A 115,343-nucleotide genomic window follows, 5' to 3' on the forward strand; every position below is an offset into this window, starting at 1 on the left:
CGTTGTTGTGAAAACCGCCGGCATGCCGTGGCAGGACCTGGCGGTGGCGCGGGCGTTGGTGCGGTAGGAGAGTTGTTGCCAGATTCGTTTCCGGCAAAACTAAGAAAAACAGTCCGCATTGCGGACTCCCTGGGCTTTTGGTGGTGGGGGTTAGTTGACGCGAATGGGGCGATCGTCGATACGCAAATATGCGCCGAGGTAGGGCTGGGCGAATTCGAGCTTGCCGTGACCGGCGGAAACGATGAGGTCACGGTTGATTAGTTTGGCGCGTGAATCGGAAATCTCGTTGAGTTTTCTGCCCAGTGAGGAGGCGATGTCGCTGATGGCAATTTCGTTGTTGGGTGATGTTGTTTCGAGGTCGGCCATGGCGTCGAGGAATTCGCGCTGGCGGGCGGGCACACTTCGGACCGAGGGCTGGTGAACGTTCGTGCCCAAGACTTGAATGGCTTCAGGTCGGACTTCCTTCACTGTGTCGAGTGTGATCGTTGTGCCTGATTTTTCCCACGACAGGAAACCGATGAGCTGAACCAGGTAGGGGTAGCCCTGGGTGAAACTGGCGGCATAGTCAGCAGCTTCCGCGCTGAATTCTTTGCCGGAGTCAGAGGCGGTTTCAGCCAGGTTGGAGCGTGCGTCGGCGATAGTGAGTGGGCCGAGCTCATAGTGCCGTGCGCGGCGGAGAAAGGTGGTGCCTGGCAGATCAAATCAGTGGGCTCACACCGAAGGTGGGGCGAAACGGATTGATACTTTGATAGTTTACCGCTTTTGATACTTTGATAGTTCTCGGTGCCGGGGATCTCGCGACCGTTGATATCGTCGTAATTCAAATTCGCACTGTTCCCAAATTGTGGGCAGAACAGTATGTTTCCAGTAAAACTAAGAAAAACAGTCCGCATTGCGGACTCCCTGGGCTTTTGGTGGTGGGGTTGCGGACTTACAGGTGAATGATCTCCACACCGGACCATTTTTCGGCTAGGTACTGCGCGGCGATGAGCCGGTGGCAGGTTGATGGGTCAGCTTCGGAGCACAGCAAAGCGGCGCGATCGAAGGTCGCTTTTGTGGGCATCTCGCGTTCGTCGAATTGTGCGCGGAGCTGTGCCGCGAATTCATCGAACGGGAGGCCTTCTTTCCGGTAGGCATGCATGAGGTCCTCACTCGGCGCGAGTTCCAGCACATGCTGGTAGTCGATGTCAGCGATGACGCTGAGGAACCAGGCGAGGTCGTCTTTCTTTGTAAAACCCGCGAGTTGGTTTGTGTTGTGGCGCCGGATGTCTACAACACGCTTTACGTTGTTGGCGCGCAGCAGGTCAAAGAATTCCTCCGCGCTCTTCTTCGAATAGCCGATGGTGAAAAGCTTCATGCCTGACATGTGGCCCAGTGTAAGTCCGCGTCTACGCTTGAAGGCATGACTGTTCAGGACGTGGCGCGGATTCAGGCGGCGGTGGCGGAGTACTGGTCGGAGGTCCGGCACGTGGAGGTGTCGGAGTCGACGAATACGGAGCTGCTCGCAACGGGTGCGCCAGGGACGGTGCTCATTGCGGACCAGCAGACCAGCGGCAAGGGGCGGCTGGGCCGCGTGTGGGAGGCGCCCGCGGGGGCGAGCCTGCTCATGAGCGTGGCCATTGATCTGCCGCACACGGATGACTTGGGCCTGGTGTCCTTGGCCGCGGGGTTGGCGGTCGTGGACGTGGTGCCGCAGGCGCGTCTGAAGTGGCCGAATGATGTGCTGCTGAACGGCAAGAAATTCGTGGGAATCTTGGGGGAGATCGATATGCGCGATCGCGCCCCCATGTTGGTCGTCGGGCTCGGCGTCAACATCGAATGGGAGGAGCATCGCTTACCGACGGATTGGTCCACCGCCCTCAACCTTCAAGGCATCACCGTCGACTGGGACGAATTCACCATCGAGCTGCTCCGCGCGCTCGGCCAAAGGTTGCGACAGTGGCGTGACAAGGATGCATTGCTTATCCGCGCCTACCGCTCCGTCTCCCTCACTATCGGCCAACGCGTCCGCCTGGAAACGCACAGTGGAGACGTCATCGGCGTGGTTGATGACGTGGATGAGCACGGTGAGATCGTCGTGAATGGGACGAGTTACTCGACTGGCGACGTGACTCATTTACGCCCCACCGATTAACCTGTGCCCGTGGCAAAGATCAGACTCGGTAGAGGAGAAGTCGTATTGGCGGACATGGCGCCGCCACTGCGCTCTTTGGCGTTCCCGTTTTTAGAGCTGATCATCCTCACCGCGTTGTCCTGGATGCTCATCGGTTGGATGGACAGCACTGGTGTAGGAGCTGATCTGCGCAACCTCGTCGTCCTGATCTGGGCTGTGCTTGCCCTGTGGCGTTTCCTTCAGCCCGTCATTCGCCTGCGCCGTCGCCGTTTCGTGGTCACCAACAAACGCGTCGTGGTCATGCAAGGCCGTTCCGTCGAATCGATCCCATTCGTCCAGATTCGCAGCGCCCACCGCCACCGCGGCGGCCTCAACATCGGTGTCTTCGGTTATGCCCAGCCGGTGTACTTCCCGGACGTGGGCCGCACCAAGCGCGTCGAGGACCTCATCCGCCGCCAACTCCCCTAGAGATTTGTATATTTTGAGCCATTTTTCCGTTCAAGGTGGTTCAAAACTTACCTACTTGATATGTTTTGCGCCCCACTTAAGTGCAAGTGATGAAGCGTTTGCTTGCTGCTGTGCTCCTAATTAGCTGGCGGACGGTTCATCATGTACAGCACCATTTTTGCTTTGGTGAGTGCCTTAACTGCGTGCGGTAGTCGTGTGGTGAAGTGGACCATGCCACCTGGGTGCAGCGTCACAGTTTTGCCGTCCCCGGTGATCTCTAGTTCACCTTCGAGAGCCTGCACAATAACGGGCATCGCCGCGGTGTGTTCGGATAGTTCTTCTCCCTCGTCGAAGGAGAACAGAACCACATTGACTCCCTCCGCGCGCATGACCATCTTGGAGACGGTCGATTGCGGGGAATACTCAATATTCTCCGCAAGATTCTCGACATATCCGAGCATGGCGGTTGGCAATGCTTTGGATTCGCTCATGTCTAGAACCCCTTTCTTCTTGGGCTTTCTATGGTTCGAGTGTTGGTTTGCGTGCGACGATAGCGATGCCGGTCAGATTCTCACTGTATTCCTTGAACAACGCACGCATCTCCAAGACACGGTGACGCAGATCCTTGTCGCGTGCAACATTGCGGAGAATCCGGATGACGCCGCTGAGGCCTTCGTCGGCGATGTTGCGGCGCATAGAAAGCAGTGCCATGGGTTCAAATCCGACCCACTCGATACTGAATCCAGCTTGTTCCAACAGTTCGCACCATTCGGTGCGTGTCAGCGGACGGGCATTAACCCGGATCGTTCGTGCGAGGCGCTGGCGCAGCTGGTCAGCGAGTTCCGTATCGATGGGGTCAGGTGTTAGTCCGAGTTCGTGGATCGCATAACGGCCTCCTGGTTCAAGCAAACGGAATGCTTCGGAGATGATTGCTCGCTTGCCTTTGTCGCCTTGCATGGTCAACATCGCTTCACCAACCACGACCTCCGCAGATTCAGACTCAAGGCCAGTGGATTGGGCTTGAGCGGTTACTACAGTGCCACGTGAACCGACCACGGCTTGTACGCGCGCAACAGCATCCGGATCTTCATCCACGCCTGTGTAGGAGGCGAGTCCTTTGTCAAGCATGATGGCGGCGGTGCGACCTAATCCAGGAGCGAATTCCAACACCTTCTTGCCAGACAGATCGGCTGCTTCCAGCATGCGATTCGTTAGCTTCAAACCACCGGGGCGCAGCACACGTTTACCTGCTCGAGCAAGCACCCAATGGCCTGCTGCCACACTTGTTGCTCTATCACTTTGGGGAAGGCGAGATTCGCCATTACTTGTTTTCATGAATCAATAGTATGATACTAACTTAGTATTGCCTACCCTTTCTTTCATGGTGTGTGTTTTCTTGTGTTCAGCGCGGTTAGCCCTTCACCTCAGTCGTATGGATCTGCTCATCAATGTCATCGGGGGAGAGGTTGCCCGCCGCGAAATCCGCGGTGAGTGGCAGGTGTAGTTCCATGTCGGTCCCGGGGCAGAGTTCAATTACAGCGTCCTCCACCGTGTAATCAAGGACGTGCCCGCCGGACGTGCGCTCCTCATTGATGAAGTGAACGTGGCACCCAGGAACACCAATGCCTTTCGCGTACTTCGGCGTGCGGAATCCACCGATGATCCCGCGCGCATTCTCAAACGTGATCTCTTTGTCATCGCCCACCGCCTCACGCATCGGCGGGTACGGCTTGGATTGCTTCGTCACCGTCCGGGTGGTCACATTCGTAAAGGTGCCCTTAATCCGCACGGCGTGGAAATAGTTGCCCGAAGGCTCCAGATCATCAATGAATCTAGACAGCTCACTGCGCTTCATGCCCTTCGGAGCCTTTGCGACGATCTTCGACACAAAATTCGTCACCTGCGCAAACGGACTCTTCTGCTCCAAATCCGCAATCGTCGCCGAACCATCACTCCGCAGCTGGTAGCACGTGCCATCCAGGATGATCATCTCCCCGTCCAGCCCATCAAAAGTGCCGAGCCCAAAATTGCCCTTGGACAGAATCTCCCCGATAGTCATCTCCCCGTCATAAATCCCATCCAGCAATGCGGACATGAGCGAGTTCTGAAAGATCGTGTGGCGGCCCAAAGAAGTCATGGTTTCGATGGTAGCCCCGCGCACAATATGTCCCCAGACGATGCGGACATATCTGTCCGCTCCTCGCACCTCACCGCCCATGAGCTGCCCCAATGCCCGCCCCACAAGAGGACACACTGTGCGTCCGCTTTTCGACGCCCCAAACCCCCAGCTCACAACACCCCACATCCCACGATCGGACACATTTGTCCGCATCCTCCCCAGCCACATACCCTGCAACCCCATTCCGCTAGACCCATTCGGGGAGGTCATCCGGCCACGTGCGGTGATTGCTCAGTAGAGTAGGCACTCGTGAGCAACGCGAAGTCGAATCCGAAGTCAGATGCCACCCGCGACGCGCAGGGCATGCCCATTCTCGCCGTGATCGGCGATGGTCAGCTTGCGCGCATGATGCACACCGAAGCCATCGAGCTGGGTCTTGCACCCCGCGTGCTGGCTGGCGCGCCGGACTCTTCCGCCGCCCAGGTCTTCGGCGACGTGGAGATCGGGGATTACAAGAACCTCGATGACGTCAAGCGCGTCTGCGCTGGCGCTGCCGCCGCCACCTTTGACCACGAGCACGTGCCCAACGAGTTCCTGGACCAGCTCATCGCCGAGGGCGTGAGCGTGCAGCCGCAGCCCCACGCCCTGATCTTCGCTCAGGACAAGCTGGAGCAGCGCCGCAAGATGAAGGAGATCGGCGCACCGGTGCCGGACTTCGCTCCCATCGACAGCGCTGATGATGCCGCTGAGTTCTTCGCTTCCGTCGATGGCGCGATGTGCCTGAAGGCAACCCGCGGTGGCTATGACGGCCATGGCGTGTGGTTCCCCAAGACCGAAGAGGACGCACGCTCCCTTGTCGCCGAACTGCTGGACAAGGGCACTCCGCTCTACGCCGAGCGCAAGATCAACTTCGACCGCGAACTGTCCGCCATGGTGGCGCGCACGCCGTCCGGTGAGATCAAGGCGTGGCCGGTCGTGGAATCCCGCCAGCGCGACGGCATCTGCGTTGAAGCGATCGCCCCGGCCCCGAACATGACGGCTGAGCAGGCCACTTACTGCCAGGAGCTGGCCACCAAGATTGCCTCTGAGCTGGATGTCACTGGTGTCCTCGCCGTTGAGCTCTTCGCCCACACCGATGCCTCCGGCGAGCCGGCTGTCACGGTCAATGAGCTGGCCATGCGCCCGCACAACACAGGCCACTGGACGCAGGACGGTTGTGTCACCAGCCAGTTCGAGCAGCACCTGCGTGCTGTCCTGGATTGGCCACTGGGCTCCGTGGACACCACGGCGAGCTACACCGTCATGGTGAACACCCTGGGCGCGGACGAGGAGCCAGCGCAGCCGATGGAGGAACGAGTCATGGAGGTCATGCGCCAGTTCCCGGAGGCGAAGGTCCACCTGTACGGCAAGGGCTACCGCCCGGGCCGCAAGATGGGTCACGTGAACGTGGCTGGTGTGGATCTGGAGACGGTCCTGTCGCGGGCGAAGGCTGCGGCTGAGATCATTGTGAACGGCACTGCAAACTGAGCGAGCTGGAGGGAAAGCTATGCAACCGCAGGTTGGAATCATTATGGGGTCGGATTCGGACTGGGACACTGTCGCACCCGCGGCGGAGGTCCTGGCTGAGTTCGGTGTCCGCTTTGAGGTAGGCGTTGTCTCCGCGCACCGCACGCCGGAGAAGATGCTGGCGTACGCCAAGAGCGCACATGAGCGTGGCCTTGAGGTGATCATTGCGTGTGCTGGCGGTGCAGCTCACCTGCCAGGCATGGTCGCGGCGGCGACGCCGCTGCCGGTGATTGGCATTCCGCGTGCGCTGGCTGATCTGGACGGCCTGGATTCCCTGCTGTCCATCGTGCAGATGCCGGGCGGTGTCCCGGTGGCCACGGTGTCCATTGGTGGTGCGAAGAACGCTGGTCTGCTCGCGGCTCGCATTCTGGGTACGGCTGATGAGGCGCTGCGTCAGAAGATGGTGGACTACCAGACGAACATGGCCGCTGAGGTGGAGCGCAAGGATGAAGCGCTGCGCCAGCGTCTGCTGGGTGAGTAAGTGCCACACCCGCTAGTGATTTTGGGGGCGCGGGTGAGGGACGGGGAGCCGTCGTTAATGCTTGAGGCGCGCCTGCAAGCGGGATTGGATCTGTACCGCGCTACGCGGCCACGCACTGTCGTGGTGACGGGCAAGGGGGAGTCCGCGGTGATGGCGCGGTGGCTCGTGGAGCGGGGCGTGGACCCGGCGGACATTGTTGAGGAGCCGTGGGCGACGTCCACGAATGAGAACCTGGAACGCTCCCGCGCGCTGCTGCCCGATGCGGAGCGCCTGACGGTGGTGACCAACGGTTTTCATGTGGGTCGCACCCGCATTTGGGCTTCGCACCTGGGTATCCCCATCGATGTGGTGGCGGCGCCGACGCCGCGGCGTTCACGGGTGAAGAATTATGCGCGCGAAGTTATCGCGCTGCCTCATTCGGCCACGCGGGTGGCGTGGCGGCGGTTGCTGCACTGGCTGGACCGGTAGAGCCTAGACCAGCTGGCGGGTGATCTTCTCAGCCTCCGTGATGTGGGCGAGGCGTTCGGCAGAGGCCATGCCGGTGACAACGACAACGGAGCCGTCGGCAGCCAGTGGGGCGAGGACGTAGCGGTCAAACTCCTCGCGGTTGCGCCAACCGGGGACAAGCAGGCGCTCAGCTGTGTTGGTGACCTCTGGGTTCACCCACTGCGCCAGGTCCGGGGAGTCGCCGTAGTACTGGTCGCCATAGAAGCGCACGGTGGGGCCGAAGTCGACGGCACCGATGGGCAGCGTGCCACCGGATTCCACCACGCCACGGCCGAAGGGATCATTGGAGACAACGGCAACATCGGCAACCCCCGCATCGACCCATTGCTGCGCACGGTCGGTGGTGGTGAACACCAGGCGGGGCTCCGCAGTGGGGGTCATGTTCTGCGCTGTATCCACCACGGCGGTGAGCCCAGCGGTGGTGATGCCCAGGGGGAGGACGGCGGCCTGCCAGGAGACGGGAAGGTCGAGGGTGATGGGGGAGTCGGGGGCATCGAATTCGTCGATAAGCATGTTGGCAATCTTGTTGGCCCAATTGTCCAACGTGATTGCGGAGAACTCCATGCGCGTCCCGGCGGCCTCGTCATACACGGTGAGGCGCGGGGAGGCGGGGTCGCTGGTAACGAGTGGGGTGAGCACGCTCATGCGCACCCATCGTAGAGGTTTTAGTTCACGCAGCGCGGGCCCGAGCCGCCAGCATTGAATTCGGGGCCAACCTGAGGTGAGCCGAAATCCTCACCCGGCGTGCCCACGGTGTTGGAGGAGGACGAGGGCTCTGGCAGCTCAGCCACGTCGGAGGACGGGCCGGCGTAATCATCGGCGGTGACAACGATGAGGGAGTTGCTGTCTAGGGACTCATTCACCGTGATGGGCAGGCCGCCGAGCATGTTGGCCAGCGCGATGGCTGCCGGGTCATCGGCGCGGGCGGCGACGATCTGGGATTCGTAGTACACGCCGGCCACCGCGTTGCTGACATTATCGACGGTCGCGCCCTGCTCCTTCAGATGCGCAGCAACACCCGCGGCCAAGCCTGCTGTGCCGCCGGCATTGAGGACATCAATGGTGGTGCCATCCAGCTCAGCGGGGGTCTCGGCGGGCTGGGCGTCCTCGCCGTCCTTACCGTCTTGGTCGGACTGCTCTTGCTCCCGCGCGAGATTATCCATGAACGCGTGGACCTGCGGGACGTCAACGGTGACGATGGACTCGCCATAATCACCCACGCCGTTGATGGAGGTCACCGGGATGGTTTGGAAGGTCACGTTGCCCGCCGCCAGATCAGACATCTGGGTAGCCATGGACATGATGTTCCAGCCCTTATCGACGGTCAGCGAACGCTCCACCGCCACCGACAGCTCACGCAACTTGTTCGGGTTGGACAGCGTACCGGCGGAGATAATCTCATTGACCAGGGATGCCATGAACACCTGCTGGCGCACGATGCGGTCCAGGTCGCCGCGCGGCAGATCATGGCGCTGGCGGACAAACGCCAAGGCCTGCGCGCCGTCGAGGGTGGAATTGCCAGCCGGGAAATTGGCGCCCGACAGCGGCTCATTCACGGCGTTGTTCAGGCAGACCTCCACGCCGCCGACGGCGTCCGTGAGTAGGACGAAGCCGAGCAAGCCGACTTCCGCATAGTGGTCGACTTGGACGCCGGTGAGGTCCGCGACCGCGTCGATAAGCCCCTGCTGGCCTGCTTGAGCGACCTTCTCCTCGAGCTCACGGCCTTCGATGCCCTCGCTCACGAGCTGCTCACGCTTCTGCGTGGCGTATTCCCCGTACACGCCGTTGATCTTGGTGTTGCCGAAGCGGCTGTCGCGCACGTACGTGTCACGCGGGATGGACACGGCGGTGGCGCGGGAGCCGTCATTGGGAACGCGGACGACAATGATCGTGTCCGTATTCAACTCACCATCGGCCTCACCAGCATTGAGGCGGGCGAGCTCGGCCTGGCTGAGCGGATTGCCCTGCGCGTCCGTACGCGAATCCGACCCGACGAGCAGGATGTCCACGGCACCGTCCGCGCCCTTGAGATCGTCTTTGTCCGTGCCACCCAGATTCAGGTCCGAGTTAGCCAGGTTGGAGCCCAGCGTGCCCACCGAGTAGTAGCCCATGCCCGTGACCGCGAGGATAAGTACAGCCAGAGCAGCCAACGCGCTCTTCAGCATCGGGTGACCAATCTGGGACAAGTCTTTGACGCGTGACGGTGCCGGCTGGATGTCGCGCACAGGCCTGTACTTATCGCTCACAGAACGCCGCCCTCAATCTCGTGGTGCTGGTGGGGAATAAATCAGGTTAGGAGTATACGGCAAGCACACCCCATTTCCGTGCACCGATGTTCTACACTTCCGCACTGTGAATACTCCGAATGGGACGAAGCAGCCGGCACCGTTGGCCGTAGTCACGGTGACCTACAACCCGGGGCGGCACTTGCCGGCGCTGGTGGAGTCCTTGGGCACGGCAACGCAGCGGCCCACCCTGCTCGTGTGCGCGGACAATGGCTCCACCGATGGCGTGGCCCAGCAGCTCGCGGAGCAGCACGAGGACGTGGTCTACCTGCCCACCGGCGGCAACATCGGCTACGGCCCAGCGATCAATGAAGCGGCGCGAGCATTGGCTGCGCGTCGTGCAGCAGGCGAGATTGATGCTGACTACTTCCTCGTGGTCAACCCCGACGTGGAATTCACTGCCGGCTCCATCGACCACCTCATCACGTGCGCAGAGGCCAGCTCCCGTGCCGGGGCAGTGGGCCCGCGCATCGAAGAAGCCGACGGCTCCGCGTACCCCTCCGCCCGCGAAGTGCCCAACCTAGTCACCGGCATCGGCCACGCCGTGCTGTACCCCTTCTGGCCGGGAAACCCGTTCTCCACGGCGTATAAGGCAGGGGAGGACCTGAGCCGACGCCGTGAAGCAGGCTGGCTCTCTGGCTCCTGCCTGCTCGTGCGCTGGGAGGCTTTTGACGCCATCGGCGGCTTCGACGAGCGCTACTTCATGTACTTCGAAGACATTGACTTCGGCGACCGGCTCACCCGCGCCGGGTGGGAAAACATCTTCACCCCGGACGCCGTCATCGCGCACGACCAGGGACATTCGGCCAAGAAGTACTCCGCCGTCACTGTGCCCGCGCACCACAATTCCGCCTACCGCTTCCAGGCGGACCGCCATCCGTACTGGTGGCAAGCACCCGTCCGCGCCGTGCTGTGGGCAGGACTCAAAGGGCGGGCGTTGTTGATGCGCCTGCTTGGCCGCGGATAGTCCGACAGGCCCCGTCAATGGCCGGATTGTGCTCCGCGGCGGGATAGGTTTAACCGAGAAACCGTAAACACCAAAGACACTCTGTGTTGAAGGAGACCCCGCCGCATGGCACACAGCATTGATCCGTCAAAGGTTGACGCCGTTGTTCTAGTTGGCGGCCAAGGCACCCGCCTGCGCCCCCTGACGGTGAACACCCCAAAGCCGATGCTGCCCACGGCGGGCTACCCGTTCCTGGCGCACCTGCTGGCCCGCATCAAGGCAGCGGGAATCCAGCACGTGGTCATGGGTACCTCCTACAAGGCAGAGGTGTTTGAGGAGTACTTCGGCGACGGCTCCGAGTTCGGCCTGGAAATCGACTACGTCGTGGAGGAAGAGGCCCTGGGCACCGGTGGCGGTATCCGCAACGTGGAGCCGTTCCTGCGCCATGACACGGCCATGATCTTCAACGGTGACGTGCTGTCCGGCGCGGACCTCAACGCCGTGTTGGCAACGCACGCTGAGCACGAAGCCGATGTCACCCTCCACCTCGTCCGCGTGCCGGATCCGAGCCAGTTCGGCTCCGTGCCCACCGATGCGCAGGGTCGCGTGCAGGCCTTCCTGGAAAAGACGGAAGCGCCGCCGACGGATCAGATCAACGCCGGCTGCTACGTCTTCCAGCGCGACATCATCCGCCAAATCCCAGCCGGCCGCCCGGTCTCCGTGGAGCGCGAAACCTTCCCGGGCCTGCTCAAGTCCGGCGCCCGCGTGTGGGGTCACGTGGACATGTCTTACTGGCGCGACATGGGGCGCCCGAGTGACTTCGTGCAGGGCTCCTCGGACCTCGTCCGCGGCATCGCGCCCTCGCCGTTGCTGGAAGGTCGCGCAGGGGAGTCGCTTGTCGACGAATCCGCCGGCATCGCCAGCGGCGCCATCCTCGTCGGCGGCACCTCCGTCGGCCGTGGCACCACCATCGGTGCGGGCAGCCGCCTGGATGACTGTGTTGTTTTCGATGGCGTGACTATTGAGCCGGGTGCCGTGATCAGGGATTCCATCATCGCCTCAGGCGCGACGATTGGTGCGAATGCTCGCATTCAGGACTGCGTTATCGGTGATGGTGTGAGCATCGGCGCACGTTGTGAGCTACAGGGTGGCATGCGTATCTGGCCGGGCGTGAACATCCCGGATCTAGGGATACGTTTCTCCCCGGATGCGTAGCGACACGCCGAGGACCTGCCGATTAGTTGCCACGGTGAGGGGCGCCTACTACATGTAGTACCCCCGCTGCCTACCCCCTTCACAAAAGGCATGTGACTGGTGTGACTCATGTGGTGCTCGACGAGGAGATCAACCTTTATTCCCGTGGGAAAAACTTCTTTTTGCAACAACTGTGTTGACGCTATTTAGGGCCAGAGGGTCTAATGACATTGGTGTAAGTAACCACTCCACCAACCACCGGCAGTGCCAATAAGGCGCCAAGGGTAAGGAAAACCGACACTAGAAAGGGGATGGCGTGGAAGACATGGTTGACAACGCCATTCTCCGCGGCGCAGCCGCGGGCGGAATGACCCTCGACGAACTTTTTGGCACCGTCGAGCAGGAATGGCAGGACCAAGCGCTGTGCGCGCAGACGGACCCGGAAGCTTTCTTCCCTGAGAAGGGTGGCTCCACCCGCGAGGCAAAGCGCATCTGCCAAGCATGCGCTGTCCGCGATGAGTGCCTTGAGTACGCGCTTGAGCACGACGAACGCTTTGGCATCTGGGGTGGCCTCTCCGATCGTGAGCGCCGCCGCCTACGCCGCCAGATTGGCTAGAGCGAAACCTGAATTCAGACCCGGCTTCGGCCGGGTTTTTTCTTTGGGCTCCCACGGCGCATTCGAGAAATCTCACCACCCACGCACTTTCCGTCCCCCATTTGCCCAGGTCGCGCTTTCGGTGACGTCAGATTTTTCGGACGGGGGATTTACCAGTGGAAATTCGGGTCAATATCCCGCGGATCCAAATTCAGGTATTGCGCTACGAGTGCGGTGAGGATGATGGTCAGCAGCTCATGGCGCTCCGATGGCGTCTTGGTGCGCTGCTCCACGGGCATGCGGAAGATGACAATGCGGGCGCGGGTGGGTCGGCCGGCACGGTCCACACCGGCTTGGAGCACGCGGCCGAGGGGGACGGGGCCGTCGGCGAAGATCTCATCGGGAAGCACCGTCATGTCGGCGCGCAGGCGCATGCGGGGGATGGTGTCCACGGCCAGGTCAACGCCAGCGAGCTGCTCAAAGTAGGTGTTCTGCAGTGGCGCGTAGGCCTCCAGCACCGCCTGGTCAAAGGACATGGAGCGGGTGCGGTAGCGCGGCACTGCCACGGGCAGTAGCGGGCCCCGGACGCCACGGCCGTGGCGGTCACGCCGCGGCGGCAGGTGCGTTGGTCCGGTGCCGGGTGCGGGGGCTGGCTGGGTCATATGGCCTAATCTAGGCCCGCCTGCGCGGGGTGGAGTCCACGGCGCGCCGCGTGGCGCGGGAAGAAATTTGGCAAAGCGGGCCTAGACTGGTGGACCGTGAGTACCTTCCGTCGTTGTTGTCGTCCGGGGTGTGGCCGGCCCGCTACCGCCACGCTGGTTTACGCGTACTCCGATAAGACAGCGATTATTGGGCCGCTGTCCCCGACGACGGACCCGCACGCGTGGGATCTGTGCAACCGCCACTCGGATCACATCACGGCCCCGGTGGGGTGGGAGATGGTGCGCATTGACACGATTGAGCTCTCCGATGAGGAGGAGATCACGGCGCTGGCGCAGGCAGTGCGTGAGGCAGGTCGTGTGACCACTGGCTTGGTGGACACCACTCAGGATCCGATTGAGTTTGATGCGGAGAGGGATACGACGAATCCGCAGACCTCCAACCACCCCGTCTACCGCACGAAGCGGGTGGGGCAGCATCTGGCCGAGCACAAGGCGGCGCGTCGTGCGCACTTGAGCGTTGTGCCGGATCCGGAAAATCAGCAAGCCGATCCCTCGCAGGAGAACTAGTTTCGGCCTGTAGGATCAGTGGGCATGAATCAGCCAACTGAGAATCCTTCGCCCCGTACCCGTGACCGTGCTGTCGTGGAGTCGGCGGTGAAAGCCTATGACGTCCGCGGCATCGTGGAGCCCTACCCGAATGCCGTGCTGGATGAGGCCTTTGTCTTCGATGCCGGCGCAGCATTCGCCTCCATCCTGCGCGAGGAAGGGGAGACCACCATCGCGGTCGGCTACGACATGCGCCCGTCCTCCCCGGCTCTGTCCGCAGCGTTCGGCGAGGGTGTGATGAGCCAGGGCCTCAACGTTTTGGACCTGGGGCTGACGTCCACCGATGAGCTCTACTTCGCCGCCGGCACGATCGGGTGCGCGGGTGCGATGTTCACTGCGTCGCACAACCCGGCTCAGTACAACGGCATCAAGCTGTGTCGCACGGGGGCTACTCCGGTCTCGCAGGATTCAGGTCTCGCAGAAATTACGCGGATGCTTATCGACGGCGTGCCTGCCCACACCGGCCCCCACGGCCACACCGAGAAGCGCGACGTGTTGGCGGACTACGCCACCTTCCTGCGCAACCTGGTGCCGGTGAACACGGACCGCAACCTGGTCATCGCCGTGGATGCCGCCAACGGCATGGCCGGCCACACTGTCCCGGCGGTGCTGGATGACATGGATGTGCGCCCGCTCTACTTCGAGCTGGACGGCAGCTTCCCCAATCACGAGGCGAATCCGCTGGATCCGAGGAATTTGGTGGACTTGCAGGAGTTCGCGGTGAAGCAAAAGGCCGATATTGGCCTGGCTTTTGATGGGGACGCGGACCGGTGCTTTGTTGTCGATGAGAAGGGTGACCCGGTCTCCCCGTCGGCGATTACCGCGCTGGTGGCGGAGCGCACCCTGGATCAGGCGCCGGGTGCCACGATCATTTACAACGCGATTACCTCGCGCGCTGTGCCGGAACTCGTGGAAGCCAAGGGTGGTGTGCCGGTGCGTACGCGCGTGGGACACTCCTACATCAAGGCACAGATGGCCGACAAGGGCGCGCTGTTTGGTGGCGAGCACTCTGCGCACTACTACTTCGCCGAGTTCTTCAACGCCGACTCCGGCATGGTCGCCGCGCTGCATGTGCTGGCCGCGCTGGCGGAGCAGGGCAAGCCGCTGAGCGAACTCATGGCGCAGTACAACCGCTATGCCGCTTCCGGTGAGATCAACTCCGAGGTCGCTGACCAGCAGGCAGCGATGGATGCCGTGGTGGAAGCCTTCGCCGACCGTACGGAGGACGTGGATCGCTTGGACGGCGTCACCGTGTCACTGGCCAACACCAAGGCCTGGTTCAACGTGCGCGCGTCCAACACGGAGCCGCTGCTGCGCCTCAATGTGGAGGCGGAAACTCAAGGCGAAGTGGACGCGATTGTCAGCGAAGTTCTAGGAATTATCCGAGGCTAGGCTCGGGGCCTGGGACTCCCGGGTGGATGCGGAGAACGGGTCCTCGGGGCGAGGCTTCGTCTCCTCAGCCGCCGGCTTGCCTGCGTCTGCGTCTTTATGGTCATCCTTGTCCGACGGGGAATCAGCACCAGGCAGCGGGATTTCCATCGAGTCCTCGCCGGACTGCTCCTCGGCCGGAATCGGCTTATCAGTCGGCTCGGTCGGTTTAGTGGGGTCAGTGGGCTTGGTGGTATCCGGCGTCGGCTCAGACGGCGTCGTTGCTATGACAGAGGGGGACGAGCTGCGGCGGGAAGTCTCTGAAGAGGAGTCCTCCTCAAACCGCGGTTGCGCCTGTACCTGCGGTGCAACGTTGGAGGGGCGGTACATATCCGCTTCCTGCTCACGCGTTGCTTGGCCAGCAGTGCCACTCAGTTTCGCGTTGCGGGGTGCCAGTGGATCGCGGCGCGAACCAGTATTCCACTGCGGGGATGCATCCTTTGTGGTGGCGACGTTCTGAGTGGTCACGCTGGTGGTCTTCTCAGTTGATTCCGGTGTCGTCTTGTCCTTCGACGCATCCGCCGGGGCGACAGGCTGGCCCGCGTAATCCGACTTATCGGAAGCCATGCTCACGCCGGTATCCGGCAACTTCCACACGACGAGACCAAGGACAACCGCCAAGCCCAGGCCGATGGCCATGAAGGCGGCGAATCTGCGGCCGGTGAGTTCCATACCGGGGTCTCCTCAGGTCTCGTCATAACAGTGCTGGTAACAACAGCGGTAACAACTTGGTAACAAGTTACCAAGGAAAAGAGCGGTTGCGCTACCCCGGGGAAGGGAAACGCAGAAAAGCAAAAAGCTCATTTTGTGGACAGAACGCCCATGACGCACTAGAAAATGAGACATGAGCACCTGGGACACTTACATCTTCAGCGAAGACGTCAACGTCGATTTTCTTGATGAGCTCGCTGGGCTGGAGCCCGACGAGACTGCGGAGGCCGTGCGCGACGCGTGCCTGCTGGCAGTGGATGACTCTGCCTCGGAGGAGGAGATCCTCAACGGCCAGGCCGCGGCCACGATCGCGGCGATCTGGGCGGGCGCACCATTTTCCGCAGGCGAGGTCGCAAGCTCGTACAGCTTCTTGCGCGGCACGTCCGTCGAGCTGGATGAGAAGCTTATTGACGCGGCCGTGGGCATCCTCGAATCCGTCGATGCGGAACAGGATGTGGACCAGTTCCTCGAGGCACTGTCCTAAACCAACGCGCGGGCACGTATCCTCGTGGGGTAGCTCAGAGATAAACCCCAACGAGGCCCAACGAGGAGAGTGCCCACATGACCCAGCTTTGCCCCAACGACTTCAAGGTTGCGGACCTTAGCCTGTACGAGGCCGGCCGTAAGCAGATCGATTTGGCCGAGCACGAGATGCCTGGCCTGATGCAGCTGCGCCGCGAATACGCTGATGAGCAGCCGCTGGCGGGCGCACGCATTGCTGGTGCGATCCACATGACCACGCAGACGGCAGTGCTCATTGAAACGCTGACTGCGCTTGGCGCTGAAGTCCGCTGGGCATCCTGCAACATCTTCTCCACCGAGGACCCGGCTGCCGCCGCCATCGTGGTGGGCAAGGACGGCACCCCGGAAAACCCGCAGGGTGTGCCGGTCTTCGCGTGGAAGGGCGAGACGCTTGACGAGTACTGGTGGTGCATGAACAAGATCTTCAGCTGGGGCGACGGCGTGTACCCGAACATGATTCTCGATGATGGCGGCGATGCCACCATGGCCGTGATCAAGGGCGCTGAGTTTGAAAACGCTGGTGCTGTGCCGAGCAACGATGAGACGGACTCGGACGAGCAGGTGGCCTTCTACAACATGCTGCGCGAAACGCTCGCTGCTGAGCCTCAGAAATGGACCTTGACCGCTGAGGCCGTCAAGGGTGTCACCGAAGAAACCACCACCGGTGTCCACCGCCTTTACCACTTTGCCAACGAGGGCACCCTGCCGTTCCCGGCTATGAACGTCAACGACGCGGTGACCAAGTCCAAGTTTGATAACCGCTACGGCACCCGCCACTCCGTCATTGACGGCCTGAACCGTGGCACCGACATGCTCATCGGCGGAAAGAAGGCCCTCGTCTGCGGCTACGGCGATGTGGGCAAGGGTGTTGCTGAGGCTCTCGACGGCCAGGGCGCCATCGTGTCCGTCACCGAGGTTGACCCGATCAATGCTCTCCAGGCACTCATGGATGGCTACAAGGTGGTGACTGTCGACGAGGCGATTGCGGACGCCGACATCGTCATCACCGCCACCGGCAACCTGGGCGTGATCACCTTCGAGGACATGCTCAAGATGAAGGACCACGCCGTGCTGGGCAACATCGGCCACTTCGACAACGAGATCGACATGGCCTCCCTCCTGCACCGCGAGGACGTCACCCGCGACAACATTAAGCCGCAGGTTGACCTGTTCACCCTGCCTTCTGGCAACTCCATCCTCGTGCTCTCCGAGGGCCGCCTGCTCAACCTGGGCAACGCCACCGGCCACCCGTCGTTCGTGATGTCCAACTCGTTTGCCGACCAGACCATCGCGCAGATCGAGCTGTTCACCAACGGCGACAATTACGACAACCAGGTGTACCGCCTGCCCAAGATCCTCGACGAGAAGGTCGCCCGCATCCACGTGGAAGCCCTCGGCGGCAACCTCACTGAGCTGTCCAAGGAACAGGCCGAGTACATCGGCGTCGACGTTGCCGGCCCGTACAAGCCGGAGCACTACCGGTACTAAGCACCATGATTATCGCACTCGAAGGCATCGACGGCGCCGGGAAGAACACGCTCGTCCAAGCACTCATCCGCGAGATTGTCAAGGTAGACGGCATCATTGGCGTGGCCACCATGTCCTTCCCGCGTTACGAGGAATCCATCCACGCCCAGATCGCCTCACAGGCCCTCCACGGCAAGATGGGGGACCTGGTGGACTCCGCCCACGGCATGGCAGTGATGTTCGCGCTGGACCGCGCTGAGGTGGGGAAGGAGCTGGGGCAGTGGGCGGCGTCGAGAAGCGATGTGCTCCTGCTTGACCGCTACGTGGCCTCGAATGCGGCGTACACGTCCGCGCGCACGGGCAACGTGGAGGACCGCGCGTGGGTGGCGGACCTGGAATTTGAAAAACTGGGTCTGCCCCGGCCAGACCTGCAAGTCCTCGTGGACACCGCGCCCGAGACCGCGCGGGAACGTGCCGCCAAGCGCGAAAGCCTTGACGCTTCCCGCACACGCGATAAATATGAGCGCGACACCGCCCTCCAAGACGCAACGTTCGCGGCATACCTGGACATGGCGGCCACAGGCTGGGAGGGTCGGTGGATTCGTGCCAGCGAAACAGCGCCTATCATGCAAGCTGTTAAAGAACTGCGATAACGCTTTAATCCCCAGCCCACGGTTCACTGTTGTAAGGAGCGAAGGTGACGCCCAAGATTCTTGTGGTCGACGACGACCCCGCTATTTCAGAGATGCTGACCATCGTGCTGGAAGCCGAAGGCTTTGAAGCAGTGCCCGTGATGGACGGCCTTGAAGCAGTGCCGGCGTTCCGCAACCAGAACCCGGACCTCATCCTGCTGGACCTCATGCTGCCCGGGATGAGCGGCGTGGACATCTGCAAGGAAATCCGCAAGGAATCCAACGTGCCGGTGGTCATGCTCACCGCCAAGACGGACACCGTCGATGTGGTGCTGGGCCTGGAATCGGGTGCGGACGACTACATCACCAAACCCTTCAAACCCCGCGAGCTCATCGCGCGCATCCGTGCGCGCCTGCGCCAGACCACGGAAGAGCCCAGCGAGATCCTGGAAATCGGAGACTTGCTTATCGACGTCCCCCAGCACACCGTCACCCGCGGCTCCGAAGAAATTAACCTCACTCCGCTCGAGTTTGACCTGCTGGTGGAACTGGCGCGCAAACCGCACCAGGTGCACACGCGCGAAGAGCTGCTCGAGTCCGTGTGGGGCTACCGCAACGCCTCCGACACCCGCTTGGTGAACGTGCACGTACAGCGCCTGCGCTCCAAGATTGAGCGCGATCCGGAGAACCCGGAGATTGTCCTCACCGTCCGTGGCGTGGGGTACAAGACTGGTCGCGCGGGGGTGTAAATCCTGGCTAATTTCTTCAGCACAGCGCGGGAGAGGTTCGCCCATAATTGGCGGACCTCACTCCAAGTGCGCTTCGTGGCCACCATCTTGCTGGTGTCCACGATTGTCATGGGTGTGCTCGGCCTCGCACTGGCGTCGGTGGTGACGCAGCGCCTCGTCGACCTGAAGATCTCCAACGCGCAGACGGACATCGTCCGCGTGCGCGCCCAAGTGGAAGAACAGCTGAGTAACTCCACCACCACGACGTCGACCCAAGGTCGCCTGAACACCGCGCGTGCGGCTCTGGCCCAGCGCTCCCAGCAGGACAAGGCGGCGACGGGCTCCTATGAGATCGTGCTTTTGGCCCCCACCGCGGCGGGCACGGTGACATCACCGGAAAACTTTGCCATCCCGGAGCGCCTGGTGGATTTTGTCTCCCAAGACCAGGTGGCCTACCAGTTCTGGCCCACGCAGCATGAAGGGCGGGCGTACAACGCCCTGATCATCGGTACACCGACCAATTCCGATATCCCGGACCTGCAGCTGTACCTGGTCATGGACATGGAGCCGGAGCGCCAAACCCTGGCGCTCATGCGAGGCTTGCTTACCTCCGCCGGGATTGTGGTTGTGGTGCTGCTGGTGGGTATCGCGTGGATCTCCTCCCAGCAGCTGGTTGCGCCGGTGCGTTCGGCCTCCCGCATTGCGGAGCGTCTCGCTGCTGGCCACCTACGTGAGCGCATGGCCGTCGAAGGCGAAGATGAGATGGCGCGCCTGGCTCTGTCTTTCAACGACATGGCGGATAAACTCTCCAGCCAAATTAACCAGCTGGAGGAATACGGTGACCTGCAGCGGCAGTTCACATCCGACGTCTCCCATGAGCTGCGCACCCCGCTGACCACGGTGCGCATGGCCGCCGACATGATCGCGGATGATGAGGAAAGCCTGGAACCCCACACGCGCCGCGCGTCCCAGCTGATGATCCGCGAGTTGGATCGCTTCGAGGCACTGCTCGCAGACTTGCTGGAGATTTCGCGTCACGACGCTGGCGTGGCCGAACTCTCCGCCACCTCCATGGACGCCCGCGGTCCCATCGAGTCCGCCTGGGCGCAGACCAGCCACTTGGCCGAAGAGCTCGACGTGGCCGTGGAATTCGATGTGCCCGACCACCCTGTCCCCATGGTGGGCGACCCGCGCCGCATTGAGCGCATCGTGCGCAACTTGCTGGCTAACGCGATCGACCACTCCGAGGGCAACCCCGTCACCCTGGCCCTGGTGGAGGGCGAAGATGCCGTGGCCATCACCGTCACTGACGGGGGAGTGGGACTCAAGCCCGGCCAGGAGGAGCTGGTGTTCAACCGCTTCTGGCGTGCGGATTCCTCCCGCAAACGCCACTCCGGCGGCACCGGCCTGGGCCTGGCTATTTCGCGCGAGGATGCCCAGCTGCACCGCGGCATCTTGGATGCCACCGGCACCCCGGGCGTCGGTTCGCAGTTCCGCCTCATCCTGCCGCGCGATCCGGAGGTGGGCTTCACCCAAGAGCCCGTGGCGCTGGAGGTAAGAGAGCCGCTCGCGGAGCTAGAGACAAACCTGAATTCAGAGTCTGGTTCGAGAACGGCAGACAAGGGGGAGGCATAAATGTGTGCAGGTAACCAACGCATCACGTGTGCCGCCGTGGCCGGTGTGCCAGAGCCGAATTCAGGTTTGGCCATAGGATCGCCGACAGAGGTGTCCACCGGGACACCGACAGTCTTCGGCGCAAGCCTGACTTCAGAGTTTGGCGCAGAGAACGCAGAGAATGCAGAAATTGCAGAGAACGCAGAGAAGGGGAGAGAAGGGGGAGGCAAAAATGCGAGGACGTAAGTTACGCACCACGCTCGTCGCTGCCGCCACGGTGCCGGTGCTGTTTATTGCCACTGGCTGTGCGACGTTGCCTACCAACACGGAGCCACACGCGTTGGGCACCTTCGAGCAGCGTCCGGACACGGTGCTGGATCAGGCCCCGGCAGATGGCATGGAGCCGGACTTGTTGCTGCGTGAGTTCTTCGCGGCGTCCGCCAATCCCACCGGAAATTTTGAGGTGGCGCGGAAGTACCTCACCAAGGAAATGGGGGAGGCGTGGAAACCGAGCGAATCCACGCTGGTGCTGGACACGTTTGAGATCTCCTCGCGGGCGACCACGGAGACGAACAAGCGCCTGTATTCAGTGACGGGCCGGATCATCGGCACCCTTGAACCCGGTGGCGCCTTCACTCCGGCGCATCGCGGGTATGAAGCCACGATGGAGCTCGTCCAAGAAAACGGCCAGTGGCGCCTGTCTAACCTGCCGAATGATGTGGTGGTGGATCGCACGGACATGCGCAACCACTACGAGCCACGCAACCTGTACTTCTACGACAGCACGGGCCAAAGGCTTATCGCGGATCGTCGCTGGGTGTTCTCTCGCGTGAGCTCGATTGGGTCGGCGTTGCTCGCCATGCTGGTGGACGGCCCCTCAGACCGCATCGCCCCCGCCATCACCCCCACGCTGCCGAAGGATTCCACCACGGTGGCCTACACCGGCATGAAAGATGGGGTGTACGAATTCACGGGCTTGGCAGGCGCCGATGAACAAACCCGCGCCCGCTTTGCCGCGCAGATCGCGTGGACTTTGCAGGGCGCCGGTGAGGTCGGTCCCTACCAGGTCTCCGCCGACGGGACAGGGCTGCTCGGTGACAGCCTCGACGTGACGACGGATGAGTTTGAAAGCCTCAATCCCGTCCCCGTGGCTGAGGACGGGCCGGACTTGTACACCTTGTCCAACGGGACTGTCTCGGCCGTCACCGACTTGGACAGCGTGGCACCCACCAAGGTGGAGCGGGTCGCTGGGCTGAGTAGTCTTGGCAATATTTCCCAGATTGATATCGGTGATGATGGCCTCTACGCCGCCGCCGTGAACGTCGATGATGAGCATCAGTCCCTCGTCGTGGGCACCCTCGGCGGTAATTCTCGAGAGGTGCTCGTGGCCGGCAGCCTCACCCGCCCGAGCCTGGAACCGGACCACAGTGGTGCCTGGGTCGTGGAGGACGGCAAGCGTGTGATGCGCGCAATGCGTTCTCCGGCAACCGGGGAAGTGGTGGTCAATGAAGTGGAGCTCACTCTGCCTGACACGATCAGCACCACCCCGGTCCAAGGCCGCAACTCGGAGGGTGCGGAGGAGGGTGCCACCGGCGAAATCACCGTCCTGCGTCTGTCCCGCACCGGGGCCCGCGTGGCCATGGTGATTGACGGGCATCTTGTCGTCGGCGTGGTGGAGCGACGGGAGGATGGTAAGCGTGCCATCGTCAATACCGTTAAATACGCCGCTGACCTGGACGGCTCCGCTGTGTCTGCCGATTGGCAGCCGGACGGCTCGCTCCTCGTGGGCACCTCCAACCGCCAGGCACCCATCGTGCGCGTGGACCAAGACGGCTTTGCCACCACCACGCTGCCATCGGGCAACATCGGTGGCCCTGTCGTCGCGGTGGGCGCGAATAGCGAGATGATGTACATCACCGACTCCAAGGTGATCATGCGCATGCCCACCACCACCCGCGATTCCCTCAACTGGCGCGAAGTCCCCGGACTGCAAGGTGTGCGCGCCGCACCGGTCCTGCCCAAGCCGTAGTGTCCTAAGGAATCAGGCTCATGACAGGTCTTGCACACCACCTCGGCGAGCTCCTCTTTCCGCGCGCCTGCGCGGGATGCGCCGCGCCGGGTTACCTGTTGTGTCCCACCTGCAAGAAGCGCCTGGCCACGCCGCCTTTTCAGCACACTCCGAACCTCACTGTGCACGTGCCTGTCTTTACGCTCGGCACCTATGACGCACCGCACCGCGGTGTCATCTTGGCCATGAAGGAGAAAAAGAACCTCGCCGTCCGCAGGCACATCGGCGCTGTTCTCACCGCTGCGCTTGACTATTTGGAGGCACGCGGCGACATCATTCCGGGCGCTCACCTCATCCCCGCGCCCACACGCCCCAGCGCGGCCCGCGCACGCGGAGGTGATCCGGTCTCCGCCGTGTGCCATGCCAGCGGGAGGCCAACGCATGATGTCTTTTCGCTTCTCGACGCCACCCCCGACCAAGCCTCCCTCGACGAATCCGCCCGCCGCCGGAACCTCAGCGGCAATGTCCAACTCAGCGCGGTGCCCCAGGGCCCGCTCATCGTGGTGGACGATGTGGTGACGACGGGGGCGACGTTGCAGGCGGTCGTCGAAAAGCTTCTTGCGCATGGCGGAAACCCCGTGGCGTGCGTAGTTCTTGCCGCGGCATAGGAGGGGTGAACTCGTGGCAGGGCCTGAAACGACAACGGTATAATTCTATGTGGAACCGTTCCCCAGTCCGCCGCGAGACGGCGGACACTGAATGCAAGGAGGAAGCAGATGACCTCTGCAGACGACCGCAACCAAGAAGCCCTGAGCCCCGCAGCACAGGTGACCATCACTGGCCGCAACGTTGAGGTTCCGGAACACTTCCAGGAACGGGTCAATGGCAAGCTCGCCAAGATTGAGAAGCTCGACCCGACGTTGACCTTCTTCCACGTCGAACTGCAGCACGAGCCGAACCCGCGCCGTGAAGCACAGGCCAACCGCATCCAGATCACCGCAACCGGCAAGGGCCACCTCGCCCGCGCTGAGGCTAAGGAAGACAGCTTCTATGCCGCACTGGAGTCCGCCGTTGGCAAGATGGAGCGCTCTCTGCGCAAGGTGAAGGTCCGCCGCGAAATCTCCATGGGTGGCCACCGTAAGCCGAAGTCCACTGGTGAGATCGCAGCAGAGCTCGCTGCTGAGGCAGCACAGGCTCGCGCCCAGGCTGAGGAAGCACCGGCAGATCCGTACGCAAACACCGTGGAGGATCACATCCCGGGCCAGGTTGTGCGCACCAAGGAGCACGCAGCAACCCCGATGTCTGTTGATGAGGCGCTCTCTGAGATGGAGCTGGTAGGCCACGATTTCTACCTGTTCATCGATGAGGAGACGAAGCGTCCGTCGGTGGTGTACCGTCGTCACGCATATGACTACGGCCTGATCACCCTCGTGCCGGAGGATGCTGAGTAAACCTCGCATTGAGGGATGCTTTCCCGCCCACTGGTTTGTTGCCGGTGGGCGGGATTTTTCATGTCTGTGGTGACTCTCACTTACCTCCAAGGTGCCCGGAAGTGGGCCCCAAGCTGGATGTGCGTACAATAGCGGTTTGAATAGCGGGCCACATGCCCGTGGAAAGTAACTCACGCACCGCTACAGAAGGAAGCACCACGTGTTCGGACTGTCCAAGCTGCTGCGCGCCGGTGAAGGCCGCACCGTTAAGCGCTACGCCAAGATCGCAGACGACGTCATTGCACTCGAGGACGAGTACGCCGCGCTGACCGATGAAGAACTCAAGGCCAAGACCGATGAGTTCAAGGAAGCGCTGGAAAACGGCAAGTCCATGGATGACATCTTGCTAGACGCTTTTGCCACCGCCCGCGAGGCATCCTGGCGCGTGCTGGGGCAGAAGCACTACAAGGTGCAGATTATGGGTGGTGCTGCACTCCACTTCGGTTCTGTCGCCGAGATGAAGACGGGTGAGGGTAAGACCCTGACCTCTGTTCTGGCGGCGTACCTGAATGGTTTGGGTGGCAAGGGCGTGCACATCGTGACCGTCAATGACTACTTGGCGAAGCGTGACGCTGAGATGATGGGTCGTGTGCACCGCTTCCTGGGCCTCACCGTGGGCGTGATCCTCTCTGACATGCGCCCGCCGGAGCGCAAGAAGGCCTACGACGCGGACATTACGTACGGCACCAACAATGAGCTGGGCTTTGACTACCTGCGCGACAACATGACTAAGTCTGTCAGCGAGATGGTGCAGCGCGGCCACAACTACGCCATCGTGGATGAGGTGGACTCGATTCTTATCGACGAAGCTCGTACCCCACTCATCATCTCCGGCCCCACCGACTCTTCCGGTGAGTTCTACACCGTCTTCGCGCAGCTCGCACCGCGCATGCGCGCCGGCATCCACTACGAGGTGGACCAGCGCAAGCGCACCATCGGTGTCTCCGAGGAAGGCGTTGCCTTCGTGGAGGACCAGCTCGGCATTGACAACCTCTACGCTCCTGAGAACTCCCAGCTGGTGAGCTACCTGAACAACGCGATTAAGGCGAAGGAGCTCTTTGAGCGCGACAAGGACTACATCATCCGTCAGGGTGAAGTCCTCATCGTCGACTCCTTCACCGGCCGTATCCTGCCGGGTCGCCGCTACAACGAGGGTATGCACCAGGCCATCGAGGCTAAAGAGGGCGTGGAGATCAAGAACGAGAACCAGACCCTGGCTACCGTCACCCTGCAGAACTACTTCCGCCTCTACGACAAGCTCGCCGGCATGACCGGTACCGCTGAGACCGAGGCGGCGGAGCTCCACCAGATTTACAAGCTCGGTGTTGTGGCGATTCCGCCGAACAAGCCGAACATCCGTAAGGACCACGACGACCTGATTTACAAGACTCAGGAAGCCAAGTTCGCTGCCGTGGCCGAGGACATCGCGGAGCACGTGGAGAAGGGCCAGCCGGTCCTGGTGGGTACCACCTCCGTCGAGCGTTCTGAGTACCTCTCTCAGCTGCTCACCCGCAAGGGCATCAAGCACAACGTGCTGAACGCGAAGCACCACGAGGAAGAGGGCCGCATCATCGCCGAGGCCGGCCTGCCCGGCACCGTGACTGTGTCCACCAACATGGCTGGTCGCGGTACGGATATCGTGCTTGGTGGTAACCCGGAAGTTCTCGTTGAGCACAAGCTCAAGGAGCGCGGCCTGGACCCCTTCGAGGATGAGGAGGCATACCAGGAAGCATGGGACGAGGAGCTGCCCAAGGCGAAGGAGCGCTCCAAGAAGCTTGGTGACGAAGTGCGTGAAGCCGGTGGCCTCTACGTCCTGGGTACCGAGCGCCACGAGTCCCGCCGTATCGATAACCAGCTGCGTGGTCGTTCCGGCCGTCAGGGTGACCCGGGCGAGACCCGCTTCTACCTCTCCATGCGCGATGACCTGATGGTTCGCTTCGTCGGCCAGTCCATGGAGAACATGATGAACCGCCTCAACGTTCCGGACGATGTCCCGATCGAGGCCGGCATGGTCTCCCGCTCCATCAAGGGCGCACAGTCCCAGGTGGAGAACCAGAACTTTGAGGCCCGCAAGAACGTGCTCAAGTACGACGAGGTCCTCAACGAACAGCGCAAGGTTGTCTACCGTGAGCGCCTGGAGATCCTGGAGTCTAAGGACATCAAGGATCAGATCCGCGGCATGATCGACGACACCGTGGGAGCCTACGTCGACGGCGCAACCCGCGAGGGCTACGTCGAGGACTGGGACCTGGACCAGCTGTGGGACGCACTCGAGTCCCTCTACGGCCCGACCTTCACGCCTGATGAGCTTATCGACGGCTCCGAGTACGGCACCCCCGGCGAGCTCACCGGTGCCCAGCTGCGCCAGGCCATCATCGACGACGCTAACCGCCAGTACGACCAGCTCGAAGAGCACGTCGCCGCCATCGGTGGGGAAGAGCAGATGCGCAACGTTGAGCGCATGGTCATCCTGCCGATCATCGACACCAAGTGGCGCGAGCACCTCTACGAGATGGACTACCTCAAGGAAGGCATTGGCCTCCGTGCCATGGCGCAGCGCGACCCGCTGGTCGAGTACCAGAAGGAGGGTGGCGACATGTTCCACGCCATGAACGACGGCATCAAGGAAGAGACCGTCCGCCAGCTCTTCATGCTGCGCAAGCAGTTCGAGCAGCAGGCGCAAGCGCAGCAGGAAGCAGCTGGCGCTGAGGGCGCTGAGGGAGCAGAGAGCTAACCCCTAGCACCCCTAGCGTTCGCTTGCGGGGGCTAGAGCACCCGGAAGGACTGCAGACGGCCTTCCGCCATGCGCGCCACCCATGCGTAATTGCGGCCGCCGGACGACGCCGTACCGTGGAATTCACCTTCCCCGCGTGCGTGCGCGCTGAGGACGCGCACCGTCCCGGTAGGTTTTCTTCCGCTGCGCCGCTGTGCCCGCACATGCGCGCGGACACCGTAGCTAAAGCTGCGCTGTTGCAACGTACGAATGTCGCGGATACCAAACGCCGCATCCAACGCCACCCGCACCAGCGGGGACACGGCAGCAAGCTCGGCAGCATCAATCGTGGGTTTGGTGATCCGGTGGGACGGGCGACTCGGCGGTCGCGGTTTCACCGGCTGAGAAACTTCCGGCACCAGCACCTTCACGTGCGAATGGCCGGGAACGGGATAGTACACAAGTGCCTCCTTGGAACACAGAACGGTTTCCTCAAGGCAGGTACGACAATGGCTAGGTATCATTGTGCCAGGATTTGGTCGGAGTGGCCGGGTAAACGTCGAAAAGCAAAAAATGCTGGAGGAAAATAATGCAAGGCTTGATTTTGGACTACGCGGGCGTACTCGACGGCGATGCTGAAGATGTGCGCCGCTGGCAGGAACTTCTCGCCGCTGTGCGCGAGGCAGGTATCGCCACCGCGATCCTCTCCAACGACCCGGGCGGCAAGGAAGCTGATCCGATCCGCGAGTGGGAATTCCGCGGCCACGTTGATGCCGTGGTGCTTTCCGGCGAGGTCGGCGTGGAAAAGCCTGAGACCGCAGCATTCCAGGCCGCCGCTGACGCGATCGGGGTGCCTCTTCACGAATGCACGCTTATCGACGATGACATCCTCAACGTCCGTGGCGCCGTCGAATCCCGCATGATCGGCATCCTGCACACCGCCTTCGACCGCACTTCCGTGGAAATCCAGTCCCTCTTCGACATTGAGGGCGAGTTCTAATGCGCGTGTATGTTCCGGCGACATTCGCCATGCTCAAGGAACTGAACGCCGAAGGACTCATCCACGCCCGCAGCGGCTGGGGCTTCGCCGCCACACCCGCGCTCGTGGAATTCTTCACCTCGGGCGACCAGGAAGAAATTGAGCTCGTCGCTTTTGATGACGCAGCCCTGGCCTCCCTCCGCCTCCTCGCCATCGGCGACGAGCCCGACTACCCGCACCGCCGCGTAGTCATCTCAGTGGACGTCGACGCGTCTGAGCAGCCCGACATGGGCGAATCCGTGGTGAAACTCTCCGGGCCGATCGCGCTTGAGGACGTTGCCGCCATCCACATCGACATCGAAGCGGCCGAGCCCGCCACCCGCCGCGCCGTTGAACTCATCGACGCTGCTGACCTCGGTGACGAAGACGCCGAACTCGCCGTCGGGGACGCCCAGGACAATTACCTCGCGTTCTACGACCCGACCGAGCTGCCCTTCCTGGTGGAGCTGATGTAGCTTCCCGGCTTTGGGGTGGGGGCTCCCTTGTGGGGCCCCTTTTTTGGTGCCTGGTTTTGGGTTGGTTTGGGGCTGGTTTGGGGCTGGTTTTGGGCCTCCCATGGTTGGTCGTGTGTAAAAAATTACATCGCCAAAATGTGGCCAATCTAAAACCACTGGTAGTGGATTTCTATTATGAGATAGTTACTGCTGCAATGTAAAATTTTACACACGGGTCGACGCGAGGGGCTGGGAACGAGGGTGAGACTGGCCCGGGGGACGGGCCTAGTCGTAGGTGGTCTCGTTGATGCGGAGCGCCTCAAGCAGGTGACGGACGGCCTGGACACGGCGGCCGATCACGGAATCCTCGCCGTTGCGGGCGGCGAGGTCGTCCCAGGCACACTCGGGATCCGCGGGCGGGCCGGCGTGGGTGCAGCCGCGGGGGCAGTTCTCGGCGGCTTCGGCCAGCTCCGGGAAGGGGTCGAGCACGTCATCGGGGGAGACGTGGGCGAGGCCGAAGGAGCGAATGCCAGGGGTGTCGATGATCCAGCCTGGGTGCTCAGCTCCAGAGCCGGTGCCAGAGCCTGGCAGCTCCAGCGCCACTGATTGGGTGGAGGTGTGGCGGCCCTTGCCAACGCCGGAGACTTCACCGGTCTCACGGTTGGCGTCAGGGACAAGACGGTTGACCAGGGTTGATTTGCCAACGCCGGAGTGGCCGATGACGGCGGAGAGTTGGCCGGTGATGCGCTCTAAAAGCGGGTCGAGGTCGTCGGCGATGCCGGTGTGAAGGACATCCACGTCAAGGTCCACGAGCTCTTGTTCGAAGGCGCCGGGGTCGCCGAGGTCGGACTTGGTCAGGCACACGATCGGGGTGACTCCACCGACGAAGGCGGCGATGAGGGCGCGTTCGACGAATCCGGTGCGGGGTGGTGGGTCCGCAACCGCGCAGACGATGAGGAGGAGGTCGGCGTTGGCAACGACGATGCGTTCGTAGGGGTCGGTGTCATCGGCGGTGCGGCGTAGTTCGGAGCTGCGGTCTTCACGGCCGACGATGCGGGCGAGGGTGTCTTTGCGCCCGCTGGTGTCCCCAACGACACGGACGCGGTCGCCGACTTCGATGGAGGTGCGGCCCAGTTCGCGGGCGCGCATGCAGGTAACGCGGGTGCCGTCTTCCAGCACGACGCCCCACCGGCCGCGGTCTTTGGTGATCACCAGTCCCACCACCGCGTCGGCGTGCTTCGGTCGGTCCTTGGTACGCGGACGGGAGCCTTTGCCGGGGCGGACTCGAACGTCAGATTCGTCGTAGCTGGAGAAGTCCCTGCCTGCGCGTTTAGCCATTAAGCATGCCTGTCCACATGTCAGCAAAACCGGGGAGGGTTTTCGCGGTGGTCTCAATATCCTCGACAACCACGCCGTTTGTGGTCAGACCGATGATCGCACCGGCGGTGGCCATCCGGTGGTCGGCATAGGAGTGCCACACGCCGGCGTGGAGGGGAGCGGGGGTGATGCGGAGGCCGTCGGGAAGCTCTTCGCACTTGCCGCCCAGTTTGTTGATTTCCTGGCTCAGCGCGGCGAGGCGGTCGGTCTCATGGCCGCGCAGGTGCGCGATGCCGGTGAGCATGCTTGTCTGCGTCGCCTGCGTTGCCAACGCCGCCACCGTCGGCGTCAGCTCCCCGATGTCACTCATGTCCAGGGTGATGCCCTGCAGCTGGCCACGCGGCGGGCCCGTGACGGTGAGAGTGTAGGAGGGGCCATCGGCGATGAGGTCGACCTCGCAGCCCATGCGCTCGAGGATCAAGCGGATGACGTCACCGGCCTGGGTGGTTTTCTGTGGCCAGTAGGGGATGCTCACCGTGCCGCCGGTGACGGCTGCCGCGGCGAGGAAGGGGGTGGCGTTGGACAGGTCTGGCTCGATGACCCAGATCTTGCCGCCGATGGGGCCGGGGTGGACGGTCCATTCGTTTTGTTTGACGTCCACCTTCACGCCGGCCTCGCGGATCATGTCCACGGTCATCTCAATGTGCGGCATGGACGGCAGGCGGCCACCAGTGTGGACGACGGTCAACCCACGGTCAAAGCGCGCACCTGCCAGGAGCAGGGCGGAGACGAACTGGGAGCTGGAGCTCGCATCAATCTCCACACGCCCGCCCTGGGCACTGCCGGTGCCGTGGACGGTGAACGGCAGGGAATCCCCGTCGATGGACACACCGAGGTGGCGTAGGGCATCCAGCACGGTGGTGAGGGGGCGGGAGCGGGCTTGCTCGTCGCCGTCGATAAGCACAGGGCCGTGAGCGAACGCAGCGGCGGCGGGCACGAACCGCATGACGGTGCCCGCGAGCCCGCAATCGACCGTGGCGCCGACGAGTTCACCGGGAGTGACGGTGATGCGCTCGGCCTCTTCCGTGAAGACAACACCCATGTCTGACAGTGCGGCACGCATGAGGTCCGTGTCGCGGGAGTGGAGAGCCCCGATGATCGTGGACTGCCGGTGAGCCAACGCCGCGAGCACGTACGCGCGGTTGGTCATCGACTTGGACCCGGGCACAACCTGGGTGTGCACGATCGGGTCAGGATGGAACGGGGCAGGCCACAAATGGGAGGTCATGCGGCCAAGCATACCGCCGGGCCATAATGGGGGACATGTGTGGACGCTTCGTTCTCTTCACCACCGGCGACGAACTGTTGGAAGCCGTGGGCTCACTCCCCGGCATCACCGCAGTGCACGCGCCCGACGGCACCCCGCCGCCGCGCTACAACATCGCGCCCACCCAGCAAGTGCCGCTCGTGCGCATAGACAAGACCGAAGCGCTTATCGACGCCGCCCGGTGGGGCCTCCTTCCCACCTGGAAGAAAGACGACACCGGCCCGCCCCTGTTCAACGCCCGTGGGGAAACGGTGGCGGAAAAACCCTCTTTCCGCTCGGCTTTCAAGGCGCGCCGGGGACTCATGGTCTTGGACGGCTACTACGAGTGGAAGCAGGAAGGGAAAGGCAAGCAGCCCTATTACGTCACTCCGGAAGAGGGGCTGCTGTACGCGGCGGCGTTGTGGGACACGGGATTGGACAGGCTGTCCACCACCATGGTGACCACGGACGCCACCGAGAACATGGAGTGGCTGCACCACCGCCTGCCGCTGTTTTTGAAAGCAGACGAGGTGGAGCAGTGGGTGAAGGGAACACCGGAGGAAGCCCTGGAGCTCATCCACCCCTCGCGGGTGGCTACGGATTTAGAGTGGCGCCCCGCTGCCAGCGAGGTGGGCAACGTGCGCAATGACTACGCGGAGCTGATCGGGGCGAAGGACGCGCCCAGTACCTGAGCTAAGTCCTGAGGGTTCAACGCCACCGATAGGCCGCGCTTGCCGGCGGAGAGGTAGGTGGTGGGGGAGGGGGCGAGGGAGGCGCAAATAAGCGTGGGCAGCGCTTGCTTCGTGCCAAGCGGGGAGATGCCGCCGACGATGTACCCCGTGATGCGCTGCGCGTCCTTGGGTGCGGCCATCTCCGCGTTCTTCCAGCCGAGCGCCTTCGCCGCCTTCTTGAGGGAGAGCTGACCCGCGACCGGCACGCAACACACCGCGAAATCACGCTCATGGTGAATGACCAGGGTCTTGAGCGTGAGCGCGGGATCAATCCCCAAATCCGCCACCGCGTGATCCCCAAAATGATCCGTGTGAGCGGCGTACTCCAGCAACTCATAGGGCACGCCCGCGGCGTCAAGAACAGCAAGTGCTTGAGTCTTCGCAGCCATGAACACAAGCCTAGCTAGAATGACCCCATGGCCGACAACGACCTTGAACGGCGCTTCACCGAAGAAGCGCTACCGCTCCTCGACCAGCTCTACGGCGGTGCGCTACGCATGACGCGCAACCCGCAAGACGCCGAAGACCTCGTGCAAGAAACCTATCTGAAGGCTTTCAACGCATTCGGTTCGTTCAAGGAGGGCACCAACCTCAAGGCGTGGATGTACCGGATTATGACGAACGCGTACATCAACACCTACCGCAAAAAGCAGCGCCGCCCGCTGGAAACCTCTGCCGAAGATGTCACCGACCGGCAGCTGTACACCACCAGCTCGCACGACTCGACCGGCCTGCAATCCGCGGAAGTTGAGGCGCTGCGCAACATGCCCGACACCGCGATTGCAGACGCCATGAACTCGCTCAACGACGACTACCGCATGGTCGTCTACCTCTCCGACGTCGAAGGCCTGGCATATAAGGAAATCGCCGAAGCGCTGGACATTCCCATCGGCACCGTCATGTCCCGCCTTCACCGGGGAAGAAAACAGCTCCGCGAACTGTTGAAGGATGTAGCGAACGAACAAGGCATCGGTCTGGAGAGCGCCGAGCAGCAGAGTACTGGCCTGAAGGAGCAGAAATAATGGGTGACTGCAACATCGAACCAACCCGCGCGCAAGCGCTGCTCTGCGAGTTCTTCGATCCCGAGACTCCGCAGGCCCGCGTGGAGGAAATCCGCGCCATCATCCAGACCTGCCCTGAGAACTTTGCCCGGCTGAAAACTGAAATGGAGATCCGCCAGATCGTCCGCCGATGCAACTGCCAGGACCAGGCGCCGGAGCAGCTGCGGCAGCGGATCGTGCGGTCCATCTCGGTGACCTATTACAAGTAGGGGCCTGCTCGTGGCGGGCGTGCTCTCGGCGGGATCCGAGAAATCTCGCAACACAATTTTCGCGACCTGGGGGTTTGTTGGGGCGAGGGGCCGAACCAGTTAGAAATCTCGACGCCGGGCTGAGCAGTGGGCTGAGCAGTGGGCTGAGTGCAGGCTGAATAACGGTTGGCCGGACACCCTTGCACCTGCATTCCAGGCAAACCGTGATGAATGAACTGCAATGAATGAACTCAAATGAACCAGGTGGGCGCGTCAGCTTCGGTAAAAACTTGGTGGCCCATCCTGGTTCATTTGAAAACGTTTATTGGGGTTTGCGTTTTGGCGGGGTCTCACCGGGGTCTCACCGGGGTTAAGCGGTTAAGCGGGGCTGAGCTTCGAAAGAAAGCACCCCTCCGCCCGGCTCGAAAACCAGGTGAAGGGGTGCTTCGCTGTTTAACTCTGCTTAAGAGTTAGGACGCTTGCCGCGGTTAGCGCTCTTCTTGCGACGGTCCTTGCGCTTACGACCACGCTTGCTCATAACGACCTCCTTGGGCCAGATGGATCGGACAGTATTTAGTCTGTCTGAACACTGTATCGGGATGGGCGGGTGTGACGGAAATCGGCAGCCTAGGCGGGCCGATGCCCGCCTAGGCAGAAGTAAAAGGAATTAGGCGGTGACGCGCTGGCGGTTGCGCTGCTTGTTGCGGCGCTTGAGGGCGCGGCGCTCCTCCTCGGAGAGGCCACCCCACACGCCGGCATCCTGGCCGGTCTCGAGTGCCCACTTCAGGCACTGGGAAGTAACAGGGCAGCGGTGGCAGACCAGCTTGGCCTGTGCGATCTGGGACAAAGCCGGGCCGGAATTACCAACCGGGAAGAACAGTTCGGGGTCTTCGTCGCGGCATACTGCTTCGTGGCGCCAATCCATGATGAGGTCTCCTTCGTGAAAGTCGTGTGCGTGGCAGCGCAAAACGCCACCGTGAAAAAGTGGATGAACTGGTGAAACTTCAGGGGCAAGCCACGTTCCGGGCGCACCACGGCGTGCTTTTTGCAAGGCTCTTCAAACATCGGGGCGGCGCGCGTGAAACACGCGGGGCTTCCCCGGCGGTGAAAGGGTCGTGCGAAAAGTAAGCGTTTCCGGTCTTTCATGGGCGGTAGTTCCCGATGGTTGCGGGACCCGTCTTCCGTTTACCGGACGTTAACTCCGTGGTGATGTGGAGTTAGTGGCTGGGTTACCAGCTCTTTATTTTTGCTACTCGTGAATAATGGCATGTTTACATACACTCCGCTAGGGGTAGAAGCCAAATTGTGATGCAATTCATATTTATTCGGGCATTTTTAGGTCGAATTGGCGGGGGTAGTGAGGTCGATCACTCGGAAAGTGTTTGTTCTAAAAACTTCTTGAGCTGGCCTTTTGGCGGTGCGGTGAATGTGAGTAGGGGTGGAAAGTTCGTCAAATCGCCATCAACATTTAGGATGAAATCCGTGACTTCAAACGCTTCCAACCCTGAGTCCAAGCCGACGTCCACGGATCTCCCTACCGCGGGGACGGTTCCTGGCCCGATGAAACTTGCTGCGATTGTGGCGATCATCGAGAGTGTTGTTGCCATCGGCGCCGGCATCTACTTCGCCATTGCGCAGGCGCAGATGGGCACGGATGAGGCGTTAGTGGAATCTGATACCCCGGCATTCGCCTTCGTGGGTGTGGGAACCGCGATTTTCATCCTTCTGGTTTTCGGCCCGATGCTCGCCGGCGCCGTGGGAATCTTGCGCGGTCACACGTGGGGGCGCAGCCTCATCGTGTTCCTGAATGTGCTGCTCATCGGCATTTCCGTCTACATGTTCAGCGGCGGCGCCATCACGTTCGGCGTGGTCACACTGTTCGCCGGATTGGTCACGCTGGGATGCGCATTGCACCCGGCTTCCACGGGTTGGGCCACGGCGCGTTTCGACGAACGCCGCGCGCGTCAGCTTTAAGAAGCCGTCAGGACAACGTCGGTTTCGCCACGCTTTTCGACGATCGTGGGGCCCGCCGACCCCACCGCTACCGGTCCGCTGTACCCACCGCGGTCAACGGGGATGGTGCGCTCTGTTTCTGGGCTGTTCCAATCCGCAATGGTGATGCCATCAGCGGTGGGGTAGAGCAGGCGGTCCGCAATGCCCACACCGGTGCCGAGTGCGCCTTGGTAGATCGTGCGGACCTCGAGGTTAGAGGGGTCGAGGAGCATGAGGTTGGCGCCGTCGAAGTACGTCATGTGGTGGGGCAGATCCGCGGTTTGTGGAACGACCACGCCGGTGGGGGAATCCGCCAGCAGGTTGGAGGCCGGAACCTCAGCGCGGCTGAGCTGTGCCCCATCTTGTGAGTAGGAGGTCACGGTCGAAGACGCCGGGTCATGCACTGCAGCGGCATCCTGGCTGATGGCCACGAGGTAGGAGCCTTCCGGGATGGACACGGATTCGTGCATCTCCGGTTTGCGGGAGTCCTCCGGCGTGGTGTCTTGGAAGCGGAGCCAGGTGCCGTCCTCGCAGGTCTCAGTGATGGCCAGGAGCTCAGTGCGCGTCAGCGCGGAGGTCAATGTGCAGCCGGGATTCGGTTGCATCTCGGGCTCTTGTGGGGCCTCCACATCGCCGTATTCGACGGTACGCACGAGGTCAGAGCGCCAGATTTCCGCGCGGGAGAGATGGCCGTCCGAGCCGATGGTGCCGACGCGGTCGTTGGAGGAGAAGACGGAGACGCGGTTAGGGCTGATGGCGGAGCGGGTGTTCGCGTACTGGCCTGTCAGCGCGTTGATGCCCACCACATCACCGCAACCGATGTTGGTGCGGTACACGGCAACGACCTTGCCCCAGGCGCTGGCCATGCCGCATAGTTCGGCGCTGCGCTTGTAGGTCCACTGGGTGGTGCCATCCGGGGTTGTGCCGGTGATGGTGCCGTCGTTGTAGGTGACAATCACGCCCTTGACAATGAGTGGGCGTGCCTGCGGGGAGGTGTCGGGCAGAGTGAAGGATTCGGTGAGGGCCTCTGGTACGACGGCGAGGGTGCCAGCGTCGGTAAGTTCTTCTGCTGCTGGGCTGAGGTGGTCCTGGCGGATCGGTGCGGAGAAGAAGGCGCTGAGCAGGGCCACGACGCACACGGCGGCGATAACGCCGGTGGCGATAAGGTCACCGCGGGTGCGGCGGAGCGGCTGGTGGGCGCTCATCGGCGGCGCCTTCGGGGGCGTGAACCGCTGCGGGAGTTGCCACGGGAAGATGGCTTATCGGTGCTTGGCTTCCTGCGGCGCAGGCCGTGGACGGGGCGCGGAGCGCCGACGGTGGGGCCAGCGTTGGTTGGGATGTCCAACGCGTCGAAAAGTTCAGGCGAGGTGGAGAACCAGGATGGGGGTTCGGGGTTATCCAGGTTGAGGTCGTCGTTGATGAGCTTCCACTTGTGGGTCTCGTCGAAGCCGACGAGCGTGACTGCGGTACCGGTGCGTCCAGCGCGGCCGGTGCGGCCGATGCGGTGGACGTAGGTCATCGGGTCATCTGGGGTTTGGTAGTTGATCACGTGGGTGACGTCGTCCACGTCAATACCGCGGGCGGCAACGTCGGTGGCCACGAGGATCTCAATCTCCCCGGAGCGGAAGGCATCGAGGGAGCGCTCGCGAGCCTCTTGTCCCATGTCACCGTGGACGGAGCCGACGGCGAAACCGCGGCGTGCAAGGTCTTCAGCCACATCGGCAGCAGTGCGCTTCGTGCGGGTGAAGATGATGGTCTTACCGCGGCTATCGGCCTGCAGGATGCGTGCGGTGACCTCCGGCTTGTCCATCTTGTGGGAGCAGAACACCACTTGCTTCGTGGTGTCATGCAGCTGGGAATCTTCGGTGGACTCCGCGCGGATGTGAATCGGCTTGTTCATCATCGAGCGGGCCAAGGTGAGGATCGGACCCGGCATGGTGGCGGAGAACAGCATGGTTTGAATCGGCTGGTTCAGCGCGCCCCAGATCTTCTGGATATCAGGCAAGAAGCCCAGATCGAGCATCTCATCGGCCTCATCGAGGACGAGGATGGCCACCTGGCTTAAGTCCAAATCCCCGCGCTGGTGAAGGTCCAGTAGGCGGCCCGGGGTGCCCACGACAACATCGACGCCGGCTTTCAAAGCGTTGATTTGTTCGTCGTAGGGGCGGCCGCCATAAATCGTCGATAAGCGAACAGGCGTATTTTTTGCGGCGAGCGCAAGATCCTCGCCCACCTGGACGGCGAGCTCACGCGTGGGGGCGATGACGAGGGCGCGCGGGGTGCCGTCGAGCTCGGCGATCGCGGCATCGTCGAAAACGCGGTCAAGGAGGGGGACGCCGAACGCGAGGGTCTTGCCCATGCCAGTACGGGCTTGGCCGATGAGATCGCGACCTTCAAGCGCGATGGGCAAAGTGAGCTCCTGAATGGAGAACACATGGGTCATGCCTTCTGCCGCGAGGGCCTCCACAATCTCCGCAGCGACGCCAAGGGCGGCGAAGGAGGGCGGTGACTGTTCAATGCGATCGGGCACGGTGAACATCTTAACTGCCCACCGTTACAATGTGCCTATTGCACGGAAAGAAACTCAACAAAAGGACAGTGAGATAGCCGCAATGGACATCAAGATTGGTCTTGCAGATAGCCACCGTGAACTCTCCATCACCTCGCCGAAGGGACAGGAAGAGATTTCGGAGCACATCACTCGGGCTATTGAATCCGGTGCCCCCACCATCACGCTTGAAGATGAGCGCGGCATGAAGTTTGTGGTGCGCACTGAGCGCATCCTGTACGTGGAATTGGGTAACTCCACCCCGCGCGCTGTCGGCTTTTCTGGCTAGAAGCGCGATAGGTTTGGCCTTATGAATTACAGTCCCGACGAACCTGAGGTGCGCATGAGCGGTGACCAGTCCGGTTCCGCATTGAAAGAGTTTGTGCGTACCTACGGTTGGCGTGCTTATGCCATCCCGGTGCTCATTGTGGTGACCGGGCTGTTGGTGTGGTCGATTGTGAATACGCCGTCGGGGCAGACCGTGGGCCAAGGCCGCTCACCGGAAGGCGCACACAGCTCCTCGGTGCGCAAGACTGTGGAGGGCATGCCGGTGGGTGAGGTGGGGATCACCGAGCTGCCGCCAGGTGGGCCCTTCACCGAGCAGGGTGAGGGGACCTTCCGGCCGGTAGGCACCCCGGGAGTGAAGGTTGGCGAAGGCCGCGAGCAGGTCGTGCGTTTTGCCACCGAGGTGGAAAAGGGCATTGATACCACCGGCTACGGCGGGGACGATTCTTTTGCCGCGATGGTTGATGCCACCTTGTCTGACCCGCGCGGCTGGACGAATGACCCAAATGTGCGCTTTGAACACGTGGGATCGGATGAGAACCCGGATCTGCGCATCCAGCTGATCTCCGTGGGTACGGCGCGTTCTACCTGCGGCGATGATCTGGGGTTGGAAACCTCTTGCCGCATTTTCAACGAGCGTGACGGGGACCGGGTGCTCATCAATGAGTCCCGCTGGGTGCGCGGGGCCGCACCGTTCCAGGGGGATCTGGGCAGCTACCGCCAGTACGTGATCAACCATGAGGTCGGCCACGCGCTGGGCTACGCGGAGCACGAGCCATGCCCGGCCAACGGGGACCTCGCGCCGATCATGATGCAGCAGACGCTGAGCCTGAATAACCAGGAGCTCTACGACCTCAACCCGGAAGAGGTCTACCCGCAAAACAGCGATACGTGCCGCGCCAACCCGTGGCCGTACCCGCGGCCGGCTGTGTTGTAAGGGTTGTAGGAGGACAGTTACGTGAAGGCTATTCCCGGTCATGTTCTGACGTCGTTCCAGACAGAAGACCCGCACCCCACCCCGCTCGGCCCGGAATGGGGCAACGGTGCGCGGGTTGGCCGGATGGTCATTGCGGAAGCGCCAGCGCACGCCACGTGGTCCTCGAAGTTGCGCGAGAAGATCACGGTCCCGGGTGTCCGGGTTGTTCGCCCGGTGCGTGCCACGGATGGCCGGTTCACGGTTGCCGGGTACCGCGCATCAGATTTTGTTGAGGGGGAGCCCGGTCACCGCGTGGATGAGGCAATTGCTGCGGCGCTGCGTTTCGACGAAGCCGTGGCGTATTTCCCTGCCCCCACCTTGGACCGCGATGACGCGTGGGCGCGCGCCGATCGCGCTGTGTGGGCCGGGCATGCCTCGCACGTGAAAAGCGGTCAGCTGAGTCACGCGGACTTCTTCGGCTGCTGCATTTTCGACGGCTCGTTGCCGCCCGCATTGACAGACATCGTGCCCGCGGAAGGTCCCCGCCCGTACGGATACAGCGCCGCTCTCACGCTTATCGACGGGCTTGTGGCCGGCGCCGTCGATGACGCCGTTTTAAGCCGCTGGTCCCATATCCCGGACCTGCTGTTTTTGTGTGATCGGGCGCTGGAGTACCGCACTAGTTTGGCCACCACTTTTGGGGCTGATGCGAACGTTAGTTCGAATATTGATCGGGTGGGTTCACTCCTCATGTCGCACCGAGGTGCCACACTGTAGGGCATGAGTTCCCTGCAGACGCCCGCGCTCCCGCCTCACCCACGGGCCTACCTTGTTCGCCGTGAACGCACGGTGCATGACCGGACGTGGCCTGTTGCCCTGCCTGATGCAGGGGTGTGGAAGGTCACCGGTGAAGCTGGTTCTGGTGTGACCAGCTTCCTCATTGACACCGCTGCTGCCCGCATTGCTGCTGGTGCGGACCCGAATGGGGTGGTGGTGATCACCGCATCGAAGGAATCCGGTGCGCGGGTACGCCAGGAGCTGTCGGACAAGTTGGCCACTTTGGGTTTTGTAGCTGATGAACCGATCGTGCGGTCTGTTCACTCCCTCGCCTTCGCGCTTCTGCGCGCTGCTGAACCTGAGCATGGCGGTGAAGGTGAGCAGATCCGTTTGATCTCCGGTGCGGAGCAGGACTTTGCCATCCGTGAACTCCTCCACGGCCACGTGGAAGACGGCGGTGGTTCCTGGCCGGAAGAACTCCGTCCAGCGCTGCCCATGGTGGGCTTTGCCCGCCAGCTGCGTGACTTCCTTTTGCGTGCGGTGGAGCGCACTCTCACGCCTAACCAGCTCAAGGAGATGGGGGAGCAGCACAACATTCCCACCTGGAGTGCTGCTGGTGACTTCCTCGCTGAATACCAGGCCGTCATGGCGCTCTACGGTGCGCGCAGCTACTCCGCCTCAGAGCTGGTAGATCAGGTTTTGCGCGTACCGCTGCCGCGTACCTGGCACACCGTCATCGTGGATGATGCGCAGCACCTCGACCCGGCTTCAGGGCAGTTGGTGTCCCGCTTGATCGCGGAAGCTGAACTAGCCGTGGTCGGCGGGGATCTAGAGCAGTCCGTGTTCCGCTTCCGCGGTGCATCACCGCTGTTCTTTGCCAATATTGAACGCACCATCCCCGCGCAATACGGCATGGATGTGAACGTGGTGGACCTGGGGGAAACGCGCCGTAAACCTGACGCCGCTGTGGCGATTGCTCCGTCTGAAGCACTCAATCACGCGATGGTGGTGGACACCCTGCGGCGCGCGCACTTGGGTGAGGGCGTGCCGTGGAGTGACATGGCGGTGATTGTCCGCTCCGCCGGGATGATCGAACCGCTGCGCCGTGCCCTGCTGCAAGCCGGCGTTCCTGTGGCGGTCAACCCCACGGACGTGGTGCTCAGCGAGCAAAAGATCGTCATGGCCATGCTGTTGGGGCTGCGCGCGTTGCGCAGCAGTGATAAAGAGCAGCTGAGCATGGCGGACTGGCGCCAGCTCTTGCTTGGCCCGGTGGGTGGCGTGGACCCGGTGACGCTGCGTCGCCTCCTGCGCGGTCTGCGCCGCTGGAAGCCGGAATCCCGCGCGGAGGACACATTGCGGGAGCTGCTGCATCAGCGCGGGGAGCTGCCGGACTTTGGGTCGATGCTGACAGAGCGGGAGCTGAAACTGCTCGAACGGATCCGTGGTGTGCTCGAAGCTGGCCGCGCGGAGATTGAGGCCGGTGGCAGCGTCGAGGAAATCCTGTGGGCCGTGTGGTCCGCGACGAAGCTGGCGGACAGCCTCATGGCCATTGCGCTGCGTGGTGGTGCCGGTGGCTCGCAGGCTGACCGGGACTTGGACGCGATGATGGCGCTGTTCGATGCGGCGGGTGACTTCACGGAACGTCGCCCGACCGCCACGATTGATTCCTTCATCGCCCACATTGAGGAACAAGAGTTGCCCACGGGCGTGCGTGATCGCCGCACCGCGGTACCCGATGCGGTGCCGCTGCTCACCGCGCATGGTGCGGCGGGCCGGGAATTCCGCCGCGTGATCGTCAGCGGTGTGCAGGAGCTGACGTGGCCCACCTTGAGTGAAACGGGCACGCTCATGCGCCAAGAAGACCTCATTGACTTGGTGGATGAAGGGATTGACCCGGCAACGCCGGTGTCCCACACCGCGGACCGCCTGCGGGAAGAAGAGCACCTGTTCCACATGGCCGTCAGCCGGGCAACAGAACACGTTCTGGTCACTGCCGTGGATTGCCCGGATGGGGATGAAGTGGTGGAGCCTTCCCGTTTTGTGGAGGCCTTTGCCAAGAACACCGGTGCCACCCGCACGCTGGTGGTGCCCGATGAGGTGGACATCCCCACCGCGCCGCAGGCTGAGCACGCCACCGATGAGGAGGATCCGTACAGCTACGTGCGCGTCCGTGTTCTCGCCGCGGAGGATGTCATCGCGGAACTGCGCCGCGTTGTCACTGACCCGGAGGCAGACGAGGAGCACGCTAACCAGGCGGCGCGCCAGCTTGTCCGCATGGCGGATGCCGGGATTCCGGGGGCGGATCCGGGGGACTGGTGGGGGGTGAGGGATCCGTCGACAAGCGAAGCGATGGAACCGCCCACGAGGCTCTCGCCCTCGCGGATTGAGGGGCTGCTGCAATGCCCCATGCGCAACGTGCTGGAACGCGATATTGCCGCGACCTCGACAGATGCGATGGCGCGCGGCACGCTCGTGCACTACTTCTTTGAAGCGCTCGGCCGTGGCGCGGACCCAGAGCTCATCCGCGCGGACACGATCAAGGCATACAACGAACTTTTCGACGTGCCGGTGTGGAAACGCGAGAAAGACCTCGCGGCCTTTGAGGAGATGCTGAATAAGGCGACGAGGTGGGTGGACGATACCCGCGGGACTTTTGATGTCCTGGGCGTTGAGGTGCCCGTGCACGTGGAAGTTGCACCAGGTGTGGTGATTGGCGGGCGCATTGACCGTTTGGAGCGTGAGGGTGACGCTGCCGATGACACAGCGCCGGTGCACGTGGTGGACCTGAAGACCTCCAAGTACGCGGTGACCGGCAAGGAGATCGAGGAGCACGCGCAGCTGCTCAGCTACCAGCTCGCGCTCTCACACGGCGTGCTCCGTGATGGGGCAGTGGTGACGGCGAAGGAAGGGGAGACACCACTTTCTGTTGGCGGCGGCACGTTGGTGTACCCGGCAGCAGAAACCGTTGGTGTGACCACGCGGACACAAGCGCCGAAGGATGAGGAACAACGCGCTGAATTCACAGAACTCATCCGACCGCTGCCGGCTGAGATGGCCGGGCCGCAGCTGCGCGCCGTGACCGGTCCCCATTGTGATTTCTGCCAGATCAAGAGCATTTGCCCCGCCCAGCCCGAAGGAGAGGTGACCACCCGTGGCTAACACAGGACAAGACGCACACGGTGCGACAAACCCGATGCCCCCGCGCGTGCTCTCCCAGTACTTGGGCGACGCGTTCCCGCCCACGGACCAGCAAGCGGCGATCATCGGTGCGCAGCCGGGCCCGCTGCTGGTGGTGGCGGGTGCTGGTGCCGGTAAGACCGAAACGATGGCATCACGCGTGGTGTGGCTGGTGGCCAATGGCTACGTGCGCCCGGAGGAAGTCCTTGGACTGACGTTTACCCGCAAGGCTGCACAAGAGCTGGGCAAACGCATCCGTAAACGTTTGGAGCGCCTCGCTGGCAATGAACAGCTGGTACGCCGATTGGACCCGAGCGGCCAGCTGGCGGAGAACCTCACCGCGATTGCCCCGACGGTGTCCACCTATGACTCCTACGCGGGCTCCCTCATCCGCGAATACGGCCTGCTTGTTCCCGTTGAGCCGGATGCGCGGTTGATTACGGATGCGGAGCTGCACTCCATCGCATGGGACGTGGTGTCCAACCACGCCGGTGCGCTGCTGGAAGGAGTGAGCAAGAACCCGTCGGTGGACACGGTGGTGGACACGCTCCTCGCATTGATCACTTCCATGGGCAATGAGGTGTATCCGCCGGAACGCATCAAGGAAGAAGCAGCCGCCTTCATTGACAACCTGGCCTCCCTGCCACGTGGCAAGGCACGGGAGAATTACAACCAAACCCTGCAGAAATGGGTGGATGCCCAGCAGATCCGCACGGCCTATGCAGAACTGGCCGGGGAACTTGCCGCTGAGCTGCGCGCTCGCGGTGTGGTGACGTTTAATGAGCAAATGTCCGTGGCGGCAAAGCTTGCGAGTGAACATGCTGCCGTCGGTACCTCCCAGCGCGACCGCTTCCGCGTGGTCATGCTGGATGAGTACCAGGACACCTCCCACGCACAGCGTGTGCTGCTGCGCAGCTTGTTTGGGGATAACGCCGATGACCCGGAACGCCATGCGCACCCGCTTACCGTCACTGCGGTGGGTGACCCGATGCAGGCGATCTACGGGTGGCGTGGTGCCACCGCGGCGAACCTTGCTGCCTTCGTGGAGGATTTCCCGTTGGCCGACGGATCACCAGCACCCAAGGCGCAGTTGACCACCTCCTGGCGTAACCCGCCGGAGGTGTTGGCGCTGGCGAACTCTGTGTCCGACGCGGTGCTGGGTTCCCCGGACGGCACGCCACGCGCAGTGGAGCCGTTGGAGCCGAAGCCGGAAGCAAGCCCCGGCCAGGTGGAGATCGGCTACTTTGCCACGGAAGACGAAGAAGTCGATGCCATCGCCGATGCGATCGCGGCTGATTACAACACGAAGATCAGTGCTGGTGAAGCCGTGGAATCGGCGATTTTGGTGCGTAAGAACCGGCACTCGCCGCTTTTCGCTGAAGCCTTGGAACAGCGCGGCGTGCCCTACGAAATCGTTGGCGTGGCTGGCCTGCTCACGGTGCCGGAAATCGCTGACACCGTTGCCGTGGCGCGCATGCTCGTTCACCCGCAGGATTCCACCGCGGCCCTGCGCATCCTTGCTGGCCCGGCCTGTGGGCTGGGTTTGAAGGACATCAGTGCGTTGTCCCAGCGTGCCGTGAACTTGGCCGGCGGGCGCCAGCGTGCCAGCGCCGCTGATGAACTGGGCCCGGATGCGGATGCGCGTGAGCGCCTGCAGGTCCAGCTGGCGGAGCTCATCGCCGACGCGGAAAACACCAAGGGGGAAAACGAACGCCACGTGGGCTTGGCCGATGCTGTTGCGGACCTGGGTGAAACAGACCGCTACAGCGAAGAAGGGCTCGTGCGCCTGCAGGCACTCTCCGCGAAACTGCGCCACCTGCGCAAGTACAGCCTGGGCAAACGATTGCCGGATCTCTTCGCGGACATCATCTCCGTGTTTGGCATTCGTACCGAGGTGCTTTCCCGCAATTCCGCAACGGGTGCGGTGCACCTGGATGCCTTTGCCAAGGTTGTGTCTTCCTATCCCGGCTCGGACCTGGAAGGCTTCCTGAGCTACCTCGACCTGGCCGCGGAACACGAAGACGGTTTGGAACCGGGCGCTGTGGTGACCAGCGGGGACCGCGTGCACATCCTCACCGCGCACAAAGCCAAGGGCTTGGAGTGGGACACCGTTGCCGTGGCCCACGCAGATGACAAGACGTACGCGTCCAAGGTGGCCACCTTCCTCACCCAGGTGCCGTACGTGCCGGATGATTCTTTCGATGCGTTTGAGCATGCGGAGAACCGCTCCGACTTCCAGAATCTGGCCAAGGAGTACCTGGACCAGAAACGCCGCGACCTCGGCGAGGAGTCCGCGCGACTGTTCTACGTTGCCGTCACACGCGCCGCGAAGCGCCTCATCGTCACCGCATCAGCCAAGGTCGCTGGCCGCAAGGCAGAAGCGCAGCCCTATGAGCACTTCTTGCCGTTCAAGGAGATCACGCTGGGTGGCACCCCAGCGGCCACCGTCATGGAGTGGTGGGATGGTCAGTCCGATGAGGATGAGATTGAGCTGTCCGCTGCCCACGAAGGGATCTGGCCGAATTTCTCGGCTGAGCCCGAAGCGGTAGCGGGTGCAGCGATCGTCCGTGCGGCGCAGGCCAACCTGCCGGCGAAGCCGGACAGCACCCGCAGTGATGACGCCGGTGAGTTGTTCACTCAGTGGGAAAACGACGTCACCGCGCTGATCAATGAGCACATCGCGGCGCAAAGCCCGGAGGTCGCCGTGACCATGCCAGGCACGCTCACCGCATCCGACATCGTCGCTTTGCGCGCCGACCCGGAGCAGTTCGCCCGCCGCGCGCGCCGCCCCGTGCCGTTCAAACCGAATTCCTACGCCAAGCGCGGAACAGCATTCCATGAGTGGGTGGAAGGTTTCTTCGGGGCACGGCCACTGCTTGACGACGATGAATTGCCCGGCAACACCGAACCCGACGTGGACGCCGCCACCCTGATTCGCCTCAAAGAATCCTTTGAGCGCAGCCAGTGGGCCGGGCGCACCCCAGAACACATCGAGCACCCCTTTGAGATTGATCTGGGCACGTCCACCGTCCGTGGCCGTATTGATGCGATCTTCTTGGATGCACCAGACCCGGTGACGGGGGAGCAGTCCTGGACCATCGTTGACTGGAAAACTGGTGGCAAGCCGCAGGCAGCAGACATGCGGGCCGCGGAGCTCCAGTTGGCGGTGTACAAGGAAGCCTGGCGTCGCATCGCGGATGATGGCCGCAAGATCAATGCAGTGTTTTTCTATGTCCGCACCGGCGAAAACTTCGCCCCATCTGACCTGCCGGAACGTGCGGAGCTGGAGGAGCTGTTGCAATCTGCAGCCGTAGAAGGTCTAGAGTCCGATCTAAAGTCCTAGTGATGAGAGTGCTCACTCTCAACCACTAGAGAACCTGCAAAGAGTGGAGGTGGCATGAGGCCGTCGTTTAAGGCGCCGATTCGGTTTCGGGAACGGCTGCGTGGTGAGGATCTCACGGCGCTGCCTGATCACGCGCTGATTAATGTCATCCGCCTGCCGCAGACAGTACGCACCACCCCGTGGGCGCTGATTAGCCGCAGGTTCCTCTACGCCATCCTGCTCATCGTCATCGTGTCGGTTCTGGTGTGGCTGGACAAGGACGGTTACACCGAACCGCTGACCTTCATCGATGCGGTGTACTACTCGGCCGTGTCACTGTCCACCACCGGCTACGGTGACATCACCCCGGTGACGCAAACCGCCCGGGTGTTCAACATTCTGGTTGTCACCCCGATGCGTGTGGCATTCCTGATGCTGCTCGTCGGTACCACCCTGTCCGTCCTCACCGAGGACTCCCGCAAGACCCTGCAACTTCAACGCTGGAGGAAATCCGTGCGCAACCACACCATCGTTATTGGCTACGGCACGAAGGGCCGCTCCGCTGTGGAGGCGCTCCTGGCTGAAGGGATGGCGCCGTCCAACATCGTGGTCATTGATGACAACAATGAGTCTTTGGCCCACGCGGAACACCGCGGCCTCGTTGCCGTGCACGGCAATGGCACGAAGGCGGATGTGCTGCGCATCGCGGGTGTCAGCCGTGCCCGTTCCGTCGTGGTGGCGCCGTCGTCGGATGACACTGCAGTGCTGGTCACCTTGTCCGTGCGTGAGATCAACCCTGGCGTGAACATCGTGGCTTCTGTCCGCGAAGCAGAAAACCAGCACCTGCTGGAGCAATCCGGTGCGGATTCGGTGGTGATCTCCTCTGAAACGGCGGGCCGTCTGCTGGGTATTGCTACCAGCACGCCGTCTGTGGTGGAGATGATTGAGGATCTGCTGAGTCCTGATGCTGGCTTCACCGTTGCGGAACGCGCCATCGTGGATGATGAGGTCGGCTCCAACCCGCGCCACCTTGCTGACATAGTTCTTGGCGTTGTGCGCTCCGGTGAGCTGTACCGCCTTGATTCGCCGGAAGCAGAGTCCGTCGAGCCGGGCGATCGCCTGCTGTACATCCGCTACGCCGATGACACTCAGGATGATCTGACGGAGGCAGCGCGCCTGCAGGAAGACGATCTCTAGTGATTGATCTGAGCCAGCTTGATAGCGATCAGCGGGTGGCCGCCACCGCCCCCCGCGGACCCGTGTGCATCCTGGCGGGCGCCGGAACAGGTAAGACCCGCACGATTACGTACCGCATTGCGCACCTGATTGATCAGGGTTTCGTGGCGCCGCAAAAGGTCCTTGCGGTGACGTTTACTTCCCGTGCAGCAGGCGAGATGCGTGACCGTCTGCGCGGTATGGGGATTGGCGGTGTGCAGGCCCGCACCTTCCACGCGGCAGCACTGCGCCAGCTGCGCTACTTCTGGCCACAGGTGGCGGGGGATCTGCCGTGGCAGCTCATTGACAACAAGTTCCCCCTCGTCGCCCGAGCCACACGCACTGTTGGCTTGGAGCCAGACAAAGAACTCGTACGTGACCTTCTCACGGAGATTGAGTGGGCAAAGGCATCCTTGATCAGCCCTGATGGCTATGCCGAGAAGATCGCCAGCATTCACCGCGAGCCACCGGCCGATGTGGAGAAAGTCGCGGCGGTGTACAAGCGCTACGAGGAATCTAAGACCAGCCCGGAAGGGATGGCGCTGGATTTTGATGATCTGTTGCTCCACGTCGCCGGCGCCCTGGAGAATGCGCCAGCCGTGGCAGAAGAATTCCGCAGCCAGTACCAAACGTTCGTGGTGGATGAGTACCAAGACGTCACCCCGCTCCAGCAACGAGTGCTGGAAGGCTGGTTGGGGCAGCGCGATGATCTTACGGTGGTGGGTGATGCCAACCAGACGATTTATTCGTTCACGGGCGCAACGCCGGACTACCTGCTGAACTTCTCCCGGACCTACCCGCACGGCACCATTGTGAAGCTGCAACGGGACTACCGCTCCACCCCTGAAGTGACAGACCTGGCCAACACGGTGATCTCCAAGGCCACTGGCCGCGTGGCCGGCACTCGCTTGGAGCTGCAGGGCATGCGCGATCCGGGGCCGGACCCGGTCTTTGCGTCCTACCCGGATGAGCCGACGGAGGCACGTGAGGTGGCCGCCGAGATTAAGAAGCTCATAGCCGCCGGAACCCCAGCCCGAGAAATCGCGGTGCTGTACCGCCTTAATGCCCAGTCCGTGGCATTTGAGCAGGCGCTGTCTGATGCCGGAATCGTGTACCAAGTCCGTGGTGGGGAAGGCTTCTTCACCCGTCCGGAGATCCGTGAGGCCATCAACACCCTGGTGGGTGCTACCCGCCGGACTGATCTGCCGGATGATCCGGTAGCCATTGCCCGGGCAGCATTCGCCCCGCTGGGCTTGAGTTCCAAGGAGCCGGAAGGTGCCCGTCAGCGTGAGCGCTGGCAGACACTCAACGCGCTGGTGGAGTTGATCTCCGACATCGTTGCCACCGGGGAAGCAACCAACCTGCCTGGTGTCCTGCAATCCCTGCGCCAGCGCGCGGAATCCAAGCAGCCACCCTCTGTTGACGGCGTGACCTTGGCCAGCTTGCACGCGGCTAAAGGTTTGGAGTGGGATGCAGTCTTCCTCGTGGGCCTGGTGGAAAAAACTCTTCCGATTTCGCACGCCATCAAGGCCGGGGACGAAGAGGTGGAAGAGGAACGCCGCCTGTTCTACGTTGGCATCACCCGCGCCCGTGAGCACCTGCAGCTCTCCTGGTCTTACGCCCGCCAGGAAGGTGGCCGGAAGTCCCGTGAGCGTTCCCGCTTCCTCGATGGGATTGCGCCACAGCTGGAAGTGGAAGCAACACCGGAGCGTCTCAAGCGAGCGAAGGCCTGCCGCATGTGTGGCTTCCCGCTGGACACCCCCGCGGAGAAGAGTCTGGGCCGGCATGAGGACTGTGAGCCGACCTACAACGAATCGGCGTTCCTTGCCCTCAAGCAGTGGCGGTTGGACCTCGCGCGGGAGAATAACCACCCGCCGTACCTAGTGTTCACGGATGCCACGCTGTTGGCCATCGTCGAAGAGATGCCGGAATCGCCCGCTGACCTGCTGAATATCTCAGGCATCGGTCCAGCGAAGTTGGAACAGTACGGCGAGGGTGTCCTCGAAGTACTGGAGGGGTTCCGCTAACCCTTACACAGCACACACCGGGCAGCGAGGATGCATGCCGAGGATCTCTGTCTGCACCGGGGCTGGGCCGAAAGGATCAACAGCGATCGTGGTGCCCACCTGCAGCGCGCTCGTGGATAACCCCGGCGGCAGTGGAATCTCCAACGCCTGGCGGATGAGCGTCGTGGCGGCCGCAGCACCGGCGGATAACACCACCGGGTCAGTCGACGGCGGCCCATCGGGCAGATCGGTGGCCACCTGGTGCATGCCGGGATCGCGGTCCAGCAGGTAAAACTCGGCGCACACCAAGCATGGTCCCGTCTCACCGTGGCCCACCGGGCCCACCACAACGCGGGCATCCACCGTGATGGCGGGGATATTCCACGTCCGCTTCGTCGGCAATCGCCGGTCCACAGCAATGTGGCGGGCCACGCGATCCACAATCACCAGCGGTACATCATCGGGCAGCCGGTGGAGAAAAGCCCCTTCGGATTCCTCACCCATCGGTCCCCGCACAGCCACGCCGGATTCCTCCAGCAGGGCCCGGAGAGACTTCGCCAGCGGGGACGAACCCAGCATTGCCACGGTGGCCTGGGGTTTGGGGAGGAGGATGCGGTAGGCCAGGAGGTCGTCGATAAGCGAACGTGCCGCTCCCTCCGTAAACCCGTCGATGCCCATGAGCATCGCACGCACCTCGCGGATGCGCGTGGGCGTGCTCAACCCGGCGAGTAGTGGGCGCAATTTATCAGCGAAAGGCGTTTCGACGACCCCACTACGCGTCGCGTCCATCCCAAATTGCAGCACCCCTGGCTCGCGGCGTGACACGTGTACTCCGCGCGCGAGCGTGACTAATGTGGAATCTCTCATCATCCCCCCATGAATGATCTAACCCCCGAACAACATGTGGGCACCATCGAACCACAGAAAGAGCCCCGCGCGCTATGCCACGACACAACACCCCAGCTCACCATGGTGACTGGCCGCCGGAAGGCGTGGATATTATCCGCTCTGCACGGCGCACGCGCACGGTGCAGGCACGGCACAAGGGTGACCGGATTGAGGTGCGTATACCCGCCCGGTTCACAGCGAAGCAGGAGCGCGACGCGGTGGGGGAGATTCTGGCGAAGCTGGCTAAGAAATCAACCTCGCAGCGTGCTTCCGACGAGGAGCTACTAGCGCGTGCCCACACTCTCAACCGCACCGTCTTAGGCGGGCGGGCACGTATTGGTTCCGTGCGGTGGGCGAGCAATCACAACACCCAGTGGGGATCATGCACCGTATCCACCGGTGACATCCGGATTAGTGACCGGCTGAAAGACACACCTGACTGGGTTGTGGATGCGGTGCTTGTCCACGAACTCGTGCACACCTACATCCCTGGCCACGGCCCTGATTTTTGGGAGCAAGCAGACAAAGTGCCCCACGCCGAAAGGGCGAAGGGCTACTTGGAGGCCTACCAGCGCTTCGGGCCGAACTAGGCCCTAATTCAACTTGTCGTCGGTGCCATCAGCACCGCCGTCCTGGTCATCTGCCGGACGGTCGTCCTCACTCGGGCCGGACTCATTGGCCAGCATCTCTTCGAGCTTGGCAATCTCCTCATCGAAGGCGGAATCCGGCGCGTCATCCAGCAGGGTGTCAATGAATGCAGCCGGGTTGTCCAGGTGCTCCGCGGTGGGCAGGAAGTCCGGGTGGTCCCAGACCTTGTCACGGCGCTCCACACCCACAGCCTGGGTGATACGACGCCACAGCTCAGCGGCCTCTTGCGTCTTCGGTGCGCCGAGCTCAATGCCCACGACGTTGGAGAACGCATGCTCCGCGGAACCGCCGGTGGCGCGGCGACGTGCCCAGGACTCAGCCAGCGCACCGGTGGACGGGATACGGTCCGTCAGCGCCTCTTCCACAACCACATCAACCCAGCCCTCAACGAGAGCCAGCAGGGTTTCCAGACGCGCCGCGGCCGCCGCATTGCGGGAAGTGATACGCGGTGACAGGTCCATGTCCTGCATGCGCTGCATTGCTTCCTGCATCTTCATCGGGTCACCGGACTCCAGGTCCAGTTCCCGGACGGCTTCCTCGATGTGGGAGGTGTCCAGCTCCAAGCCGATGGAGTATTCCTCCACGGAGGACACGATGCGCTCCACCAGCCACGGCACGTGTGTGAATAGGCGCTGGCGGGCGGCTTCCAGCGCACTGACATACACGAGGACTTCCTGTCCAGGCACGGCAAGCTGCGCCGAAATGGGTTCCACGTTCTTGGTCACAATGCCGATGACCCCGGTGGGGCCGACGGGCAACCCAAAGTCATTGCCGGTGAGCGTCTGATTAGCCAGATCACCCAGCGCCTTGCCAAAGCGGGCGCCAAAGTTCATGGAATTGAAGTGGCCGAGCATCTGCGTGATCGGGCCGAAGATCTCCCGTGCCTCCGCCGGCATCGAATCGAGCTGCGCGCGGCCCATGTTCTCTGCCACGGGGCTGACCATGCGCTTCCAGGTGGGCAGCGTGTTCTTCACCCAATCATCGGTGCTCCACGCCTCCGGGCGTGCACCGGAATCCGGCAACGTGGATGCGTCATCCAGCCACAGGTTGGCCAGGCGCACAGACTCCGTCACCGCATTCGCGTCATTCGCCGTTGCACCACGCGGGTTCTTCAACACCTGGCGGGCAGCGCGCAGGGCAACGTTGTAGTCCACCGCGTCCTTCTGCGGAGCAGACCCTGCAGAACCAGCAGACCCAGTAGCGCCACCAGCAGCACCGCCGAACATTTCGCTGAACTGGTTCAAGATGTCGGACAGGTTCCCGCTGAAGTTGCCACCGAAGGCTTGCCCACCACCGAAGTTGAAGCCGAACTGGCCAAACGGGTTGTGCTGATCATCCCGGTTGTTGCCGTCTTGCCCACCGTCGCGGCTGTTCTGACCGTCGCGATCATCCCGATCGTCCCGGTCATCGTTGGGGAAAGAGAACCCGAATCCATTAACCATGGTGGCCAGCCTACCGGCGTGCGTGGAATCACCGCGAGGCATAAGGCCAGGATGGTCAACGCTGAGAGCGAACATGAGCGGCTGTTGTAGGCTTAACAGCCGTGAATCAGCCCACCGATTATGCCGATAGCACCGCAACCACCCCGGCCCCCGCACCCCGAAAGGGCCTGCGCCGCGCTGTGATTGCCACGGGCGTGCCGCTCGCGGTGATCACCGCGGCGCTGGTGGTGGGCGGCGTTCCGGGCACGAATATCAAGCTCACCGTGCCGTATGCGGCGCAGGGGGCGGGCCCGACCTTCAACACGTTAGGGGATGTGCAGGGCACGCCGGTCATTGATATTGAGGGCGCGGATGTGGATGAGACCTCCGGCACGTTGGACATGACCACGGTGTCCGTGCGCACGAATATGACTTTGGGCCAGGCGCTCAGCCGCTGGCTTATTCACCATGACTCGATCGTGCCCATCGGCCAGATCATGCCGAAGGATGTCTCGGATGAGGAGATGCGTCAGTACAACGAGCAGGCCTTCGTTGCCTCCGAAGCCGCAGCGACGGTTGCGGCGATGCGTCACCTGGGCGAGCCCACTCGTGTCGTCGTTCACGGCGTGCTCAAGGATGCGCCAGCCGCGGACGAATTGCACCCCGCCGATGTGCTGACCAAGGTTGCTGGCCGCGAGGTCACAGAGCCGCAGCAGGTGCAGAAGATCGTGCGTGAGCACGCGCCGGGTGACACGATCGAGGTCGAGTACCTGCGCAACAATGAACCCGGTACTGCGTCCATCAAGCTAGGCACGAACCCGGAGGATAAGGCCCTGCCACTACTCGGCGTGACCATGACATCGGAGCCGGCCGGGGATATCACGGTGAATTACAACCTCAATGACATCGGTGGGCCGAGCGCGGGCATGATCTTCAGCCTCGCCGTCATTGACAAACTCTCGCCCGGTGAACTCAACGGCGGCCGCAAAGTCGCGGGCACTGGAACCATCGCCGAAGACGGCAGCGTGGGCCCCATCGGCGGTATTGCTCACAAGATTGAGGGTGCGCGCGATGGGGGAGCGGAGCTCTTCCTCGCTCCGGAGAAGAACTGCGACGAGGCACGCAAGGCCGATGCCGGAAATATGACAGTGGCCAGCGTGACCAACATCGATGATGCGATCTCGGCGATGGAAGACTTCGCTGCCGGCCGCCCCGTGACTACTTGCGCTGCTGACTAGTCGTGGTCTCTGCCGTCGGCTCGGAGTAGCTGTCCGCCAGGCCCAGCATGAAGATCCGCTGTTCCGGATCATCCACGTCGCTGGCCACCATCTGCTGGAGCACTTTGCCTTCTTGCTTATCGACGACAGTGATCACCGCCGTCTTCCCCAACATCGACCAGCCCACCAGCTTCTCGTCCGTCTCCTCCACAACGCGTGAACTGGACAGGCCGGTGAGCACCTCGGCGGTATCTTCCGCCATGGACTTAGACGCAAAGAACTGCAGCTGGCCTACGGTCGGACCGGAGCAGTCGTAGGAGCCCTTGAGGCTGGTTTCAACGCAGGACTCCAAATCGTCGAAAAGCGATTCAGGCGCGAGTGAGGCGAACTTCTCGCGCACATCATCCACGACCTTCTCATCACCGCGGCGGCGCTTGCTGCTTGTCGACGTCTCCGTCGTCTCGCTCTCACTCGACTCCGTGGTGGTTTCTTCCGTGCTCGACGTCGCCGTCGTTGTTTCCGGCGTGCTCGACGGCGTCGGCTCCGGTGCGGGCTCCTCGTTCGATGAGCATGCGACAAGCGTGACGCTCAAGGCGAGAGCGGCTGGAATGCACGCGAGGCGGGTCAATGGCAGTGACGGCACGGGGGTGAGCTCCTTATTCGTTATCCAGGCTGTATCGTAGCGCGCCGATGACCGCGGGGGCGACTCCCGGACCCCCACGCAACTGGATCTCATCCTGAGCAAACGGGCCCGCTGCCTCCAATTCCTCCTCTGTTGGACGGATCTGCAGCAGCGTCAACTCCAGTCCCTCCTCACGCAGCACGCCGGAGAACAGGCGGGCGGGGCGCGCCTGCTGCTCGGCCTCAGCAGTGTCCTTAAACATAATCTCCTGCGCCAAGATCACCCCGGCGATCTCCTCTGGCCAGGCCAGGCGGGTGAGGTAATCGCCCAATTCATCTGAACCGGGCTGAATGTGCTCCGGGATGTCCTCCTGCACGATCAGCGTCAGTGGCGCAGCTTCATCCTCCAAACCCGCCAACTGGTCTGCCACCAATGCGGTGGGCACCAGTGCAAACAACGTTGGCGCCGCGTCCCACCCTTCGGCGTGGACGAATTCGACGGCCTCCATCATGGCCTTATTCAGCGCCTGTTGCGTCAGCGCGGGGGTGTGCTCAGACACTGTGCGGGAACCCTTCTGGTCTTTTAAGCGTTAAGCAATTTAGTGTTGAAGTTTACATAGCCTCACTCAGTGCTGATTTTTATAGATCCTCAAAGGAGCTTCGATTTTGGCCACGCGCCTGAATATTCCTCGTCCGAAGCCGCGGAAATCCAACACCATGCTGGTGGTCTTTGGTGTCCTCGCGGTGCTCACCCTTCTCGTTCCCATGCTGGTGAACCTGTACACGGAGTTCCGCTGGTTTGGGGAGCTGGATTACCGCAGCGTGTTCACCAAGGTGATCCTGGTCCGCATCGTGCTGTTCGTGCTGTTTGCACTCGTCGGCGGTGCTATCACCTTTGCTGCTGCCTTCTTCACGTGGCGCACGCGTGAGAAGAACTCGGTGTTCTCAGACCCGAATTCACCGGTTGCGCAGTACCAGGCATCCATCCAGTCCACCGTGCGTGGCCTGCTCGTGTGGGTGCCCATCATCGTTGGTGTGGTCACCGGTGTGCTGGGCCAAGGCACGTGGCGCACGTTCATGCTGTGGCTCAACGGTGGTGATTTTGGTACCACGGACGCACAGTTCGGCCGAGACCTTGGCTTCTACGCCTTTGCTCTGCCGGTGCTGTCCCTCATCGTCAGCGTGCTGTCCATGCTGCTGGTCATCGCCTTCCTCGTCGGCGTAGTAGGCCAGTACTTGCTCGGCGGCATCCGCGTGGCCAACCAGGTGGCCGGCACCAAGGGTTACATCTCCACGGCCGCACGCATCCAGCTGGCAGCTACCGCTGGCCTGTGGCTACTGGTCAAGGCATGTGATTACTGGCTGCAGCGCTACAGCCTGCTGTACGGCAAGAATGACATCTTTACCGGTGCGTCTTACACCGACATCAACGCTCAGCTGCCGGCGCGCATCATCCTCATCGTCATTGCGGTGCTGGTTGCGGCGGCCTTCTTCGCGTCCATCGTGTTCAAGGACTTCCGTATTCCGGTCCTGGCAACCGTGCTGATGGTTCTGTCCTCCTTGGTCATCGGCCAGGCATGGCCGGCTCTGATCCAGCAGTTCTCCGTGAATCCGAACCGCCAGGAGCGTGAGTCCGAGTACATCTCCCGCAATATTGAGGCAACGCGGGAGGCCTATGGCCTGACCGATGACAAGGTCACCTATGAAACGAACTGGGGCGCGGAGCCCGCTAACGATGGGGAAGTGGGCAATGATTCGGCGACAATCTCGAACATCCGCCTGCTCGACCCGGACATTCTGGCGCCGACGTTTACGCAGAACCAGCAGCTGCGTAACTTCTACGGCTTCCCGAAGAACCTGGCCATGGACCGCTATGAGGTCGATGGTGAGATGCGTGACTTCGTTGTTGCTGCCCGTGAGCTGGACCCGAACGCCCTGCGTGAGAACCAGCGTGACTGGCTGAACCGTCACACCGTGTACACCCACGGCAATGGCTTCGTAGCCGCCCAGGCCAACATCGTCGATGAGGCTGCACAGGATGCTGGCTCCACCCGTGGTGGTCTGCCGGTGTTCACTGTCTCCGACCTGCAGTCCAACGCCAATGCTGCGGAAAAGGAGGATGCGGAGGAGCTCGGCATCCGTGCGGAGCAGCCGCGTGTCTACTACGGTCCGGTCATCGCTTCGGCTCAAGATGGCCTTGACTACGCCATCGTCGGCGACGTGGGCCAGGGCCCGCTGGAGTACGACACTGATACGTCTTCCTTCACCTACGACGGCAAGGGTGGCGTGGGCATTGGCAACTGGATTGACCGTGCTGCTTTTGCCCTGAAGTACCAGGAGATGAACCTCATCCTGTCTGACCGTGTGGGCAAGGACTCCAAGATCCTGTACGACCGCGACCCGCGCAAGCGTGTGGAAAAGGTCGCCCCGTGGCTGACCACGGACCAGATGACCTACCCGGCGGTTATTGATGGCCGCATTAAGTGGATCGTCGACGGCTACACCACGCTGTCCGCACTGCCGTATTCCACCCGCACGTCCCTGCAGGACACCACGCAGGATGCCCTCAACCCGGATGGCACCAACCAGCGTCTGGTGAACAATGAGGTGGGCTACATCCGCAACTCCGTCAAGGCAACGGTTGATGCCTACGACGGCACAGTGGAACTCTACGCTTTCGACGAAGAGGATCCGGTTCTCAAGGCATGGATGGGCGTGTTCCCGGACACCGTGAAGCCGGCCAAGGACATCCCGGACACCTTGCATGAGCACCTGCGTTACCCGGAGGACTTGTTTAAGGTTCAGCGTGAACTGCTGGCCCGCTACCACGTGTCTGACCCGGGCGTGTTCTTCAACAACGATGCGTTCTGGTCTGTCCCGAATGACCCGACGGCACCGGAAGGCCGTAAGGAACTGAACCAGCCGCCGTACTACGTCGTGGCATCTGATCCGGAGACTTCCGAGCCGACCTTCCAGCTGATCACCCCGTACCGTGGTTTGAGCCGTGAGTTCCTCGCCGCTCACATGACTGTGACGTCTGATCCGCACAACTACGGCAAGATCACCGTCCGCGTCCTGCCCACCAACACGCAGACCCAAGGCCCGAAGCAGGCGCAGGATGCCCTCATGTCCTCCGACCAGGTGGCCCGCGACCGCACGCTGTGGGAGGGTTCCAACACCCTGAAGAACGGCAACCTGCTCACCCTCCCGGTTGCGAACGGGGAGATCCTCTACGTTGAGCCGATCTACTCGCAGCGCAAGGACCAGGAATCCGCATTCCCGAAGCTGCTTCGTGTCCTCGTGTTCTACAAGGGCCGCGTGGGCTACGCGCCGACCGTCTCCCAGGCTCTCAGCCAGGTGGGCATTGATGCGAAGGAAGCCCAAGACATCAGCATTGTCGACGCTGACGGCAACACCACCGAACCCAAGGATGCTGCCGCCGACACCGACAAGGCCGAAGGCGACAACAAGCCCAAGCCGGCGGAGAGCCCGGACAACAAGGACTCCGCACTGAAGGCTATCGACGACGCCTTGCGCGGCATCGAAAACGCCCGCAACGGCTCCTTCGAGGAATACGGCAAGGCCCTGGACAACCTTGACCGTGCCGTCAAGGACTACCAAAACATCCAGTAGTCACCAGCACATCCCCTGGTTGCCCAACCGCAACAGCAAAGCGGCAGCCAGGGGATTTGTCGTTCTAGTACCCCGTGCGTATAGTTAACGCCGTTGTCATTTAGACAGCAGGTGAATTAAATATCACTCGACGCGGGGTGGAGCAGCTCGGTAGCTCGCTGGGCTCATAACCCAGAGGTCGTAGGTTCGAATCCTGCCCCCGCTACTAAAACAAGACCCCTACCAGTGGAAATGAACTGCTCCCCATTAGTTGGACTGAGAAATCAGTTACTGACTAGTGGGGAGTAGTTTTCATTGAGAGCACGAAGTTCGCTAAGTGAGCAGCAGCGTGAACAGTTGGTTGAGCTTTTCGAGCAGGGCATGGGGTGCAAAGCAGCGGCAAGTGCTCTCGGGGCCTCCAGACACGCCGTGCAGAGTCTCTACCGTCGGTTTGTGCTGCGTGGCAGGCTATGTCTCGTGGAGAAACCGACAAAGCAGCAGTATTCGTTCGAGATCAAAAAGGAAGTCGTCGAGCGCCACCTTGCTGGCGAGACAAGGATGGATCTTGCGCGTGAGTTTGGTCTGTCGTCAGACCAGCTCGTCAAAGACTGGGTGCGGAAATGGCGCAAAGGTGGCGACGAGGCACTAATACCGAAGCCGAAGGGCAGGCCCAAGGGGTCGACTGCACCGAAGCGGCTTACCGAAGCAGAGCAGCTGCGACGCCAGATCGAACGGCTGGAAGCGGAAAACGCTTATCTAAAAAAATTGCGGGACTTGAGGAATCAGGGACACGCTTGAAAGTCCAGGCGATTGTCATCCTCAAGTCGCACCACCGCTTGGAATACCTCCTAGAAGCAGCAGGTATCCCACGGTCAACCTTCTTCTACCACCAGAAACGCCTCAGCCAACCGGATAAGCACGCCGCGCTTAAAGATGCGATCCGGGAAAGCTTCGAACGTAACAAGCATCGCTACGGCTACCGGCGAGTCCTCCTTGACCTGCGTAACCAGGGCTGGGTGGTCAACCACAAACTCGTCTACAAACTCATGTGCGAGATGGGGCTGCGAGCCAAGGTCCGCCAGCGCAGGCCGTATGTTTCCTACGCTGGGACGATCAGCCACATCGCTGACAACAAGCTCGACCGCAAATTCACCCCGGATCAGCCAAATACCGTTTTTGTCAGCGACGTCACCGAGTTCAGGGTCGCAGGCCGAAAAGTGTATCTGTCACCAGTGATGGACCTGTTCGATCGTTCAATTGTTGCCCACACAGTGGATACATCACCGTCGACAGCGTTTACCGCTGCCTCTTTGTCCAAGGCGATTGCGGTTTGTGCGCCTGAACCCGGGTGGATGATGCACACCGATCAAGGCTTCCAGTACCAGCATTCCTCGTGGCGCAACTTGATTCATGACAACGGTGGTGTGCAGTCAATGTCGCGTAAAGCCAACTGCTACGACAACGCAGTCATGGAGAACTTCTTCGGGCACTTGAAAACCGAGATGTACCACGGAGAAGTCTTCGACACCGTCGCAGAATTCAACCAGGCAATCAATGAGTACATCCAGTGGTACAACACCGAACGCATCCAACAACGACTCAAGGGCCTGACCCCGATGCAATACCGGAATCAGACCCTTGAAACCCTAACCGCCTAGAATTAAACCAGTCCAACTTTCGGGGGCTAGTTCAAAACGCTGGTAGGGGTCTTTTCTTCTGCTTAAACCCGGAGCCCAATGGTGTGTTGGTTTTGCGCGATCTCGGTTTCAGCAATGTCCATCAAATGCACGAGACGAGGCTTGATGCGTATTACAGGTTAGGCTAACCTAACTTGAGAATGATTGCTATCTTCTGAGAGGGCAACACAGCGCCGCTTGTGACTGACGAACCCCGAGCACCTAACCCGAAACCGCCGCGTGGACGCGGCCCACACACCCGGAGACAGAACCAGATGAAGTCGATTGCCCAGATCGTCCAGCCGAGGTTCCTCAGCCGCTATGCGCGTGAACCGATGGATGCCGCCGCCGTCGACCAGGTTCTGCCGCAGGCGAGGAAGGTGATGGATCCGTTTCACGTCGTGCATCTGGCCGCGGACAAGCTCACTGGCTGCCGGCGGAGGCTCCAACGTGAGACCACGGGGCGGCGTGGACGCAAGGATGATCCGCTGTACAAGCACCGGCGGACCTTGCTGGCCAGGAGGAACTACCTCGCCGAGCGGCAGAACAGGCGGCTGGACCTGTTGTGGGCCACCGATGACGAATACGTGGCACTCGAGGTCACGTGGATGGCTCTCACAGGACATGATCCAGGCCTACGGGCACCCGAAGACATCGGAGGGCAAGAAGTTGAGGATCATCAACACCCTGCGTAAGGGCGTGCCGAAAGGTCTGGAGGAGCTGGCCCAGCTGGGTCGGACGTTGTGGCGCTGGCGCGAGGACGTGCTGGCTTACTTCGACATCGGGGCGTCCAACGGGCCGGTCGAGGCCATCAATGGCCGGTTAGAGAATCTACGGGGGATCGCCCAGGGGTTCCGCAACCTCGACCACTACATCTTGCGGTGCCTGATTCACTCCGGGCAGCTGCACACCCGGATCAACGTACTCTAAATCGTGAAGAACCCGTAAAGCGGAAATCAATTCGAGGCGCTCGCGGTGCGCGGGACCGTAGACGGACGTGGTCTGGTTCTTCTTCGCCCCGGGCGGAAGCAGGCCCTCGCGGATGTAGTACTTGATGGTCGCGGTCGACCTGTCCGTGGCCGCCGCGTGCTCGCCGAGCTTCATCGTGCCGCCCTTTCGATCGGGGATGGCCGCATTGGGCAGTGGCGCTACCTTGCCGATGGTCGGACGCCATGGAACCTGTCATATAGTTAGGCTAGGCTATCCTTCAAATGTCTGCGTCGGTCCCGTGCGCTTTGCGACGGGACCCATCCTCGAAAGGTGAGTGGTCGATGGCGAAGGGGTTTGAGGCCGTCGTACTCCGTGGCCTGGGCGCCAAGGAACATGCGGTGACCGTGATCGGGAAACGCCGGCTCGCGCCGCACTTCATCCGGGTCACGTGCCGCTCGGAAGGGCTGCTCGATCCGAAGGGGGAAGCGCCGGCGAACTGGCTGCGCCTCTGGTTCCCCGACCCCGACGGCGGCCCGAAGGAGTTCCAGCGCGGCTACACGCTCGTCGATCCCGATCCGGCGACCGGCGAGTTCTCCATCGATTTCGTCATACACGAGCCCGCCGGGCCCGCCTCGCACTGGGCGGTGAACTGCGAGGAAGGCGACCGGATCGTCGCCATGCGCTACGGCGAGCAACCCTTCGCCCTGCCCGAGCCGCCCCCGGCGGGGTACCTGCTGCTCGGGGACCTCGCCGGCTATCCGGCGATCCGCGCCCTGGTCGCCGCCATCCCCGAGGACAGCCCCGTGGTCGTCTACCTGGAGCGGCACAGCCCCGACGACGACCACATCGCCCTGCCCGAGGGCCCGAACATCACCGCGTCCTGGGTCGACGAGCTTCCCGACGGGCAGGCGCTGGTCCAGGCGATCAGCGACGGGGACTGGGCCGGCTGGTACGCCTGGGTGACCGCGGAAACCGCGTCGACCCGGCACGCGAAGACACTGCTGCAGAAGAAATTCGGACTCAACCGAGCGACCTTGCACGCGCATGCCTACTGGGTCCGCGGACGCCAGATGGGCAAGACGCAGACCATCGATTCGGCGGGTCCGGAGGCAACCGAGGCGAAGGGCGCGTCGGCTGCGCCTGTCGCCGCCGACGCGGACGCCGCCTCCGATGTCAACGTCATGGCGGCTGCCTCCGCTGCCTCCGGCGCCTCGGCCACCGCCGGCACCACCGGCGCTTCGTCCAGCGCCTCCACGTCCGCAAGTGCCGGCGCCGTCGGCTCCACCGACGCTCCCGAACCCCGGCAAACCCCCGGCGCCGACGCCGGCAAGGGGGGTGTGCTCCGGCCGCTCAAGCGTCCGCTCATCGCCGCAGGCATCGTCGAGGGAGCGCTGTCCCTGCTGCAGCTGATCCCCTTCATCCTGTTCGCGGAACTGGCCCGGCTGTTCGTCGAAGGGGCACCTGCGGAGGCTTTCGCCAAACCGGCGATCTGGGCGGTGGTCGCGATGGCCGTCTCGGCGGCGGGGACGACGCTGCTGGTGCTGTGGCTTCACTTCCTGGACGCCAACTTCGCCACGGCGCTGCGGCATCGCCTCTTGGCGAAATTCTCCCGGCTGCCGTTGGGCTGGTTCATGCGCGGCCGGGCGGCCGACGTCAAAAAGATTGCCGGCGATGACGTCAGGGCACTGCATTACCTGGTCACCCACGCGGTGCCCGACATCGTCGGCGCCGTCGTCGCGGCGCTGGGCAGCCTGATCTACCTGTTCGCCGTCCAATGGCGATTGGGCCTGGTACTGCTGCTGCCGATCGTCGCCTATATCTACGTCATCAAGGGAATCCAGCGTCGCGACAAGGACAAGGTGCTGCAGAACCAGCGGTACGAGGTGCTGGCGGCGGGCCAGACCCAGGCCTTCATCGGCTCGCGCGGGACCTCCGCGGTCTTCGGGCCGAAAGCGGTCGTCGACCTCGAGGGCACGCTGCGGGAATCCGGTGATTTCATGGCCGATTGGCAGCGCGACACCGGCCCCCGCAAGATCATCGCGGTGATGACGAACCGCCCCACCACGGTGCTGGGCGTGCTTCTAGTGGCGGGATTCGCGATGGTCGTGGCGGGCTGGATGCCGGCGACGGATCTGATCCCCTTCCTCATCCTGGGCACGTCCTTCGGCGGCCGGTTGCTGAACCTCGGGTTGGGCGTGGCCAGTTTGTCGGGCGGACTTGACGCCAAAGCCAGCGTCGAGCTTTTACTGGCGACGCCGGAGCTCGCGCCCCCGGTGGATCGTCCCGCGCCCCCGGGCCACGTGCGTTTCGACCACGTCGATTTCACCTACGGCGGCGGCCGGAAGGTCATCGACGATCTTTCCCTCACGCTGGAGCCCGGCAGCGTCACCGCGCTGGTGGGCCCCTCGGGGGCGGGCAAGTCGACGGTGGCGGCGTTGCTGGCCCGGCTGTGGGACGTCACCGGCGGTTCCGTGAGCATCGACGGGGTCGACGTGCGCGATCTCACCCAGGAGCAGCTGTATTCCTCGGTGTCGGTGCTGTTGCAGGATGCCCAGCTGGTGCATGCGAGCATCCGCGACAACATCGCGCTGAACCGTCCCGAGGCGACCGACGCCCAGATCCGCGAGGCTGCGGAGGCCGCGGACGTGCACCGGGTCATCGAAGCGCTTCCCGACGGCTACGACACCGTGGTCGAACCGAACCGTCTTTCCGGCGGCGAACGCCAGAGGGTGGCCATCGCCCGCGCGCTGCTGGCGAACACCCCGATCGTCGTGTTGGACGAGGCCACTGCCGCGGCCGACCCGGACTCCGAGGCCGCGATCCACCGTGGGCTCGAACGCCTGCTGGCGGGCAAGACGGTGCTGATGATCGCGCACCGGCTGCACACGATCAAGAATGCCTCGCGGATCCTCGTCCTGGACGAGGGGAAAGTGGTGGAAGAGGGCACGCATTCCCGGCTCGTCGCGGCGGGTGGGGCTTATCGGCGGATGTGGGATGCGCATTGCGGCGCACCCGTGTCCGTCGCCGTTGAATCGGAGGAGAACTGATGTTACGGGATCTGCACTTCGTCGTCGGGGGAGGTCGTCCCCTGTGGTCCTTCTTCGGCGCGGTTGCCGTGTCGGCACTGCTCCAGGTGGCGGCCGTCGTTACCCTCTACCCGCTGTTGGGCGCGCTGTTCTCGGCGGAACCCGGGGCGGCGTTGCCGTGGCTGGCGCTGTTGCTGCTGTTCGTGGCCTGCAGTTGGGGTGTCGACATCTTCGCCGCCCACAGGGGGCTCGATCTGGGCATCGCCGTCATGCGCGAGATCCACAGCAACGCCCCGGGTGCCGTGCTTTCGTGGCCGGATGCTCGGCTGACTTCCGAAAAGGAAGGTGCCATCCGCGATTTGGTCACCAAGGCCAGCACGGTCACCTCGGCGGTGATCCTGCTGATCGGGCCCGTGATCACCTCGATTGTGTTCATCTTCGGGTTGGGCATCGGGCTGCTGCTCGTCTCTCCCGCGCTTGGCGCGGTGACGTTCCTCGGCGGCATCGCTTGCCTGGGGTCGCTGTGGGCGTCGGCGAAGCTGGAGGACAGGTCCACGGCGGAGTTTGCGGCGGCCAATGCCGGTCTCGATGACAGGCTTTTCGAGTTCGCGCTCGTGCAGCCGACCTTGCGCACCGCGCGCCGGGTGGACGCGAGCACCCGATTGGTTGACCGGGCCATCGCCGAGGCGCGGCGGAAGACCCGCAGGGTCCTGCTTTGGCAGATCCCCGGGCAGCAGGTGTTCACGGTCGTGGTTCAGCTGGTGCTGTTGGCGTTTGGGTTCACGGTGTGGTGGTCCTACGACCGTTCGGCGTTGACCGGAGCCGCGGCTGCCGCGTCGATTGTGGTGTTGCTCCGGGTCGTCGAGCAGGCCAACGTTCAGGCGGGATCGGTGGGGGCCGTCGTCGAGCTGCGGCGCTCCCTGTCCGAAGTGCGCGAGCTGATGGAAGTCGAGCGGGTCCGCGCCGGCGGCCCGGGCGAGGGCCTCGCCACGGTGGAGGTCCGGGGCGTCGATGTCACGTTCCCCGACGGCACGACGGGGCTCGACGGCATCGACGTGGACTTCGCGCCGGGCACGATCACGGCCGTCGTCGGCCCGTCCGGCAGCGGCAAGTCGACGCTGGTGTCGCTGCTGGCCGGGCTGACGGTTCCCGGCGTGGGCACGGTCGACGTTGACGGGAAACCGGCTTCCCCCGGTGACCTGCGCGGCCGCGCCGCGATGGTGTTCCAGCGCACCGTCCTGCACACGGGGTCGATTCGCAACAACCTGCTCGCCGTGAACCCGGACCTGACGCAGCCGGAATTGGATGCGATCGCCGTCAATTGCGGCCTGGCCGAGGCGATCGAGCGCTTGCCCGATGGCTGGGACACTCCCGTCGGCGAGCTGGGCAATCGGCTGTCCGGGGGCGAGCGGCAGCGGCTGGGCCTGGCCCGCGCCCTCGCCAAGCCGGCATCGATCCTGCTTGTCGACGAAGGCACCTCGGCCCTGGACGGGCGCAATGAGCGGACGGTGACCGATGCCCTGTCTGGGCTGCGCGGCTCGTACACGACCGTGGTCGTCGCCCACCGCCCCGCGATGGTGGAGATCGCCGATCGCGTCATCGTCATGGAATCGGGGCGGGTGGTGGAAGCTGGCCCCATCGATGAGTTGGAGAAGGCCGATGGGCCCTTCGCCCGCATCGCGGAGCAGTGGCGGGAAGCGGCGACGTGGGGGATCGGCGAGGCGCAGAGCGTCAGCGGATAGCGGTCCCGGGCCCCGCCGGTGGCGGTCCAGGGCGCCGGCATGAGCCGGCGGGTGGTGGGCCGGGCCCCGGGGCCGGTGGCCGACCCGGGTGTCGGCCGTTTGCGTGGCGACGGGACGTCGTAAAGCGTCGGGGATGGCACGCCCCCGCATGGCCTGTGCGCGTCGACGATTGCCACCGTCAGCTTCGGCGTACTTGGGCATCGTGCGCGGGAACCGGCGGGCGCACGCGGGCAACATGATCAGCTCGTACGTCGACAAGTTGATCGGATTCGGGTTCGCCGCGCCGAGAAACACCTCCGCCCTCAGTTGCGCGGCAAACGGCGAAGCCGCGATCGGCCCTGATGCCAGTTGCTTCGATCCCAAAGCTGGATGGGCTCGTTGCGCGCCGGGTACCGGAGCGCCGGGTCGACGACTTCGTCGACGTCGTCGAACTCGGCGGCCGACTCGATCATCTCGGCGAAAACGAAGCCCGCCAGATCCGGGGCCAGGCGCAGGTCTTCGGAATCGCCGTCGGACGAAGATCCCGAACTCGGCGAAACGGTCGGCAGCCTCGGAGAGGACCAGATACTCCTCGGGCCACGGCGCGAGTCTCCTCGGCGCTCTCACGTCCCGACTGCGCAACCGCCGCTGAACGCGATCAATGAGGGCCACTCGGGTATGGTGCGCCGATGAACGGGGGAGGTGCGGGGGCACATCCAAGTTTCAGTGAAGGAGTAATCGGCCATGAGCTTCAACGTGTACCTTTCCGGCGAGATCCACACCGATTGACGTGAGGAAATCCAGCGCGGCGCCGAGGCCGCCGGACTGGACGTGGTCTTCACGGCGCCGGTCACCGATCACGACGCCAGCGATGCCGCCGGCGACCACTTGGGAGAGGCGCCCGCCGGGTTCTGGCGCGACCACCAGTCGTCGAAGGTCAACTCCATCCGGACCCGCACGCTGATCGAGAAGGCCGACATGGTCGTCGTGCGCTTCGGCGACCAGTACAAGCAGTGGAACGCCGCCTTCGACGCCGGCTACTGCGCGGCCCTGGACAAGCCGTACGTCACGCTTCACGGCGAGGACATCGTCCACCCGCTCAAGGAAGTCGACGCCGCCGCCCAGGCGTGGTGCACGACCACCGACCAGGTCGTGGAGATCCTGCGCTACGTGCTCGAGGCGTAACGCCACCGTCGGGGAGTCGCACGCACCGGCCGGTGGAGGTGGAGCTACCCGCGCTCCCAGAGCTGAATCGGCTCGTAGCGCTCCGGATACCGCAGAACCGAGTCCACCAGCTCATCCACCTCCGAGAATTCGAGGAACCCCATCGAGTCGTCGTCACGCACGATCAGCGGACGCGCGAAGAGTTCGCGGAGCGCCGCGGCCTGCTCCTGCCCCAGGTAGGGCTCGTGCGACTGGAGCCAGGCTTCCGCGTTACGACGGGGCTCGCCCTCACCCAGGTAATCGTCGTCGTAGAACTCGGCGGAAGCGACGACTATCTCCGCGAAAATGAACCCGGCGAGATCCGGCGCGAGACGCTCATCCTCCTGCTCATCGTTCTGCAGCAGAACCACGGGGACCGGACCCGCGCCGGCGGCCCCGGTGCGGAAGCAATAGAGGTTGCCGCCGGGCTCCATCCCGAAGGGCAACAGGCCCTCGGCGGGATCGATGTTCCGGAAATCGTCCGGCTCCGCAAACATCTCCAATCGGCGGGCGATGTCCTTGGCCCCGAGCAGCTCGAAGTTCGTGCTGAAGTGCAGCAGCGGGACTTCGTCGCCGGTGGGGGACATGTCCACCATGCCGTCGTCGGCGAGCGTCAAGTACTCCTCGGGCCATGTGAGCCCATGTGCGGCCGAGATCTCGCGCAATTCCGCCGAGGTGGTCATGGCACCGTTCCTTCGTTCAAGTGGTCTTGACCCAGAATCTAGCAAGATGGGGGCAGGATGTCCCGGCATCGGAGGCTGGGCCACGGGCCGACGCACGCGCGCAGAAGAGCGCGCACCGTTGAGGAGGAACATGACATGGCCACGACGAAGCAGAAACTCGGCACGGCGGGAGAAGAACTCGTCGCCAAGCATGCCCGTTGCCCGGGGTGCAAGCGCACCGACAAGTCGTTCAAACTCCTGCCCCCGAACTTCAAATGTGCCGATCTCGTCTGCGACTTTTGCGGCTACCTGGCTCAGGTGAAGTCGAAGCGGATCAAGGGGGAACTGCCGGACACCATCACCGGCACGATCCTCGGTGCCGCATGGGGCCCGCAGCGTGAACGCATGGAAGCGGGCATCTACTTCAGCCTCTACGTCGTCCTGGTCAATGAGGTCGGGCAGGCCAGCATCTACTTCCTGCCCCGCGACCTGCAAACCGCGGAAATGTTCGTCCCCCGGAAGTCTCTCGGCCCGGAGGCTCGGCGCGCCGGGTGGCAGGGCTTTATGATCGACATGGACAAGGCCATGGCCGACGTTGTCCGCATCTCCGACGGCGACGTCGAGGAGTTCGTTCTCCGCGCATGACCCGGGAGTGCGGAGTACACATATTCGTAGATCAGGGGCGTCTGATCCTTGGGGAAAGCCAGCCTGCGGTGCGGCTCACCGCTCGTTGACGGCAGTCGGGACGTGCCGTGCGAGAAAGGCCAGCTGTTCGGCGACGTTGTGCTCGAAGGCATCGCCGACGTAGATGTCGAAGTGCCCGCCGGGCTGCATTCGCACTTCGCCCTTTGGGGCCTTCCGCACATGCCGCAGGGTGGGGCCCGGCGGGGCCAGCGTGTCGTTCTCGCAGACCGCGAAGTGCGCCGGGGACTGGATCTTGCGGGCGTGTCGTCCCGGGAAATAGCGCAGAATATCCAACCCGAATCGTGCCGTGATGTCCGAGCGGATGTCATCTCCGGCGGGCACAATTGCTTCGATGCCGGCCACGCAGTCGGGCGCCGTCATCAGGGCGGTCGACCCCGGGTCCCCGTAAGCGGGAACCATCACAGGTTCCTTGCTGCGCCACGCGGCGAGCAGATCGCGCACGGCCAGCAGGCCGATCTTGACCGTGGTCGCAGGCGGCAGCGCCAACGTCGAGGCCAATCCATCGGTGAATGGGCACTGCGCGATGACCGCGGCAAGCCTGGGGTCCCGCGCCGCAGTCCGAACCACGTGGCCGCCACCAAAGGACGTGCCCCAGATGACCACACGGTCAGGGTCGACCCCGTCGAGGCCCCGCGCATGGGTGATCGCGGAGTTCCAGTCCTCGAGCTGACGCCGCACCGACAGGAGCTGACGGGGCTCCCCGGCGCTCGCACCGCAGTGCCTGTAGTCGAACACCAGGCAGCGGTAGCCGGCGGCGCTGAAACGCTCGGCGAAGGCATCGAGGCGCATCTGGCGTACCCCGCCGAGACCATGGGCCATCACGATGATCGGCCCCGGGGCAGGGGCGTCGTCGGGGACGTACAGCCACGCGGCGCAGGATCCATCTCCAGAGGGGAAGGTCACGTCAGATCTAGTCATGGCGTTAACCCCAGGGGGGTGTCCCTATGTGGATTGTCAACAGTCAGGCGGGACTTTCACGTACATCGTATGGGGGTGTAGCCATGACTAATCGCCGGGCCGCATCGTGCGGGCCGGCGGTGATCAGCGCAGCGGCCTACGCAGCCGTGGCGATGGTTCTAGCAGGGGTTTCTCGGGAGAGCTTACGCCGAGTCAACAGGGCATAGATGACGTTGCAGCGGCTCCGGGCAAGCCGCATCACCGCGGCATTGTGCTTCTGTCCTTCAGTCCGTTTACGCAGGTAGTAGTCGCGCGACGCGGGATGGCAGTTCGACGCGATCCACGCCGATCGAAACATCGCGTTTTTCAAGCGTTTATTGCCGGCCCTGGTGGGAAACTCTCCGCGGATCGACGTACCCGACCGCCGGGTGATCGGCGCGATGCCAGCGTAAGCGGCCAGGTGTGCGGCGTCGGCGAAGTCGGAGCAATCGCCGATGGACAGCAAGATGTTGGAGGCGGTCTTGATGCCTACGCCGGGCATCGACATCAAGACCTGGGCAAGAGGGAACGATTCGAGCATCTCCTCGACTTGTTCGGCGATCGTGTCGCGCTGTGCTTGAAGCGCTTTGATGTTCGCCGCCAGCTGCGGGATGACCAATTCTGCTGCCGCAGTGCCGGGTACTGTGACGGTTTGCTCGGCAAGGGCGGCGAAAATTGCGTCAACCAGGGCAGCAGGGTCCTTCTTGGCGCGGTTGCGCATCCACTTCAGGACCCGGCGTCGACCTGCGGCGGTCAGTTTTGTCGGACCTTCGTAGTGGATTAGCGAGTCCAGCACCAGCGTGCGCGAGAGAATCTCGCCTGCAAAGACGCGCTCGAGTGCGGGGTGAATCTGTGTGAGCACGCTGCGAAGGCGGTTTTTCGTTCGGGTGGCGTCTTAGGTGCTGTCGTCGTGGAATCCGGCGAGCATCTTCAGCGCTACTAGTGTCTCGTCGTCGCGGTCGACTGCCCGCAGTGTGTGCGGCATGGTGCGGGCGGTGTCGGCGATGATGAATGCATCCCGGCGGCGGTTTTTGATCGTCCAGGGTAGAAATCGGCTGCTTGTCGCATGGCTAGGTCGGGGAGGTCTCCGACCGTGCAACCGCAGTCGCGGGCCACGGCGATGGGCAGGGCGCCGATCGTGTTGGGTTGATTGACGACCATGAGAACGCTGCCGTGGGCTTGCATGGACGCGAAGATTTCGCGCCGTGCGGCTTCGTCTTGGGGCAGTGGTTTGTCGTAAATTCTCTCGCCGGTGTTGGTCAGCGCGCAGGCATGGCGGCCGGTTTTGCCGACGTCGAGGCCGATGATGATTTCGGGTGTTCTGGACGGTTCCATGGTGGTGTCCTTCTGTTGCGGCTGGTCGCCGGTGTCTTGGACATCCGTTGCAGGCACCCACGTTACGACGAGACCTCTGTTTGGTCCGTGTCCCTATTAGCTGTCAGCGGTTATCCCCGGTGCCCGGTGGCAACACCCCCGGATTATGGAAATGTTCACGCAGATAAGCCATGCCGGGCCCGGTGACCGCGCCCCGTGAGGGGGCACCATCACGGTAACGGGGGGGGGCGGGGGTAAGGTCAGTAAATTGAGCCTGGCGTAAGTCGATAAGCATTGCCTAACCTAATACTGTTTCAGGTGGTGTTCCCGATTGGGAATCGGCAACGGAAGCGAGGCGGCGACGATGAACGGAAAACGTGGATCGACCGGAGAACCCCTCTCCGGAGGGGAAGCCGGGAACGCGGGCCCAGACGGGACGGGTGACGGGCGGTTGGTGCACGTCGCACCGGTCGCAGCGGGTGGCCGACCATCCACCCGCGACATGCTCGTCGCCGCCGCGATCGGCGTCGCGGGGTCTCTCATCGTCGTGCCCCTGACTTACCTGCAGGTGTTCGCTGGCATCGCCCACGTTTATCTCGTCGCGGCGACGCTCGGGTTGTGGTTCCTGCCGTGCGTTGTTCCCCTCATCGTCGTCCGCAAGCCTGGCGCGAGCCTTATCGCGTGCCTTGCCATGGGCGTCGTGTCCGCAGCGACCACCCCGTTCGGCGTCGCCGCAATCGGGGCGCTGATTATGGAAGGATTACTCATCGAGCTTCCGTTCATGATCACCCTGTACCGGCGGTGGACGCGTCCCCAGTTCGTAGCATCGGCGATATTGTTCTCCGCGCTGATGGGAACGATGGCCCCGCGCGCAGTCGGCGTCGACTCGCCGACCACGCCCATGACCCTGATCAGCTTCGCCGTAGCCTTGGCATCGAGCCTGGTGTTTTTGGTCCTGGGCTTTGCCGTCGCAAAGGGGCTTCGCAGCCGCGGGGTCACCCGGTGACCGGCGGAGCACCCGCGTGCGCCGGTGCGACACGCGGGACGGCCCCGGCCCGGTTACGGGTTAGTGGTGCGGGCGTGCGGCACGCCGATGGGCGATGGGCACCCGACATGGTGGATCTCTCCTTCGATTTCGGCACGATTAACGCCATCACGGGACCCGTGGGATGCGGAAAGACGAGCCTGGCCCACCTTATCGCTGGACTGATTCCCTCGCACATCCCCATCGACCATGCCGGATTCGTGCACATCGTCGATGCCGACGGCACCGAACGCCCCGTGGACGGGGACCGGGTCACCTTCGTCGGGCAAGACCCGGCGACGCAGGTGCTCACGCTCCGAGTCGTCGATGACGTGGCCATGGCCCTCGAGTTTTCCCTCGTGGAAGCCAGTATCGTCGCCAAGCGATCAGCCGAGGCTCTATCGGAGCTCGGGCTGTCAGAGCTCGCGGAGAAGGATCCGTGGGCTTTGTCGGGCGGGCAACGCCAGCGGATGGCCATCGCCGGTGCGGTGGCCAGGGCGCCGGAGGTCATGATCTTCGACGAGCCCGCGGCCCACGTCGACGAGGACGGTCGCCGGTCGCTGTTCGCCGCCATCCGTGATTTGCGGGCCCCGGGGCGCGTCATCCTGCTCATCGAGCACGACCTCCGCCCGTTCGACGGGTGGGTCGACACGGTGACGATTCTCGATGCGGACGGGAGCGTCGCCGCCCACGGAGCGCCGGATGGCATCGCGGTGAAGGGCATTGCGACGTCTGCCGCGACCGCCGGAACGCCGGACGCCAGTACGCCGGGCACGGGGGCGCCGGACCGTCCCGATCCGGAATCAGAGGCGGATGCCGTTCCACTGCTGGCCTTGACCGGAACCCACGTGGCCCGAGGCGGGGAGAGGATCCTGAACGGGGCCGATCTGACACTGGAACGGGGCGAGATTCATGCCCTAGTCGGCACCAACGGAGCTGGTAAGTCCACCTTGCTGGCGGTGCTGTCGGGCCAGATGAAGGCGGGAGCGGACATCCGAATTGACGGCGAGCCAGCCCGGCACGCCCCCGACGCCTTCGCGTCGTGGGCGTTCCAGAACCCCGAGCACCAGTTCACCCGCGCGACCGTCGCCGCGGAAATCGACTCCGCGCTGGCCGGCACGGACCCGCACGGGCCACTCGGCACCGATGAGCTGCGGAAACTGCGGGAAGCCCTGTGCCCCCGGGCACTTGACCCCGTCTCGCCGTTCGTCCTGTCGGGCGGACAGAAAAGACGGTTGGGCATCTTCCTGGCGGTGGCGGCCAATCGCCGTTTGCTGCTTCTCGACGAGCCGTTGGCGCACCTGGATTCGCCGAGCTCGCGCATCGTGCTGGATGCGCTGGCGGAATACGCCGGGGCCGGCGGAACCGTTGTGTTCACGTGCCACGACCGCCGTGTCGCGCGAACGTGGGCGGATCGGGCGAGCATCGTCGCCGAAGGGAAGGTCGCCTGGTCCGGTCCCGCGGCCGCCGTGCCGGCTGCCCCGGAGTCGTCCCGGCGGGATCGCGCACTGCCCGCCGCCGGCGCACGGACGTCCGGGGACGAAAGCCCCTGGACCGGTGAATCCGACGCTCGGAGGCGCGCGGGGTTGAACGCCATCACGATCGTCGCGGCGGTGATGCTCGTCCTCGTCGCCGGGCTGCTCTCCGGCGGAGACGCCGTTCTCGCGCTGACGGGGGGCGCGTTCCTCGCACTCGCTGCGATCGCGGAACGCGACGTTCGGGCGACGGCGGGGAAGGTCCTTCTCGTCCTGTTAATCGGGGTGTTCTTCGGCCTGCTCGGGTGGCGCTCCGAGTTCTACGGAGGTGGGGATCCGGCGGGGGCCGTCCGCCACGGCATCCATCACGGACTGCTGCTGACGGCCGTGTTCGCGGGGACGGTCCTGGTCTCCGCGTGCATGCGCGTCGAGGAGCTTTTCGACGCCATGGTGCAACGCCTCCGGGTGCCCTACACATGGTGCACCATAGCGATTGCCGGGGTGAGCATCGCGGCGTTCCTGCGCAGCGAAATCCCCCAGCTGACATGGGCGATTAGATTGCGCTCGATGCGACCGGAGCAGTCTTTCCGCTCCGGTTTCATTCGCGCGACGACGCCCGCGCGCATCGCCTTTCCCTTGTTCGTTAGCGCCGTGCGCTGCGCCGAAAAGCTGTCCCTGACCCTGGCGATGCGCAACTTCGGCCGCCATCCGCGGCGCACCTTCCGCACCAATCACCCCTGGCGAGTGCGTGACGGGTTCGTGGCCGCAGCGTCCGCCGCGGCCTTCGTCGCCGCCCTGGTGTCCGCAGTGACTTGACGGGCACCCGGAACCGGCGGGTCCCCGGGCCCGCGAGCGTTTCCGAGCTTGTGCGGAGACGCGCCCCACCCAGTTGTTTCACCCTTTCAACCCTTCAGACACATCCTCCGGGTCACGCCATGCGGGCCCGGTCCGCCCGGCACCGGCATGGCGCCGACAACCGAAAGAGGTACCAATGAACACGATCCGGACCATCAGCGACGTGCTTCGGGACAAGGCCGATGAGACGAAAAAGGGGATCACCTTCGTCAAGAATCGGCGGGACGTCTTCGTCCCGTATGGCCAGGTCCATGCGGAGGCGGTGGCGGCTGCGACTCGGTTGGCCGAAGCCCGCATCGGCCCCGGCGATCGCGTGATCTTCCAGGTTTCGGAGAACCGCGGGCTCATCCGGGCGTTCTGGGGCTGCGTCTTCGCCGGCGCGGTTCCGGCGCTTGCGCCGCCGGTGTCAGGCCCGGTTGACGTCTACAGGGTGCGGACGCTCTCGGACATGATGCCCGGGGCCCCGATTCTGGTCGACGAACGCAGTCACACGCTGCTCACCGGCGCAAACGGTGCCGTGGTCGTGGGCGAGGACCGGCTGCTCGACGTGTCCATCGTCAATGACGCTGCCGTGGAACCGGGTGCGGCGATGCCGGGTGATGCTGAATCGGACTTCTCTCAGGCGGGGGAGGTGGATTCCGGGGATGGCGCCGGGATGGTCCCCGCGTTCCCGGTGCGAGGTGGGACGGCCGGCGAAGCCCTTATCCAGTTTTCGTCCGGCTCCACGGGATCGCCAAAGGGCGTCATCGTAACCAACGAGTCCGTGCTGAACGGTCTGCGCGCGACGATCCCACGCCACGCGCACCGGTACGAGAACAAGATGCTCACGTGGCTACCTTTGACCCACAACCTTTCGCTGATTGGCTTCCACGTCTACGCCCTTTTTCGTGGGTACGACCAGGTGTTGCTGCCGGTTTCCGAGGTGGTCGCCGATCCCCCGAGGTGGTTCGAGGCCGTGACCAGGCACCGGCCGAGACAACCGTCGTCCGGGCGACTGGCCCGGGTTCCTACAAAATGACCGCGGCGATTGCTGCCGCCACCGTTGTGGCGGTCGCGGGGAAGCCGGTCGCGCCGGGGTGCCGGGATCTCGTCGGCCACCCCCGGCTCCTCGAACCGGTCCTCGCCTTCGCCCGCGATGCGGGCATCCATATCGAGGTGCCGCATGACAACCCGACCACGGGGCCGCTGCCGACAGCGGCCCACTGCGATACCAAAGAAAAGGGGAAACGATGACGGATCAAGCTGAACGAGGTGCGGCGATCGTCGTCCGCGACCTCACGAAGAGCTACCCGATTGCGGGCAAAGCGGGCACCCCGCCCGAAGGCGGGCGCAAGGGAAAGCGCGGCGCCCGGATGCGCAAGCATGTGCTCGACGGCGTGAGTTTTACCGTGCCCGCCGGGGCGATCGTATCGTTCCTCGGCCACAACGGTGCAGGCAAGACCACCCTCATCCGAATCCTGTCGACGCTCATCACCGCCGACTCCGGCGAGGTGAGCATCTTCTCGCGCGATGTGAAAGAGGACCCGGCGGGCGTGCGCGCTGACATTGCCACCACCGGCCAATTCGCGGCGATCGACGAGAACCTCACCGGCCGGGAGAACCTGGAGTTCTTCGGGCGGCTGCGCGGACTCGACCGCGCCGCCGCGGCCGCCCGCGCGACGGAACTGCTCGCGCAATTCTCGCTCGCAGACAGTGCCTCGACGCTGGCGTCGGCCTATTCGGGTGGCATGCGGCGCCGCCTCGACATCGCCGCGTCGCTGTGCGTCGTGCCCAGGCTGCTGTTCCTCGACGAACCCACGACGGGGCTGGACCCGGTTAGCCGCGAAGAGCTGTGGGGCTTCATCCGGCAGCTGCGGGACGACGGAATGACCCTGGTGCTGACCACCCAGTACCTGGAAGAGGCGGAGGCGCTGGCCGACCACGTCCATCTGCTCAAGGATCGTCGCATCGTCGCCAGCGGAACGCCGGAGGAATTGCGCCGCGACTTCGGGTCGCACGTGCTCCGAGTGTCCTTTGCCACTACCGCCGAGGCGGAGGCGTTCGCCCGCTGCCTCGGAGGAACGTGCCTGGACGGCGCCCGCGTCGCGGGGAAGTCGGTGTCCCTCGACGTCGACCCCGGACCGCGGGTCCTCGAGGCGGTGGCGCAGGCGATGGAGGCCTCGGAAGCGTTGCCGGATTCGCTGAGCGTGTCGCCGCCCACCCTCAACGAGGTATTCATATCGATGAACGCAGGGGGTGCGGCGCGATGAGTGCGACGTCGGTCGCGGCGTTTCTCCGTCGGGATCTGCTGCTGTTGCGACGCAACACCGCGTCGCTGATTTCCATGTTCGTAGTTCCGCCCCTCTTTCTGCTGTGCCTGTACGCGGTGTTTGGGTACTCGGCGGGGCAATCCGGCTTCGGGTACCTGCGTTTCGTGCTCGGCGGCTGCCTGTTCCAGGCGGCGATGTTCACCGCCGCGGCGTCGGCGATGGCGGTGGGACAGGACGTCGAATCCGGGCTCGTTGACCGCGTGCGCGTGTTGCCCGGGGCCACAGGCGGCTATGTCGCCGGCAGGCTCGTCACCGATGTGCTGCGGATGTCCGCGTCGATCGCGGCGCTGCTGGTCGTCGCGTGGGCCTGCGGCCTCGACATGGCTGTCGGTGACGTCGCGTGGACTGTCCTGTGGTCGCTGCTCGCCGCGGCGGTCCTGTCCCTGGTCACGGACGGGGTGATCCTGATGGTGCCCGCCCCGGTGTCGACGGCCTCATCGATCCAGGCGCTGGAAATGCTGCTGCTCATGTTCTCCACTGCGTTCATTCCGGCGACCGCTTTGGACGGCTCCCTGCGCGACGTCGTACGTCACATGCCGTTTTCGCCGATCATCGAGGTGATCAGGGCGGCGTCCCCGGATGCCTTCCCGGATAGTGCCGGGGAAGAGGCAGCCCTGTGGCTCGGTGTCGCGGCGGTCGCCGGAATCGTCCTGTTCATCCGCCGGTTCACCTCGAGGAGCGAATCATGATCGGCCCCATCTTCGTGCATCTGCGGCGCATTGCCCACATTTGGCTGCGGCGCCCCGACTTCTGGTTCATGACGTTCATTGCTCCGCTCGTGTACCTGTTCATCGTCAACCGCATGTTCGGTGGCCTGGTCAGGCAGCTCACCGGAGAGTTCGAACTCCCGAACGCGGTCATCCTGGTCGTGACGACGTGGGCGTTCATCTTGGCCATCACGGGATCGTCCACTGTGTTCGTTGAACGCAGCAATGGCCTCCACGAGCGGTTGATCACCATGCCGGCGCCGTACGCGGCCGTGCCGGCCGCACGGATCATCGCCGAGTTCATCCGGATCATGGCGATGTCGGTCGTCGTCGCGGCGGTGGCCGCCTTGCTTTCCGACAGCCCCCCTGAGGCGTCCTGGTGGTGGAGGATCGCGGTGACCGGCGCGATGGTTGCCGCGGCGGCCGCATGCACCGGCACGTACATCGCGTTCTCCATCACCAGCCCCCAGGGCTCCGTGGCCCTCATCCCGTTAATCATCGTTGCGATGTTCGTCAACACGGTGCTCATGCCCGCCGACCACTTCCGTCCTCTCCTGCGCGGAATCGCCGGGCACACCCCCGTATCCGCGGCCGGCGAGGCCGTCAACGGCACCGGGGCTGCGGGTCTGGTGGTCTGCGCGGCCTGGTTCTTAGGCATCGCCGTGCTCGCGGCGTGGGGCATCGCCGTGAAAACGAGGCCGGGGGAGTCTGCATGACGGGCACGTCCACGGGGGCATCGCCGCCGACGACGGCCCGCGAACCCGAGCACCTAACCCGAAACCGCCGCGTGGACGCGGCCCACACACCCCGGAGACAGAACCAGATGAAGTCGATTGCCCAGATTGTCCAGAACAACCGCAGACTCCTCGCGGCCTACGAGGACAAGGTCCAGCCGAGGTTCCTCCGCCGCTATGCGCGTGAACCGATGGACGCCGCCGCCGTATATCGGAAGCTCCGTGCGCTGGATCCCGGGCCGGATGCGCCGGCCCGGGTTCTCGACCTCGGTTGCGGAACCGGGTGGCTCGCCCGCGAACGCGCCGCCGTCGACGGGCTCGGGGCCCGGACGGAATTCCACGTCGCCGACGTCCTCGCGCCGCTCGCGGGAGAGCCCGGCAGGACCGATGAAATCTGGGTGTGCGGCGCGCTCCACCAAATGAAGGATGCGGGTGCCGCGCTCGACAGGGTCGCCGGGCTGCTCGCCGACGGCGGCATCGCTTACGTGCAGACGTTCGCCGAGGATCCCGACGTGAACGAGCGGGTCGACATGGCCGTCATGGCGAAGATGGGCCACCGGGTGTTCCGGGGCAGCGAGCTCGAGGACCTCGCCGAAGCCAACGAGTTGAAGTTGGGCGGAGCCTCACACGTCGGCATGGTGTACTTCCGCACTCTCACGAAGAAAAGCGCGATCGGGGAGGCGGGCAAGTGAGCGCCGTGGACGGGACCGTAGGCCCGTGGTCGCTGCTCGCCCCGATTCGGACCCGGATGCGTGCGGTGGTCGCGTTATCCGTCCTGTCGTCGGTGGCTACCGTCGCTTCGCTGGTCGGCATCATCGACATCGCGATGACGTACCCGGAGGCTCCGGAGCATCGGACGTGGTTGGCCGTGGCTGTCATCGTCGTCGCCGCAACGGTGCGCATGGCCGCGGACGGCGCCGCCGGCATGCTCTCGCACCGGGCGGATAATGACCTGCAGCTCCACCTCCGGCGCCGACTGGTCGCCCAAATCCGGAAGTTGCCGCTGGGCTGGCTGGACGCCCGGCGCTCGTCGGGAATCATCGAGTCGGTTGAGAAGGACGTCGCGGCTGTCCACCAGCTCATGGGCCACACCGTCGGTGAGACCGTGGTGGCGGTGCTGGTTCCCCTGCTTTCCCTCATCGCGCTCGTCGTGGTGGATTGGCGGATCGCGGTGGTGGCGGTCGTCCCGGTGCTGGTCACCTTCGCCTTGATGGGCGTGATGATTTCGTGCGGAGCTGGTCTTCAGCGCGACTACGAGCGAGCTTCCGAAGGAGTGACGGCCGCGGTCATTGAGTTGGTGCGCGGTATCCCGGTGATGAAGTCCTTCGGACGCGCTAACCAGGGCGCGGGTCGCTACGATGCCGCGGCGTTGTCGTTCGTCCGCGCGTGGTCCGCCTGGTCCCGGCAGTCGAACATTTATCTCGGGCTTATCGACGTGGTGACGTCCCCGACCACAGTTCTCGCAGTGGTGTGCGGGGCCGGCCTCGCTCTGAGGGACGCCGCGGGCGGCATACCGGAGGGTCTCGTCGCCGGGCTGGTTCTCAGCCTTGGACTCTCCGCGGCGATCGTGCGGGTGGCCATGAACTCCGAACCCATCATCGCGGGGATCGCCGCCCTGAAGTCCATCGCGGAGGTACTGAGCACGCCGCCGATCGCCGAGCCCGCCGATCCGGTGCCCGCGCGCGGAGGCGCGCTCGAGGTCCGGAACCTGGTCTTCTCCTACGGCGATGGGCCGCGGGTCCTCGACGGGATGTCCGCGACGTTCGAACCAGGGACCCTCACTGCGCTAGTGGGGTCCTCCGGTTCCGGAAAGTCCACCGTCGCCCGGCTGTTGGCGCGTTTCCATGACCCCGTTGAAGGCTCGGTGCTGCTGGGCGGCGTCGATCTTCGCGACATCGCCGTGCGCGACGTGCACCGCTCGGTGTCGGTGGTGTTCCAAGATCCGCAGTTGTTCACGCTGCCGTTGCGGGAGAACATCCGGCTGGCCAGGAGAGACGCCACCGACGACGAAATCATGGCGGCCGCGAAGCTCGCGAACCTCGATGCGGTCATTGCGGCGCTGCCGAAGCGCCTGGATTCGGTGGTCAACGTCGACGTGACCTTTTCCGGTGGTGAGGCGCAGCGCGTAGCCATCGCGAGGTCGATCGTCACGGACGCGCCGGTGCTCATCTTCGACGAGGCAACCGCTTACGCGGATCCGGCTTCCGAGGCCCTCATCCAGTCCGCAATCGAGCGTTTGGCCCGTTCGCGGACGGTGATTGTGATCGCGCACAGGTTGAGCACGATCCGCAACGCCGACCGCATCCTCGTTCTCGATGGGGGAGCGGTCGCGGAGGCGGGTACTCACGACGAGTTGCTCGCGAGCGGTGGCCGCTACCGGGATTTGTGGCGCGCGTTCACGCTCGACGACGAACCATCCGCCCCGCGGGGCGCTGAATCAGACGATGAAAAGGCGGGGAACCGATGATTCGAGACTTGTGGTCGATGACGGATCGGCGCTCGAGAATGACGCTGGTGTGGCTCATTGCGTTGGCCACGCTTGCCGCGCTGGCCCAGGGAGCGGCGTTCGTCGCGCTGCTGCCGCTGCTGTCGGCTCTGGCCGAGGGAGATGATGCGACGGCGTGGCGTTTCACCGGCGTCATCGCCGGCCTCGCGGCCGCCCATGCGGTGCTGTCCCTCGCCGCGGGGACAGTCGGCAGGGCGAATTCCGCAGCGGTGCTTTCGTCCCTGCTGCGTTCCCTGGGCGAACGCGTGCTGACGTTGCCACTCGGGTACGTCACCAAGTCCACGGCCGGCCGCTTTTCGGAGATGGCGTCGTCGGGTATCGCGTTCGCGGCGTCCGTGCCGCACGTGATCCTGCGGCCCGTCATCGCCGCGGTGGTTACGCCGACCGTCATCGCCTTCGGAATTCTGGCGGTGGATTGGCGCGTCGGTTTGGTTCTTGTCGCGTCGGCGCCGGTGCTCTTCTTCGCCTACCGGGCCATTGGCCGGGTCGGCGGGGAGTCGGACGAAGCACATGCTGAGGCCGTCGCTGCCGTCTCCAGCAGGCTGATCGAGTTCACCCGCGGCCAGCAGGCGATTCGCGCCGCGGGCGACGGTTCGGCGGCGGACGCGATGGTAGATGAGGCTATCCAGGCCCAACACGATGCGTTCGCGAAGGCGACGTCGACGCAGGGGGCGGCCATCGGACGGTTGGGTTCGGTCGTCCATGCGGTGTTCACGGCGGCGGTGATCGTCGCCGTGGCAGTCGCCGCGACGGGCGGGATGGCGCCGACGCATTTGGCGCCGATGCTCATCGTGCTCGTCCAGTTCACCGGACCGATCACCACGGCGGGAGCGTTGTCCGGCGGTTTCGGTGCGGGCCGCAACACGTTGGCTGCGTTGCGTGACCTGCGGGCAATCCCCGCCCTTCCTGAACCTGCCGCACCGGAGCTGCCCGACGGGCATGACGTGGAGTTCCGCGGCGTGAGCTTCGGGTACGGAGATAAGAAGGTTCTCGACGACGTCAGCTTCCGTGCACCTCAGGGAGCGCTGGTTGCCGTAGTGGGACCGTCGGGGGCGGGCAAAACGACGGTCATGCGGCTGCTGTCGCGTTTTCATGATCCGGACTCGGGGGAGATCCTCATCGGCGGGGTGCCCTTGCCTCGGATCGGCACCGACGGCGTGAACTCGCTGGTGACCCCGGTGTTCCAGGAGACGTTCCTTTTCGACGCGTCCGTGCGGGACAACCTGGTCTTCGCCGACCCCGGCTTCGGTTCCAGGCCCGGTGACGGGGACCGCTTGCGCGAGGCCGCCCGGCGTTCCGGGGTGGACCGCATCGTGGAGCTGCTGCCTTCCGGGTGGGATACCCCGGTGGGGGAGGAAGGGACGCTGCTGTCTGGAGGTGAGCGGCAGCGCCTCGCCATCGCCCGGGCGCTTCTGAAGGATTCCCCGGTGGTGCTTCTCGACGAGCCGACGTCCTCGCTGGATGCGGCCACTGAGCGGGCGATCGTCGGCACGATTGAGGCGTTGCGCGGCGATCACACTGTGATCGTCGTCGCCCATCGCCTGCACACCATCCGCGATGCCGACCTCATCGTCGTGCTTTCGGAGGACGGGACGGTCGCAGAACGGGGCACGCACGATGAATTGCTGGCGAAGGGCGGCCGCTATGCCGAGTCGTGGACCACCACGACGACGGCATCGGAGAAGCGCGGATAGCTAGTTCATCTAGCACCAGATTGGCTTAGTTCCCAGGAGCCAAAGCGCACCGCGCAGACACCCCAGTGGAGGAGCAAGAGCACGAGGAGCGCCAAGGAAAGTGTGTGCCAGCCTTCGTCCCAAGCACCCAAGCACAGAGTGCCCACGGGGAAGGTAGAGCCCCACCAACCAGGGCCGTAGGGCGCCCAGTGGAGGACAGCCTCGTAGAAGCAGTACATGGCATAGAGGACACACGGTACGGCGAGGGTGAACATGATGAGGCCGTACAGGTGAGCGTCGAAAAGCAATGTCGATGCTGCCGTCGACTGGCCAATAACACCGAGGGGAATCCACGCTGTACCCGCGGCGGCGCCACGCGGGCGCGTGCGGGACCAGTAGCAGTAGAGGAACAGCGGGATCGCGGTGAAGAACGTGAGGAAGAAGCACAGCTCGCCCGCGCAGTGATAAAACTCGCCGTGATGGGTGGCCAGCTGCCCGGCGGATGTCGCAGCGACCATCGGGGACACGAGCGCCAAGCCCCACGGGAACGCAGGCTCGGTGTAGTGCGCGGACTGCTTCCACAAACCCCAGAGTTGCCACAAGCACACAATGATGGCCAGTGGCGCGCCGATCCACCAGCTGACCAACTGGAACACGTCATTTCCGGTGAGCGCCGTCCACGCCGAGCCGCACGCGAGCAGCCCCATCGAATACATGCCCCACGCCGCCATGTTCTGGTGCCGCGGCGGCTCATTGCGCACGCCGACCGTGAACACAACAAGGAGTCCCGCCGCGATGAGCGCAAAAACGACCTGGGCTACATGAAATCCATGTAACCCAGTCAAACTCGACGCAATCGAGGTTCCCATTAAAGCGCCAGCCCAAGCGGGACCGAACTTTGGCAACGTCATAGGACTAACGCTAGGCCTGCCACCTCGCCTCATCCACTTTGGGTAGGGGCTTTGTGGTTTTTAGAACGCGAATGGCCTGAAGCACGCCAAGGGAAGCAACCGGCACTAGAGCGTCACGTTGGCCAGCACCGCGCCGGTGGGTTGCGCCGCGCCGGCGGCTACTTCCTCGGTTACCAGAACTGAAGCAGTTCCACCGGGCAGCGGCATCCACACGTCGTCGTGGGGTTCTTGGCCGATGACTCCAGCCGATTCCACGGCGCCGTCAGCCATGACGGCCCACACTTGTGCTCCCATGCCGTCGTTGAGAGCTGGCTGGCCGTTGACCATGGCGCCGCCCTTGCCCATGTCAGAGCTGATCACGATGTCGAGGCTCGCGCCCATCGCGTCGGCCTGACCTTGACGCGCGTCGTCGGCCTCCATAATTGCGTGCATTTCGTCGACGCCTTGGGCTGCCACGAATTCGCGTGACTCGTCGACAGTGAATTGGGCGACCGCGAACCCGCCACCGGCGATGAGCACAACGGCGGCTGCTGCGGCGGTTGTGAGACGTCGCCAGGAGCGGTTCTTCCGCGCGGTGTCGAAGTCTGTGACCTGGTCGGTAGCGTCGATACGCTCCATGATTGAGCGTTTGAGCTCCGGTGGCGGAGTGACCGGCGTGGCTGCGGAATTGAAGAGGTCCTCGATATCTTTATCCATCACAGGCCTCCTTTCAACGACACGGCCTTGCGAAGCTTTTGCAACCCGTCGCGTACCCGGGTTTTGGCTGTTCCGAGAGCGACGCCAGTGGCATCGGCGATTTCTTGGTGGGTGAGTTCCCCGAAATACGCGAGCATGAGCGCACTTCGATGGGGCTCTCCGATTGAATCAATGAGTTCTTGTAGCTCCTCAGACTCTAGTCGCTGTTGAGCTTCGTCCTCAGCGGCAGCGACCCACGTGGTCAGTTGACTGTTGAAATCGTCGGTGTCGCGGGCTTGGGAGCTGCGTCAGCTCCGCAGCCGATCGATGGCTTGCGATTTGGCTAGCCGCAGTACCCATGACTTGGCGCTGCCGCGGTGTGGGTCGAAGGTGTGGGCGCTTAGCCATACCTCCACGAAGACTTCTTGGGTGACCTCTTCCGCTTGGGCCCGGTCGCGCAAGATGTGGGTGGTGAGACCGAGAACCTGTGGGGCCAGAACGTCGTAAAGCTCGGCGAAAGCGACTTTATCGCCCGCGCGCACGCTTTCTAAGAGACGGTCAGGATCCCCAGATTCCAAATCTAACACCTGGGTCATGTGCTACTTGGATTCTTCCATCATTTTGTCTTCGCTCATCATGGCATCGGAGGACGGTGCCATGGAGTCGCTCATCATCGCCTCGGAAGACGGGGCCATGGAGTCGCTCATCATCGCCTCGGAAGACGGGGCCATGAGCCGTCCATCTTGTCCTCCATCTTCTCCCCGGAGTCGTTGCATGCAACGAGGCCGACGGCGGCGATGACGATGGCGCTGACGCCGGCGATTGCGCGGTTGATAGACATTTTGTCTCCTTCACTTTGTCGGTTCGCAGGCGCAGTATTTCTGGCCCGTCACTGAGTACTACGGAGCCGGGGGCTGATGCGGATTGGACCAATCCGGTGCGGGTGCTCACTCCGTAGTGCTGGGTGTAGGAAAGGCAACCGGAAAGTAGAGGAAACTCATGATCAGCGTGATTCTTGTCGGATTCATCGGAGGTCTGATCACGGCATTGTCGCCGTGCATTTTGCCGGTGTTGCCGGTGGTGCTGGGTGTCAGCGTCGGGCGTAAACCGTCGCACGTGGTGACAGGTTTGGTCGTGAGCTTCGCCGCGATCGCGCTGCTGGGTACGATTCTGCTTAGTGCGCTGCATTTGCCACAGTCAGTATTGCGCTGGGCGGGAGTGGTGTTGCTGGCATGGGTGGGGCTGGGAATGATTTTCCCGCCGGTGGGGGAGGTGTTGCAGAAGCCCTTTGACGCGCTTCCGCGCCCCACGGCATTGCAGGAGAAAACGCGCGGCAAGGGAGGTTTTCTCATCGGTCTGGCCCTTGGCGCGGTGTACGTTCCGTGCGCGGGCCCGGTGCTTGCAGCGGTGACGGTGGCGGGCCCGACTGGGCATATCGGCTGGAACACGGTGGTGCTCACTGTTGCGTTCGCGATTGGGCCCGCGCTGCCGCTGTTAGTGTTCGCCCTGGCGAGCAACAAGATCGGTGACAAGGTAGACGCGGTGCGGCGCCACCGTAAGGCCATCGGCGTGCTCATCCTGGTCTTCACTGCGGCGTTTGCTCTCGACGCGCCGGCGGCGATCCAGCGTGCGCTGCCGAATTGGACGTCGTCGCTGTCGAACCGTTTTGAGAATTCGGACTTGGCCAATGACGCTCTCAACAAGGTCGGACCAACTGGGAGCGGTTCACTGCAGTCGTGCCGCCGCGCCGACCCCGCGCAGCTGCAGGATTGTGGCCCGGCACCGGAATTCGCGGGGCTGACGAACTGGATCAACGCCGACCAGCCGCCGAGCCCGCAGGACGGTGGTGTCATGCTCGTTGATTTCTGGGCGTACGCCTGCATCAACTGTCAGCGTGCGGGGGAGCACATCACGAAGCTTTACGACACTTATCGAGATTCCGGCCTCACCGTCGTCGGCGTCCATTCCCCTGAGTACGCTTTCGAGCACGACCTGGGCAATGTCCGCAACGCCGTAGAAAAGGAAGGTATCCACTACCCGGTGGCGCAGGACATTACTGGATACTCACCACAGCGTTACTAAATCCGTGGTCCTAACAGCTATCGCGTCCCCATTCGTGGCCATGTCTCAGTCGTTTAGCAAGCAGGCGAATACGCTCTGGTACGAGATTTTCGATGTCGTCAAAGACAACTCGCTGGTGGACTACTCGGGGCCGACTCCTGCGGATAACGTGATGGAACGGCTACTTCAGGCACGTTCATAGTTATTGGCGTAGTGCGGGTACGGTGTGGGCGTAGATGACGACCACTGCAATCAAGGCGATACAGACGGCGAAGGGTGCCAGCGGGTTCCACCCGTAAAGGGCGGTCGAAGCCAGCGGGGCAATCGCGTACGCCAACCCATTATTAGCGTTGATGATGCCAGCCACTGCGCCTTGCTCATCTGCACTCATCTTCAAGGTTGGGCCAGTGTTGTACCCGGGCATCGCCAGTCCCATACCTACCCCCAGCACGATACACCCGACAACCAGTAAAGCGTGCGAGGAGGTAGGCCAAATGAGCACAGTTGCAACTAGTGTAATGGCCAGACCAGTACGTAAAAGCTTCGCTGCTCCCCACCCTGTCTTTGGAGCAATCACCGCTTGGGCAATGATCATGGTCACGCCCATGATGGTCAGGTAAATCGCGGAAATACCTGCGGTCGCAGTTGCCGACAGGGCGAAGCGGTCTTGGACAGTGAATCCAAAAATCGTAGCAACAGAAGAAAACACAAGAAACATCACCAGACCAGTTGCTAGCCAGGGAGCTACACGCGGATCAGTGAAGCGAATCCGTTGAGGCTTTGCAAAAAGTTGCCCTCGGCTTTGAGGTGCGAAACTCACCAAGAGAACAACCAGACCAATCACCATCACAACGGGCATGACCACCAAGGGCAAGAGCAGGCCACCAGCAGCGGCTAACACACCTCCAGTAACACCTCCAACAATGGAGGCCATCCCTTGAGCCGCTCCAATCATGCCCAGTGCTTTTACCCGCCCGTTCTCGCTGGCAGCATGCGTGACCAGGTGGGCTTGCGCGGTCGGGGCGATCGCTGAAATCCCTCCACCATAGAGCAAACCACGAGTGATCACAACACCAAAAACTAGTCCGACACCGCCAACTACCTGGTTCATCCCCAGGTAGGAGACAATACCGAAGGCGCTCAAAGCGATGATCGCGATCACAAGCCCAGCAGCGAGTACACGTTTAGCGCCGACACGTTGGGAAGCTCGCCCCCAATAAGCACTCAAGCTCGCTAGTACAATCGCTGCCAAAGAGATAGTGGCGCCAATATGCCATTCCCGCAATCCCATCTGTCGTGACAGTGGCGCGATGATCGGATTGAGAATCATTTGCCCCATAAAGGCGAGAAAAACGATTCCCACTACCAGGTTCGCTTGCGCTGCTGGATCAATAGAGCTCTGTGTCGGCTTATTACTACGAGGGTCGGGCATCACTACACTCCATTACTAGAACACTGTTTCACTTAGGGATATTGTAGAATGGTGTTCTAGTAAGGGTCAAGGAATAAGTTAGGGTCACCTTATGAACACTGTGCTAACGGGGCGAAGGGCTGGGCTATCACGCGAGCTGATTGTCAAACAAGCTGTACAGTTAAGCGCGATCAGTGGCGTTGAGGGATGGTCAGTACGGGACATTGCCCGTGAACTGGGCGTGGTTCCCTCAGTGATTTATCATTATTTTCCAAACAAGGAAGCCATTTGTGATGCTGTTGTAGACCGGGTATGTGTCGGGATTGAAGTTCCCGACCCGGACCTTGAATGGAAAGCCTGGTTTCGAGCTATGGCTCACAATCTACGCCCCGCATTGTTAGCATATCCGGGGATTACCGACAGGTTCGCGCGGGGCAAGTTCACCGAACAGTTTTTGCCGATGATCGATGGAGCCTGGGCCAAACTACAAGAAGCTGGGTTTGGTGACAATTCGCCTGTGGCCTACACAATTATCGCGAACTCGATCATCCACACGATCGGAGCGAGAAACCTGCGCGCATCCAATCAAATCCAGCCTCGCCACAACCTGCACGAAATGCTTGTCAGGCTTGAGCCTATGATGGCTCAATCTGTTGGACTGACCAGTATTGTCAACTCTTACCTGGAGCCTCTCTCACACCCTGATGAAGAAGAAGCGATGTCCGAGGAATACTACGACCTCGTCATCGATGTGATCCTAGACGGCATCGAACACACCCTGCTGCCTTAACTCTGACCCACTTCTCAATCATCGTCTTAGTGAACGCCCGCACAGCTGTGTACTTCAACACAGCGGATGTAGCCCAGTTGATAAGCCGGGTCAGTTCACGTTCACACCCGCGTTCTCATGGTCACAGAGACGGTTAAATAGTTCTTCCTGATACGGATTATTCATGGTGTGCCCTTCATCCAGGTATGGGTAAAGGGGGCCAAGGCACACACCCTGACCCCCTTCGCTGTCTGCTACGGGCTAGCGTCTACTCGGTAGCACCCGCCGTGGTCGGCTCCACCACATCATGTTCAGCCGTCGCCAGCGCCTCCGGGCGGATCACGGAACCGCCGTACACCTGGAGGCCCGTAATCGCACGGGTGAAACGGAACGGCAGCATGGACGATTCCTCCACCTCCGTGATCTGGTAGCCGAACGGGGTAGCCATCGGGTGGCCCGCAATGACCACCTCACGGCCCGCCACCGTCGGCACCGTCGGCGCGGAAATGATGCGGAACCCGAGCAGGCGACCAATCTCACCGTTCAAGAGATTGCTGTTGTTCACTGCCTTGTCCAGGCGCTCATCGTGCAGCAGCGCCGCTTCCATCCATCTCGGGGCCAACCATCACGAAACGGTCAGTCTTCGGAACGTGGGTAGCGTTCAACTTCTTACGCAACTTCACTAGCACGGAGAAAGAATCGGGCCCGGCCCCCGGAAAGTAGACACCATGGGGTGGTGAAATTGTGGGGCTTACTTTAGCGCATTGTTACGCTGCGTGGGCTTCGTACTCTGTGGGGGTGAGGTACTTGCACCAGGAGTGTCTTCGGCTGGTGTTGTAGCGCACGCACCATGCGAAGACGTCTCGTCGGCAGACGAGCTGGTTGGCAAAGACTTTCTTGTCTTTGAGGACCTCTCGTTTCAAGGTGGCGTTAAACGACTCCGCCAGCGAGTTGTCGGCACTGGTGCCGACCGCACCCATGGACTGGGTGACGTTGAGCCTGCGGCAGGTGGCCTGAAACTGCGATGAGGCATAGACACTTCCGTGGTCCGAATGAAAGATCGCCCCGGCAAGACTCCCGCGGGTGTGGTGTGCGTGCTCGAGTGCTTCCTCGACGAGTTCGGTGCGCATGTGTTCGGCGATAGCAAAGCCGACGAGCATCCGGGAATAGCAGTCAATGACCGAAGCGAGATACATATTCGACCCGTCCGCGATCGGCAGTGAGGTGATATCGCCAACGAGCACCCTATTTGCAGCCGGGGCCGTGAAATCTCGCTTGACCAGGTCGGCAAACACCACGCGATTGGGCCCACGCCTGGTGGTGGTGACCTTGCGTTTTTTCGTGTAGCCACGCAGGCGAAGCTTCTTCATGATCCGGGCGATGCGCTTATGGTTGACCGGGCCATTGTCGTTGTAAGCGTCGTTATAGGTCAGCTCTGCCGCGATGCGTTTGGCACCGTAAAGCTGGTCTTTCTCGTCAAAGACCGCCTTGACCTTCGCCCCTAGCATGGCATCGTCAATCAGCCGGCGGTGCCGTTGGGCGCTGCTGGCTTTCCATTTGTAGTAAGAGCTGCGCTTGAGCCCAAGGACGGTGCACATCCGCTTGACCGAGTACTCGGTGCGGTGGTCCTCGACAAACTGGAAGCGGATCACCAGTTTGTCTCTTCCATGAAATATTTGGCCGCCTTGCGCAAGATATCGCGTTCTTCTTTCAACCTGGCGTTTTCCTGCTGCAGTTGGCGTATCTTTTCTGCATCCGTGAGCTGCTTGGCACGATCAGCATGTGAAACCGGTGGACTCTGGGTCTTTGCACCGGTGCCGTACGTGTCGACCCACGTGCGAAGCGTGGTGCGGTAGATCCCTAAAACTTCGGCTGCAGCCTTGAGCAAGAGATGTGGATCGTTCTCGTACATCGCGACCGCGTCACGCTTGAACTGATCCGAATAAACCTTCCTAGGCATGGACGTAGATTACCTTTCCCCGACCCAACACGGCCGGAATCAGAGGTGTCTACCAAACAGGGGTCAGGTCCAATCCTTGGAATCAATATCCAACGGAAGCTTGCCCACCTGGTTCTGCTTACGAACGCCGTCCTTCATGAGTTTGCCGATGTAGGTATCTACCTGCTCGGCCATGCCCTCCGCAGCCTCTTGCACAGCCTCCGGCTTCACATCCAGGCCGGACTGGACGGAAGATACCAGCGGAATCTTGAAGTTGAAGTAGTCGCCCTGGTCGGTCTTGAACTTACGCTCTCCGAACTCGACATCTTCAACAATCATGTCTTCGGACTCGTCGTGCTTACGGATGGTGGGACGGCCAAGGTTGGAGACAACAACCTCGTCACCCTTGCCCTTGATTTCACCTTCGAAGTCGCGGTTCGTCACGCCTTCCTGCGCGAATGCCCAGGTCTCCTTGAGCGGCTGCATGAGCGCGGACGCGACAACGGGGCCAATTACCGGATCCCAGTTCTTGTGGGACTGTGGAGTTGCCATAGTGTGTTCCTCCTAGTGGAAACTGTTAGCGGCTGATACGGCCTTCCTCCACTGCCTTGTTGATTTCCTCAAACTTGCCCTGTGCGTACAGGCGGTTGAGGTCATCGGCGGTGAGGATTCGGCCATCGTTGTTGTTCGTGGGGCTGGGGTTCCGCTGGTGCGGGGTGCTACCCCACCCGCCTTGAACTGTGGGAATGAGTTGAGCGTGTTGGTGACGAGTTCGCCAGCCTTACTGTCCCACTCGTCGCTGCCCCACTTCGGGAGATCACCTACACCACGGAGATACGGCACAAGCATGTCGGGGTCTGCCCCGTTTTCCTTCGCCAGCTTGCGTAGGGTGTTGTCCTCGCGCATTCGGTCGAGTTCGGCCTGGAGCTTGTCACGCTCGGCTTCTCCTGCCTGCGCTGCCTGCCTGGCCTGCTTGATTTGTTCCTCCGGGTCTTCGTCGGACGGTTCAAAACCGAGTACCTGCGCGAGTTTCTTCAACGTCGCTGCCTGTTCTTCCGCCTGCTTCGCCTTCACTCGGCGGTCGCCGTTCTCGTTCTTCAACTTGCGGTTTTCCGCTTCGTATCGGGCGAGCTGCTTACGTAGCGCGTCAAGGTCTACGGCTTCGTCCGCCTCGTTGGCCTGCGCCTCGCCTAGGTGTTCACCGGCTTGGGTGTAGTTGCCCTGCTCGGTGTCGTGCTGGGCTTGCTGCGCCTTGTCAGCGGCCTGCTGTGCGAGGTCTGCGGGGGTGGTGTTTTCATCCGACATGTGGTTTGTCTCCTCCGTGGGGTGTTGGGTGTGTTCCACGCCTTGGTGGTAACGGAGGTGAGTATGAGACATATTGGTTGGCGGTCAGTTTTATTGAGTGGTTACCCAGTCCCCAGCTTCAACAAAAGCTGTTAAATCAACAGGGGAACTTCCTAGTAGCTCCACCGTGCCGTCGGACTTCACCAGCGCGGCGCTATCCCCATCATCTGCGTTCTCCCCTGGAAACACTGCAACGGTTCCGTCTGGGTGTACACATACCTCTACGTCCCAATCTTTGCCAGGATACGTCGAACAAACCATGCTGTAAGCACGGGTTGCAACATGCTTAATCAACACCAATTACTCCTAACAATTCATCCGTAGGTGTCAAATCGTCCGTGCGCATCATCGTCAGCGAACCCGCCTTCAACTTCTTCAACCGTTCGTCAACATTGATTAGTCCATCTGATGACTGGCCCTCATGACTTTGCTACGTGGAGGAATTTCAACAACCGCTACTGGCCAGCCCGCTACCTGGTGGACAAGCACGGCAACGTCCGGCAGATCGTGGAAGGGGAGGGAAGCTACGCCGAGACAGAAAAGCTCGTGCGTGAATTGCTTGTCGACGCCAACACCGAAGTCAACCTCCCCGAACCGGTCGAAGGCGGCGAAGCAGCAGGCGGTACAAAGGGCCGCAACCCGGAAACGTATCTCGGCACTGCGCGCGCCGAGTACACCAAGTAACCCGGTTACACCGACGGCGAGCACGACTTCGGTGAACCGCCCGCCCCAGAGCGCGGCATGTTCACTCTGAACGGGACGTGGATTCTCGAGGAGGAATCAGTGCAGACCACCAGTGGAGGACACCTGGACATCAACGTCTTCGCCAAGTGGGTCCAGCTCGTGGTTTCGGGTGAAGGAGAGATCGAAGTCGAGTATCCGGACGGTGCGACAAAGTCGTTCCCGGTCACAGATGGAACCCTCGACCTTGCGAAAGGCGACACGCCCACCGAGGGAGTGCTGCGCATCCGGCCCACGGCAGGCGTGAAACTGTATTCGTTGACCTTCGGCTAGGCAGAGACAACCTTGTCCAGCGCCTCGGCGAACCGCGCGACGATGCCGTCGACCTCGTGAGCGGCGCTGGCCAACTGGGAAATAAAGTCGGCAGGCAACTCGAGGCCCGCAGCGGTTTCCACGTGCGCCGCGAAGACGACGGAAGGGTGCTCAGGACGCACCTTCGGTTTCGGGCCATTACCAGAGCGCTTATCCGGAGAAGCCTTCTGCTCCCACTCCAGCGGGGTAGTGATCGTCCCCTGAGTACGGGGATTTCCCGGTTTTACAGGCTGATTCAGCGAGAAAATTGTTAATAACGCCTGCGGATTCTTACGCCCATCCTTGGTCTTCGTCCACGCGCTACTCAATGGTGTGCTGGTTTTGCGTGATCTCGGTTTCAGCAATGTCCATCAAACGCACGAGACGGGGCTTGACCCAAATACTAGGTTAGGCTAACCTAACGCAAGAATGGTTGTTATCTTCTGAGAGGGCAACACAGTGCCGCTTGTGTCTGATGAACCCACCACAGCGACCAATGAGTCGACGAGTCGGCCGAGAGGGGGCGACGCGAACGCGGGGAACCCCGTTTGGCGCATACTCCGGCCGGTGTCCGTCCCTATCGCTGTCGCACTGTTGCTGCAGATTCTCGGCAGCTTGGCCAGTGCCATTCCGCTGCGGGCGATGACCCGGATTGTCGATGGACTCACCCGCGGAACGGACACCGTGTGGCCAGCGGTCTGGTGGTTCATCGGTGGACTCGGTGGCGCACTGGCCCTGGGGTCGCTGGCGCTGCTCATCACCCATCTGGTCGACCTGCGGGTACAGGCCGGTTTGCGCGAGCAGCTGGCCAACAAGCTGAGCCGACTCCCACTGGGATGGTTTGATCAGAGCTCCTCCGGACGCGTCCGCCGCATCGTCCAAGATGATGTCGCGACCCTCCACCACCTCGTCGCCCACGCGCTGGTCGAGATCACCGCAGCGGTTCTGACACCGGTGGTCGGCGTCATCGTCGCACTGACGATCGACTGGCGGCTCGGCCTGTGCTGCATGATCGGCCCGGTGGCATACATGGTCCTGTTCTCGGTGCTCGCGCCCGGAGACATGCGCACTGTCATGGCCCGGATCGCCGAGGCGCTCTCCGAGGTCTCTGCCGCGGTGATCGAATTCGTCGACGGCATCGCGGTACTGCGTATTTTCGGGGCGGCGGAGACCGGCTCGATACGCTTCACCCGGGCGTCTGACGACTTCACCTCGGAGTTCCGCACGCTCGTCACGCCTCAGATGCGTGCCCATGCCGTCGCGCTCACCGCCCTTGGGTTGCCGGTCGTCGCGCTGACTGTTGTCGGCCCCGGAGCTGCCATGGTTGCCGCCGGGTGGAGCGAGGTCGCCGACGTCGTTGTAGTCACCATGATCGCGCTCTCACTGCCCGCCACGCTGCTCACGGTCGGAGCCGGGCAACAACACGTCAGCGACGGACAAGAAGCTGCCGCTCGAATCGTCGCTCTCCTCGACGAGCCTGAACTTCCTGTGCCCCAACAGCCCCGCGAACCCGCCGGGTCTGACGTCACGATCGAGGGCGTCACCTTCGGCTACACACCCGACCAGCCTGTGCTGCACGGAGTGTCGCTCGTTGCTCGGGAAGGCTCGGTTACCGCGCTGGTCGGGGCCTCTGGCTCGGGCAAGTCGACCCTCGCCTCCCTTATCGCCCGCTTCCGTGATGTGGACACCGGTACGATCCGCATCGGCGACGTCGACGTACGCGACATCGATCCGCATGTGCTCCATCAACACGTCGGCATCCTGCTGCAGAGCCCGAGCCTGCCCGCCATGAGCATTCGCGACAACATCGCACTCGGACGTCCGGACGCGACCGACGAAGACATCCAGCACGTCGCCTCCCAAGCGGCGATCGACGCGCGAATCCGCGAACTGCCCCGCGGCTACGACAGCGTCGTCGGAGAGGACGCGCGGCTCTCCGGTGGTGAGACCCAGCGCGTGGCCATCGCCCGGGCCATCCTCGCCGACCCCCGCGTGCTCATACTCGACGAGGCCACCTCCGCGGTCGACCCTGAAAACGAGGCCGCGATCGGGCAGGCCCTCGCCGAACTGACCCGTGGACGCACGGTCATCATGATCGCCCACCGCCTTGGCACGATCACCCATGCAGACCAGATCGTCGTCCTCGACCAAGGGCGAATCGTCGAGCAAGGCGATCACGAATCCCTGCTCGCCGCCGATGGGCACTACGCCGCGCTATGGCGTAACCAGACCGCCGTCACGGGAGGTGCTCGATGATTGCGCAGATTGAACGGATCGCTGGCCAAGAAGGACGCTCAACACTCCGGCGATTCACAGCCGTGGCTGTGGCGGCCGGAATCGCACAGGGCCTGTCACTGGCCTGTCTTGTCCCAGTACTGGCCCACCTGGCCCAGGGGGATTTCAGCTCGGCACTCTGGTGGTTGATCGCAATGGTGGTCGGCGCCGGCGTCCATGCCCTACTCACGGTGTGGGTCACGCGCGGGAGCGTCGATTTGACCATGTCTCTGATGTCGTCGATGCATCGCCAACTGGCTCGGCAGCTCATGCGTCTGCCGATGGGGTGGTTCGATGGCGGGTCCGCAGCCAACGCCTCACGGCTCTCGGTCCGCGGCACAATGTTCGTCGCCACCGCGATCGGTGACGTGCTTGCTCCGCTGGTCGGTTACGTGGCGACTCCGTTGACTCTAGTGCTCGTGACCTTCTTCCTTGACTGGCAGCTGGGACTCTCGCTCGCCGTCGGGGTACCGCTCGTGTATGCCTCGACCGTGCTGGCTCGCTCCTGGAGTGCCCGGGCCGACGCCCGACTCACCGCCGCGGAACAACGCACCGATGCCGCGCTGCTCGACCTGGCCAAGCACCAGACGGCGCTGCGCGGGGCGCGAGTGGCGGGTTCTGGTTATGCACCACTGGCATCTTCACTTGACCGCCAACGTCGCCTCGGTATGTCGGCCCAGCTGGCCTCCGCCGCATCGATGATCGTCCAGAGCGTCGTGGTACAGACGGTCTTTGGCGCTGTGGTCACCGTGGCCGTATGGCGCGGTCTCGGCGGTGCGGACCCGCTCGTGATGATCGGTCTCATACTCATCGTCACCCAGGTGGTCGGTCCCCTCCGCACGCTTTCCGAACTTGGTACGGCGCTGCGCCGCATGGATCGTGAACTCGACCAGGTGGTCGATTTGCTCGACGAGCCGGGGCTACCGGAACCCGAGCAGCCCGTCTCAGCACCGACGCGTCCGCCGGAGATTGCGATTGACGCAGTGCGCTTCGGCTACGAAGACGCGATGGTGTTTGACGGTCTCGATCTGACTGTTGCGCCGGGATCGATCACGGCCATCGTCGGGCCATCCGGGTCGGGCAAGACCACGCTCACCCGCTTGATCGCCCGCTTCTATGACGTGGATGCAGGGGCCGTGCGGTTCGACAGCGTAGATGTTCGTGACATGGCCAGTGCCGATGTCCTCGGGGCGACGTCGTTGGTGTTCCAAGACGTTTATCTCCTCGATGACACCTTGCGCGCGAACGTGCTGCTCGGCCGCCCCGAGGCTACGGATGCCGAGGTGGACGCCGCTGCGAAGCTCGCGCGGGTCGATGAGATCGTCGGTCGTCTGCCTGAGGGCTGGGCGACCCGCGTCGGTGAGGGCGGCAGACTGCTCTCGGGCGGCGAACGGCAGCGCGTTTCGGTGGCCCGCGCCGTGTTGAAGCGGGCGCCGGTGCTGCTGGTGGATGAGGGGACTTCATCGCTCGACGCGTCCGCCGCCGTCGCTGTGCAGGAGGCAATTCGCGAACTCGCCGGGTCGGCGACAGTGCTGGTGATCGCACATCAGGAGCACACGGTGGCCGCTGCCGATCAGGTCGTCATGCTCGATGGCGGACGCGTGGCCGCAGCGGGGATACACGAGGATTTGCTGGCTTCGTCGCAGGCGTATGCCCGGCTGTGGGCGCGATAGCCGCATCCGTGACAAGTGGGCATCCACGGGTTGAGAGAACGACTGTTGGACTGTCCGGCTGCCGACGAGTTTTGCGCTCTGCGGCAGTTCGGCGGCAACGAGTGACCGAAGCGGTCAGGAGATCATGACTCGACGATGGATCGGGGCTGCGTGGCCTGTTGGGCCGCAGGCAGGCGGTAGCGTTCCTAGTCCTCCGGTCGCACGAGCTACAGGAATCGCGCAGCGCCGACTCAGGAGTAGTCTGCAAGAACGCGCTGGTTTGACGCTATCAACGGTCATCATGCCACCGTGCGGAATGATCCACTGCGCTCGAGTGTGTCCGAACGGGAAGCCGATGCACACCACGGCGTCGGGGCTGTAGGTGTTGATCTGCTCCAGAACTGCGTCACGGCTTGCCTCCGCATCAGAAGGAAGCGGTAGCCAGGATCCGGGAGGGATTCGAACCCCACGATCGAGGCAAGCGGATCTCCGCGTGCGGCACGGAAAAGACCACGCCAATTGCCCATCACGGATTCGCATCAGTAGGGTGAAAAACATGTCGAAGAGCCAGGTACAACGTAGCGTGCCTCGTAACCCCCGCACACGCCGACGCTCACCCGGTTGGGTGCCCGACCAACACGGCGCCTGGTTCATGGTCACCGTCCCCGCTATTACTGGTGTCATCCTGGCGCCGTCGTGGACTGCGATTCCCCTGTTGCTGACCTGGTGGCTCGGCTATTTTACGTTTTTCGCCGGCAGTGTCTGGATCCGCTCGCGCTTCCGCGAACGCAACCGGCCCCCGGTCCTTGTCTACGGGGCGCTCGCGGCCGTCGCGGGTGTGACAACGCTGATCTTCGACTGGCGGCTTCTCATGTGGGTCCCGGCGTTCGCACCGTTGGTGGCCATAGCCGTATTCGAGGCATGGAAGCGGCGTCCGAGATCGCTGTTGTCGGGTGTGTCCACTGTCGTGGCAGCCTGCCTCATCCTGCCGGTGGCCGCCTGGGCCGGAGGAGGCCTGGATACGGAGGCGTGGGCCGCATTTGCCGTGTACCTGGCGTACTTCGTCGGCACTGTGCCCTACGTGAAGACGCTCATCCGTGAACGCGGCTCTAAGCCCTGGTTCATCGGGTCGGTGGTCTATCACGTCGTCGTGCTTGTCGCCGCCGTCGTTGCCGTGCTCGGCACCGGCGGGCATCCGTTCCATCCAGCGATTATCGTCCTGGCCGTCGTGTTTCTCGCGCGGGCGACGCTGATGCCGATCACCGGCGCACGTCGTGAGAAGCCATGGACGCCGAAGATCGTCGGACTTCTCGACGCCGTCATCACGGTGCTGGTGGTCATCGTGGTGCTGCTCTGAGGCGCCCCTATGTCGCAGGGCCGCGGCAAGGATGACAAGAAGCAGTGCCCGAAGGCGGTCACCAGTGCGGTTGAGAGGGAGGGCAACATCCACGCCCTGCTTGGCGACGCCCCCTTGGTTAACCCCGGCGTCATCGGCTTCAATGTGCGTGGTCGGTAGGTAGGCCAGCGCGCTGGTGTAGTTTGGCGGCGCGCTCGGGGCGTGGCCGCAGCCGCCAGATGTGCGCGCTCACCCCGGCACCGATCCCGACGAGCAGCAATGCCACCGGCCACAGCCCGACCACCACAATCACCACCCATATGGAGGCGCCCATCCCCAACCAGAGTAGCCCCACAATCCGCAGCTTCTGCGCCCGCGTCAGCTGTCCTGAGTAGTAATCAATAATGAACGGCCCGAACGTGTCATGGCGCAGCAGGTAGCGCTCCATCCTCGGCGAACTCCGCGTGAAGCACATCAGCGCAAGCAGCAGAAACGGCGTCGTGGGCAGGATCGGCAGCCACACGCCGGCCGCGCCCAGGGCGAGCGCCACCAGCCCCACAATCATGTACACGTATCGCATCGTTGCCACATTCTAGCCGCAACATACAACAATAGTTGTATGACTGCCTGCACTATCTTGTACGCCTCGGTACCACCGCCGAGCCAATCCCCGACGCCGACTTCAACCCCGAACAACCCCGGCGCCAGCTTTATCGGCAAGCTTCCCCCCCACTTTTCGGAGCCCGCACCGAGCGCCTCTAGCGACGGCGGACGAGGTCCATTGCGCGCGTCGCGTCGAGGACGTCGAGGTAGGGCAGGGGATCGATGTCCATGTCCTCGACGTAGTCGGTGAGCATGGTGCGCACCACCTGGTGTAGCTCGTCGACGTCCCAGGGCTTGGCAATGTAGTGGTCCAGGTTGGCCTCGTTGACCGCACGTACCGTGTCGTGCAGCTGTGCCTGGCCGGTGACCAGGACTTTGCGGGTGGCGGCGGTGCGGTCGTCGTCCATCATCTGGACTAGGAACTCCACGCCGGTGGTGCCGGGCATGCGGTGGTCGCAGAGTGCGAGGGCGAGCACGTCGCCGTCTTCGGTGAGCTCGTCGATCACCTCCCAGGCTTCCTCCACGTCGGAGGCGACCTCCACGCGGATGTGTTCAGCAAAGGGCAGCAAGTCGCGCTCAACGGCGGCGCGGACTTCCGCCTCGTCCTCGAGGATCAGGATGGCAAGGTTCATGGTGTGTTTCCTTCGTCGTGTGTCTGCGGGCCGTCAATTGGCAGGCCAACGGTGGCGCAGGTGCCATTTGTTGAAGAGGTCAGTTCTATCGTGCCGTGATGTGCGCTGACGATGCTGCGGCAGATGCTCAGGCCGATACCCATGCCGAAGCGGACCTCCCCATTTTTCGTGGTGAAGCGGGGCTCGAAGAGCTTGTCGATGCGCTCGAGCGGGATGCCGGGGCCGTCGTCCATGACCTCCACGCGCACCCACCCGGGCTTCGGGGCACTCGTGCGGATGGTGATGGTGGAGCCTTTGCCGGACTCCTCGATCGCCTCGGCGGCGTTGGAGATCAGGTTCGTCCACACCTGCGCGATCTGCCCGGGCGTACACGTCACGTGCGGCAGTTCGGCAAAATCCCGTTTGACCTCCACACCGCGCAGTTTGTGGGCTATCAGCTGCAGCGTGTCCTCGATGCTTTGGTGCAGATCCACGTCGGTGACCGGGTCGCCGTCGGGCCGCGCGTATGCGCGTAGCGAGGCCACCAGCTGCGTAATGCGAGTCGATGCGGTGGAGAGGTTGCGCAGGGCAGTGCCTATCGACGCCGCGTGCTCCACCGTCTCGTACTCCAGCTTCCGATTCGCGCGCACCTGTTTGGCAAACTCCACGTCGTGCAAGCCGGCGAGTACCCAGCGCTGGGCGAGCGCCCGATCGCCGGTGACCTCGGTCAGTTCGCGCCGCAGCGCGCGTGCCTCCTTTGTGCTTACCGCGTGCGAGCTGCGCGCCGCCTCCAGCGCGTGGCTGGTCGCGTCCCGCCACCTGCGGTTGGGGCTGGACGCGATCAGGCCTTCGACGTCTTCGGCGAGGTGCGCTGCGGTGCGCTCGATTGCCGCCATCGGGTTGTTCAGCTCGTGGGCAACGCCTGCGGCGAGTTCGCCGAGGGAGGCGAAGCGCGCCTGGCTCATCAGCTCGCGGCGCGCTGCTTCCAGGTTGTGCAGTGCCGCGGTCAAGCGTGCGCGCTCGTCTTCGAGTTGCGCGGTGAGTTCGTGCTGCTCGATCTGGATGTCCTCGGCGCGGCGCAGGCGACGGTCGTAGGAGCGCACGAAGAGGATATTGAACAGGCGCGCAAGCTCCGGCTCCTGGCGGATGAGGTAGTCCACCTGCTCGGTGGGCAGCTGGACTGCGACGACCTCGGTGGTGGTACGCGCGGTAAAGAAGCCGACCCGGTTGCTCGCCAGGGCGAGTAGTCCGATGACGTGGCCGGTGGAGGCGTGGTGCATGACGATATCGCCGGCGTCGGTAAAGCGCTGCAAAAGCACCTGGCCGGAAAGGGCGAAGATGACCTCCTCGACGTAGTGGCCCTCCTTGGTCAGGTAGACCCCCGGCGGGAAAGTCAGGCGCGGCTGGTAGCCCAGGTGTATGTCGGCGGCCTTGATGATGCGGCTGATGATCTCCTGGTCGGTCAGCCCTACGTCCAGTTCGGTGACCTCTGGCAGGGCGAAGGTGCCAGCGATAGAGGGGTCGTGCTTGCCGCGCATGTACCAGTAGCGGTTGAGCTGCTGCTGGATGTTGTGCAGGAGTGCTTCTGCCTTGATCGCCGGGGTGAACACGAGCATGTCGAGCCGCCCCATGTCCGTAAGTGCATCCAGGCCCGCGATCTCTGGCGCGGTGGTCAGCACCATGACGCGGGTGTACTCGAAACCGGGCTCGGAGATCAGCTCCAGCAACGGGTGGTCGGGCGCCAAGCCGTCCTCGTGGACGGTGACGGTGACAAGCGCGAGCGGGTCGCCGTCGAGAAGCGAGCGTAGGTGCTCGACATTATCGGCGGCGAGGATGTCATGCGTGGCGCCCAGTGCCTCGTTGACCACCTGCTGCACGTCACGGGTGGCCTGGGACTTTCCCACGATAGAGAGGGTGGAACGGGGCAACACCTAGCTCACCAGCCCCATCAGGTGCCAAACGGAAGGCAGAGCAAAGATCAACAGCAGCGTGGCCACGGTACCGACCACGAGTCCAACTAGCGCCATCTGCGGAATGGAGATCTCCTTGGTGGCGTAAGCAATCGCGTTCGGCGGAGTGGAGATTGGCAGCGACATGCCCAGCGAGCAGGCGATCGCCACCACCGCGGCAACCACGAGCGGGTCGATGCCGTCAAGCGAGAGCGCCAGCGAGACCGCCAGTGGGACCAGCAGATTGGCGGCCGCAGAGTGAGAAATGACGTTCGCCATGCCGAAGCCGATTAAGCCCAGCACGGCGAGGATCGCCAGCGCACCCATGACCTCCCAGCTGACCGAACCGACGAGCCACTCGTCCAGGCCGCTCGCACCCACGCCCGTGCCGAGCGCGATACCACCGGAGACGAGCCACAGCACCGGCCAGTCAAGTGCCTGGACGTCCTTACCCCTCATCACCTGCAGGCACAACAGTGCCACGACGGGGATGAAGCCGACGGTGTTGGAGGAGATGCCGTGGAGCGGCTCGCTCATCCACAACAGGATGGTCAGACCTGCCACGGCGTAGAAGAGTTTCGCGTCGGTGGCGGTGTTCCACTTCGAGCGCATCTCGATGGAGATGCGGGTCTCAGCGGGGATGAAAACGAGACAGAGAAATACCCAGGCAAAGGCGAGGACAACCAGCATGAAAGGCACCGCCATGAGCATCCAATCCACGAAGGACACACGGATGCCGTGCTCGGCGAGCGCACCGATCGCGATCGCGTTCGGGGGTGTGCCCACCGGGGTGCCGATGCCACCCACGTTGGCAGCGAGCGGGATCGACAAGGCGACGCCGGCGCGCGCTTTGCCCGCGGGCAGCGTCTTGAGAATCGGGATGACGACCGCGAACATCGTCGCTGTGGTGGCCGTGTTCGACATGAACATGCTGAGCACGGCGGTAATCAGCATGAGCCCCAGTACGGTCAGGCGCGCCTTGTCCGGGAAGGGGCGCAACATGATCGCTGCGAGGTTGCGGTCGAGCCCGAATTTCTCCGCCCCGTGCGCGATCATGAACCCGCCGAGGAAGAGGATGATGACCGGGTGGGCCAGCGCAGAGAAATACGCGGATGCAGGAAGCAGCTGGTCTGCTAGTGCTGGGTCTCCACCGGTGGGGTCGACTAGCGCGCCGTCGGAAAGCAGGAGGACTTCCAGCAGGATGACCAACACCGCCGTGGCCGTGAGCGGCACGGGCTCGAGCACCCAGAAGACGATGGCGAGTAGGAAGATTGACAGCATCCGATGCCCGGGGGTGGACAAGTCCGGGATCTGGATGAAGAAGGGGATGAGGAAGCAGGCCAGGCCCAAGAGCAGGCCCACCAGCTGCTTTTTGCTGAGCTGGGGGCCTTTGCTCGCGAGCGCCGGCGGGCGTTGTTTCGAGCGGCGTTGTGTCTCCACCATGTGCCGAATTCTACCCGCTACAACCAGCGATTACTTGGTTTGGAAGGAGTTCTCTTCGGCGTCCGAAACTAGCCACAGTCCCAGTAGAAAACAGCCCCATCGGCCGTGCCAGTGTTTTCGGAGCGGTACACCACGGCCTCGCCGGCGTGCATTTTCTTCAATGCGTCTGGGTGAAGGAATACGTGGGCCACACCTAAATCACCCCACATGATCTCGAAGGGGAGCGCTTCCTCTTCCACATATGTGGAATCAATTTCTAGGAAGTGAACGTACCCATCAGGCTGCGTTGGGTCTTGTGCGTAAGCGGGGAAACCGCCAAGCACGATGTTGCTTTGTTTTCTGGCCGCGTTCCGCAGTTCAACGAGCTCCTCAAAGTACTCATCGTTCTCAATAAAGTCATCGTCCTTTTCGGACTCCCAAGCCTCGTACACTACCTGGTCAGTGGGAGGGATCATTGCCACTGCACTCGACAAAGCAATCGGCGAGTTCATAACCGTCTCAATATCCTCGTTAAACGGGGAACAGTAATCCTCGTGCTCTTCATCGAAGGCAGCAGGTGCCGCGGTATGAGGTCCGGGGAAGCTGTGGTTGCCAAAGCCTTCCGCAGGCTCCGGGATATAGCGAATCTCCATGCCGTCGCCTGGCGTACCTGAGTCGAATCCGCCGTAGAGCGGATCAGCACCGACAAAGAGTTGCAAAATTCCCGACTCCGGAATCAATCCGTCGAGCGTTGCTTCGCTTGTCAGCGCCCCCTCCGCCCGCGCATGACCGACAATATCGGCAAAATTCAGCTGAATGATGTGGAGCAGTGGCTGACCGCTCTTTGCGATGGGCCATGCCGAACCTTCCGGAAGATACGGCCGGCCGCCGAAGTACGAGCCATGTTCGGTGGGAGTGGTGGTGGAGTAGGGAAGGGCGACGCCTGGTTGAGCAAGTTGGATGAGGCCATCAGTGTCTTCGGAGATGAACTCACCGGACTCGATCAGTGAGCGTAGTGCTTGAACCTGTGCTGTGAACTCTGACATGGCAGGTGGTACTTTCTCTAGGAAAACAAGGTCTTTCATCAGGAATTGTCATTTAGAAGAAAGAATTCTGCAACAGATATCTAGGGCTGTGAGAGGGTGAGGAGCATGAAGTACAGGAATGTCCACATAGGCTCCGTCATGGCGCTTGTCCTGAGCCTGTTAGCGGCGGCGTTCTTTACCCTGGGGCGGGCTATGTTTGGGGCGCTTGGATGGCTCATATTCCTCACCATTCCGGCCGGAGTAGTCATAGCAGTTGCGCTTGTTGGTCTGTGGTTTATCCCGGAGCGCATCGTGAAGGAGCATCCAGACACAGGGCCGCATAAGGCTTTCGGGTGGCGCGAGTCTTGGGCCTTCATCGCGGTGACGGTGTTTCTCTTCCTGGCCGGCATCTTTATGGTCGATTCTGGTGATACTGAGGAGAGCGTGAAATCCGTCTTCACCCAGTTTGTCGGGCGATGGGCGTTAGAGCTTTCCGCGGCGTTGTTTTGGCTCTGTGTCCTTGGTGTGATTGCGTCCTACATCGCCGGCGTTGTTGTAGCGGTGCGAGGGCGGAAGGACGCTGCTGATGGTGAGTCGTCGGTTTCAGGGCCTGCTGATTAATTTTGGTTCACTCGACAGCCTTTACCTGAGGAGCGCACATGAGCCCCATTGACCGCTCGGTACAGATTTTTAAAGAGCACGGCTGGGACACAGCCGCCCGTGAAGACGCCCCCACACTTCCGCTCGGGACTAAAGACCAACAGCGTACCGCACTCGCGGGCCTGCAAAAGGGGACACCGCGCGTGGACGTTGACCTTGGAATGCTCGGAATGTTCGCCATTCGGTTGGGAGTGAACGGGCGGCGGGCAGCCGAACTGGCTAAGGGTTCAGACCAAGCGCTCTTGGACTGCCTTCTGCAACGCGATGAGAAGTTTGCGCTCGCATTCGCCGAACGCGCGTGCTGGCTGTGGGCGAATGCGGATTCAATGTCTGAAAACGTGGCTGTGGGCCTGATCCTCAAACACCGTTTGGATATGCCCTACACGCTTCCGTGTCTGGAAGCGTGGACCGTGACGGCGTGTCAGGGACTCGCTGGTAGTGCACCTGGGCGAGACACTTGGATTCCGTCTCTCGACGATTTGCGCCCATCATTCGCCACTCATTTGCGTGCCGCGCTGGCGCTGGGTGTCTCCGTGGACGGCCCGTTGGGTGCAGTGCTGCCCATGGGGGTTCAGCAGGGCCTTATTAGTCGTGATGAGGCCCTTCAACACGCCATCACAGGACTGGACACCGCCCCGAAACCCTGGGGCCGTAAGGAACTGGTGCGGATTATCACGGAGGACTTGAGCGCTAGCGATTCTGAGCTGTTGGACCGGGTGGCTGCGTTGGTTCTTGCGATCAGCATGGGGGAGGGGCCGGTGGTGGAGGCGCTTGCACCTCGGCTCATTTCATTCGCCCCGCCCGAGGTGGTGGCTGAGGTGGCTCTGCCTGCTCTATATGCAAAAACCGTTAAGGCAAAGCGTGCAGTGGTTGAGGCGCTGGCGGGCAGAAGCGACTTGGGGCCTGAGCAGACTGACCTGCTTGCGGACCGGTTGGGTGAGCTGGCCGCGGAGAGAAATACAGCATTAGCGAAGCAGGCACAGCGGATACTAGATGGCTGGGAAGTGGTCTACACGAAGCCCGCTGTTGCCCCCACACGCAGGGCTCCTAAATTCAAGGCCAAGGAGTTCGACGCCGATGAATTTAACCGAGTGTGGCCAGCTGATGCGGGAACCGCTTCGCGTATCGACGACGGCGCCCACATCAGTGCACACTGGGAAGACCCTGATGCGAGTCACCGCACGTTGATGTGCCACCTCACACTCCCCACTGGCCAGACAGTGAAACTCCGCACCTTCACGGGCGATTTCCTAAGTGAAGGGTGGGTTCTGTCCACCGAGAACGAGCGCGTGTTCTTTGACGGTGAGCGGGTGGTTGCCGAACCGTTTGGTAATAAGGAACGCAATGCGTGGCAACGCCGGAAGAAGAAGCGAATCACCGACCAGAAAACGCGTTCAGACTCATTGTTCGGTGTGTGCTTGACCGATCTTGCGACTGACGGTGACGTGTCTATCCCCCGTAACGAAGTAGAGCAGTTGGTCGTCTCCGGAGAACTCGGATGGGCGACCGTCCGAGCCGTGGTGACCCAACTGATTCCGGGTGGGGCGTGGAGTCCCGCACGCGCCATTCAAGATCTTGAGACGAAACCGGAACTCCTTCCCGCGTTGTGGCCCATGCTCACCGAACCATTGGTCTTTGCTGCCGAGCACACACCTGTACCCAAGTGGGTCAACCGGGTGCTCGACGTGGTTACTCTGCACCAGGAGATCCTTGCTGAAGCGACTCGACGTGGTTACATTCCTGCGGATGCGTGGGATGGCCTGCACGCCTTTGCCTCACAGAAAGGTTCAAGTGTTGCACTCAAGAAAGCGAGAGCTCTTAGCGATGCGCTCCGTTCGCACTGAAGCAGACAAATTCAGTGGATCTACGCAGCAGGATGTGGTCATGAATTACCGGAATGTCCATATCCACCCCGTCATGGTGCTTGTCCTGAATCTGTTAGGGCCAGCGTTGTTGTGGCAGTGCAAGGACGGAAGGCCACCGCTGATGGTGAGACGTCGATTTCTGGGGCTGCCGATTAGTGCTGCTGGGAGCGGATTCGCTGTGTGGTGATCCGTCGGCTTGGTGCTGGTGCGCTAGCGCAACCTGATTCACGACGGTGGCGGTGGCTGCAGTCGATATCGTGTGAAGCCAGCTGTTAAGCGGATACTCTTAGCTGCTTAACCCGCAGCTGTTGTGTTGCGCTGAATGTGCGTCTCCCTGTGAGAAGATCGGATCGTTACTAAAGAAAACCGTGCGATATACGAGGGCTTCTCCAATGGCGGATACTTCCGAAATTCTTGACTCGATTACCCCGAAGCAGACTGCCAAGGTCAACAGCCTTAACGCAGCCATCTGGCAAACCGCCGATGATTACCTTCGCCTCATCGTTCCTGCTGAGAATTACGGCGACTACATCATTCCGTTTACGGTGCTGCGTCGCCTCGAAGGACGCTTGGCTGCCACGAAGCCGGGCGTGCTCGAGCTTGTCCGCCAAGAGAATGAGCGCGGAACCGACCCTACGATTGTCGGTCTCAAGATTGAGAACATGTTCAAGCTCCGCTTCTGGAACACGTCTGAGCTTTCACTGGAGCGTCTTGCTACCTCCGATGACGCACTTAATGAAGGGCTGAAACAGTATCTCCGTACCTTCTCCGCGAACATCTTGGAGATCTGGGATGCGTTCGAGTTTGAAAAACTGGTCGACTTTTTGGACCGCAACAATCAGCTGTGGAACATGGTCAACCACTTCGCGTCTATCGATATGTCTGATGAAGCGCTTCAGGATCAGACGATGGGCGATATTTTTGAGAACCTCATGTACCGCTCCTTCGCACGTAAAGCGAAAGATGCCGGTGAGTTCTATACCCCGCGTGATGCGATTCGTCTGATGACGTCCATCCTGTTCACATCCGATGACGCCGAACTGGAAGAAGACGGCATCATCCGTTCCGTTTACGATCCAACCGCTGGTACGTGCGGCATGCTCATCGCTGCCCGCGACGCGCTGCGTGCAATCAACCCCGGCATCGAGGTGATCATCGCCGGCCAGGAACTCAAAGAGTCTTCCTTCGCGATGGGTAAGTCTGACCTGCTCATGCAGGGCTTTAAGGACCCGGAGGTTCTAAAGTACGGCAACTCGTTGACCAATGACCAGTATGCGGATGACACCTTTGACTACATCATGGCGAACCCTCCGTACGGTTCTTCCTGGAAGTCGTTTCAGAAGGACGTGAAGGCGCTCCAGGAACAAGGGGACCCTCGTTTCGCCGAAGGCCTACCGGCAGTGAGTGACGGCCAGATGCTGTTCTTGATGCACATTGCACACAAACTTGCTCCCGCTGATGGTCCCACAAAGGGCGGCCGTGCTGCGGTGGTTACCAACGGCTCTCCGTTGTTTACCGGCGATGCCGAAAGCGGTCCGGATAGCATCCGCAAGTACCTCATTGGTGCGCAAGGTGGAACCGAAGTTCTGGATGCGATCATCGCGCTGCCGAATGACATGTTCTACAACACCGGCATTGCCACGTACATCTGGATCCTTGACCAGAACAAGGAGCCTCGCCGCCGCGACAAGATCCAGTTCATCGACGCGACTGACATCTGCGCTCCCATGCGCAAAAACATGGGGCAGAAGCGTTACGAGTTCACGGAAGACAATATCCGCGAAATCAACCAGCTCTACAAGAACTTCGAAGAAAACGAGCGCTCCATCATCGTCACCGCCGACGATCTGACTTACCGCGACGTTCCCATGTTCAAGCTGGCGCACTACGCCGTCAGCGTCACCGACGAAACAGTCGCGGAAGCGATGAACCACAAATCCGCATTCCCGAAACATGAAGCAGTGATCCGCGCCATGCAGCGACGCGAATACAACGATCTCCCGAAAGCACTGAGAGCTGAGGCCAAGGAACACGGCGTGAAGATGGGCACGCCGCTGCTCAAACACATCATGAAGTCCCTCGCCATCGAGGACGAGAACGCACCCGCCTCCTTCGACGAGAAAGGAAATCCTGTAGTAGACGCTTCGACAAAAGTTATCGAGCGCGTCCCATACCTCGAAGACGTCACCGAACACATGGAACGCGAAGTGCTCCCATTCGTCCCCGACATGCAGTGGGACGAATCCCTCGCCAAAGTAGGAACCGAACTCCCACTCACCCGACTGTTCTACAAACCAGAAGAGACCCGCTCTTTGGAAGAATTAGACGCAGATATTGCCGCTTCCTTGGAACGCATCGCAGCACTGTTTGGGGAGGTGCGTTCAAATGACTAATAGCCTTTTTCTCGTAAGTGACATATCTAACGGTCAGGAGTGGCGGAATGCAGGATTCACAAACACAGTACCTCTCTCACTGCTTGTGAATTTTCGCAATGAACCCAATCAGGACCTAGATGCTCAGTATCTTTCTCTGCTGAGAGAAAAGGGTGTGATGAGATATGAGGACAAGGGCGCAGTAGGAAACAGAAAACCCGAAGACTTGACGCGAACTAAGAAAGTTTATGCAGGGGACATCATTGTCAACAGCATGAATTTCTGGATTGGTAGCTACGGGATAAGTCCATTTGACGGGGTTGTTTCGACTGTTTATCACATCATTTCGCCCGATGAATCAAAGCTCAACACTAGATACTTGAACTACTGGTTTGGTGTTCAGGAATTCCGCAACCAAGCTCAAAACATGGGAAACGGCATTCTCCCGCACAGGCGGAGCATTTCTGAAGACCGTTTCGGAGCAATTCGCATCCCTCTCCCTGAACTCGAAACCCAGCGTCGTATCGCTGATTATCTGGATAAGGAAATCAGCGAGATGGATGCGGTGATTGAAGAATTTGACGGGCTAGTTGAAAACTTAAAAAACCGGAAAACGCAATTTCCCTCTAGCCTAATTCCCGGCATTCAGGATGCAATTGATCTGAGTCTTGGGGGCTCATCTCGAGTTTGCCACTCTGAAGTATCACTCGTCCCGATACGGCTTCTAGGACGAAAAAATACCGTTAAGAACACTGGGATGCTATCGGAGAATCGTCTTTCCCTCTCCTACGGGAATATAGTGCGGAAACCGATAGAATCTAGCGAAGGACTGCGCCCAGATTCATACGAAACCTATCAAGTGGTGCAGCCAGGACAGACAGTATTGCGGTTCACTGATCTTCAGAATGATCATAAGTCCCTGCGTTCTGGCTTAGTGCGAGAGAAAGGGATTGTGACCTCAGCCTATTTATCTTTCGTCCCTAAACATCCTGGACTCGACAGTTCCTTCTTTGCGTGGTGTATGAGAGCACTGGATAGCAAAAAGGTTTTCTACCGAATGGGGTCAGGCGTTAGACAATCCCTGAATTGGGAGGAGTTCACGACTCTATTGATACCTCTCCCATCGCTTGACAAGCAGCGAGAAATCGCTAACAAACTCGACCAAGAAACCGCCAAGATGGACGCACTCATCGAAGAATCCACACGACTCATCGAGAACCTCAAAGCGCGAAAGACTGCGCTGATCACTGAAGTCGTTACGGGGCGAAAAGAGGTCTAATCATGGTGAACCCAATTCTTGAAGAAGCGATGGAACTGACCATCTGCCGTTCTCTCAACAGCCAAGGCTGGATTTGGAACAAGGGTGCCAACGACAAGGGCTTTGACCCCGAACTCGGGCTGTTCCCTGAAGACGTACTCCACTGGCTGAAGACTCAGTATCCGGAGCAATACGAGCGGGCGATTCCTGAGACTGCGAACGAAACAGAGCGAAAGTCTCGTGAGTACCGGCTGTTAAAGCGTCTGACTAAGGAGCTCGACCACACGCCAATTCTTGATGGCATCACCAAGAAGGTCAACGGCGGACTTCTGGGCACGCTTCGAGATGGGTTCTCGTTCACGCAGACAGACCTCGGCACCGTGAACTTCCCGGACATGGCGGGCTTCTACCCGTATGACCCGGCGAAGACGGATGTGATCGACAAGGCGAAAGAAAACCGCCTACGCGTGCTGCAGCAAGTCCACTTTGAAAAAGGTGGCTTAGGTGAGATTGATCTTGTGCTGCTGGTCAACGGCATTCCCGTCATCACGATGGAACTCAAAACTGACAACACGCAGTCGATTGACGATGCCGTCAAGCAGTACAAGGACGACCGTAAGCCGAACAGCTCGAAGCGTCCGCTACTTAATCCCGGCCGCTGTCTCGTCCACTTCGCAGTGTCTTCTCGTGAAGTCATGATGACCACGGAACTCAACGGTGCCGATACTGTCTTCCTCCCGTTCAACCAGGGAACCGAGGAAGGCCGCGCTGGCAACCCCGACAACCCCAACGGGTACAACGTTTCCTACCTGTGGGAGTGGGTGTGCTCGCCAGACCTGCTCTTGCGCATCCTGAAGGATTACGCACTGTGGGAGCCGTCCACGAAGGGCAACGAGGGTCGTCTGATCTTCCCGCGCTTCCACCAGTTGCGCTCTGTTGAACGTGTCACCAGCGATGTCGCCACCAACGGCACCGGCAGGCGCTATTTGATCCAGCACTCTGCGGGATCCGGCAAGACGAAAACAATCGCGTGGTTGGCGCACCACGCCAACAAGATGATCCACGAAGACGGGACGAAACTTTTCGATTGCGTAATCGTCGTTACGGATCGCACCGTGCTGGATAGGAACGTCGCGGATGGACTTTCGCTGCTTCAGGCCTCTGAAGGCATGGTCATCAACATCACCAACGATGACACGTCCAAGTCCGAGAAACTGAACCACTACCTCACCCAGGGCAAGCGCATTCTGTCCTGTACGCTGCAGACCTTCCCAGCACTGGCGCGGACCATTGATCGTTCCTCGAATCTTCGTAACCGTCGTTGGCTGGTCATCATCGATGAAGCGCACTCCTCGCAGCACGGCAAGACTTCTCGCACGTTGCTGGAGACGCTTTCAGATACACCTGATGAGCTTGCAGAGGCTGCGTCGCGGGCAGCTGCGGATCTAGAAACAGATGAAGATGCTCTGGAAGAAAGCATGTCCACTCCTCTTGGGTCGGCAAAACTCACCCGCGCAGAGAAGGATCATCTCCAGCAGCAGCGAGATTCGGCTGTCGCACGTTCGTCCAACGTCACCGTCGTTGCGCTGACGGCTACTCCGAAAGCTAAGACGTTGGCCGTGTTTGGGGAGCCATCCCCGGACAACCCGGACAAGCGTGTGGCGTTTGATCTGTACTCGATGGCGCAGGCTATCGATGAGAACTTCATCCTGGACGTGCTCCAGAACTACATCTCGCTTTCGCTCTACGCCAAGATTGAAGACCGTCTTGGACGTGAGGATGAGGTCGTTCTTGGCGAAGCGAAGTCAGCACTAAAGCACTTCGTCCGCTCGCATGAAAAGACGATCCATTCCAAGGCGCAGGTTGTAGTAGAGCACTTCGACAACAACGTCCGCCACCTGCTTGGCTCCGCAGCGAAGGCAATGGTGGTCTGCGATGACCGCATGGCTGCTTACACCTGGTTTAGAGCGGTCCAAGATGTCATCAAATCCAACCAGAAGTACCAGGGGTTAGAAGCTCTCGTCGCGTTCTCTGGCTCACTGAATGTGTCCAAGGATGAGGACGTAGAGGAGATCGTCACCGAATCCTCCCTCAACAACGAGAACGCCCCTGAAGGCAAACGCCGAATGGACACCATGAAGATGTTCGACGGTGCTTCATACAAGTTCCTAATCGTGGCAAACAAGTATCAGACCGGATTTGATGAACCACGCTTGTCTGCCATGTACGTGGATAAACCGCTCGCCGGCGTCATGGCGGTGCAGACATTGTCGCGCCTCAACAGAACGATGCCGTCGAAGAACAAGACAAAGACGTTCGTGGTCGATTTCGTGAACGCCCCCGAAACGATCTTGGAATCGTTCCAGCCGTACTACTCTCAGGCTTCCATTGACACCGATGTTGATCCGGACATCCTGGCGGATCTAGCTCGTGTGCTGGATGCATCCCAGTTTTACTCCCCGGAAGAAATGGAAGAGCTCGCCAACGTTTTGATGGATCCTGACCTCGATGTGAAGAAGAAGGACTCCCTGATTCGCATTGGAATTGATCCGATTGTCACTCGGTGGAGTGACGTCTATCTCGGCGCACTCGCATCCGGAGATAAAGAGAACGAAGCAGTGGCAACGGACTTCCGGGCCAACCTGGAAAAGTATATTCACGCCTGGGATTTCTTGAGTCAGTTCATCGATTTCCAAGATGTGCGATTGCACAAGCGCGCAATCTTCGCTGATCTGCTTCTTCGCAACCTCAAACTGGGCAAGAAAGCACGAAACGAGGATTACATCACCGGTGTGGATGTGGTGAAGACCGCCGTCACGGGTGATGTTGAGAAGGGCCAAAAACTTGAGCTGAGTATTGAGGACTCTCAAGCCCCGCTTCCTGTACCTGGCTTCGACGGTCGCATGTCCACGGGCGGGGCAGGGGATCCGCTGCAGGGCGCCTTCCGTGAGGCGGTTCAACAAGTCAATGACCTGTTCTCTGCTGCGGGGATTGACATGTCGAATTCTGCGAACACCCGCATGGTTCACGCCGTGTGGGAGGCGCTGGCTAATGATGACGAAGTGGAGAAGCTGGCAACCAAGAACCCTCAAGAAGCGTTGGCCAGGTCCCCGAAGTTGCGTAACAAGGTGCTCTCCGCGCTCGTTGGTGCCGGTGCAGAACAGGAGCAGTTCACCAACTTCATCCTCGGTGGTGAAGATGCGCTGAGCGTTCTCACTGCCGCGATGGCCCGCCTTGCAGTTGCTGCGATGGAAGACAAAGCCCGCGGCATTGCGCTGCCAGATAACGCCCTTGCAGGTGACGAGATGGGCATCGCGGAGACATCACCGGTTGAGGAACGCATCCACGATCTACTTGATGTGCTTCGCATGCACGCTGGCAACAGTCCTGTGGAAGAGCACTTGGCCCAGGCGTTGGACGATGCGCTTGCAACCCGTGGTACGTCCAACGTCTTCGAGGTGGTTCGGAAGCAGTTTGTGGAGCATTCGCTCCCAGTGGATGGCGAGTTGTACCAAGGAGTAGTCATGTACGCGGTCGAGCGTTACTAGGGGACAGGAAGCATCGGGACAGCTTGCTCCCGTCCTCTACAGTGAACTGTAAACGCTTGAAACCTAGGGAAGGTTTGGTACGGACTATGGCGATGTTTCGCTCCACGATGCGCGGGATGGACAAGATTTCCTTCAATCATTCGAGCGACGTCGATAAGGCTCTCGCGGAGGCTCGGCGCCGTACGCAGACCCGGCAGTCCCGAGCATTCAATCGGGTTGGAGGCAACATCCGCCGCCGCATCAACCAGTAATCCCAGGGGGATTGGCGCCTACCCCAGCCCAAACAGCTCCCGCTGGAAGTCCGTGGGGTTCTTCAGCTGTTCGGACTCGGGCAGTGGGCCGGGCAGGGTAGTGCCCTCGGCAAACGGTGAGCCAGGCAGGTGGTCGCGGCCGTGGGGTTGGGCGAGGCCGGAAAGGTCGGGGCCGGCGGGGACGATCTGGGTGGGGTTCACTTCGCGGTGGACGATGTAGTAGTGCTGTTTGATCTCCGTGAAGTCGGTGGTGTCGCCGAAGCCGGGGGTCTGGAACAGCTCGCGGAGGTAGCCGTAGACGTTGGGCATTTCGGTGATCTTGTTCCGGTTCGTTTTGAAGTGGCCGTGGTAGACGGCGTCAAAGCGGATGAGGGTGGTGTAGGCGCGGATGTCGGTCTCCGTGATGTGTTCACCCATGATGAAGCGGCGGTTGGTTAGGCGGTCTTCGAGCCAGTCGAGGACCTCAAACACGTCGGCATAGGCTTCTTCGTAGGCGTCCTGGGAGGCAGAGAACCCGGCGCGGTACACGCCGTTGTTGAACTTGCGGAAGAGGAAATCATTGATCGCCTCCGTCTCTTCGCGTTGGTCTTCCGGTGGCAGCAGGTTCGGCGCACCGGGGCGCTGGTAGGCGGTCCACTCGGTTTGGAAGTCGCGGACGATGGAGTTGTAATCGTTCGTCACCACCTTGCCGGTTGCTTCCTCCACGATGGCCGGCACGGTGATGCCGCGCGGGTAATCCGGGAAGCGCGCGAAGTACGCATCCTGCAGGCGGGGGATCTGCAACACGGGGTCCACACCGCCCGGATCCAAGTCGAAAGTCCAGGAGCGCTTGTCGTGGGTCGGGCCTGCCAGGCCCAAGGAGATCACATCTTCCAGCCCCATCAAGCGCCGAACGATGACAGCGCGGTGCGCCCACGGGCAGGCACGCGCCGCGATGAGGCGGTAGCGGTGCGGTTGCACGGGCCAAAGCGAGCCTTCGCCGCTTGTCGACGCAACAATGCGGTCCCCGATATAGTTCGTATCCCGCTTGAACTCGCCATCCGTTGAAGCATTCTGGGCATCGCCGGCCCAATCCTTCTGTGCGTCCGCAGTCATCGTGTCCTCCCTTGTCACCCGAAAAGTTTATGACACGTCAACTATACAGGCTTGGTGCTACGTCCGGCTTCCTTCCCAAGCGCCAAAGCGCACCGCGCAGACACCCCAGTGGAGGAGCAAGAACACGAGGAGCGCCAAGGAAAGTGTGTGCCAGCCTTCGTCCCAAGCACCCAAGCACATGGTGCCCACGGGGAAGGTAGAGCCCCACCAACCAGGGCCGTAGGGCGCCCATTGGAGGACGGCTTCGTAGAAGCAGTACATGGCGTAGAGGACACACGGCACGCCGAGGGTGAACATGATGAGGCCGTACAGGTGGGCGTCGAAAAGCAATGTCGATGCTGCCGTCGACTGGCCGACAACACCGAGGGGAATCCACGCTGTACCCGCGGCGGCGCCACGTGGGCGCGTGCGGGACCAGTAGCAGTAGAAGGAAGAGCGGGATCGCGGTGAAGAACGTGAGGAAGAAGCACAGCTCACCCGCGTAGTGATAAAACTCGCCGTGATGGGTGGCCAGCTGCCCGGCGGATGTCGCGGCGACCATCGGGGACACGAGCGCCAAGCCCCACGGGAACGCAGGCTCGGTGTAGTGCGCGGACTGCTTCCACAAACCCCAGAGTTGCCACAAGCACACGATGATGGCTAGTGGCGCACCGACCCACCAGCTGATCAGCTGGAACGCATCGTTTCCCGTGAGTGCCGTCCACGCCGAGCCGCACGCGAGCAGGCCCATCGTGTACATGCCCCACGCCGCCATGTTCTGGTGCCGGGGCGTCTCATTGCGCACGCCAACCGTGAACACGATGAGGAGTCCCGCCGCAATCAGCGCAAAAACGAGCTGGGCTACATGAAATCCATGTAACCCAGTCAAACTCGACGCAATCGAGGTTCCCATTAAAGCGCCGGCCCAAGCGGGACCGAACTTTGGCAACGTCATAGCACTAACGCTAGGCCTGCCACCTCGTTAAATCCACTTTGGGTCGGGGCTTTGTGGTTTTTAGAACGGGAAGAGATCTTTCAGCTCCTTCGGCAGCAGACCAGACTGCGACGCGAAGAGGAGGCCACCGCCGATCAGTGCCAGGAGGCCAGCGAGGATGCCGAAGGCGATGCCAGCCTTGGAGGAGCCAGACGGCTGTGTGCCCTCAACAGCGCGCGTGAGAGTGAAGGAGTCCACATTGCCGCCTTGGCCGTCAGAGGTGGAGACCTTCAGGCTTTCCGGGCTGACTTCAACAGAGGTCCAGTCCGGGGTGGGCCCAACCGTCACGTATTGCACCTCGCCTTCTTGCTTTTCGACGCCCCCCGCCTTATTCCCCTCCGGCACCTTCGTTCGGCTGTAGGCATCACCACTACCGGACAACACCAGGTCCACATCTGCCTCGGCAAACACCTGGGTCATACGTTCACGCCACTGCGTGAACTGCTGATCTTCCTGCCTATGGTGGAAGGTGACTATCACCCAGTCCTTGCCTTTCGCTTGCTGAGCAATGGTGTTGCGCACGAACACCGCGTCATCCTCGATGTCCTGCACATCGTTCGAGTCGAGGGAGACGATGAGTGCGTTGTTGTATGCGAACCAGTAGTTCTCATCCCCCTGAGTCGGGTGGTTGTACATCGCGTTATAGGTCGGTTTGTGGATGTTGTCGTTGCTGCCGTTGTTCACCGCCAAGCGGTACTTGCGCATCTGCTCCGGGGAGAGAAACTTGGAGTGCTCGATGTACGCGGAGTGGCCTGACTGATTGCCGGCGGACAGCAGGAAGGCGGATTTCGGGTACTTCGTGGTGGCCTGGTTCACGGTGTTGGCCCACGCATCGGTCTTCCCGTCGAGGTCCTGCGTGTTGTACAGCTTCGGATCGCCGAAGAACAGGAAGTTCCAGCTATCCCCGTATGAGCCGGTGGTGAAGGCAAGCTCCTTGGACCAGCCATCTGCCTCCGAACCCACTGAGTAGACGTATTTGGTGTTCTCCTTCAGGCCGGTCACGGTGGCCTTGTGGTGCGCGATCGGCGCGAAAAACTGCTTGAGGTCCGGCTCATCCAAGGGGCCTTCAGTCAGGTTCACCTCCGCGTCTGCGGACGTGGCGGCGACCTCCTTGGCGGTGCTGGCATCCGTCCCAGCCTCGTAGATGCGCACCGACTGACCGGTGATGCCAAACGTAGTCACCCAGTTCAACCGGACGCTGTCCTGGGTTTCGCCTACCTGCAGCACAACGTCGTGTGGCTCACGGTTGGGCAGATCGAATTTGTACTGAAATGCGTCTTTGCCCACAACTGGATT

Annotated in this window: 104 protein-coding genes, 1 tRNA gene and 7 pseudogenes (1 of these 112 running past the window's edge); 67 read left to right on the top strand and 45 right to left on the bottom strand. The window is 62.3% G+C overall.

Features of this window, described 5'->3' with window-relative positions; all coding sequences use genetic code 11:
• Positions 1–150 precede the first annotated feature (150 nt).
• Together L8U60_RS03500 and L8U60_RS03505 are read right to left on the bottom strand one after the other, a co-directional pair.
• A complete protein-coding gene (locus L8U60_RS03500; protein WP_269965010.1) occupies positions 151–468 on the bottom strand; it encodes a hypothetical protein in 318 nt (105 codons plus the stop codon).
• Positions 469–931: 463 nt separating this feature from the next.
• Positions 932–1,366 carry a DUF488 domain-containing protein gene (locus tag L8U60_RS03505; RefSeq protein WP_269965011.1) on the bottom strand — a complete coding sequence of 145 codons (435 nt, stop codon included), beginning with the start codon at positions 1,364–1,366 and terminating at the stop codon, positions 932–934.
• A 36-nt stretch (positions 1,367–1,402) separates the two neighbouring features.
• Here L8U60_RS03505 and L8U60_RS03510 point away from each other — a divergent pair, with 36 nt between their 5' ends.
• Together L8U60_RS03510 and L8U60_RS03515 are read left to right on the top strand one after the other, a co-directional pair.
• Positions 1,403–2,134, top strand: coding sequence for a biotin--[acetyl-CoA-carboxylase] ligase (locus L8U60_RS03510; protein ID WP_269965012.1), 732 nt, complete (start codon positions 1,403–1,405; stop codon positions 2,132–2,134).
• 9 nt (positions 2,135–2,143) lie between these two features.
• Entirely contained in the window at positions 2,144–2,581 is a 438-nt protein-coding gene (locus L8U60_RS03515; RefSeq protein ID WP_269965013.1) for a YdbT family protein, read from the top strand.
• 116 nt (positions 2,582–2,697) lie between these two features.
• Here the strand turns inward: L8U60_RS03515 and L8U60_RS03520 are convergent, their stop codons facing one another.
• From L8U60_RS03520 to budA, 3 genes are all read right to left on the bottom strand, one after another.
• A complete protein-coding gene (locus tag L8U60_RS03520; RefSeq protein WP_269965014.1) occupies positions 2,698–3,051 on the bottom strand; it encodes a cupin domain-containing protein in 354 nt (117 codons plus the stop codon).
• 28 nt (positions 3,052–3,079) lie between these two features.
• Positions 3,080–3,895: a class I SAM-dependent methyltransferase gene (locus tag L8U60_RS03525; RefSeq protein WP_269965015.1), complete on the bottom strand. Its 816-nt coding sequence runs from the start codon at positions 3,893–3,895 to the stop codon at positions 3,080–3,082.
• Positions 3,896–3,971: 76 nt separating this feature from the next.
• Positions 3,972–4,697: an acetolactate decarboxylase gene (gene budA / locus L8U60_RS03530; protein WP_269965016.1), complete on the bottom strand. Its 726-nt coding sequence runs from the start codon at positions 4,695–4,697 to the stop codon at positions 3,972–3,974.
• A 291-nt stretch (positions 4,698–4,988) separates the two neighbouring features.
• Here budA and L8U60_RS03535 point away from each other — a divergent pair, with 291 nt between their 5' ends.
• From L8U60_RS03535 to L8U60_RS03545, 3 genes are read left to right on the top strand one after another with little or no spacing between them, the layout of a single operon-like run.
• A complete protein-coding gene (locus tag L8U60_RS03535) occupies positions 4,989–6,206 on the top strand; it encodes a 5-(carboxyamino)imidazole ribonucleotide synthase (protein WP_269965017.1) in 1,218 nt (405 codons plus the stop codon).
• Positions 6,207–6,225: 19 nt separating this feature from the next.
• Positions 6,226–6,726 carry a 5-(carboxyamino)imidazole ribonucleotide mutase gene (gene purE / locus L8U60_RS03540; protein ID WP_269965018.1) on the top strand — a complete coding sequence of 167 codons (501 nt, stop codon included), beginning with the start codon at positions 6,226–6,228 and terminating at the stop codon, positions 6,724–6,726.
• Between the two features lie 15 nt (positions 6,727–6,741).
• Entirely contained in the window at positions 6,742–7,194 is a 453-nt protein-coding gene (locus tag L8U60_RS03545; protein WP_338026468.1) for a YdcF family protein, read from the top strand.
• Between the two features lie 3 nt (positions 7,195–7,197).
• Here the strand turns inward: L8U60_RS03545 and L8U60_RS03550 are convergent, their stop codons facing one another.
• Together L8U60_RS03550 and L8U60_RS03555 are read right to left on the bottom strand one after the other, a co-directional pair.
• Positions 7,198–7,878 carry a TIGR03089 family protein gene (locus L8U60_RS03550; protein WP_269965020.1) on the bottom strand — a complete coding sequence of 227 codons (681 nt, stop codon included), beginning with the start codon at positions 7,876–7,878 and terminating at the stop codon, positions 7,198–7,200.
• 20 nt (positions 7,879–7,898) lie between these two features.
• The gene (locus L8U60_RS03555) at positions 7,899–9,479 is read right to left on the bottom strand and encodes an LCP family protein (protein ID WP_269965021.1); all 1,581 of its coding nucleotides are present in this window, start codon (positions 9,477–9,479) and stop codon (positions 7,899–7,901) included.
• A 106-nt stretch (positions 9,480–9,585) separates the two neighbouring features.
• On the opposite strand from L8U60_RS03555, the gene L8U60_RS03560 reads away from it, so the two are divergent.
• The 3 genes from L8U60_RS03560 (at position 9,586) to L8U60_RS03570 (ending at position 12,274) form a co-directional block, all read left to right on the top strand.
• Complete coding sequence (locus L8U60_RS03560) at positions 9,586–10,485, top strand: glycosyltransferase family 2 protein (protein ID WP_269965022.1); 900 nt, start codon at positions 9,586–9,588, stop codon at positions 10,483–10,485.
• 105 nt (positions 10,486–10,590) lie between these two features.
• Positions 10,591–11,679, top strand: coding sequence for a mannose-1-phosphate guanylyltransferase (manB, locus tag L8U60_RS03565; RefSeq protein WP_269965023.1), 1,089 nt, complete (start codon positions 10,591–10,593; stop codon positions 11,677–11,679).
• A 304-nt stretch (positions 11,680–11,983) separates the two neighbouring features.
• Positions 11,984–12,274: a WhiB family transcriptional regulator gene (locus L8U60_RS03570; RefSeq protein ID WP_370687010.1), complete on the top strand. Its 291-nt coding sequence runs from the start codon at positions 11,984–11,986 to the stop codon at positions 12,272–12,274.
• A gap of 149 nt (positions 12,275–12,423) precedes the next feature.
• On the opposite strand, the gene L8U60_RS03575 is transcribed toward L8U60_RS03570, so the two are convergent.
• Complete coding sequence (locus L8U60_RS03575) at positions 12,424–12,915, bottom strand: metallopeptidase family protein (RefSeq protein WP_269965024.1); 492 nt, start codon at positions 12,913–12,915, stop codon at positions 12,424–12,426.
• Positions 12,916–13,011: 96 nt separating this feature from the next.
• Between L8U60_RS03575 and L8U60_RS03580 the strand changes: the two genes are divergently transcribed.
• Together L8U60_RS03580 and L8U60_RS03585 are read left to right on the top strand one after the other, a co-directional pair.
• Positions 13,012–13,482 (top strand): DUF3499 domain-containing protein, encoded by a 471-nt coding sequence (locus tag L8U60_RS03580; RefSeq protein ID WP_269965025.1) that lies wholly within the window; start codon positions 13,012–13,014, stop codon positions 13,480–13,482.
• A gap of 24 nt (positions 13,483–13,506) precedes the next feature.
• The gene (locus tag L8U60_RS03585; RefSeq protein ID WP_269965026.1) at positions 13,507–14,913 is read left to right on the top strand and encodes a phosphomannomutase/phosphoglucomutase; all 1,407 of its coding nucleotides are present in this window, start codon (positions 13,507–13,509) and stop codon (positions 14,911–14,913) included.
• On the opposite strand, the gene L8U60_RS03590 is transcribed toward L8U60_RS03585, so the two are convergent.
• Positions 14,893–15,621: a hypothetical protein gene (locus L8U60_RS03590; protein WP_269965027.1), complete on the bottom strand. Its 729-nt coding sequence runs from the start codon at positions 15,619–15,621 to the stop codon at positions 14,893–14,895. The two genes, L8U60_RS03585 and L8U60_RS03590, sit on opposite strands and share 21 nt — an antisense overlap.
• A 172-nt stretch (positions 15,622–15,793) precedes the next feature.
• Here L8U60_RS03590 and L8U60_RS03595 point away from each other — a divergent pair, with 172 nt between their 5' ends.
• The 9 genes from L8U60_RS03595 to secA all read left to right on the top strand — a co-directional run bounded on the left by L8U60_RS03595 (position 15,794) and on the right by secA (position 26,855).
• Positions 15,794–16,144: a DUF4259 domain-containing protein gene (locus L8U60_RS03595; protein ID WP_269965028.1), complete on the top strand. Its 351-nt coding sequence runs from the start codon at positions 15,794–15,796 to the stop codon at positions 16,142–16,144.
• Positions 16,145–16,221: 77 nt separating this feature from the next.
• Positions 16,222–17,670 (top strand): adenosylhomocysteinase, encoded by a 1,449-nt coding sequence (gene ahcY / locus L8U60_RS03600; protein WP_269965029.1) that lies wholly within the window; start codon positions 16,222–16,224, stop codon positions 17,668–17,670.
• A gap of 5 nt (positions 17,671–17,675) precedes the next feature.
• On the top strand, positions 17,676–18,302 hold the full coding sequence (locus L8U60_RS03605; RefSeq protein ID WP_269965030.1) for a dTMP kinase: 627 nt from the start codon (positions 17,676–17,678) through the stop codon (positions 18,300–18,302).
• A gap of 44 nt (positions 18,303–18,346) precedes the next feature.
• Positions 18,347–19,030, top strand: a complete 684-nt coding sequence (gene mtrA, locus L8U60_RS03610) for an MtrAB system response regulator MtrA (RefSeq protein ID WP_269965031.1) — start codon at positions 18,347–18,349, stop codon at positions 19,028–19,030.
• Positions 19,031–19,033: 3 nt separating this feature from the next.
• Positions 19,034–20,644, top strand: a complete 1,611-nt coding sequence (mtrB, locus tag L8U60_RS03615; RefSeq protein WP_269965116.1) for an MtrAB system histidine kinase MtrB — start codon at positions 19,034–19,036, stop codon at positions 20,642–20,644.
• Between the two features lie 211 nt (positions 20,645–20,855).
• The gene (locus L8U60_RS03620) at positions 20,856–22,652 is read left to right on the top strand and encodes an LpqB family beta-propeller domain-containing protein (RefSeq protein ID WP_269965032.1); all 1,797 of its coding nucleotides are present in this window, start codon (positions 20,856–20,858) and stop codon (positions 22,650–22,652) included.
• A gap of 20 nt (positions 22,653–22,672) precedes the next feature.
• A complete protein-coding gene (locus tag L8U60_RS03625) occupies positions 22,673–23,299 on the top strand; it encodes a ComF family protein (RefSeq protein WP_269965033.1) in 627 nt (208 codons plus the stop codon).
• Positions 23,300–23,407: 108 nt separating this feature from the next.
• The gene (gene hpf, locus L8U60_RS03630; RefSeq protein ID WP_269965034.1) at positions 23,408–24,082 is read left to right on the top strand and encodes a ribosome hibernation-promoting factor, HPF/YfiA family; all 675 of its coding nucleotides are present in this window, start codon (positions 23,408–23,410) and stop codon (positions 24,080–24,082) included.
• A 199-nt stretch (positions 24,083–24,281) separates the two neighbouring features.
• Positions 24,282–26,855, top strand: a complete 2,574-nt coding sequence (gene secA / locus L8U60_RS03635) for a preprotein translocase subunit SecA (protein ID WP_269965035.1) — start codon at positions 24,282–24,284, stop codon at positions 26,853–26,855.
• A gap of 32 nt (positions 26,856–26,887) precedes the next feature.
• On the opposite strand, the gene L8U60_RS03640 is transcribed toward secA, so the two are convergent.
• Positions 26,888–27,295: a hypothetical protein gene (locus L8U60_RS03640; protein WP_269965036.1), complete on the bottom strand. Its 408-nt coding sequence runs from the start codon at positions 27,293–27,295 to the stop codon at positions 26,888–26,890.
• Between the two features lie 128 nt (positions 27,296–27,423).
• Here L8U60_RS03640 and L8U60_RS03645 point away from each other — a divergent pair, with 128 nt between their 5' ends.
• Positions 27,424–27,834: an HAD family hydrolase gene (locus tag L8U60_RS03645; RefSeq protein WP_269965037.1), complete on the top strand. Its 411-nt coding sequence runs from the start codon at positions 27,424–27,426 to the stop codon at positions 27,832–27,834.
• The gene (locus L8U60_RS03650) at positions 27,834–28,328 is read left to right on the top strand and encodes a DUF6912 family protein (protein WP_269965038.1); all 495 of its coding nucleotides are present in this window, start codon (positions 27,834–27,836) and stop codon (positions 28,326–28,328) included. Before L8U60_RS03645 ends, L8U60_RS03650 begins: the two co-directional genes overlap by 1 nt.
• Before the next feature lie 264 nt (positions 28,329–28,592).
• On the opposite strand, the gene rsgA is transcribed toward L8U60_RS03650, so the two are convergent.
• Together rsgA and aroA are read right to left on the bottom strand one after the other, a co-directional pair.
• On the bottom strand, positions 28,593–29,645 hold the full coding sequence (gene rsgA, locus L8U60_RS03655; protein WP_269965039.1) for a ribosome small subunit-dependent GTPase A: 1,053 nt from the start codon (positions 29,643–29,645) through the stop codon (positions 28,593–28,595).
• Positions 29,638–30,912, bottom strand: coding sequence for a 3-phosphoshikimate 1-carboxyvinyltransferase (gene aroA, locus L8U60_RS03660; RefSeq protein WP_269965040.1), 1,275 nt, complete (start codon positions 30,910–30,912; stop codon positions 29,638–29,640). Before aroA ends, rsgA begins: the two co-directional genes overlap by 8 nt.
• A gap of 35 nt (positions 30,913–30,947) precedes the next feature.
• Between aroA and L8U60_RS03665 the strand changes: the two genes are divergently transcribed.
• Entirely contained in the window at positions 30,948–31,622 is a 675-nt protein-coding gene (locus L8U60_RS03665) for an SOS response-associated peptidase (protein WP_269965041.1), read from the top strand.
• Here L8U60_RS03665 and ybaK read toward each other — a convergent pair.
• Positions 31,580–32,050, bottom strand: coding sequence for a Cys-tRNA(Pro) deacylase (gene ybaK, locus L8U60_RS03670; RefSeq protein WP_269965042.1), 471 nt, complete (start codon positions 32,048–32,050; stop codon positions 31,580–31,582). The genes L8U60_RS03665 and ybaK overlap by 43 nt on opposite strands.
• Before the next feature lie 27 nt (positions 32,051–32,077).
• On the opposite strand from ybaK, the gene L8U60_RS03675 reads away from it, so the two are divergent.
• Both L8U60_RS03675 and L8U60_RS03680 read left to right on the top strand, forming a co-directional pair.
• A complete protein-coding gene (locus tag L8U60_RS03675) occupies positions 32,078–32,683 on the top strand; it encodes a sigma-70 family RNA polymerase sigma factor (RefSeq protein WP_269965043.1) in 606 nt (201 codons plus the stop codon).
• Positions 32,683–32,931 (top strand): anti-sigma factor, encoded by a 249-nt coding sequence (locus L8U60_RS03680; protein WP_269965044.1) that lies wholly within the window; start codon positions 32,683–32,685, stop codon positions 32,929–32,931. The genes L8U60_RS03675 and L8U60_RS03680 overlap by 1 nt, the downstream gene beginning before the upstream one ends.
• A gap of 442 nt (positions 32,932–33,373) precedes the next feature.
• Here L8U60_RS03680 and L8U60_RS10880 read toward each other — a convergent pair whose 3' ends face one another.
• On the bottom strand, positions 33,374–33,448 hold the full coding sequence (locus tag L8U60_RS10880; RefSeq protein ID WP_095066802.1) for a 50S ribosomal protein bL37: 75 nt from the start codon (positions 33,446–33,448) through the stop codon (positions 33,374–33,376).
• A gap of 129 nt (positions 33,449–33,577) precedes the next feature.
• Entirely contained in the window at positions 33,578–33,835 is a 258-nt protein-coding gene (locus L8U60_RS03685; RefSeq protein ID WP_034664433.1) for a WhiB family transcriptional regulator, read from the bottom strand.
• 557 nt (positions 33,836–34,392) lie between these two features.
• Between L8U60_RS03685 and L8U60_RS03690 the strand changes: the two genes are divergently transcribed.
• Positions 34,393–34,884: a hypothetical protein gene (locus tag L8U60_RS03690; protein ID WP_269965045.1), complete on the top strand. Its 492-nt coding sequence runs from the start codon at positions 34,393–34,395 to the stop codon at positions 34,882–34,884.
• Here L8U60_RS03690 and L8U60_RS03695 read toward each other — a convergent pair.
• Together L8U60_RS03695 and L8U60_RS03700 are read right to left on the bottom strand one after the other, a co-directional pair.
• Positions 34,881–36,107, bottom strand: a complete 1,227-nt coding sequence (locus L8U60_RS03695; protein ID WP_269965046.1) for an Rv3212 family protein — start codon at positions 36,105–36,107, stop codon at positions 34,881–34,883. The genes L8U60_RS03690 and L8U60_RS03695 overlap by 4 nt on opposite strands.
• Positions 36,104–37,432 (bottom strand): DEAD/DEAH box helicase, encoded by a 1,329-nt coding sequence (locus L8U60_RS03700; protein WP_269965047.1) that lies wholly within the window; start codon positions 37,430–37,432, stop codon positions 36,104–36,106. Before L8U60_RS03700 ends, L8U60_RS03695 begins: the two co-directional genes overlap by 4 nt.
• 82 nt (positions 37,433–37,514) lie before the next feature.
• On the opposite strand from L8U60_RS03700, the gene L8U60_RS03705 reads away from it, so the two are divergent.
• Genes L8U60_RS03705 through L8U60_RS03735 form a run of 7 tightly spaced genes read left to right on the top strand, consistent with a single transcriptional unit; the run spans position 37,515 to position 49,169 of the window.
• On the top strand, positions 37,515–37,739 hold the full coding sequence (locus L8U60_RS03705) for a DUF3107 domain-containing protein (protein WP_269965048.1): 225 nt from the start codon (positions 37,515–37,517) through the stop codon (positions 37,737–37,739).
• A gap of 54 nt (positions 37,740–37,793) precedes the next feature.
• Positions 37,794–38,672, top strand: a complete 879-nt coding sequence (locus L8U60_RS03710) for a DUF3152 domain-containing protein (protein WP_269965117.1) — start codon at positions 37,794–37,796, stop codon at positions 38,670–38,672.
• A gap of 21 nt (positions 38,673–38,693) precedes the next feature.
• On the top strand, positions 38,694–39,428 hold the full coding sequence (locus tag L8U60_RS03715) for a hypothetical protein (protein ID WP_269965049.1): 735 nt from the start codon (positions 38,694–38,696) through the stop codon (positions 39,426–39,428).
• Positions 39,429–39,431: 3 nt separating this feature from the next.
• Positions 39,432–42,587 (top strand): ATP-dependent DNA helicase, encoded by a 3,156-nt coding sequence (locus tag L8U60_RS03720; protein ID WP_269965050.1) that lies wholly within the window; start codon positions 39,432–39,434, stop codon positions 42,585–42,587.
• Between the two features lie 34 nt (positions 42,588–42,621).
• Positions 42,622–45,948, top strand: a complete 3,327-nt coding sequence (locus tag L8U60_RS03725) for an ATP-dependent helicase (protein WP_269965118.1) — start codon at positions 42,622–42,624, stop codon at positions 45,946–45,948.
• Positions 45,949–46,002: 54 nt separating this feature from the next.
• Complete coding sequence (locus L8U60_RS03730) at positions 46,003–47,124, top strand: potassium channel family protein (RefSeq protein ID WP_269965051.1); 1,122 nt, start codon at positions 46,003–46,005, stop codon at positions 47,122–47,124.
• On the top strand, positions 47,124–49,169 hold the full coding sequence (locus tag L8U60_RS03735) for an ATP-dependent DNA helicase UvrD2 (protein ID WP_269965052.1): 2,046 nt from the start codon (positions 47,124–47,126) through the stop codon (positions 49,167–49,169). Before L8U60_RS03730 ends, L8U60_RS03735 begins: the two co-directional genes overlap by 1 nt.
• Before the next feature lie 3 nt (positions 49,170–49,172).
• Here L8U60_RS03735 and L8U60_RS03740 read toward each other — a convergent pair whose 3' ends face one another.
• A complete protein-coding gene (locus tag L8U60_RS03740; protein WP_269965053.1) occupies positions 49,173–49,973 on the bottom strand; it encodes a hypothetical protein in 801 nt (266 codons plus the stop codon).
• Positions 49,974–50,089: 116 nt separating this feature from the next.
• Between L8U60_RS03740 and L8U60_RS03745 the strand changes: the two genes are divergently transcribed.
• A complete protein-coding gene (locus L8U60_RS03745) occupies positions 50,090–50,626 on the top strand; it encodes a M48 family metallopeptidase (protein ID WP_269965054.1) in 537 nt (178 codons plus the stop codon).
• 3 nt (positions 50,627–50,629) lie between these two features.
• Here L8U60_RS03745 and L8U60_RS03750 read toward each other — a convergent pair whose 3' ends face one another.
• The gene (locus L8U60_RS03750; RefSeq protein WP_269965055.1) at positions 50,630–52,126 is read right to left on the bottom strand and encodes a zinc-dependent metalloprotease; all 1,497 of its coding nucleotides are present in this window, start codon (positions 52,124–52,126) and stop codon (positions 50,630–50,632) included.
• Between the two features lie 167 nt (positions 52,127–52,293).
• Here L8U60_RS03750 and L8U60_RS03755 point away from each other — a divergent pair, with 167 nt between their 5' ends.
• Complete coding sequence (locus L8U60_RS03755; protein ID WP_274708458.1) at positions 52,294–53,343, top strand: YlbL family protein; 1,050 nt, start codon at positions 52,294–52,296, stop codon at positions 53,341–53,343.
• On the opposite strand, the gene L8U60_RS03760 is transcribed toward L8U60_RS03755, so the two are convergent.
• Together L8U60_RS03760 and L8U60_RS03765 are read right to left on the bottom strand one after the other, a co-directional pair.
• Complete coding sequence (locus tag L8U60_RS03760) at positions 53,324–53,965, bottom strand: hypothetical protein (protein WP_269965056.1); 642 nt, start codon at positions 53,963–53,965, stop codon at positions 53,324–53,326. The two genes, L8U60_RS03755 and L8U60_RS03760, sit on opposite strands and share 20 nt — an antisense overlap.
• A 13-nt stretch (positions 53,966–53,978) precedes the next feature.
• Positions 53,979–54,455 (bottom strand): PPA1309 family protein, encoded by a 477-nt coding sequence (locus L8U60_RS03765; protein ID WP_269965120.1) that lies wholly within the window; start codon positions 54,453–54,455, stop codon positions 53,979–53,981.
• Positions 54,456–54,660: 205 nt separating this feature from the next.
• Between L8U60_RS03765 and L8U60_RS03770 the strand changes: the two genes are divergently transcribed.
• The 4 genes and pseudogenes from L8U60_RS03770 to L8U60_RS03785 form a co-directional block, all read left to right on the top strand.
• On the top strand, positions 54,661–57,576 hold the full coding sequence (locus tag L8U60_RS03770) for a UPF0182 family protein (protein WP_420840145.1): 2,916 nt from the start codon (positions 54,661–54,663) through the stop codon (positions 57,574–57,576).
• 131 nt (positions 57,577–57,707) lie between these two features.
• Positions 57,708–57,781: transfer RNA gene (locus L8U60_RS03775), tRNA-Met, on the top strand.
• A 177-nt stretch (positions 57,782–57,958) separates the two neighbouring features.
• Positions 57,959–59,213 (top strand): annotated as a pseudogene (locus L8U60_RS03780) (IS3 family transposase).
• 365 nt (positions 59,214–59,578) lie between these two features.
• Positions 59,579–60,161 (top strand): annotated as a pseudogene (locus L8U60_RS03785) (ISL3 family transposase); the annotation flags it as partial.
• Here L8U60_RS03785 and L8U60_RS10885 read toward each other — a convergent pair.
• Positions 60,063–60,335, bottom strand: coding sequence for a MerR family transcriptional regulator (locus tag L8U60_RS10885; protein ID WP_420840143.1), 273 nt, complete (start codon positions 60,333–60,335; stop codon positions 60,063–60,065). The pseudogene L8U60_RS03785 and the gene L8U60_RS10885 sit on opposite strands and share 99 nt — an antisense overlap.
• A 167-nt stretch (positions 60,336–60,502) precedes the next feature.
• Between L8U60_RS10885 and L8U60_RS03790 the strand changes: the two genes are divergently transcribed.
• The 3 genes from L8U60_RS03790 to L8U60_RS03800 all read left to right on the top strand — a co-directional run bounded on the left by L8U60_RS03790 (position 60,503) and on the right by L8U60_RS03800 (position 66,093).
• Positions 60,503–63,208 (top strand): ABC transporter ATP-binding protein/permease, encoded by a 2,706-nt coding sequence (locus L8U60_RS03790; protein ID WP_239245644.1) that lies wholly within the window; start codon positions 60,503–60,505, stop codon positions 63,206–63,208.
• On the top strand, positions 63,208–64,929 hold the full coding sequence (locus tag L8U60_RS03795; protein ID WP_239245647.1) for an ABC transporter ATP-binding protein: 1,722 nt from the start codon (positions 63,208–63,210) through the stop codon (positions 64,927–64,929). The genes L8U60_RS03790 and L8U60_RS03795 overlap by 1 nt, the downstream gene beginning before the upstream one ends.
• 777 nt (positions 64,930–65,706) lie before the next feature.
• Positions 65,707–66,093 carry a YtoQ family protein gene (locus tag L8U60_RS03800; protein ID WP_224784025.1) on the top strand — a complete coding sequence of 129 codons (387 nt, stop codon included), beginning with the start codon at positions 65,707–65,709 and terminating at the stop codon, positions 66,091–66,093.
• Between the two features lie 44 nt (positions 66,094–66,137).
• Here L8U60_RS03800 and L8U60_RS03805 read toward each other — a convergent pair whose 3' ends face one another.
• Positions 66,138–66,986 carry an SMI1/KNR4 family protein gene (locus tag L8U60_RS03805; protein ID WP_269965058.1) on the bottom strand — a complete coding sequence of 283 codons (849 nt, stop codon included), beginning with the start codon at positions 66,984–66,986 and terminating at the stop codon, positions 66,138–66,140.
• On the opposite strand from L8U60_RS03805, the gene L8U60_RS03810 reads away from it, so the two are divergent.
• On the top strand, positions 66,930–67,418 hold the full coding sequence (locus tag L8U60_RS03810) for a DpnI domain-containing protein (RefSeq protein WP_239245653.1): 489 nt from the start codon (positions 66,930–66,932) through the stop codon (positions 67,416–67,418). The genes L8U60_RS03805 and L8U60_RS03810 overlap by 57 nt on opposite strands.
• Before the next feature lie 75 nt (positions 67,419–67,493).
• Here L8U60_RS03810 and L8U60_RS03815 read toward each other — a convergent pair whose 3' ends face one another.
• Positions 67,494–68,396 (bottom strand): alpha/beta hydrolase, encoded by a 903-nt coding sequence (locus L8U60_RS03815; RefSeq protein WP_239245656.1) that lies wholly within the window; start codon positions 68,394–68,396, stop codon positions 67,494–67,496.
• A gap of 136 nt (positions 68,397–68,532) precedes the next feature.
• Positions 68,533–69,749: pseudogene (locus tag L8U60_RS03820) on the bottom strand (IS110 family RNA-guided transposase).
• 481 nt (positions 69,750–70,230) lie between these two features.
• Between L8U60_RS03820 and L8U60_RS03825 the strand changes: the two are divergent.
• The 10 genes from L8U60_RS03825 (at position 70,231) to L8U60_RS03870 (ending at position 81,032) form a co-directional block, all read left to right on the top strand.
• Entirely contained in the window at positions 70,231–70,734 is a 504-nt protein-coding gene (locus tag L8U60_RS03825; protein WP_224370287.1) for an ECF transporter S component, read from the top strand.
• Between the two features lie 107 nt (positions 70,735–70,841).
• On the top strand, positions 70,842–73,043 hold the full coding sequence (locus L8U60_RS03830; protein WP_269965059.1) for an ATP-binding cassette domain-containing protein: 2,202 nt from the start codon (positions 70,842–70,844) through the stop codon (positions 73,041–73,043).
• Between the two features lie 175 nt (positions 73,044–73,218).
• Positions 73,219–74,100 carry an AMP-binding protein gene (locus L8U60_RS03835; RefSeq protein WP_269965060.1) on the top strand — a complete coding sequence of 294 codons (882 nt, stop codon included), beginning with the start codon at positions 73,219–73,221 and terminating at the stop codon, positions 74,098–74,100.
• Entirely contained in the window at positions 74,097–74,315 is a 219-nt protein-coding gene (locus L8U60_RS03840; RefSeq protein ID WP_148132123.1) for a hypothetical protein, read from the top strand. Before L8U60_RS03835 ends, L8U60_RS03840 begins: the two co-directional genes overlap by 4 nt.
• Positions 74,312–75,331, top strand: a complete 1,020-nt coding sequence (locus L8U60_RS03845; RefSeq protein ID WP_269965061.1) for an ABC transporter ATP-binding protein — start codon at positions 74,312–74,314, stop codon at positions 75,329–75,331. The genes L8U60_RS03840 and L8U60_RS03845 overlap by 4 nt, the downstream gene beginning before the upstream one ends.
• On the top strand, positions 75,328–76,080 hold the full coding sequence (locus L8U60_RS03850) for an ABC transporter permease (RefSeq protein ID WP_269965062.1): 753 nt from the start codon (positions 75,328–75,330) through the stop codon (positions 76,078–76,080). Before L8U60_RS03845 ends, L8U60_RS03850 begins: the two co-directional genes overlap by 4 nt.
• Positions 76,008–76,814 (top strand): ABC transporter permease, encoded by an 807-nt coding sequence (locus L8U60_RS03855; protein WP_269965063.1) that lies wholly within the window; start codon positions 76,008–76,010, stop codon positions 76,812–76,814. Before L8U60_RS03850 ends, L8U60_RS03855 begins: the two co-directional genes overlap by 73 nt.
• A gap of 107 nt (positions 76,815–76,921) precedes the next feature.
• On the top strand, positions 76,922–77,524 hold the full coding sequence (locus L8U60_RS03860) for a class I SAM-dependent methyltransferase (RefSeq protein WP_269965064.1): 603 nt from the start codon (positions 76,922–76,924) through the stop codon (positions 77,522–77,524).
• A 5-nt stretch (positions 77,525–77,529) separates the two neighbouring features.
• The gene (locus L8U60_RS03865) at positions 77,530–79,299 is read left to right on the top strand and encodes an ABC transporter ATP-binding protein (RefSeq protein WP_269965065.1); all 1,770 of its coding nucleotides are present in this window, start codon (positions 77,530–77,532) and stop codon (positions 79,297–79,299) included.
• A gap of 17 nt (positions 79,300–79,316) precedes the next feature.
• Entirely contained in the window at positions 79,317–81,032 is a 1,716-nt protein-coding gene (locus L8U60_RS03870; RefSeq protein WP_269965066.1) for an ABC transporter ATP-binding protein, read from the top strand.
• Positions 81,033–81,037: 5 nt separating this feature from the next.
• Here L8U60_RS03870 and L8U60_RS03875 read toward each other — a convergent pair whose 3' ends face one another.
• The 5 genes and pseudogenes from L8U60_RS03875 to L8U60_RS03895 form a co-directional block, all read right to left on the bottom strand.
• Positions 81,038–81,922, bottom strand: a complete 885-nt coding sequence (locus L8U60_RS03875; RefSeq protein ID WP_269965067.1) for an SLAC1 family transporter — start codon at positions 81,920–81,922, stop codon at positions 81,038–81,040.
• Between the two features lie 105 nt (positions 81,923–82,027).
• Complete coding sequence (locus tag L8U60_RS03880; RefSeq protein ID WP_269965068.1) at positions 82,028–82,618, bottom strand: anti-sigma factor; 591 nt, start codon at positions 82,616–82,618, stop codon at positions 82,028–82,030.
• A pseudogene (locus L8U60_RS03885) lies at positions 82,618–83,193 on the bottom strand (sigma-70 family RNA polymerase sigma factor). Before L8U60_RS03885 ends, L8U60_RS03880 begins: the two are co-directional and overlap by 1 nt.
• Positions 83,194–83,196: 3 nt before the next feature.
• A complete protein-coding gene (locus L8U60_RS03890) occupies positions 83,197–83,328 on the bottom strand; it encodes a hypothetical protein (RefSeq protein ID WP_269965069.1) in 132 nt (43 codons plus the stop codon).
• Entirely contained in the window at positions 83,304–83,438 is a 135-nt protein-coding gene (locus L8U60_RS03895; protein ID WP_269965070.1) for a hypothetical protein, read from the bottom strand. The genes L8U60_RS03890 and L8U60_RS03895 overlap by 25 nt, the downstream gene beginning before the upstream one ends.
• Before the next feature lie 158 nt (positions 83,439–83,596).
• On the opposite strand from L8U60_RS03895, the pseudogene L8U60_RS03900 reads away from it, so the two are divergent.
• Both L8U60_RS03900 and L8U60_RS03905 read left to right on the top strand, forming a co-directional pair.
• Positions 83,597–84,649 (top strand): annotated as a pseudogene (locus L8U60_RS03900) (cytochrome c biogenesis protein/redoxin); the annotation flags it as partial.
• 70 nt (positions 84,650–84,719) lie between these two features.
• Positions 84,720–84,860: a hypothetical protein gene (locus tag L8U60_RS03905; protein ID WP_224213110.1), complete on the top strand. Its 141-nt coding sequence runs from the start codon at positions 84,720–84,722 to the stop codon at positions 84,858–84,860.
• Here L8U60_RS03905 and L8U60_RS03910 read toward each other — a convergent pair whose 3' ends face one another.
• The gene (locus L8U60_RS03910; protein ID WP_070758589.1) at positions 84,861–86,090 is read right to left on the bottom strand and encodes an MFS transporter; all 1,230 of its coding nucleotides are present in this window, start codon (positions 86,088–86,090) and stop codon (positions 84,861–84,863) included. It lies immediately after the preceding gene.
• 91 nt (positions 86,091–86,181) lie between these two features.
• Here L8U60_RS03910 and L8U60_RS03915 point away from each other — a divergent pair, with 91 nt between their 5' ends.
• Complete coding sequence (locus L8U60_RS03915; RefSeq protein WP_070462451.1) at positions 86,182–86,859, top strand: TetR/AcrR family transcriptional regulator; 678 nt, start codon at positions 86,182–86,184, stop codon at positions 86,857–86,859.
• Positions 86,860–87,106: 247 nt separating this feature from the next.
• Here the strand turns inward: L8U60_RS03915 and L8U60_RS03920 are convergent, their stop codons facing one another.
• The 4 genes from L8U60_RS03920 to L8U60_RS03935 form a co-directional block, all read right to left on the bottom strand.
• A complete protein-coding gene (locus L8U60_RS03920) occupies positions 87,107–87,445 on the bottom strand; it encodes a hypothetical protein (RefSeq protein ID WP_239245686.1) in 339 nt (112 codons plus the stop codon).
• A gap of 160 nt (positions 87,446–87,605) precedes the next feature.
• A protein-coding gene (locus L8U60_RS03925; RefSeq protein ID WP_269965071.1) for an IS3 family transposase occupies positions 87,606–88,798 on the bottom strand; the annotation gives its coding sequence in 2 pieces (ribosomal slippage) (positions 87,606–88,510 and positions 88,510–88,798; 1,194 coding nt in all).
• 63 nt (positions 88,799–88,861) lie between these two features.
• Positions 88,862–89,329, bottom strand: a complete 468-nt coding sequence (locus L8U60_RS03930) for a hypothetical protein (RefSeq protein WP_239245692.1) — start codon at positions 89,327–89,329, stop codon at positions 88,862–88,864.
• A 12-nt stretch (positions 89,330–89,341) separates the two neighbouring features.
• Positions 89,342–90,082, bottom strand: a complete 741-nt coding sequence (locus L8U60_RS03935; protein ID WP_269965072.1) for a coiled-coil domain-containing protein — start codon at positions 90,080–90,082, stop codon at positions 89,342–89,344.
• Positions 90,083–90,529: 447 nt separating this feature from the next.
• On the opposite strand from L8U60_RS03935, the gene L8U60_RS03940 reads away from it, so the two are divergent.
• Positions 90,530–90,805, top strand: coding sequence for a thioredoxin domain-containing protein (locus L8U60_RS03940; RefSeq protein WP_141759459.1), 276 nt, complete (start codon positions 90,530–90,532; stop codon positions 90,803–90,805).
• A gap of 18 nt (positions 90,806–90,823) precedes the next feature.
• Positions 90,824–91,135: pseudogene (locus L8U60_RS03945) on the top strand (cytochrome c biogenesis protein DipZ); the annotation flags it as partial.
• On the opposite strand, the gene L8U60_RS03950 reads toward L8U60_RS03945, so the two are convergent.
• Positions 91,132–91,482, bottom strand: a complete 351-nt coding sequence (locus tag L8U60_RS03950; RefSeq protein ID WP_070852087.1) for a hypothetical protein — start codon at positions 91,480–91,482, stop codon at positions 91,132–91,134. The pseudogene L8U60_RS03945 and the gene L8U60_RS03950 sit on opposite strands and share 4 nt — an antisense overlap.
• Before the next feature lie 238 nt (positions 91,483–91,720).
• Between L8U60_RS03950 and L8U60_RS03955 the strand changes: the two genes are divergently transcribed.
• The 4 genes from L8U60_RS03955 to L8U60_RS03970 all read left to right on the top strand — a co-directional run bounded on the left by L8U60_RS03955 (position 91,721) and on the right by L8U60_RS03970 (position 96,595).
• Complete coding sequence (locus tag L8U60_RS03955) at positions 91,721–93,409, top strand: ABC transporter ATP-binding protein (protein ID WP_269965073.1); 1,689 nt, start codon at positions 91,721–91,723, stop codon at positions 93,407–93,409.
• A complete protein-coding gene (locus L8U60_RS03960; protein ID WP_269965074.1) occupies positions 93,406–95,100 on the top strand; it encodes an ABC transporter ATP-binding protein in 1,695 nt (564 codons plus the stop codon). The genes L8U60_RS03955 and L8U60_RS03960 overlap by 4 nt, the downstream gene beginning before the upstream one ends.
• A gap of 535 nt (positions 95,101–95,635) precedes the next feature.
• Positions 95,636–96,436 (top strand): YwiC-like family protein, encoded by an 801-nt coding sequence (locus tag L8U60_RS03965; RefSeq protein ID WP_269965075.1) that lies wholly within the window; start codon positions 95,636–95,638, stop codon positions 96,434–96,436.
• A gap of 9 nt (positions 96,437–96,445) precedes the next feature.
• Positions 96,446–96,595 (top strand): hypothetical protein, encoded by a 150-nt coding sequence (locus L8U60_RS03970; RefSeq protein WP_269965076.1) that lies wholly within the window; start codon positions 96,446–96,448, stop codon positions 96,593–96,595.
• Here L8U60_RS03970 and L8U60_RS03975 read toward each other — a convergent pair.
• The 5 genes from L8U60_RS03975 to L8U60_RS03995 all read right to left on the bottom strand — a co-directional run bounded on the left by L8U60_RS03975 (position 96,576) and on the right by L8U60_RS03995 (position 102,046).
• Positions 96,576–96,995, bottom strand: a complete 420-nt coding sequence (locus tag L8U60_RS03975) for a YbaN family protein (RefSeq protein WP_269965077.1) — start codon at positions 96,993–96,995, stop codon at positions 96,576–96,578. The two genes, L8U60_RS03970 and L8U60_RS03975, sit on opposite strands and share 20 nt — an antisense overlap.
• 178 nt (positions 96,996–97,173) lie before the next feature.
• Entirely contained in the window at positions 97,174–97,650 is a 477-nt protein-coding gene (locus L8U60_RS03980; RefSeq protein WP_269965078.1) for a response regulator, read from the bottom strand.
• Complete coding sequence (locus L8U60_RS03985) at positions 97,647–99,533, bottom strand: sensor histidine kinase (RefSeq protein ID WP_269965079.1); 1,887 nt, start codon at positions 99,531–99,533, stop codon at positions 97,647–97,649. Before L8U60_RS03985 ends, L8U60_RS03980 begins: the two co-directional genes overlap by 4 nt.
• Positions 99,534–99,560: 27 nt before the next feature.
• Positions 99,561–100,940, bottom strand: a complete 1,380-nt coding sequence (locus L8U60_RS03990) for an SLC13 family permease (RefSeq protein ID WP_269965080.1) — start codon at positions 100,938–100,940, stop codon at positions 99,561–99,563.
• Between the two features lie 149 nt (positions 100,941–101,089).
• A complete protein-coding gene (locus L8U60_RS03995; protein ID WP_269965081.1) occupies positions 101,090–102,046 on the bottom strand; it encodes a YwqG family protein in 957 nt (318 codons plus the stop codon).
• A gap of 105 nt (positions 102,047–102,151) precedes the next feature.
• On the opposite strand from L8U60_RS03995, the gene L8U60_RS04000 reads away from it, so the two are divergent.
• The 6 genes from L8U60_RS04000 to L8U60_RS04025 all read left to right on the top strand — a co-directional run bounded on the left by L8U60_RS04000 (position 102,152) and on the right by L8U60_RS04025 (position 111,979).
• Positions 102,152–102,646, top strand: a complete 495-nt coding sequence (locus L8U60_RS04000; RefSeq protein ID WP_269965082.1) for a hypothetical protein — start codon at positions 102,152–102,154, stop codon at positions 102,644–102,646.
• A 38-nt stretch (positions 102,647–102,684) separates the two neighbouring features.
• Complete coding sequence (locus L8U60_RS04005) at positions 102,685–104,529, top strand: hypothetical protein (protein ID WP_269965083.1); 1,845 nt, start codon at positions 102,685–102,687, stop codon at positions 104,527–104,529.
• A 413-nt stretch (positions 104,530–104,942) separates the two neighbouring features.
• Positions 104,943–106,943, top strand: coding sequence for a class I SAM-dependent DNA methyltransferase (locus L8U60_RS04010; protein ID WP_269965084.1), 2,001 nt, complete (start codon positions 104,943–104,945; stop codon positions 106,941–106,943).
• Positions 106,936–108,201, top strand: a complete 1,266-nt coding sequence (locus L8U60_RS04015) for a restriction endonuclease subunit S (protein WP_269965085.1) — start codon at positions 106,936–106,938, stop codon at positions 108,199–108,201. The genes L8U60_RS04010 and L8U60_RS04015 overlap by 8 nt, the downstream gene beginning before the upstream one ends.
• Before the next feature lie 2 nt (positions 108,202–108,203).
• Positions 108,204–111,728 (top strand): type I restriction endonuclease, encoded by a 3,525-nt coding sequence (locus L8U60_RS04020; protein WP_269965086.1) that lies wholly within the window; start codon positions 108,204–108,206, stop codon positions 111,726–111,728.
• Positions 111,729–111,814: 86 nt separating this feature from the next.
• Positions 111,815–111,979, top strand: coding sequence for a hypothetical protein (locus tag L8U60_RS04025; RefSeq protein ID WP_269965087.1), 165 nt, complete (start codon positions 111,815–111,817; stop codon positions 111,977–111,979).
• Between the two features lie 18 nt (positions 111,980–111,997).
• Here L8U60_RS04025 and L8U60_RS04030 read toward each other — a convergent pair whose 3' ends face one another.
• The 4 genes and pseudogenes from L8U60_RS04030 to L8U60_RS04045 form a co-directional block, all read right to left on the bottom strand.
• A complete protein-coding gene (locus tag L8U60_RS04030) occupies positions 111,998–113,074 on the bottom strand; it encodes a glutathione S-transferase family protein (protein WP_269965088.1) in 1,077 nt (358 codons plus the stop codon).
• A gap of 57 nt (positions 113,075–113,131) precedes the next feature.
• On the bottom strand, positions 113,132–113,551 hold the full coding sequence (locus tag L8U60_RS04035; RefSeq protein WP_269965089.1) for an SLAC1 family transporter: 420 nt from the start codon (positions 113,549–113,551) through the stop codon (positions 113,132–113,134).
• A 1-nt stretch (position 113,552) separates the two neighbouring features.
• A pseudogene (locus tag L8U60_RS04040) lies at positions 113,553–114,008 on the bottom strand (SLAC1 family transporter); the annotation flags it as partial.
• A gap of 60 nt (positions 114,009–114,068) precedes the next feature.
• On the bottom strand, positions 114,069–115,343 hold the 3' portion of the coding sequence (locus L8U60_RS04045) for a purple acid phosphatase family protein (protein WP_269965090.1). Its footprint extends 93 nt past the window's final position; the window shows 1,275 of its 1,368 coding nt (coding positions 94–1,368); the start codon falls outside the window, past its right edge; its stop codon occupies positions 114,069–114,071.

This window comes from Corynebacterium meitnerae (assembly GCF_027570075.1).
GTDB classification, from domain to species: Bacteria; Actinomycetota; Actinomycetes; order Mycobacteriales; family Mycobacteriaceae; genus Corynebacterium; species Corynebacterium meitnerae.

Bases quoted from the DNA above. Each gene is read 5' to 3' on its own strand.
- L8U60_RS03845 (WP_269965061.1), top strand. From the start codon at position 74,312: ATGACGGATCAAGCTGAACGAGGTGCGGCGATCGTCGTCCGCGACCTC.
- aroA (WP_269965040.1), bottom strand. From the start codon at position 30,912: ATGACCTCCCATTTGTGGCCTGCCCCGTTCCATCCTGACCCGATCGTG.
- L8U60_RS03505 (WP_269965011.1), bottom strand. From the start codon at position 1,366: ATGTCAGGCATGAAGCTTTTCACCATCGGCTATTCGAAGAAGAGCGCG.
- L8U60_RS03935 (WP_269965072.1), bottom strand. From the start codon at position 90,082: ATGTCGGATGAAAACACCACCCCCGCAGACCTCGCACAGCAGGCCGCT.
- L8U60_RS03840 (WP_148132123.1), top strand. From the start codon at position 74,097: ATGACCGCGGCGATTGCTGCCGCCACCGTTGTGGCGGTCGCGGGGAAG.
- L8U60_RS03575 (WP_269965024.1), bottom strand. From the start codon at position 12,915: ATGACCCAGCCAGCCCCCGCACCCGGCACCGGACCAACGCACCTGCCG.
- L8U60_RS03910 (WP_070758589.1), bottom strand. From the start codon at position 86,090: ATGCCCGACCCTCGTAGTAATAAGCCGACACAGAGCTCTATTGATCCA.
- L8U60_RS03795 (WP_239245647.1), top strand. From the start codon at position 63,208: ATGTTACGGGATCTGCACTTCGTCGTCGGGGGAGGTCGTCCCCTGTGG.
- L8U60_RS03665 (WP_269965041.1), top strand. From the start codon at position 30,948: ATGTGTGGACGCTTCGTTCTCTTCACCACCGGCGACGAACTGTTGGAA.
- L8U60_RS03695 (WP_269965046.1), bottom strand. From the start codon at position 36,107: ATGAGCGCCCACCAGCCGCTCCGCCGCACCCGCGGTGACCTTATCGCC.
- L8U60_RS03595 (WP_269965028.1), top strand. From the start codon at position 15,794: ATGAGCACCTGGGACACTTACATCTTCAGCGAAGACGTCAACGTCGAT.
- L8U60_RS03710 (WP_269965117.1), top strand. From the start codon at position 37,794: ATGAGCGGTGACCAGTCCGGTTCCGCATTGAAAGAGTTTGTGCGTACC.
- L8U60_RS03920 (WP_239245686.1), bottom strand. From the start codon at position 87,445: ATGGAAGCGGCGCTGCTGCACGATGAGCGCCTGGACAAGGCAGTGAAC.
- L8U60_RS03915 (WP_070462451.1), top strand. From the start codon at position 86,182: ATGAACACTGTGCTAACGGGGCGAAGGGCTGGGCTATCACGCGAGCTG.
- L8U60_RS03830 (WP_269965059.1), top strand. From the start codon at position 70,842: ATGGTGGATCTCTCCTTCGATTTCGGCACGATTAACGCCATCACGGGA.
- L8U60_RS03835 (WP_269965060.1), top strand. From the start codon at position 73,219: ATGAACACGATCCGGACCATCAGCGACGTGCTTCGGGACAAGGCCGAT.
- L8U60_RS03605 (WP_269965030.1), top strand. From the start codon at position 17,676: ATGATTATCGCACTCGAAGGCATCGACGGCGCCGGGAAGAACACGCTC.
- L8U60_RS03825 (WP_224370287.1), top strand. From the start codon at position 70,231: ATGCTCGTCGCCGCCGCGATCGGCGTCGCGGGGTCTCTCATCGTCGTG.
- L8U60_RS03590 (WP_269965027.1), bottom strand. From the start codon at position 15,621: ATGGAACTCACCGGCCGCAGATTCGCCGCCTTCATGGCCATCGGCCTG.
- L8U60_RS03725 (WP_269965118.1), top strand. From the start codon at position 42,622: ATGCCCCCGCGCGTGCTCTCCCAGTACTTGGGCGACGCGTTCCCGCCC.
- L8U60_RS03650 (WP_269965038.1), top strand. From the start codon at position 27,834: ATGCGCGTGTATGTTCCGGCGACATTCGCCATGCTCAAGGAACTGAAC.
- L8U60_RS03770 (WP_420840145.1), top strand. From the start codon at position 54,661: ATGCTGGTGGTCTTTGGTGTCCTCGCGGTGCTCACCCTTCTCGTTCCC.
- L8U60_RS03625 (WP_269965033.1), top strand. From the start codon at position 22,673: ATGACAGGTCTTGCACACCACCTCGGCGAGCTCCTCTTTCCGCGCGCC.
- L8U60_RS03750 (WP_269965055.1), bottom strand. From the start codon at position 52,126: ATGGTTAATGGATTCGGGTTCTCTTTCCCCAACGATGACCGGGACGAT.
- L8U60_RS03685 (WP_034664433.1), bottom strand. From the start codon at position 33,835: ATGGATTGGCGCCACGAAGCAGTATGCCGCGACGAAGACCCCGAACTG.
- L8U60_RS03995 (WP_269965081.1), bottom strand. From the start codon at position 102,046: ATGTCAGAGTTCACAGCACAGGTTCAAGCACTACGCTCACTGATCGAG.
- L8U60_RS04010 (WP_269965084.1), top strand. From the start codon at position 104,943: ATGGCGGATACTTCCGAAATTCTTGACTCGATTACCCCGAAGCAGACT.
- L8U60_RS03510 (WP_269965012.1), top strand. From the start codon at position 1,403: ATGACTGTTCAGGACGTGGCGCGGATTCAGGCGGCGGTGGCGGAGTAC.
- L8U60_RS04020 (WP_269965086.1), top strand. From the start codon at position 108,204: ATGGTGAACCCAATTCTTGAAGAAGCGATGGAACTGACCATCTGCCGT.
- L8U60_RS03810 (WP_239245653.1), top strand. From the start codon at position 66,930: ATGGCCACGACGAAGCAGAAACTCGGCACGGCGGGAGAAGAACTCGTC.
- L8U60_RS03870 (WP_269965066.1), top strand. From the start codon at position 79,317: ATGACGGATCGGCGCTCGAGAATGACGCTGGTGTGGCTCATTGCGTTG.
- L8U60_RS03965 (WP_269965075.1), top strand. From the start codon at position 95,636: ATGTCGAAGAGCCAGGTACAACGTAGCGTGCCTCGTAACCCCCGCACA.
- L8U60_RS03570 (WP_370687010.1), top strand. From the start codon at position 11,984: ATGGTTGACAACGCCATTCTCCGCGGCGCAGCCGCGGGCGGAATGACC.
- L8U60_RS03620 (WP_269965032.1), top strand. From the start codon at position 20,856: ATGCGAGGACGTAAGTTACGCACCACGCTCGTCGCTGCCGCCACGGTG.
- manB (WP_269965023.1), top strand. From the start codon at position 10,591: ATGGCACACAGCATTGATCCGTCAAAGGTTGACGCCGTTGTTCTAGTT.
- L8U60_RS03805 (WP_269965058.1), bottom strand. From the start codon at position 66,986: ATGCTTGGCGACGAGTTCTTCTCCCGCCGTGCCGAGTTTCTGCTTCGT.
- ahcY (WP_269965029.1), top strand. From the start codon at position 16,222: ATGACCCAGCTTTGCCCCAACGACTTCAAGGTTGCGGACCTTAGCCTG.
- L8U60_RS03940 (WP_141759459.1), top strand. From the start codon at position 90,530: ATGACTGGCCCTCATGACTTTGCTACGTGGAGGAATTTCAACAACCGC.
- L8U60_RS04005 (WP_269965083.1), top strand. From the start codon at position 102,685: ATGAGCCCCATTGACCGCTCGGTACAGATTTTTAAAGAGCACGGCTGG.
- L8U60_RS03975 (WP_269965077.1), bottom strand. From the start codon at position 96,995: ATGCGATACGTGTACATGATTGTGGGGCTGGTGGCGCTCGCCCTGGGC.
- L8U60_RS03930 (WP_239245692.1), bottom strand. From the start codon at position 89,329: ATGGCAACTCCACAGTCCCACAAGAACTGGGATCCGGTAATTGGCCCC.
- L8U60_RS03875 (WP_269965067.1), bottom strand. From the start codon at position 81,922: ATGACGTTGCCAAAGTTCGGTCCCGCTTGGGCTGGCGCTTTAATGGGA.
- L8U60_RS03675 (WP_269965043.1), top strand. From the start codon at position 32,078: ATGGCCGACAACGACCTTGAACGGCGCTTCACCGAAGAAGCGCTACCG.
- L8U60_RS03860 (WP_269965064.1), top strand. From the start codon at position 76,922: ATGAAGTCGATTGCCCAGATTGTCCAGAACAACCGCAGACTCCTCGCG.
- L8U60_RS03765 (WP_269965120.1), bottom strand. From the start codon at position 54,455: ATGATGGAGGCCGTCGAATTCGTCCACGCCGAAGGGTGGGACGCGGCG.
- L8U60_RS03815 (WP_239245656.1), bottom strand. From the start codon at position 68,396: ATGACTAGATCTGACGTGACCTTCCCCTCTGGAGATGGATCCTGCGCC.
- L8U60_RS03645 (WP_269965037.1), top strand. From the start codon at position 27,424: ATGCAAGGCTTGATTTTGGACTACGCGGGCGTACTCGACGGCGATGCT.
- L8U60_RS03520 (WP_269965014.1), bottom strand. From the start codon at position 3,051: ATGAGCGAATCCAAAGCATTGCCAACCGCCATGCTCGGATATGTCGAG.
- budA (WP_269965016.1), bottom strand. From the start codon at position 4,697: ATGACTTCTTTGGGCCGCCACACGATCTTTCAGAACTCGCTCATGTCC.
- ybaK (WP_269965042.1), bottom strand. From the start codon at position 32,050: ATGGCTGCGAAGACTCAAGCACTTGCTGTTCTTGACGCCGCGGGCGTG.
- L8U60_RS04025 (WP_269965087.1), top strand. From the start codon at position 111,815: ATGGCGATGTTTCGCTCCACGATGCGCGGGATGGACAAGATTTCCTTC.
- L8U60_RS03960 (WP_269965074.1), top strand. From the start codon at position 93,406: ATGATTGCGCAGATTGAACGGATCGCTGGCCAAGAAGGACGCTCAACA.
- L8U60_RS04000 (WP_269965082.1), top strand. From the start codon at position 102,152: ATGAAGTACAGGAATGTCCACATAGGCTCCGTCATGGCGCTTGTCCTG.
- L8U60_RS03730 (WP_269965051.1), top strand. From the start codon at position 46,003: ATGAGGCCGTCGTTTAAGGCGCCGATTCGGTTTCGGGAACGGCTGCGT.
- L8U60_RS10885 (WP_420840143.1), bottom strand. From the start codon at position 60,335: ATGAAGCTCGGCGAGCACGCGGCGGCCACGGACAGGTCGACCGCGACC.
- L8U60_RS03585 (WP_269965026.1), top strand. From the start codon at position 13,507: ATGAATCAGCCAACTGAGAATCCTTCGCCCCGTACCCGTGACCGTGCT.
- L8U60_RS03880 (WP_269965068.1), bottom strand. From the start codon at position 82,618: ATGGATAAAGATATCGAGGACCTCTTCAATTCCGCAGCCACGCCGGTC.
- L8U60_RS03895 (WP_269965070.1), bottom strand. From the start codon at position 83,438: ATGTCTATCAACCGCGCAATCGCCGGCGTCAGCGCCATCGTCATCGCC.
- L8U60_RS03720 (WP_269965050.1), top strand. From the start codon at position 39,432: ATGAGTTCCCTGCAGACGCCCGCGCTCCCGCCTCACCCACGGGCCTAC.
- L8U60_RS03980 (WP_269965078.1), bottom strand. From the start codon at position 97,650: ATGAACCTTGCCATCCTGATCCTCGAGGACGAGGCGGAAGTCCGCGCC.
- L8U60_RS03890 (WP_269965069.1), bottom strand. From the start codon at position 83,328: ATGGCCCCGTCTTCCGAGGCGATGATGAGCGACTCCATGGCCCCGTCT.
- L8U60_RS03970 (WP_269965076.1), top strand. From the start codon at position 96,446: ATGTCGCAGGGCCGCGGCAAGGATGACAAGAAGCAGTGCCCGAAGGCG.
- L8U60_RS03790 (WP_239245644.1), top strand. From the start codon at position 60,503: ATGGCGAAGGGGTTTGAGGCCGTCGTACTCCGTGGCCTGGGCGCCAAG.
- L8U60_RS03680 (WP_269965044.1), top strand. From the start codon at position 32,683: ATGGGTGACTGCAACATCGAACCAACCCGCGCGCAAGCGCTGCTCTGC.
- hpf (WP_269965034.1), top strand. From the start codon at position 23,408: ATGACCTCTGCAGACGACCGCAACCAAGAAGCCCTGAGCCCCGCAGCA.
- L8U60_RS04015 (WP_269965085.1), top strand. From the start codon at position 106,936: ATGACTAATAGCCTTTTTCTCGTAAGTGACATATCTAACGGTCAGGAG.
- L8U60_RS03905 (WP_224213110.1), top strand. From the start codon at position 84,720: ATGTCTCAGTCGTTTAGCAAGCAGGCGAATACGCTCTGGTACGAGATT.
- purE (WP_269965018.1), top strand. From the start codon at position 6,226: ATGCAACCGCAGGTTGGAATCATTATGGGGTCGGATTCGGACTGGGAC.
- L8U60_RS03525 (WP_269965015.1), bottom strand. From the start codon at position 3,895: ATGAAAACAAGTAATGGCGAATCTCGCCTTCCCCAAAGTGATAGAGCA.
- L8U60_RS04030 (WP_269965088.1), bottom strand. From the start codon at position 113,074: ATGACTGCGGACGCACAGAAGGATTGGGCCGGCGATGCCCAGAATGCT.
- L8U60_RS03550 (WP_269965020.1), bottom strand. From the start codon at position 7,878: ATGAGCGTGCTCACCCCACTCGTTACCAGCGACCCCGCCTCCCCGCGC.
- L8U60_RS03705 (WP_269965048.1), top strand. From the start codon at position 37,515: ATGGACATCAAGATTGGTCTTGCAGATAGCCACCGTGAACTCTCCATC.
- L8U60_RS03850 (WP_269965062.1), top strand. From the start codon at position 75,328: ATGAGTGCGACGTCGGTCGCGGCGTTTCTCCGTCGGGATCTGCTGCTG.
- L8U60_RS03745 (WP_269965054.1), top strand. From the start codon at position 50,090: ATGCCACGACACAACACCCCAGCTCACCATGGTGACTGGCCGCCGGAA.
- rsgA (WP_269965039.1), bottom strand. From the start codon at position 29,645: ATGGCTAAACGCGCAGGCAGGGACTTCTCCAGCTACGACGAATCTGAC.